106 protein-coding genes and 6 pseudogenes (1 of these 112 running past the window's edge) are annotated in these 114,521 nt (G+C 58.6%); 58 read left to right on the top strand and 54 right to left on the bottom strand.

From position 1 onward, the window contains the following. Positions 1-103 precede the first annotated feature (103 nt). A complete protein-coding gene (locus NKH42_RS22925) occupies positions 104-343 on the top strand; it encodes a helix-turn-helix domain-containing protein (protein ID WP_352904107.1) in 240 nt (79 codons plus the stop codon). Between the two features lie 721 nt (positions 344-1,064). On the opposite strand, the pseudogene NKH42_RS22930 reads toward NKH42_RS22925, so the two are convergent. Beyond that, a pseudogene (locus NKH42_RS22930) lies at positions 1,065-1,697 on the bottom strand (sugar phosphate isomerase/epimerase family protein); the annotation flags it as partial. An 832-nt stretch (positions 1,698-2,529) separates the two neighbouring features. Between NKH42_RS22930 and NKH42_RS22935 the strand changes: the two are divergent. Further along, on the top strand, positions 2,530-3,054 hold the full coding sequence (locus NKH42_RS22935; protein ID WP_352756607.1) for a helix-turn-helix transcriptional regulator: 525 nt from the start codon (positions 2,530-2,532) through the stop codon (positions 3,052-3,054). Here NKH42_RS22935 and NKH42_RS22940 read toward each other — a convergent pair. The 4 genes from NKH42_RS22940 to NKH42_RS22955 all read right to left on the bottom strand — a co-directional run bounded on the left by NKH42_RS22940 (position 3,006) and on the right by NKH42_RS22955 (position 5,254). Then, positions 3,006-3,389, bottom strand: coding sequence for a LysR substrate-binding domain-containing protein (locus tag NKH42_RS22940; RefSeq protein ID WP_352756609.1), 384 nt, complete (start codon positions 3,387-3,389; stop codon positions 3,006-3,008). The genes NKH42_RS22935 and NKH42_RS22940 overlap by 49 nt on opposite strands. Positions 3,390-3,690: 301 nt before the next feature. Beyond that, positions 3,691-3,834, bottom strand: coding sequence for an AlpA family phage regulatory protein (locus tag NKH42_RS22945; protein WP_352756611.1), 144 nt, complete (start codon positions 3,832-3,834; stop codon positions 3,691-3,693). Positions 3,835-4,660: 826 nt separating this feature from the next. Continuing rightward, positions 4,661-4,891, bottom strand: coding sequence for a hypothetical protein (locus NKH42_RS22950; RefSeq protein ID WP_352906508.1), 231 nt, complete (start codon positions 4,889-4,891; stop codon positions 4,661-4,663). Between the two features lie 156 nt (positions 4,892-5,047). Beyond that, positions 5,048-5,254 carry a hypothetical protein gene (locus tag NKH42_RS22955; RefSeq protein ID WP_352756613.1) on the bottom strand — a complete coding sequence of 69 codons (207 nt, stop codon included), beginning with the start codon at positions 5,252-5,254 and terminating at the stop codon, positions 5,048-5,050. Positions 5,255-5,487: 233 nt separating this feature from the next. Here NKH42_RS22955 and NKH42_RS22960 point away from each other — a divergent pair. From NKH42_RS22960 to NKH42_RS23005, 9 genes and pseudogenes are all read left to right on the top strand, one after another. Continuing rightward, positions 5,488-6,631: pseudogene (locus NKH42_RS22960) on the top strand (helix-turn-helix domain-containing protein). A gap of 329 nt (positions 6,632-6,960) precedes the next feature. Then, the gene (locus NKH42_RS22970) at positions 6,961-8,703 is read left to right on the top strand and encodes a putative bifunctional diguanylate cyclase/phosphodiesterase (protein WP_502896248.1); all 1,743 of its coding nucleotides are present in this window, start codon (positions 6,961-6,963) and stop codon (positions 8,701-8,703) included. Positions 8,704-8,879: 176 nt separating this feature from the next. Next, a complete protein-coding gene (locus tag NKH42_RS22975) occupies positions 8,880-9,401 on the top strand; it encodes a ubiquinone biosynthesis methyltransferase UbiE (RefSeq protein WP_352903303.1) in 522 nt (173 codons plus the stop codon). After that, the gene (locus tag NKH42_RS22980) at positions 9,398-10,576 is read left to right on the top strand and encodes a methyltransferase domain-containing protein (RefSeq protein ID WP_352756617.1); all 1,179 of its coding nucleotides are present in this window, start codon (positions 9,398-9,400) and stop codon (positions 10,574-10,576) included. The genes NKH42_RS22975 and NKH42_RS22980 overlap by 4 nt, the downstream gene beginning before the upstream one ends. Continuing rightward, on the top strand, positions 10,573-12,939 hold the full coding sequence (locus tag NKH42_RS22985; RefSeq protein WP_352756618.1) for a SpoIIE family protein phosphatase: 2,367 nt from the start codon (positions 10,573-10,575) through the stop codon (positions 12,937-12,939). The genes NKH42_RS22980 and NKH42_RS22985 overlap by 4 nt, the downstream gene beginning before the upstream one ends. 2 nt (positions 12,940-12,941) lie before the next feature. Next, a complete protein-coding gene (locus NKH42_RS22990) occupies positions 12,942-13,502 on the top strand; it encodes a slr1658 superfamily regulator (RefSeq protein ID WP_352756619.1) in 561 nt (186 codons plus the stop codon). 18 nt (positions 13,503-13,520) lie between these two features. Next, complete coding sequence (locus NKH42_RS22995; protein ID WP_023720364.1) at positions 13,521-13,859, top strand: slr1659 superfamily regulator; 339 nt, start codon at positions 13,521-13,523, stop codon at positions 13,857-13,859. Between the two features lie 317 nt (positions 13,860-14,176). Continuing rightward, a complete protein-coding gene (locus tag NKH42_RS23000) occupies positions 14,177-14,767 on the top strand; it encodes an ATP-dependent DNA ligase (protein ID WP_352974455.1) in 591 nt (196 codons plus the stop codon). A 375-nt stretch (positions 14,768-15,142) separates the two neighbouring features. Then, positions 15,143-15,364 (top strand): hypothetical protein, encoded by a 222-nt coding sequence (locus tag NKH42_RS23005; protein ID WP_352756624.1) that lies wholly within the window; start codon positions 15,143-15,145, stop codon positions 15,362-15,364. Positions 15,365-15,840: 476 nt separating this feature from the next. On the opposite strand, the gene NKH42_RS23010 is transcribed toward NKH42_RS23005, so the two are convergent. The 3 genes from NKH42_RS23010 to ligD form a co-directional block, all read right to left on the bottom strand. Continuing rightward, a complete protein-coding gene (locus NKH42_RS23010; RefSeq protein ID WP_502896252.1) occupies positions 15,841-16,143 on the bottom strand; it encodes a PilZ domain-containing protein in 303 nt (100 codons plus the stop codon). Between the two features lie 818 nt (positions 16,144-16,961). After that, on the bottom strand, positions 16,962-17,153 hold the full coding sequence (locus tag NKH42_RS23015) for a hypothetical protein (protein ID WP_352756628.1): 192 nt from the start codon (positions 17,151-17,153) through the stop codon (positions 16,962-16,964). 341 nt (positions 17,154-17,494) lie between these two features. After that, positions 17,495-19,267 (bottom strand): DNA ligase D, encoded by a 1,773-nt coding sequence (gene ligD / locus NKH42_RS23020; protein WP_352756630.1) that lies wholly within the window; start codon positions 19,265-19,267, stop codon positions 17,495-17,497. A 141-nt stretch (positions 19,268-19,408) separates the two neighbouring features. Between ligD and NKH42_RS23025 the strand changes: the two genes are divergently transcribed. After that, positions 19,409-19,693 (top strand): hypothetical protein, encoded by a 285-nt coding sequence (locus NKH42_RS23025; RefSeq protein WP_352756632.1) that lies wholly within the window; start codon positions 19,409-19,411, stop codon positions 19,691-19,693. A 295-nt stretch (positions 19,694-19,988) separates the two neighbouring features. Here NKH42_RS23025 and istB read toward each other — a convergent pair whose 3' ends face one another. Together istB and istA are read right to left on the bottom strand one after the other, a co-directional pair. Then, complete coding sequence (gene istB, locus NKH42_RS23030) at positions 19,989-20,744, bottom strand: IS21-like element helper ATPase IstB (protein WP_352974458.1); 756 nt, start codon at positions 20,742-20,744, stop codon at positions 19,989-19,991. Continuing rightward, a complete protein-coding gene (istA, locus tag NKH42_RS23035; RefSeq protein ID WP_352751566.1) occupies positions 20,744-22,033 on the bottom strand; it encodes an IS21 family transposase in 1,290 nt (429 codons plus the stop codon). The genes istB and istA overlap by 1 nt, the downstream gene beginning before the upstream one ends. Before the next feature lie 37 nt (positions 22,034-22,070). On the opposite strand from istA, the gene NKH42_RS23040 reads away from it, so the two are divergent. After that, positions 22,071-22,718 (top strand): acyltransferase family protein, encoded by a 648-nt coding sequence (locus NKH42_RS23040; RefSeq protein WP_352974477.1) that lies wholly within the window; start codon positions 22,071-22,073, stop codon positions 22,716-22,718. 25 nt (positions 22,719-22,743) lie between these two features. Here the strand turns inward: NKH42_RS23040 and NKH42_RS23045 are convergent, their stop codons facing one another. From NKH42_RS23045 to NKH42_RS23055, 3 genes and pseudogenes are all read right to left on the bottom strand, one after another. After that, positions 22,744-22,911 carry a hypothetical protein gene (locus NKH42_RS23045; protein ID WP_352507946.1) on the bottom strand — a complete coding sequence of 56 codons (168 nt, stop codon included), beginning with the start codon at positions 22,909-22,911 and terminating at the stop codon, positions 22,744-22,746. Positions 22,912-23,092: 181 nt separating this feature from the next. Then, positions 23,093-24,428 (bottom strand): annotated as a pseudogene (locus NKH42_RS23050) (IS1380 family transposase). A 293-nt stretch (positions 24,429-24,721) separates the two neighbouring features. Then, on the bottom strand, positions 24,722-25,399 hold the full coding sequence (locus NKH42_RS23055; RefSeq protein ID WP_352755199.1) for a transposase: 678 nt from the start codon (positions 25,397-25,399) through the stop codon (positions 24,722-24,724). A gap of 108 nt (positions 25,400-25,507) precedes the next feature. Between NKH42_RS23055 and NKH42_RS23060 the strand changes: the two genes are divergently transcribed. Beyond that, complete coding sequence (locus NKH42_RS23060) at positions 25,508-25,795, top strand: hypothetical protein (protein ID WP_352507948.1); 288 nt, start codon at positions 25,508-25,510, stop codon at positions 25,793-25,795. Positions 25,796-26,074: 279 nt separating this feature from the next. On the opposite strand, the gene NKH42_RS23065 is transcribed toward NKH42_RS23060, so the two are convergent. The 6 genes from NKH42_RS23065 to NKH42_RS23090 form a co-directional block, all read right to left on the bottom strand. Then, complete coding sequence (locus NKH42_RS23065) at positions 26,075-26,788, bottom strand: glycosyltransferase family 4 protein (protein ID WP_352755201.1); 714 nt, start codon at positions 26,786-26,788, stop codon at positions 26,075-26,077. A 692-nt stretch (positions 26,789-27,480) separates the two neighbouring features. Further along, positions 27,481-28,629 carry an acyl-CoA dehydrogenase family protein gene (locus NKH42_RS23070; RefSeq protein WP_352507950.1) on the bottom strand — a complete coding sequence of 383 codons (1,149 nt, stop codon included), beginning with the start codon at positions 28,627-28,629 and terminating at the stop codon, positions 27,481-27,483. Next, positions 28,629-30,191: an amino acid adenylation domain-containing protein gene (locus NKH42_RS23075; RefSeq protein WP_352974461.1), complete on the bottom strand. Its 1,563-nt coding sequence runs from the start codon at positions 30,189-30,191 to the stop codon at positions 28,629-28,631. The genes NKH42_RS23070 and NKH42_RS23075 overlap by 1 nt, the downstream gene beginning before the upstream one ends. Before the next feature lie 8 nt (positions 30,192-30,199). Then, positions 30,200-30,460, bottom strand: coding sequence for an acyl carrier protein (locus tag NKH42_RS23080; RefSeq protein WP_029356091.1), 261 nt, complete (start codon positions 30,458-30,460; stop codon positions 30,200-30,202). After that, entirely contained in the window at positions 30,457-33,030 is a 2,574-nt protein-coding gene (locus tag NKH42_RS23085) for an SGNH/GDSL hydrolase family protein (protein WP_352974464.1), read from the bottom strand. The genes NKH42_RS23080 and NKH42_RS23085 overlap by 4 nt, the downstream gene beginning before the upstream one ends. Positions 33,031-33,486: 456 nt before the next feature. Next, positions 33,487-33,747, bottom strand: coding sequence for a hypothetical protein (locus tag NKH42_RS23090; protein ID WP_352508012.1), 261 nt, complete (start codon positions 33,745-33,747; stop codon positions 33,487-33,489). Here NKH42_RS23090 and NKH42_RS23095 point away from each other — a divergent pair. From NKH42_RS23095 to NKH42_RS23120, 6 genes are all read left to right on the top strand, one after another. After that, positions 33,667-34,839, top strand: a complete 1,173-nt coding sequence (locus NKH42_RS23095) for a glycosyltransferase (protein ID WP_352508009.1) — start codon at positions 33,667-33,669, stop codon at positions 34,837-34,839. The genes NKH42_RS23090 and NKH42_RS23095 overlap by 81 nt on opposite strands. A gap of 209 nt (positions 34,840-35,048) precedes the next feature. Then, entirely contained in the window at positions 35,049-36,266 is a 1,218-nt protein-coding gene (locus tag NKH42_RS23100; RefSeq protein WP_352507953.1) for a glycosyltransferase, read from the top strand. Positions 36,267-36,357: 91 nt separating this feature from the next. Further along, the gene (locus NKH42_RS23105; protein ID WP_352691504.1) at positions 36,358-37,500 is read left to right on the top strand and encodes a hypothetical protein; all 1,143 of its coding nucleotides are present in this window, start codon (positions 36,358-36,360) and stop codon (positions 37,498-37,500) included. Between the two features lie 118 nt (positions 37,501-37,618). Continuing rightward, positions 37,619-38,818: a glycosyltransferase gene (locus NKH42_RS23110; RefSeq protein ID WP_352755209.1), complete on the top strand. Its 1,200-nt coding sequence runs from the start codon at positions 37,619-37,621 to the stop codon at positions 38,816-38,818. Next, on the top strand, positions 38,754-40,283 hold the full coding sequence (locus NKH42_RS23115; RefSeq protein ID WP_352507956.1) for a lipopolysaccharide biosynthesis protein: 1,530 nt from the start codon (positions 38,754-38,756) through the stop codon (positions 40,281-40,283). Before NKH42_RS23110 ends, NKH42_RS23115 begins: the two co-directional genes overlap by 65 nt. A 31-nt stretch (positions 40,284-40,314) precedes the next feature. Further along, positions 40,315-41,703, top strand: a complete 1,389-nt coding sequence (locus NKH42_RS23120; RefSeq protein ID WP_352507957.1) for a class I SAM-dependent methyltransferase — start codon at positions 40,315-40,317, stop codon at positions 41,701-41,703. 273 nt (positions 41,704-41,976) lie between these two features. Here the strand turns inward: NKH42_RS23120 and NKH42_RS23125 are convergent, their stop codons facing one another. After that, on the bottom strand, positions 41,977-42,654 hold the full coding sequence (locus NKH42_RS23125) for a class I SAM-dependent methyltransferase (RefSeq protein WP_352507958.1): 678 nt from the start codon (positions 42,652-42,654) through the stop codon (positions 41,977-41,979). A gap of 5 nt (positions 42,655-42,659) precedes the next feature. Continuing rightward, on the bottom strand, positions 42,660-43,286 hold the full coding sequence (locus tag NKH42_RS23130; RefSeq protein WP_352507959.1) for a hypothetical protein: 627 nt from the start codon (positions 43,284-43,286) through the stop codon (positions 42,660-42,662). 84 nt (positions 43,287-43,370) lie between these two features. On the opposite strand from NKH42_RS23130, the gene NKH42_RS23135 reads away from it, so the two are divergent. After that, positions 43,371-43,601, top strand: a complete 231-nt coding sequence (locus NKH42_RS23135) for a hypothetical protein (RefSeq protein WP_352507960.1) — start codon at positions 43,371-43,373, stop codon at positions 43,599-43,601. 538 nt (positions 43,602-44,139) lie between these two features. Here the strand turns inward: NKH42_RS23135 and NKH42_RS23140 are convergent. Beyond that, the gene (locus NKH42_RS23140; RefSeq protein WP_352507962.1) at positions 44,140-44,628 is read right to left on the bottom strand and encodes a hypothetical protein; all 489 of its coding nucleotides are present in this window, start codon (positions 44,626-44,628) and stop codon (positions 44,140-44,142) included. A 169-nt stretch (positions 44,629-44,797) separates the two neighbouring features. On the opposite strand from NKH42_RS23140, the gene NKH42_RS23145 reads away from it, so the two are divergent. The 5 genes from NKH42_RS23145 (at position 44,798) to NKH42_RS23165 (ending at position 51,708) form a co-directional block, all read left to right on the top strand. After that, complete coding sequence (locus tag NKH42_RS23145; protein WP_352507963.1) at positions 44,798-46,858, top strand: hypothetical protein; 2,061 nt, start codon at positions 44,798-44,800, stop codon at positions 46,856-46,858. A 105-nt stretch (positions 46,859-46,963) separates the two neighbouring features. Further along, a complete protein-coding gene (locus NKH42_RS23150) occupies positions 46,964-47,644 on the top strand; it encodes a class I SAM-dependent methyltransferase (RefSeq protein ID WP_352507964.1) in 681 nt (226 codons plus the stop codon). Positions 47,645-48,309: 665 nt separating this feature from the next. After that, on the top strand, positions 48,310-49,590 hold the full coding sequence (locus tag NKH42_RS23155) for an O-antigen ligase family protein (RefSeq protein WP_352507965.1): 1,281 nt from the start codon (positions 48,310-48,312) through the stop codon (positions 49,588-49,590). Then, positions 49,587-50,570 (top strand): glycosyltransferase family 2 protein, encoded by a 984-nt coding sequence (locus tag NKH42_RS23160; RefSeq protein WP_352507966.1) that lies wholly within the window; start codon positions 49,587-49,589, stop codon positions 50,568-50,570. The genes NKH42_RS23155 and NKH42_RS23160 overlap by 4 nt, the downstream gene beginning before the upstream one ends. A gap of 34 nt (positions 50,571-50,604) precedes the next feature. Next, positions 50,605-51,708: a glycosyltransferase gene (locus NKH42_RS23165; protein ID WP_352974466.1), complete on the top strand. Its 1,104-nt coding sequence runs from the start codon at positions 50,605-50,607 to the stop codon at positions 51,706-51,708. A 56-nt stretch (positions 51,709-51,764) separates the two neighbouring features. On the opposite strand, the pseudogene NKH42_RS23170 reads toward NKH42_RS23165, so the two are convergent. From NKH42_RS23170 to NKH42_RS23205, 8 genes and pseudogenes are all read right to left on the bottom strand, one after another. Beyond that, positions 51,765-51,939, bottom strand: a pseudogene (locus tag NKH42_RS23170) (IS21 family transposase); the annotation flags it as partial. An 86-nt stretch (positions 51,940-52,025) separates the two neighbouring features. Continuing rightward, positions 52,026-53,903 carry a Wzz/FepE/Etk N-terminal domain-containing protein gene (locus NKH42_RS23175; RefSeq protein ID WP_352507969.1) on the bottom strand — a complete coding sequence of 626 codons (1,878 nt, stop codon included), beginning with the start codon at positions 53,901-53,903 and terminating at the stop codon, positions 52,026-52,028. Positions 53,904-54,381: 478 nt separating this feature from the next. Continuing rightward, a complete protein-coding gene (locus NKH42_RS23180) occupies positions 54,382-54,663 on the bottom strand; it encodes an exopolysaccharide production repressor protein (RefSeq protein ID WP_352507970.1) in 282 nt (93 codons plus the stop codon). 103 nt (positions 54,664-54,766) lie between these two features. Further along, complete coding sequence (locus NKH42_RS23185; RefSeq protein ID WP_352507971.1) at positions 54,767-55,012, bottom strand: hypothetical protein; 246 nt, start codon at positions 55,010-55,012, stop codon at positions 54,767-54,769. Then, entirely contained in the window at positions 55,005-55,859 is an 855-nt protein-coding gene (gene cysT, locus NKH42_RS23190) for a sulfate ABC transporter permease subunit CysT (RefSeq protein ID WP_352507972.1), read from the bottom strand. Before cysT ends, NKH42_RS23185 begins: the two co-directional genes overlap by 8 nt. A 103-nt stretch (positions 55,860-55,962) precedes the next feature. After that, positions 55,963-57,864: a sulfate adenylyltransferase subunit CysN gene (gene cysN, locus NKH42_RS23195; RefSeq protein ID WP_352507973.1), complete on the bottom strand. Its 1,902-nt coding sequence runs from the start codon at positions 57,862-57,864 to the stop codon at positions 55,963-55,965. After that, on the bottom strand, positions 57,864-58,811 hold the full coding sequence (gene cysD, locus NKH42_RS23200; RefSeq protein WP_352507974.1) for a sulfate adenylyltransferase subunit CysD: 948 nt from the start codon (positions 58,809-58,811) through the stop codon (positions 57,864-57,866). The genes cysN and cysD overlap by 1 nt, the downstream gene beginning before the upstream one ends. Positions 58,812-58,895: 84 nt before the next feature. Continuing rightward, positions 58,896-59,246 carry an inositol monophosphatase family protein gene (locus tag NKH42_RS23205; RefSeq protein ID WP_502896165.1) on the bottom strand — a complete coding sequence of 117 codons (351 nt, stop codon included), beginning with the start codon at positions 59,244-59,246 and terminating at the stop codon, positions 58,896-58,898. A 70-nt stretch (positions 59,247-59,316) separates the two neighbouring features. Here NKH42_RS23205 and NKH42_RS23210 point away from each other — a divergent pair, with 70 nt between their 5' ends. The 11 genes from NKH42_RS23210 (at position 59,317) to NKH42_RS23260 (ending at position 71,901) form a co-directional block, all read left to right on the top strand. Continuing rightward, positions 59,317-60,723 carry a polysaccharide biosynthesis/export family protein gene (locus tag NKH42_RS23210; RefSeq protein ID WP_352507975.1) on the top strand — a complete coding sequence of 469 codons (1,407 nt, stop codon included), beginning with the start codon at positions 59,317-59,319 and terminating at the stop codon, positions 60,721-60,723. Positions 60,724-61,169: 446 nt separating this feature from the next. Then, complete coding sequence (locus NKH42_RS23215; RefSeq protein ID WP_502896171.1) at positions 61,170-62,411, top strand: glycosyltransferase family 2 protein; 1,242 nt, start codon at positions 61,170-61,172, stop codon at positions 62,409-62,411. Beyond that, positions 62,408-63,379, top strand: coding sequence for an NAD-dependent epimerase/dehydratase family protein (locus NKH42_RS23220; protein WP_352507977.1), 972 nt, complete (start codon positions 62,408-62,410; stop codon positions 63,377-63,379). The genes NKH42_RS23215 and NKH42_RS23220 overlap by 4 nt, the downstream gene beginning before the upstream one ends. 59 nt (positions 63,380-63,438) lie before the next feature. Beyond that, the gene (locus tag NKH42_RS23225) at positions 63,439-64,371 is read left to right on the top strand and encodes a glycosyltransferase family 2 protein (protein WP_352690516.1); all 933 of its coding nucleotides are present in this window, start codon (positions 63,439-63,441) and stop codon (positions 64,369-64,371) included. Further along, positions 64,368-65,360: a glycosyltransferase family 2 protein gene (locus NKH42_RS23230; protein ID WP_352755219.1), complete on the top strand. Its 993-nt coding sequence runs from the start codon at positions 64,368-64,370 to the stop codon at positions 65,358-65,360. The genes NKH42_RS23225 and NKH42_RS23230 overlap by 4 nt, the downstream gene beginning before the upstream one ends. A gap of 52 nt (positions 65,361-65,412) precedes the next feature. Further along, positions 65,413-66,444, top strand: a complete 1,032-nt coding sequence (locus NKH42_RS23235; protein WP_352755270.1) for a Gfo/Idh/MocA family protein — start codon at positions 65,413-65,415, stop codon at positions 66,442-66,444. Then, on the top strand, positions 66,441-67,538 hold the full coding sequence (locus NKH42_RS23240) for an NAD-dependent epimerase/dehydratase family protein (RefSeq protein ID WP_352905594.1): 1,098 nt from the start codon (positions 66,441-66,443) through the stop codon (positions 67,536-67,538). The genes NKH42_RS23235 and NKH42_RS23240 overlap by 4 nt, the downstream gene beginning before the upstream one ends. Beyond that, on the top strand, positions 67,535-69,097 hold the full coding sequence (locus tag NKH42_RS23245) for a glycosyltransferase (protein WP_352755224.1): 1,563 nt from the start codon (positions 67,535-67,537) through the stop codon (positions 69,095-69,097). Before NKH42_RS23240 ends, NKH42_RS23245 begins: the two co-directional genes overlap by 4 nt. Continuing rightward, on the top strand, positions 69,094-70,095 hold the full coding sequence (locus NKH42_RS23250) for a polysaccharide deacetylase family protein (protein WP_352507983.1): 1,002 nt from the start codon (positions 69,094-69,096) through the stop codon (positions 70,093-70,095). Before NKH42_RS23245 ends, NKH42_RS23250 begins: the two co-directional genes overlap by 4 nt. Beyond that, positions 70,088-70,966, top strand: coding sequence for a glycosyltransferase family 2 protein (locus NKH42_RS23255; protein WP_352507984.1), 879 nt, complete (start codon positions 70,088-70,090; stop codon positions 70,964-70,966). The genes NKH42_RS23250 and NKH42_RS23255 overlap by 8 nt, the downstream gene beginning before the upstream one ends. Continuing rightward, entirely contained in the window at positions 70,963-71,901 is a 939-nt protein-coding gene (locus tag NKH42_RS23260) for a glycosyltransferase (protein ID WP_352755225.1), read from the top strand. Before NKH42_RS23255 ends, NKH42_RS23260 begins: the two co-directional genes overlap by 4 nt. Before the next feature lie 9 nt (positions 71,902-71,910). Here NKH42_RS23260 and NKH42_RS23265 read toward each other — a convergent pair whose 3' ends face one another. From NKH42_RS23265 to NKH42_RS31290, 4 genes and pseudogenes are all read right to left on the bottom strand, one after another. Next, a complete protein-coding gene (locus NKH42_RS23265; RefSeq protein ID WP_352755228.1) occupies positions 71,911-73,143 on the bottom strand; it encodes an ABC transporter ATP-binding protein in 1,233 nt (410 codons plus the stop codon). A gap of 3 nt (positions 73,144-73,146) precedes the next feature. After that, a complete protein-coding gene (locus tag NKH42_RS23270; protein WP_352778840.1) occupies positions 73,147-73,992 on the bottom strand; it encodes an ABC transporter permease in 846 nt (281 codons plus the stop codon). 184 nt (positions 73,993-74,176) lie between these two features. Beyond that, positions 74,177-74,323, bottom strand: coding sequence for a hypothetical protein (locus NKH42_RS23275; RefSeq protein WP_352755232.1), 147 nt, complete (start codon positions 74,321-74,323; stop codon positions 74,177-74,179). Positions 74,324-75,786: 1,463 nt separating this feature from the next. After that, positions 75,787-75,864: pseudogene (locus NKH42_RS31290) on the bottom strand (transposase); the annotation flags it as partial. Positions 75,865-75,867: 3 nt separating this feature from the next. On the opposite strand from NKH42_RS31290, the pseudogene NKH42_RS23280 reads away from it, so the two are divergent. Continuing rightward, positions 75,868-76,221, top strand: a pseudogene (locus NKH42_RS23280) (porin); the annotation flags it as partial. Positions 76,222-76,361: 140 nt separating this feature from the next. On the opposite strand, the gene NKH42_RS23285 reads toward NKH42_RS23280, so the two are convergent. Together NKH42_RS23285 and NKH42_RS23290 are read right to left on the bottom strand one after the other, a co-directional pair. Then, a complete protein-coding gene (locus NKH42_RS23285; RefSeq protein WP_352755234.1) occupies positions 76,362-78,038 on the bottom strand; it encodes a tetratricopeptide repeat-containing sulfotransferase family protein in 1,677 nt (558 codons plus the stop codon). 855 nt (positions 78,039-78,893) lie between these two features. Then, the gene (locus tag NKH42_RS23290; RefSeq protein WP_352755237.1) at positions 78,894-79,583 is read right to left on the bottom strand and encodes a phosphatase PAP2 family protein; all 690 of its coding nucleotides are present in this window, start codon (positions 79,581-79,583) and stop codon (positions 78,894-78,896) included. On the opposite strand from NKH42_RS23290, the gene NKH42_RS23295 reads away from it, so the two are divergent. After that, positions 79,582-79,866 (top strand): hypothetical protein, encoded by a 285-nt coding sequence (locus NKH42_RS23295; protein ID WP_352507989.1) that lies wholly within the window; start codon positions 79,582-79,584, stop codon positions 79,864-79,866. The genes NKH42_RS23290 and NKH42_RS23295 overlap by 2 nt on opposite strands. A 109-nt stretch (positions 79,867-79,975) precedes the next feature. On the opposite strand, the gene NKH42_RS23300 is transcribed toward NKH42_RS23295, so the two are convergent. From NKH42_RS23300 to NKH42_RS23330, 7 genes are all read right to left on the bottom strand, one after another. Then, positions 79,976-80,605, bottom strand: a complete 630-nt coding sequence (locus tag NKH42_RS23300) for a methyltransferase family protein (protein ID WP_352905601.1) — start codon at positions 80,603-80,605, stop codon at positions 79,976-79,978. 19 nt (positions 80,606-80,624) lie between these two features. Beyond that, complete coding sequence (locus tag NKH42_RS23305) at positions 80,625-81,422, bottom strand: sterol desaturase family protein (RefSeq protein ID WP_352755242.1); 798 nt, start codon at positions 81,420-81,422, stop codon at positions 80,625-80,627. A gap of 121 nt (positions 81,423-81,543) precedes the next feature. Then, on the bottom strand, positions 81,544-82,050 hold the full coding sequence (locus NKH42_RS23310) for a prepilin peptidase (RefSeq protein WP_352753101.1): 507 nt from the start codon (positions 82,048-82,050) through the stop codon (positions 81,544-81,546). Positions 82,051-82,059: 9 nt separating this feature from the next. Further along, entirely contained in the window at positions 82,060-82,611 is a 552-nt protein-coding gene (locus NKH42_RS23315; protein WP_502896167.1) for a tetratricopeptide repeat protein, read from the bottom strand. Positions 82,612-82,665: 54 nt separating this feature from the next. Beyond that, positions 82,666-83,523 carry a type II secretion system F family protein gene (locus NKH42_RS23320; protein WP_352755246.1) on the bottom strand — a complete coding sequence of 286 codons (858 nt, stop codon included), beginning with the start codon at positions 83,521-83,523 and terminating at the stop codon, positions 82,666-82,668. 105 nt (positions 83,524-83,628) lie between these two features. Continuing rightward, complete coding sequence (locus NKH42_RS23325; protein WP_352753105.1) at positions 83,629-84,600, bottom strand: type II secretion system F family protein; 972 nt, start codon at positions 84,598-84,600, stop codon at positions 83,629-83,631. Further along, the gene (locus tag NKH42_RS23330) at positions 84,600-85,982 is read right to left on the bottom strand and encodes a TadA family conjugal transfer-associated ATPase (protein ID WP_352753107.1); all 1,383 of its coding nucleotides are present in this window, start codon (positions 85,980-85,982) and stop codon (positions 84,600-84,602) included. The genes NKH42_RS23325 and NKH42_RS23330 overlap by 1 nt, the downstream gene beginning before the upstream one ends. 541 nt (positions 85,983-86,523) lie before the next feature. On the opposite strand from NKH42_RS23330, the gene NKH42_RS23335 reads away from it, so the two are divergent. The 12 genes from NKH42_RS23335 to NKH42_RS23390 all read left to right on the top strand — a co-directional run bounded on the left by NKH42_RS23335 (position 86,524) and on the right by NKH42_RS23390 (position 96,114). Continuing rightward, a complete protein-coding gene (locus NKH42_RS23335; RefSeq protein ID WP_352753109.1) occupies positions 86,524-86,697 on the top strand; it encodes a Flp family type IVb pilin in 174 nt (57 codons plus the stop codon). Positions 86,698-86,781: 84 nt separating this feature from the next. Beyond that, entirely contained in the window at positions 86,782-87,819 is a 1,038-nt protein-coding gene (gene cpaB, locus NKH42_RS23340) for a Flp pilus assembly protein CpaB (RefSeq protein ID WP_352753112.1), read from the top strand. A gap of 55 nt (positions 87,820-87,874) precedes the next feature. Beyond that, the gene (locus tag NKH42_RS23345) at positions 87,875-89,320 is read left to right on the top strand and encodes a type II and III secretion system protein family protein (RefSeq protein WP_352753114.1); all 1,446 of its coding nucleotides are present in this window, start codon (positions 87,875-87,877) and stop codon (positions 89,318-89,320) included. A 10-nt stretch (positions 89,321-89,330) separates the two neighbouring features. Further along, on the top strand, positions 89,331-89,597 hold the full coding sequence (locus NKH42_RS23350) for a hypothetical protein (RefSeq protein ID WP_352753116.1): 267 nt from the start codon (positions 89,331-89,333) through the stop codon (positions 89,595-89,597). A 64-nt stretch (positions 89,598-89,661) separates the two neighbouring features. Further along, complete coding sequence (locus NKH42_RS23355; protein WP_352753118.1) at positions 89,662-91,146, top strand: TadE/TadG family type IV pilus assembly protein; 1,485 nt, start codon at positions 89,662-89,664, stop codon at positions 91,144-91,146. A 14-nt stretch (positions 91,147-91,160) separates the two neighbouring features. Next, positions 91,161-91,679 (top strand): TadE/TadG family type IV pilus assembly protein, encoded by a 519-nt coding sequence (locus tag NKH42_RS23360; protein WP_352508010.1) that lies wholly within the window; start codon positions 91,161-91,163, stop codon positions 91,677-91,679. A 2-nt stretch (positions 91,680-91,681) separates the two neighbouring features. Continuing rightward, positions 91,682-92,317 (top strand): TadE/TadG family type IV pilus assembly protein, encoded by a 636-nt coding sequence (locus NKH42_RS23365; protein WP_352753119.1) that lies wholly within the window; start codon positions 91,682-91,684, stop codon positions 92,315-92,317. Beyond that, positions 92,314-93,477: a CpaE/TadZ family protein gene (locus tag NKH42_RS23370; protein ID WP_352753121.1), complete on the top strand. Its 1,164-nt coding sequence runs from the start codon at positions 92,314-92,316 to the stop codon at positions 93,475-93,477. The genes NKH42_RS23365 and NKH42_RS23370 overlap by 4 nt, the downstream gene beginning before the upstream one ends. Further along, complete coding sequence (locus NKH42_RS23375) at positions 93,461-94,051, top strand: L,D-transpeptidase (RefSeq protein WP_352753123.1); 591 nt, start codon at positions 93,461-93,463, stop codon at positions 94,049-94,051. The genes NKH42_RS23370 and NKH42_RS23375 overlap by 17 nt, the downstream gene beginning before the upstream one ends. Continuing rightward, the gene (locus NKH42_RS23380) at positions 94,048-94,641 is read left to right on the top strand and encodes a hypothetical protein (RefSeq protein ID WP_352753125.1); all 594 of its coding nucleotides are present in this window, start codon (positions 94,048-94,050) and stop codon (positions 94,639-94,641) included. The genes NKH42_RS23375 and NKH42_RS23380 overlap by 4 nt, the downstream gene beginning before the upstream one ends. A 216-nt stretch (positions 94,642-94,857) precedes the next feature. Then, positions 94,858-95,493 (top strand): ribbon-helix-helix domain-containing protein, encoded by a 636-nt coding sequence (locus NKH42_RS23385; protein WP_352753127.1) that lies wholly within the window; start codon positions 94,858-94,860, stop codon positions 95,491-95,493. 252 nt (positions 95,494-95,745) lie between these two features. After that, complete coding sequence (locus NKH42_RS23390; RefSeq protein WP_352508008.1) at positions 95,746-96,114, top strand: hypothetical protein; 369 nt, start codon at positions 95,746-95,748, stop codon at positions 96,112-96,114. Between the two features lie 1,272 nt (positions 96,115-97,386). Here NKH42_RS23390 and NKH42_RS23395 read toward each other — a convergent pair. The 4 genes from NKH42_RS23395 to NKH42_RS23410 form a co-directional block, all read right to left on the bottom strand. Then, positions 97,387-98,526, bottom strand: a complete 1,140-nt coding sequence (locus NKH42_RS23395; RefSeq protein WP_352753129.1) for a LacI family DNA-binding transcriptional regulator — start codon at positions 98,524-98,526, stop codon at positions 97,387-97,389. Between the two features lie 78 nt (positions 98,527-98,604). Further along, positions 98,605-100,134, bottom strand: coding sequence for an amino acid ABC transporter permease/ATP-binding protein (locus NKH42_RS23400; RefSeq protein ID WP_352753132.1), 1,530 nt, complete (start codon positions 100,132-100,134; stop codon positions 98,605-98,607). A 76-nt stretch (positions 100,135-100,210) separates the two neighbouring features. After that, a complete protein-coding gene (locus NKH42_RS23405; RefSeq protein ID WP_352753134.1) occupies positions 100,211-101,047 on the bottom strand; it encodes an ABC transporter substrate-binding protein in 837 nt (278 codons plus the stop codon). Positions 101,048-101,181: 134 nt separating this feature from the next. Beyond that, on the bottom strand, positions 101,182-102,072 hold the full coding sequence (locus NKH42_RS23410; protein WP_352753137.1) for a PfkB family carbohydrate kinase: 891 nt from the start codon (positions 102,070-102,072) through the stop codon (positions 101,182-101,184). Between the two features lie 100 nt (positions 102,073-102,172). Between NKH42_RS23410 and NKH42_RS23415 the strand changes: the two genes are divergently transcribed. The 4 genes from NKH42_RS23415 (at position 102,173) to NKH42_RS23430 (ending at position 105,474) form a co-directional block, all read left to right on the top strand. Continuing rightward, positions 102,173-103,174: an SIS domain-containing protein gene (locus NKH42_RS23415; RefSeq protein WP_352509062.1), complete on the top strand. Its 1,002-nt coding sequence runs from the start codon at positions 102,173-102,175 to the stop codon at positions 103,172-103,174. Positions 103,175-103,237: 63 nt separating this feature from the next. Further along, a complete protein-coding gene (locus tag NKH42_RS23420; protein WP_352509061.1) occupies positions 103,238-104,365 on the top strand; it encodes an NAD(P)/FAD-dependent oxidoreductase in 1,128 nt (375 codons plus the stop codon). A 430-nt stretch (positions 104,366-104,795) separates the two neighbouring features. Continuing rightward, entirely contained in the window at positions 104,796-105,038 is a 243-nt protein-coding gene (locus NKH42_RS23425; RefSeq protein WP_352509060.1) for a type II toxin-antitoxin system Phd/YefM family antitoxin, read from the top strand. Then, complete coding sequence (locus NKH42_RS23430; protein WP_352509059.1) at positions 105,019-105,474, top strand: type II toxin-antitoxin system VapC family toxin; 456 nt, start codon at positions 105,019-105,021, stop codon at positions 105,472-105,474. The genes NKH42_RS23425 and NKH42_RS23430 overlap by 20 nt, the downstream gene beginning before the upstream one ends. Before the next feature lie 712 nt (positions 105,475-106,186). Here NKH42_RS23430 and NKH42_RS23435 read toward each other — a convergent pair. The 4 genes from NKH42_RS23435 to NKH42_RS23450 form a co-directional block, all read right to left on the bottom strand. Further along, positions 106,187-106,624: a TA system VapC family ribonuclease toxin gene (locus tag NKH42_RS23435; RefSeq protein WP_352509058.1), complete on the bottom strand. Its 438-nt coding sequence runs from the start codon at positions 106,622-106,624 to the stop codon at positions 106,187-106,189. Next, positions 106,621-106,848 carry a CopG family transcriptional regulator gene (locus NKH42_RS23440; RefSeq protein ID WP_352479447.1) on the bottom strand — a complete coding sequence of 76 codons (228 nt, stop codon included), beginning with the start codon at positions 106,846-106,848 and terminating at the stop codon, positions 106,621-106,623. The genes NKH42_RS23435 and NKH42_RS23440 overlap by 4 nt, the downstream gene beginning before the upstream one ends. Positions 106,849-107,150: 302 nt before the next feature. Further along, the gene (locus tag NKH42_RS23445; protein ID WP_254819857.1) at positions 107,151-107,744 is read right to left on the bottom strand and encodes a DJ-1/PfpI family protein; all 594 of its coding nucleotides are present in this window, start codon (positions 107,742-107,744) and stop codon (positions 107,151-107,153) included. A gap of 153 nt (positions 107,745-107,897) precedes the next feature. Beyond that, complete coding sequence (locus NKH42_RS23450; RefSeq protein ID WP_352753139.1) at positions 107,898-108,599, bottom strand: GntR family transcriptional regulator; 702 nt, start codon at positions 108,597-108,599, stop codon at positions 107,898-107,900. A gap of 187 nt (positions 108,600-108,786) precedes the next feature. Here NKH42_RS23450 and NKH42_RS23455 point away from each other — a divergent pair, with 187 nt between their 5' ends. The 3 genes from NKH42_RS23455 to NKH42_RS23465 are packed head-to-tail and all read left to right on the top strand — an operon-like array spanning position 108,787 to position 112,349. Next, on the top strand, positions 108,787-110,013 hold the full coding sequence (locus tag NKH42_RS23455) for an iron-containing alcohol dehydrogenase (protein ID WP_352509056.1): 1,227 nt from the start codon (positions 108,787-108,789) through the stop codon (positions 110,011-110,013). 18 nt (positions 110,014-110,031) lie between these two features. Continuing rightward, positions 110,032-111,519 carry an NAD-dependent succinate-semialdehyde dehydrogenase gene (locus NKH42_RS23460; RefSeq protein WP_352509055.1) on the top strand — a complete coding sequence of 496 codons (1,488 nt, stop codon included), beginning with the start codon at positions 110,032-110,034 and terminating at the stop codon, positions 111,517-111,519. Positions 111,520-111,527: 8 nt separating this feature from the next. Continuing rightward, the gene (locus NKH42_RS23465) at positions 111,528-112,349 is read left to right on the top strand and encodes an alpha/beta hydrolase (protein ID WP_352974471.1); all 822 of its coding nucleotides are present in this window, start codon (positions 111,528-111,530) and stop codon (positions 112,347-112,349) included. Here NKH42_RS23465 and NKH42_RS23470 read toward each other — a convergent pair whose 3' ends face one another. The 3 genes in view from NKH42_RS23470 to NKH42_RS23480 are tightly spaced (at most 33 nt apart) and all read right to left on the bottom strand, a layout consistent with a single transcriptional unit that may run on beyond the window. Further along, entirely contained in the window at positions 112,350-113,099 is a 750-nt protein-coding gene (locus NKH42_RS23470; RefSeq protein WP_352509053.1) for a ribonuclease activity regulator RraA, read from the bottom strand. A gap of 22 nt (positions 113,100-113,121) precedes the next feature. Then, positions 113,122-114,285 carry a mandelate racemase/muconate lactonizing enzyme family protein gene (locus NKH42_RS23475; protein WP_352509052.1) on the bottom strand — a complete coding sequence of 388 codons (1,164 nt, stop codon included), beginning with the start codon at positions 114,283-114,285 and terminating at the stop codon, positions 113,122-113,124. A 33-nt stretch (positions 114,286-114,318) separates the two neighbouring features. After that, positions 114,319-114,521, bottom strand: the 3' portion of a protein-coding gene (locus NKH42_RS23480; RefSeq protein ID WP_352509051.1) for an ABC transporter ATP-binding protein. Its footprint extends 895 nt past the window's final position; 203 of the gene's 1,098 nt are visible here — the last part of the coding sequence; its start codon lies off the right edge, out of view — the gene reads right to left on this strand; its stop codon occupies positions 114,319-114,321.

The raw sequence follows: 114,521 nt of genomic DNA on the forward strand, positions 1-114,521 counted from the left end.
AAGAGAGTGGTCTCCGGGTGCTTTTGGAACGAAGCGGAAAAAGTGCTAGGCGTAAATGATTACGCAGATTGCGTATACGCTGTCGGCGTAGTATGATTTCCATGTGAGCAAACGGGTTGACGTCAATGATAAAGACGAGCTCTCGCGAGATGTGAAAGCTTGGCGGGCAAGAGAAGGATTCACGGCAGAAAGCGCAGCGAAATTGTTGGGCATCCCGAAGCGCACATATGAGGGCATAGAGCAAGGTCGTGGTTTCCCCTACCCGTTGCTCCTTCGTCTCGGGATGCAAATCACGGCTCTTTCACCAGATGGGATAGCCCAAGGGAAGCCAAGTGAAGAGTAAGTGTCGTAGAAGCCTCGAAGGAGGGTTTGATGGCTAAACACCCCGACTACCCTGGCGCCTCGTCGCGCGTCGTCAACGGCAAGGAGTACTGGCGCTTTCGGGCCAATCCGCATGCTCAACAATTGCCCTCTCCGGCCGGCCGGGTGACGAAATGTTCGAGACAGCGTACCGTCGCGCAGTCGAAGGTTGCGCAGGCAAAGCGGAGATTATTGACGTGCCGGGCCGCGCCCTGCCCCGCACGTTCGGCCAAGCGGCACGCCGGCTCGAAACTACAATGGAATGGGCTGAATTCGATCCCGCAACGCAAGCCAAAAACCGCAGTTTGATCGAGCGGTTCCTCAATATGGCTGTCGACCCCAAATATGCGCTGACATGGCGCGACGTGCCGGTGGAATACCTAGATGCCGACAAGCTTCGAGCTATCATTTGCCGTATGCGCTCTGGCTGGTGTCGGGCGTATAGATCAATCCACCACGCTTGCCGCCGAATTTGGCGCATTTCAGCTTCGGAATGAGATCGTCCGCCATCGCTGGCGCGTCCGGACCGGACCGATCCCGCGGGCTTCACGATGTCGAGCACTTGGCGATGGTGGCATGGCGCCGTCTGGCAGTGCGCCGTCACGGCCATTTTCGGGTCCAGAGATTGAACGTCCGGCCCCTTTGCCATTCGCCGGATAAAAGCGGCGTTCTTCGCGCCGTCCGCCTCCCCGTCATCCATTGGGTCAGATCAGACCGTATTGGCGAGCCTTGTTGCGCAGGAATGGCAAGCCATTGCCCATCACTTCGGCCTCGTCCTTCGCGACTGGCCGCCAGACGGAGAGGCCGTAGGAGACTTCCGGCGGCATGTTGATGAAGCTTTCCATGGCAAGTCCGCCCTTGAAGCCGATCGCCGCGAGCGTTGCGTAGATCTCGTCCCAGGGGCAGTTGCCGGTGCCCGGGGTGCCGCGATCGCTCTCTGACAAGTGAATATACTTCAGGTGATCGCGAGCGGCCAGAATACCATTGGCGGCCCCTTTTTCCTCGATGTTCATGTGGTAGGTGTCGAGATGAACAAAGATGTTGTCGGCGCCGACTTTCTCGAGCATCCAGACGGCCTGCGCGCCAGTATTTATAAGGTGGTTCTCGTAGCGATTCACCGCCTCGATTCCGAGCTCTATGCCCCGGATCTTGGCGTGCTTGGCGGCGACGGTCAGCACATGCGCGATGGTGTCGTATTCCTTTTCGGTGGGGGGCAGGCCGGTGCGTTCGCCAATACCGCCGAAAATCACGCCGGAAAGCGCCAGCGCGCCCATCTCTGCAGTCTTGTCGATCGCCACTTCGAGATGCTCGATGGCGGCATCCGGCCGCACCGTTGCTCGTCGAGCGGGGCGTGGTGGCGGTTGTGGTCATGGGGATCTCTTATGGTCAGTTTTGAGATAGAAGAGCTTTACGAGGTTCTGATAATCCTGCCCTTTCATGGGAGGGCTGTGTGGTGTCGGAAACAGGTGAGCAGGAATACTATCGGCAGCTTGGCGGTATGAAGAAATCTTAAGAAATGCATCCCGAGACAAGTTTCTGGATGCGAGGCTAACGACAATCTTCAACTTGGTCCGTATAGAATCGAGCATTGTGAAAGCGTAGTTGAGGAGGTCACCGAAATAACGCAAAGCTCAAAAGCGAAGCCAGTCGCAAGATAATTCTTGATGGATACGTTAATAACGAACCGTTGAAACGTATTTCGACCACGATCGGATGCTCACTGGCGAGTTTAAGAGTCAGCACCAGTAAACTCGGTTGCACTCGAACCTCGAAGAAGGCGGCCGAATTTCGGCGTGGCTTTCATATCCCGGAACATAATATTATAAATATCGCGATTGCACGCAAACTTTTTGACCCTTAACGGTGCAATCATCATGGACGAGTAACTTAGTACAACCCCATCTGAACGATATTATCACTTAAAGACTTTCTGTAAATCCAGAATAACTTGCTTCAGGCTGGTGAAATTTTTGGTAGGAGTAGAAAATGACTCTGATCGTTAGACACACTGAAGCTGCGGCGTGCAACCGATACATTGTGATGAGGACCAAGTATGACCGTGAGGCCCATACGAAGCGGCCCTCTTATGCCTATTCAGATCGTGCATCAGATCGACTGGGCTCAGGGGTCGGGGAGCCAAGAGCACGTAGCCTGGAACCCATAACCGGCATGCTTGATCGCATCGGCTGCGGCTATCTCGTGCTGAACCGAGAGAGGAAAGTGGTCGAATGGAACGCAGCCGCTCAAACCACGCTGGAGCGCCAGGGCGAAGTAGCCGATACGGCCAGCGGCCTTTCAGTGGCCTTGAGGCGGCTGATCGCGAATGTTCCGGCCCATTTCCTGCCGGGCTCACTATCATGGGTGGTGATCCGCAGCAGCGCCGACAGGCCGGTGATATTGAACGAGAACGGGTTTATCGCTCCTGACGGAATGAGCATTGTGGCGTTACTGGACCGCGAGAACAGGTCGGGGCCAAATCCTCAGACACTGCAAAAGATGTTTGGCTTGACGGGCGCGGAAACGCACCTCGCGTTGCGCTTGGCTCAGGGCGATGCGCCTTTGGAGATCGCTCGCAGTTGGCGCCTCAGCCGCACCACGATCCGCTCGCAGCTTGCCTCGCTGTTCGCCAAGACCGAAACGAAACGTCAGGCGGAACTGGTGGCTCTTCTTGGACGCATCTCAGTCTTGCCATAAGGACCGTCGTTTGGATGCATCCCAGCAAACAGGCAATCCCGAAACGCTTTGACTTTCGGCTGGGCAATGGCGCGGGGCGGGTAGACGATGAAGTATTTTGACGAGGCCTCGAGGGCGAGTTCAAAGGGACGTACAAGTGTGCCGGCAAGGTCAGCCGCGACCAGCATGGTTCGACCCAAAACGACGCCCTCACCTCGAACGGCGGCCTCGATGGCGAAAGTTGCGGAGTCGAACGTCACGCCACAACAATGCCGGCATTCGATAGCCAAGTTAGCCAAGTCGCCCAAGTGATCGGGAACTCGTCGTGATGAGCGTATGGTGTCTGAGATCCTCATGGGCGTCCAAGCCTCCAAGGGCTACGCCAGCCGCGCACGTGATTTCTTCTGCGAACGCTGGTGCCAAGGTCGCGACGTGCAGGCCGCCTGATTGCGTGCCGTACGTCATGCGTCGGCCGTCGGCCTTCTCAACAAGCTTCATGCCGTACAATCGGCAGGCATCGGTTAGCGAAATATCAAAGCGCGCGATGACGCTGCCGGCGCCAGGCGGCTCCGGTCTAATTGACAATATGTGCAAGTTGGTGGTTCCCTTTTTGAAGTTGCCGCGGTTGAATCCGCGGTGGTTTTTGAAGGCAGCGGGTTAAGCCGCCCTCGCCGCGATCTTCGCTGCAATCCGGTCGGAGACCTCGGAGACCTCTGAGTGAACGACGCGGCGGTCGCCGAGTGAGACCGCAACCGGAAACCGGCTTTCGACGCGATATCTGTTGACCATCGTACGGCTCATACCCGTCATCTTCGCGGCGTCATCAAGGACACAAGTGTAGGCGAATTATCGTTCATGGCTCCTCCTCGCAGCCCGACAGATTCGGACGCGGTTCAACTGCTGATTTGAAAGAGCTGGGAGGTTTCGGCACCGTCCACATGGGAGCGGCGGGATGCTGGTCCGGCCATCCTGCAGGCGACCAACGGGCCGCACGTCAGCACTAGGTTGCTGCTACGGGTAAGATTCAGTGGCTAAATAAGCAAGTTTAGCATAGCTAAATGCGGAGCTGGCACAATATGCTGCCCAATCCGCCATCATCTTGCGCCGCTTATCCTAGGCGTCGCCTCGCCGGTATGCGCTCGGCTGCGGTGCCAGCAGCGTGCGCAAGTTGCGGCCTCGGCAACTTCGGCCTGATAGTCCGTTTCCTCCCATACCCAATCTCGGAACGCGCTGCGCATTCCATGAACCGTGAAGTCGCCGCCGCCTGCCGTTTCAATGCTTGGCGAGAGTCATGTCGCTAAGCGGCGAGCGCGGACGCTGGCCCGGAAACACAAAATCGGAAATGTGTTTGTTCTTCATGTCGCGGAGTATTTCGACGGCACGATTCTGATAATGGCACGCGGTGCGCCTTACGTGACTTCATGCGCGCCGCAGGAAGCGACCATAGCTTCCGTCCAGATCGATTTCCGGCCAGACCGCCCTCTCGCCTCTCCATTTCGCGCAGACGTAAGGATGGTGAATTCCAGCGCCCTCGCCCCGTCTCGCCTCTTCGGCAAATAATGTCATAAGACAAGCGCGTCGCGACTGAACGGATTCATGCGACGCGCGCACTTTTGGGCGACATGTACTAATGTCCGGTTCCCGCAGCCTTTTGCCGACGAGACCTGACCGCCTCCAGCAGTTCGCGCTCGCTGGTGTGAGCATTTCGAAAAATGGCCACAACCATAACCGCCAAGATTTCGGCGTCCGGGTCCAAAGGATCGAGATTCTCATCCGAGCAGACCTCATCGAACACGCGGTCGCAAATAGCCAGATCGTGAGGGCTCAGGCAGGTGGGATTGAAACGCCGACGCAGCATCTGTCCGAACCTTTCAGGCCCGCCCCCGTGCTTTGCGGCGGGCTTTTTGCTGATGAACCGGTGACCCAATGGGATGCTTAAGCGATAATATCGCCCACAGTGTATTGGAATCAGTTTACCTGCTGCCTAACGCTTTCTCTGTTAATAGTCCCAAAATCAGCGCGCACTTCCGGGACGTGAAATCCGCGCCGAAATTCCATCGCTTCTTTCTGAGTTCGAGTGCAGCCAATTTTTAGTGGCGGTGACTTTCACATTCGCCAGTGAGCATCCGATCTGTTCGGCAATAACTTTCAACGGCCCGTTTTCACGGTATCCATCAAGAATTATTTCGCGACGATCTTCGCTGTTGAGCTTCGTGTTCATTTCGGTGGTCCCCTCAACAACCATTTCACGATGCAAGATTCTATACGCATCGGGTTGAAGAGTGTCGTTATCTTCGCATCCAGAAACTTATCTCGGAATGCATTTCTTGCCGAAATCCAGCGTGATCGCCGTTTCGGTCGGCTCGAGTTCCGCCAGTCTTGTCAGATGTCTGAAAGTACACCACATGATTGAGAGGGGCACGGGCATACCCGATTCGGATATGGCACCACGCGATGGACACTAAGAGGCAAGACGAGGCCCCTGCGAGGCAGCCGCGAGACCGTGACCGACGTCGTTGGCCGCGCGAAGGTCAACCCCACAATGGGGACGCTCCATCACTCGCGCCGGCGCTCGAACCTCTGCCCTTTTCAACGCTCGAACTGGCGCCAGAAGGTCAATTCGCCGCTTGGCAAGCGTATATGGCGCCGCTTGTCGAGGTCAGGTTGCCGGATTGCAAATCGCTGAACGATGGCTTTCCCGCCGATCACATGGCTTGGAATCTCGGTGGCATGCTGATCGTTCAACAGCGCGCGCCGGCACATAGCTACTTGCGTTCCGCCGCTAAGCTCCGATCCAGTTCGATCGATCACTGGTATATCGTCTTGCCACGAACTGGCCGGTCGTGGACGGAGGTCGATCGCCGCGTTGCGGAAAACCAGTCGGGCAAATTAGAGATCAGATCGCTTGGCTACCCGTTTCGCGGGAGGGTAACGGACTCGGAAAGTCTCTTTCTGTATATGCCGCGTGATTTGTTCTCTGATGCGGCGTCAACCCTTGACGCAAAGAACAATTCAATTCTGTCCGGCAACTTTGCCAACCTCTTGGTCGACTACGTCAACAGCATAGAAGCAAGACTGCGCAGCCTCACGGCTGACGATCTGCCCCGCATCGTGCACGCAACACGCAGCATGGTTATTGCCTGCCTCGGGCCTCCGGCAGAACAGGCTGCGGCCGTCGAACAATTGACGGGTGTCGCGCTAATGGAGCGAGCGCGTCGATACGTCCACCACAATCTGGATGCGGTTCATTTGACACCGGATTCAATGTGCCGGGCGCTCGGCGTCTCGCGCTCTCGTCTCTATCCAGTTGTTCGAACCAAGCGGTGGTGTTCTCCATTACATACAAAGTCGCCGCCTTCTGGCAGCCCATGTTGCGCTAAGCGATCCGGCGGACAGCCGGCGCATTGTTGAAATTGCTGAAGCCTTCGGGTTTAGTTCAGCGGCTAATTTCAGCCGAGCATTCAGCAAGGAATTCGGTTACAGCCCCCGCGAAGGCCGCAGTACTGTGGTATTGCCGCGCCCCGCCCACTCTGTTTCGCATGCCGGAGACAAGGAGGCCTCTTCCTTTGAAGGTTGGCTCAAGGCGCTCGGAAACTGATTACAGGATCGCGAAGCTGATTGGGCTGACTCTCAGAAGAGGGGTTGCCCGGGGCGGCGAAGGTCACGCCGCCTCATGGACCACAATATCTTCGTGTCGCGCCTATTGCGCATCAATCACACAGCTGATTCTGGCCGATTCACGGTTTGTTAACGAACTGGGACGGTTCATCGTTATCGATAATTTGCTGCCAATCAAGGCGGAGAATACATGGAACTGGGCTACGGGCGGCTCTTATTAAGACTGCGATTTGAAAGTTTGCCAAGCTCGACAGTTATGCTACCTTTAGACTGAGGGGCGCGAGTCTGCACCTACTATGGAGGTGGTTCTTGCCCTCAGAGGCTTCAGGCGTCGGCACGGAGAGTGAGGGGCCTTCATCGAGCGATGCTCCAAGTGTCGGCGAAGGCGTTCTGGCAGACCTTTTGGCGAACACGACCGAACTTTTGTCGTTCTATGACCGTGACTTTCGCCTGACGCACTACGCGGCCAAGCTCAAAGGCTTGTACGGAGGCGCGGTAGCGCCGGGCGCCGCCGTCTGGGAGATCTACCCGAGCTTTCTCGATACGAGCTATCGTGACGAATTTCTTCGTGTGTTCCAGGGTGGCTCTCCGACAAGCATCGACTTGCCGCGATCATCGGGCGGAGCGCACCGGTCCGTTTTTGTGTTCACCACGGCAAATGGTGTGGGAATCATCGAATTAAGGGAGGACGGCGGGCGGAGCGCAGCGCAGGAACGAGAGCATGTAGTTCTACTCCATCAGGCGACGCACGACGTGCTGACCGGACTGGAGAATCGGCGGCGATTCGGCGAGCGGCTCCAGCAGGCAATGGCGGCCCTCGGCGGATCAAAGCCGAAAGCCGCCCTTCTGCAAATCGACCTTGACGATTTCAAAGCGGTCAACGACACGCTCGGCCATGGAGCAGGCGACATTGTTCTTCAACTCGCGGCGGGTCGTATCCGCGACGCGCTGCAGGACGGCGAATCCGCATACCGGTATGCCGGCGATGAGTTCGCTGTCGTCCAATTGGGAAAGGAGCAGCCAGCAGAGGCTGAACGCCTCGCCGGATCTCTAGTCGACGCGTTCAAGGACCCGTTCGTCATCAACGGCATTCCCGTGTTCGTCGGCTCGAGTATCGGAATTGCTTTCGGGCCGGAGCACGGGACCGATGGCGAACAGTTGATGAAAGCCGCTGACATTGCTCTTTACGCGGCCAAGACAGATGGACGCGGCTGCGCTCGAACATTCAACCGTTCGATGCTGCTCTTGCTCGAGCAACGCGAGAATCTCAGGCGCAGCCTTCGAACCGCGCTGGAGCGCGGCGAGCTTTATCTGGAGTATCAGCCGCTCATTCGACCTCCCTCGTCAGTGACCGGTTTCGAAGCGCTGCTGCGGTGGCGGCACCCTGAGGTCGGAATCATTCCACCCAACGTGTTCATACCGATCGCCGAAGCCGACGGTCTGATGGACGAGATTGGACGATGGGTGCTCGAGGAAGCCTGTCGCCAGGCGTTGACGTGGCCCTCCTCGCTGACAGTCGCAGTGAACCTGTCGCCGGCTCAGTTCCTTAGCGGTTCGCTGACGGACACCGTCGCTCAGGTCATCGACGCGGTTGGGATTGAAGCCGACAGACTTGAACTTGAGATAACCGAGAGGGTTCTACTTGAGAAGACGATCGACAATATAGACACATTGAACACGCTGAATGTCTTGGGAATACGAATATCGCTAGACGATTTCGGAACTTACTATTCATCGTTGAGCTACCTTAAGAACTTTCCCTTCGACACCTTGAAGATCGATCAGTACTTTATCACGGACCTGGAGACCGATCTAAAAAGCCAGACCATCGTGCGATCGATCATGAGTCTGGCGCACGGCTTGGGGATAAGCGTCACCGCCGAGGGGGTCGAGACGTCGGCACAGGCACGGTGGCTGATCAAGGAGAATTGCGATTGCCTGCAAGGGAATTTCCTGGGACGCCCGCTCGGAGCCGAGGCAACCAGCGATTTCATCAGGCGGACCCCGCTGAGGGTGGTACGAGCGATGGAGCAATCAAATCGGGCGGTCTAGCGCCTTGCACCCTTGTCAACGGCGAAGTGGAGATTTGTAGAAACGATCGAGGCAGATACCGCGCAATTTTTGGAGTCGGTGCGAGACTGAGTCATAACGGAGCGCGGTGAAATTTTCCGCCTCGGAGGTCATCGCGCCACCAAGGGTCAATACTGACAGAACAAGGGAGGATGCCGATGGGACCTGTTCATCATGATCCGGCTGGCGGGCCGACTTTTGAGCCCATGATCCAGATCGACATGGAAATCAAAGCTTTCGTCTCCGCTTGGAGACACTGCGATTATCTCTCGACATACATGGCCCGGATGATCAGTCAAAACAGGTCAGACTCGGTCCGGCATTCAAATCTCTTTTCCTCTGCCTTCAACGAATTGCTGGAAGTCGCCTTTCGTACGCGCCATGCCGACGGCGAACTGGCATGCAGGGTGTCTCGCCACGGCGCCACGGACAGGATCGAGTTGACGTTTCCTTGCCTGCCAGAAGAGCGCCAGTTCTACGAAGAAGCCGTGTCGCAAGTCGCAGGGTTCGAGGCCAGGGAGCGATATCTTAATTCTGTGTCTGGGGATCTCGCGCCCAGCCGGGAAATCGTACTCCTGGAACTGGCTGTCGACTACAACGCGACACTCAGGGTCGAGGAAGCCGATGGTGATGCAATCAAGCTTGTCGTGGATCTTCCGCTTGAAGGCCTGCAAAATTGAGCCCTTACGACCTTCTCCCCCGCTTCAAGGCGCAATACGACGCGAACAATCAGGAATTCTCCATATCGGGGGTGGTCCGGCCTCAGGCGATCGATGAGCTTGGGTCCAGCATAGCATTGCTTCGCGATGCGATCGACCGTGTGCGGGGCGTTCTCTACGTCAATGTCAGACGCCTGACGCAGATGAATAACGCTGCATTTCACACCTTTTCGAGGATCATCATTGACGCCTGTCGCGCTCGACCCGATCTCAAATTCGTCGTCATCACGTCAAGCGTCGTCGGATGGACCTCGCGAAAATTCGGTCGCCTGAGCGGAATTGAACCGAACATCACGGTCGAGGAGTATGACACCGAATTCTATCCGGGGCAGGGCTTCCTTGAGGAAGGCGGGTTCGTACCGATCCTGCGTACTCAGACAAAGATGACATGGCGCCACGAGCGCGCAATCTTGCCGCGACACGGGATGAGGCCCGGGATCGTCATGGCCGACATCTGTTGCGGGATCGGCGATTTCGCTGTGCTCGCGCAGAAGGAGTTCCAGCCATCGCGGATCGTCGCCCTCGACCACTCCAGATCAAGCCTGAACTATGCTCGACGAGTGATGCGGGAGTTCGACATCCGGGGCATCGAATATACGTATGGCGATGCGTCGGAGATGCTGCTCGACGAAGCGCAGTTCGACTTGGTCACCTGCCGACATTCCCTGCAAATCTTCAATCGACCTGAACTCATCCTCAAGGAGCTCTACCGCATATGCAAGCCAGGCGGTCGGGTCTATATCACCAACGAAAAGAATTCGCATTGCCTCGGCGAGCCGCGCGCCGAAAGCATTCGCTGGACCTACGACGAGGTGGCGAAGCTGTTCGGGCATTTCGAGATGGACGTCGAGCTTGGGCCCAAGAGTCGGCGATACCTGGTGGAAGCCGGATTCGAAGACATCCTTGTGGAGACCTTCATGGTCACCAACCTGGACGGCGATCCGCAGGACTTCGCCGACGTCATTGCAGCCTGGGCGGATGTCTATGCCGGGGAGATGGCGACCAGACGCGGTGACGGACCGGAGTTCGTCGCACGGTTCCGGCAGGGCTTCCAGGATCACATTTTCGCTGCACTACACCCCAAGGGTTATGCGGGTTGGCCGATCTGGGTCGCATCGGGGCGACGGCCACAATGAAAGCCGATAACGAGCCTACACCGCGCTTCGGCCTGCGCTCCTTTCGAGCGAAATTCGTATTGGTCGTTGGCGGCGCCGTACTGTTCGACCTCCTGCTGAGCGGTGGTCTGGCGCTTTGGAACGTTCAAAAGCTGTCGCGCGACGCCACATCGGAAGTCGGTGAGGGCCTGACGAACGCAAACCAGGAATACATTCGTTCCTATGCCGAGTCGACAGCGTTGAGCGTTGACCTGCTGCTCGATCGGGTTCACGGGGACGTCAAGGCGCTAGCTGGCGTGCTGCAGACCCAGATCGACGATCCGAGGAGGCAGCAACAGGTCGGAGCCACGCTTTCGCATGAGGCGCCCGGCTCCGTGAAGGTTGTCTACAACGGGCAGGGCGATTGGGCGCAGAATCTGCCGGGCGCGCCTTCCGTGGTAAGCGTCTGGGGCTACCTGCTGGGCGCCGACCACAGTCCGCTGCCCAGCGTTCAGCAGGAAATAGAAGACAGTACCGTGATCGATCTCGTCGCGCCGACTCTCATGGCCAGCGGGTCGTCCAAACTGCAGATGTACTATATTGGTCCAAAAGAACGGCCGATCTTCCGGACGGTACCGTATACGGATCAGGCACAGACCTTCGACCGACTCTATCCAGGCCACAACAAGGCGGAATTCTGGGAGTTCTTCTTTCCGGGAATCTATGGTTCATGGCAGCAATGGGCCAGGGATCCAGCCTCACGTCCGGTCCCTGACGATATTACCCAGACAGCGCCTTACACCGATGCAATCACGGGAAAGCTGATCGTCAGCTTTTTCCACCCGCTATGGACGCGCGATCGCACCGGTATCGCCGGTACGGCGGGAGCAGACATCACTCTCGATCAGCTCGCGAAAGTCGTCGAAAGGGTGAAGATCGCTGAAACCGGGTTCGGCTTTCTCACGATGTCGACTGGCAACGTGGTGGCGATCAATCCGTCGGGCCAGGCGATCATCGGCCTGACTTCATCGAGCGATGCGGGCACGCAGGGCGTCACCGGCTTGGAAAGGTCTCTGCGGGGAAGTACGCAGCCGGCTATCGCGTCACTACCTCTAGACCAGAACAATGACGGTGTCATTCAGCATATCATGCTCGACAGCAAGGGCGAACACGTTCCCTATATTGTTGTCCTCAAGAGCTTGAAGCCGACCAATTTGTGGAGTTCGGGACCGATCAAGTCCGAAACGATGTCGGTCGGGATCGTCGTTCCCGAACGGGAGATCTATGCATCCCTGTTCGCCGCGCAGGAGAGTATTTCTCGCGCAACCAATCGTATCCTGCTGTTTCAGATCGCGGCGATCGCCGTTTCGCTTCTGATTGTTTTTGCGGCCGTGCTCGGAATTTCGAAGCGGATCACCGCGGGCCTCAGGGCGCTTGCCAGCGCCGCCCAGCGGCTCCAGTCCAAAGACTATTCAGTCCGCGTGAACATTCCGACGCGCGACGAGGTTGGAGCGGCCGGAATCGCTTTCAACCGGATGGCCGAGCAGATCAGCTTTCACACGGAAAACCTTGAGCAACTCGTCGACGAACGAACCAGGGAACTCGGGGACGCCAATCAGGAGATTTCCGCACTCAACGAAAAGCTGCAGGACGAGAACGTCCGCCTTGGTGCCGAGCTCGCGGTCGCCAGGCAGATACAGATGATGGTCCTGCCGAAACAATTCGAACTCGAAGCGATTCCGGGGCTGGAGATCGCGGCCTACATGCGGCCGGCCGACGAGGTCGGCGGTGACTATTATGACGTCCTGCAGAACGGGTCACGGGTCAAGATCGGCATCGGCGACGTGACCGGTCATGGTCTCGAGAGCGGCGTGCTGATGCTGATGGTCCAATCCGTTGCACGCGCGCTGCAGGAGACCAGCGAGGCGGATCCGCACCAGTTTCTGGATCGGCTGAACAGAGCGATCTACAAGAACATCGAGCGGACGAACACCGGCAAGCATCTCTCGCTGGCCTTCCTTGACTTCGAGGATGAGCGGGTAACGCTATCCGGCCAGCATGAGGACGTTCTCGTCGTGCGTGCGGACGGGGACGTCGAACGCATCGACACGATGGATCTGGGTCTGCCGGTTGGCCTGGAGAATGACATCTCGAAGTTCATTGCCACGCGCGACATCCTGTTCGGCAGTGGCGACGTGATCGTGCTGCACACCGACGGTGTGACCGAGGCGGAAGACCAAGACAGAAGGCTGTTCGGGTTCGAGCGCCTCTGCCAGAGCGCACGAAAACGTCAAGGCGGGAGCGCCGAGGAAATCAAAACCGGGATCATCGAGGATCTCATGGCCCATATCGGGATCCAGAAGATCCACGACGACATCACCCTCGTGATCATAAGGCACACATAGCCATGACAACGCTGTTCGGGACCCCTGACGTTGCAATCGGGATGAAGGAGAGCGTCAGTCGCGTGCGGCTGTTCGACGGACCTCTCGACTTGAGTTGGCGTCATTGTGCCACGACCTCGGACTTCATCGCCGATCTTTTCGCATTGCGCTTCCGGTCGTGCCGCAATGACTACATGGAAGTGCGGCACAGCATTGGATATCTGGTCAACGAACTCATCGAAAATGCCGTCAAGTTTCGCGCACCGGGTGAGATCTTGATCGAGGCGTCGATGGATTCGGAATGCTTCAAGCTCAAGGTGTCGAATGACCTCGATGGTGAAGATGCGTCCGAGTTCCAAAGTCTCCTGGAGGACATCACGGTTGGCGACCCCATAGACCTGCTGATACAGCGAATTGAAGCCAATGCCGCGAACCCCGACGTAGGAGGCTCCGGACTTGGATTGCTGACGTTGATGAGCGACTACGGCGCGCGCCTGGCTTGGATATTCAGCGCCGCCGACGAAAGCGATCGGATTTGCGTGGAGACATATGCCTCCATTCCGATCTCGCAAATTCACAATTAGAGGAAACGAAGCCAGGCTATGGAAATCAAGACAGACGACTACCGCGTATGGACTGAAGGAAGCGAAATTTTCTTCGACGGTGCAATGCGGCTTGCCAGTTCCGACGCCGGTGCGCCTATCACAGCGTTGGCGACCAGTGTGCTTGCCTCGAATCCCGCTTCCATTACGCTCAATCTGAAGGACCTTCACTTTCTCAACTCTTCCGGCATCAACCTGCTGGCGAAATTTACCATCGAGGTGCGCAAGCATCCCGATGTTCGACTCGTCGTGCGTGGAACGCCCGACATACCCTGGCAATCGAAATCATTGCCGAATCTGAAGAAGCTGCACCCCGCTCTGGTGCTTTTGATGGACTAACCAGGTCCCGAAATTTGCCAGGGGACTGCGTCGGCTTGCGGCAACCCGAGATAATATAGGTCAGCCGGGGACGATGCGGGAGCCCCGCATCGATAGTGAGAAGGTGCAGGAGCGCGGCGCCTACAGCGGATATGTACACCAGGACAAGTATTTGGATGCCAAGCTAACGACAATCCGGCCTCGTGCGCACATGCTCGCAATGGCTCGGCGGGGGCTCGGCACAGGCGGCAGGCGTCCAAGTTGGGGGGATGTCGGGCTGCCTGTGCCGATCAGCCGCCGCGCGATCAAAGGTGGCGTCATTGAGTAAGCGTGCCAAGGTGAACGGCGGCCAGCTGGAGTTCATTCCGCCGCAGATCCCGACCCGGGTCACGGAGCCGCCCGAAGATGACGGATGGGTTCACGAGGTCAACCTTGACGGCTACCGAACGCAGATCATCATCGATAAAGGCGGCGTGCGTCTGTACAGCAAGAACGGCCGTGACTGGACCACGAAATACTGGCCCATCGCACTGGCTGCCGAGCTGCCATGCCGGGCTGCCATTATCGACGGCGAGGTCATTGTTCCAGGTGAGCAGGGCGCTCCCCATTGCCTTGCGCTGGAAGCCGCGATCTGGCACGAACCGAGCCGGCTGGTGTTCGTCGCGTTTGATATCCTCCATCTCGACGGTCGCAATCTAGCCTCCTTGCCTCTGCTGCAGCGCAAGCAGGCGCTGTGGCAACTCGTTGAGCACGGCCTCGGCAAGATCCAGTACAGCGAGCATTTCGAGAGCAGTGCGCTAGCGATCTTTCGGGCCATCGAGAAGGTGGGGCTCGAGAGCATCATCTCGAAACGCGCCGACAGCGGCTACAGGAGCGGACCGTCGAACACATGGCTGAAGGCCAAATACTTCAAGGAAGCCGATTTCTGAGCGGCGACTGCTTCTGGCATAGCCTGAGCTCCGCTCGGCACCAGCAACACTGCTTTTGGTAGGCGGTCAAGTCGGCTCTAACTTTCCCAGACCGTTCAAGCGCACTGCTCGCCGACTTCCCGATCCTGATGTTACCGGAAAAAAGAACGCGGATTATTCCGAGCTAGAAAAGAAATAAACGTCTTGTTTCTAAGAAACGAAATGTCTTCCTCAGCAAAATTACCACAGGGTGAAACCTCAGGATCGCGCGAACTGGATTTAACTACGATGGGCAGCCGGTGATTTGGCACGAATCGCCAAAGTGCCCTCAGGAGCCCTCCGACATCGATCGCTTATCCACCAAAGTAATCCATCACCTGCCAAACGATACAACGCGTGGATACCATACCCGTCTGTGGTCCAGAATCAACGCGACATTCGGGTTGCCGCCGGCTGCGCGAAGAGGTGTTTGATGGCGTGACCACGGTGGTCATCGATTATTGGAAGCGCAATCCCGAATTCGATCCCGATGGTATCGCTGCACTGTCTGGCTTGAAATTCCGGATTACAGAAACCGGAAAATGGACTGCAGAAGCGATTACTCTTCCGAGGCGGTAGAGATAAAAATACGCTGGTGCTATCGGACCGACATCAAGCTGCCGGCGCCGCGACCGAAACGAGTGCTCGGCGCGGCTGTGTACCTGTCGCCAGGCAAATCACTATCGGCTATCGGCTTTAGAGGATCCGGTAGACCAGGCATCCTGGTGCGGCCGATCATCTTGACAATTCCAGCGGGACCGCGCCCGTCGACGGCATCCGCCATCTAAATATCCCCCAAAAAAACGAGTGGTCATCTACAGGTAGACGCGCAGGGAGATCATGCGGTCGCTGCGCCGGCTGATCTCGGCCGACAACATGACGCAGAAGGAAAACGCCAAGGTCGAGCCAGCGAGGCTGGTCAGGCCGCGGCTGTATTCCCAGGAAGGTGATGGGAACCACTGGGAGGCAAGGTGCACTACTGACCTAGCAAATCTGCAAGACCGGTCAATGATCAACTTTCGACGGTTCGCTGAAGCGCGTTATTCAACCCCGCGCTATCCGTAATGGAGGCGGGGCTTCGGCTCAACGCCAGTGAATTGGATCCCGACCTTCTCGTTTTTGCGCCATCGCACAACAGATCGGTAAGCTACTCCGTCGACGGGAACGTACAGAAGAAACTCGGTCGGAATCCTTGTTTCGGCTGGCAACTTCAATTCTGCTCCGCCTGCATGCTGATTGCGCATGGTACAGCTGATTTCAGAGCTTGTGATGCTGATGATGATGGTCGCACGTTTCAAGACGCGTTGCCGATGATCACGACGAGTTTCGGCACCCTCCGGCAATGCTGGTTCCTCCAAGCGCTCCTGACCGCACGGCCTACCGTTATGGCCCTATGACTTGATTTCCATAGCACGATTGAAAGGTGCGGCGAATAACGGGCTTCTCGAATGTAGGGCTTGCACCCGCGCCAGCCGTGACGCCGCTAGAACTGGCCACCGATGCGCCGGGACCGGCTTTCACACCACCGCGGCTGCCGATTGATGCGCCCGCGCCGGCTTTAACGCCGCTGCTGCGACCGATCGGAACGCCTGCGCCGACACCAATGCCTGCGGCATTTCCCGGCATCAAAAGCATGAAATCATTGCATTGCCTGCCAACATGCTGGTGAACGTTTGATTTTAGCCATAACAGTCTCCCTCCTTAAGTTCGCTGGGGCAGCAACATTACTGGATTGCGATTAAACAAGTTTCCACTAGTTTACACTCGGTTCGGGAATACTTTTATTATTTTAGTTAAACATTGTCCGATAGAGGTTGATATTCACGTTTTGTTCCCAGATCTTCACCCATGAGGATCTTTTGGCTAAATTAGCATTCTGGATTTGTTCCGGAAGTAAGGTGGAGCTCGCGTTTGATCAGGCCGAGGGCGACGCTGGTTCGAGGTCCCTAATTTAGGTTGATGTACAGATTTAGTGTACGTCGGCGACGAGGGAGGCCCAGGGCCCCATGCCAGCATTGCGCGGATTAAATGCGCCGACAGGTTTCAAGTCGAACTACCTTGGAAATATCAGCGCACCGGAGCAGTCGCTGCGGGGAAGAGGTCGGCTTGGCGGTCATGGGCAACTTGTCCCGGGCGGCTAGCTAAACGCCGGCGGCTCGCCAGGCCTGAAACTTTTCTAGGCGGCAGCGATGCCCATCATCACCGACTGGTCGGGGCACTGGAGCACGCGCAGCGTACCCGGTTCGTCGCCGTGAACGCAGCGGATCGGCACAACTTGGTAGTCGTCGCCGAACGGCATGGCGCAGCCATTTGCAAGAAAATCGTGTTCCGGAAACCAGCCCTTTAAGAATGCTTCGAACTCGCGCAACACCTCTTCGGACCGAGCTCCTATTGGCGGCAGGATGAGAAAGTTATCGACCTCGTCCCCTGCCGGGATGCTGGAAACATGCGGCCGAGATCGCTTAAGTATGAAACGATTACCTCCGGTTTGGTTCGCGGAAAAGGCAGGCCTTCCCACTGCCGCAGAGCCGAACCGCGAGCCGCTTCACCGGACACCAACGCAAAAGCCCGCCGACCCGAGCCAGCGGATTGAGGTTGGGGAGGATCGAATGGGATCACGATCGTAGACAGTAAGTTATTCGATGCTGCTATGACAGAGCAAGGATCCGCGCCGGCCGGCAGCACTAAAAACTTCGGACGCCGTCCCGCCTACGCGGCCCTTCGGGCAGCCGCCCGGAACGGGTGATCGACGGTGAAGCCGTCGGGCCGAATACCCCGCTCGACTTGGCTCCAGGTCACCGGATGAGCGATCGGGAACCCCGGTCGGGCCCGTGGCGAGAATGCTCCCACCGCAGTGTTGCCGCGCCCGTTACGAAGGTAATCAAGAAAGATGCGGCCTGTTCGGGCTGCCGGAGCGGCGGAGAGTAGATAGCGATCGGGGCGTGCATCAACGAGGCACTGGGCGAGCGACTTGGCCAGTTGCCGGGCGCTGTCGTGGGTCATCTTTGTCTCAAGCGGGGCCATCAAATGAATGCCCTTGCCGCCTGTGACCTTCGGCCAGCTCTCCAGGCCTGCCGCTTCCATGATGTCGCGGAGCGCCAACGCGGTCTCGATTACTTCCGCCCACTCGACACCCTCGCCCGGGTCGAGGTCCAGAACGACGCGATCAGCATGCTCGATATCGTCAATGGTCGCGTTCCAAGGATGCAGCTCTACGGCATCCATCTCGACCAGCCCGCGCAAACCGGCAAGGTCGTCCACCCATACCCGAACGCCTTCGCCCCCCTCGCGCTTCTGGACACGCAACTGATGCACGGCTGCCGGAATCCTCGGCAACGCGCCCTTGTGATAAAAAGTGACCCCTTGGGTGTGCCGGACCAGCTTCAGCGGTCTCTGACCGAGATGGACGAGCGCTTGTTCGGCAACCCGCTCCCAGTAGCGCATAAGCTCCTCTTTGGAGGGCGAGACCGCGTCTGGCAGCAGCTGAAGGATATTGTCGCGGGGGACACCGTGTTCCCGGACCGTCTGTCGCCGCTTCGATAGAGCGGGCGGCTTCGCAGGTATCGTCACGAGGTCTTCGCGCAAGCCCTTGAATACTGCCTCCCGCAGCACGCCGCGATCAGTGGCGCCGCTGAATTGCACCTCGGCTAGAACGTCTGGCTTAACCCAAGTCGCTTTCGGCTTGTTGACGGGTTCCGACAGGGCCGACTTGTCGATGATCAGTGGATCAAGCCGCTCTCGAAGACGCCGCGCTGCAGTCAAATTGTAACCGCTCTGGGCTTTCCCGGCATAAAGGAGCCGGTCGCCCTCGCGGCGGCCGATGTAGAGCGATGCAATACGGCGCGGATGGGCGCCGAGCTTCTCAACGAAGGCAACAATGGGAAAGGTGTCGCTCTTGATGCATTTAACTTTGAGCCAGCTCGTCTGGAGACCTGAGCGATAGGGGGCGTCCGCTCGCTTGGATACGATCCCCTCCAAGCCCATCCGGCATGCATGTTGGAACACGTCGTCCCCGCTCAGCTCCAGATGCTCGGCATAGGTCAGCGTCGGTGCGGTGTGCTTCACCAGTTTTTCTAGCGCGGCCTTGCGTTTCGTTAGCGGCTGCTGCCGAAGATCACGACCGTTGAGGTGCAGAAGGTCGAACGCATAGAAGATTAGCTTCGGCGAGTTTGGGTTGCCCAACTCCCGTTCCAAAGCTTGATAGTCCGGCAGCCCCGTCTCGCCGAGGACCACAGCTTCCCCGTCGATGATTGCTGCTTGAACAGGCAGGTTCGCCGCGGCCTGCACAATTCTTTTGTATCGGTGCGACCAGTCGTAGCCGCGGCGCGTGAAGGCTCGTGCTGTGTTGCCCTCGACGATTAGCTGGGTCCGGTAGCCGTCGTATTTGATCTCGTGAAGCCATTCGCTGCCCCCGGGAGCTTTCTCGACCAACGTGGGCGCTTGAAACTCAACAAATGAAAGCCGGTCTGCGGCGTTACTCATGCACTAGGCGACTCCCGGAAACAGCGACTCAAGCCGCAGGGCGGCCAATCGGTTCCGGAACATTTTAGCAAAATTGAATGTTTAGTGGGAATGACGGCGCTGTCCGACGTGCCCGATCGGCTGGAAATGGAGTGCTAGGCCATGGCTGTAAAGATCGGCGATGAAGTCACGCTCACCGTGACAATCCTGAAGGTGCTGGACAACGGCGTGTCGAGCGTGAGCATACCCTCTTACAGCTTTCCCTTTTCGATCGACACACCCAAGGGAGCAAAGGCTGGCGAAAAGATCGACATCACCGGCTTTGTAACCCGGATCGATGCCGAGGATGGCAAAGTGACGGTCAGGATCGATGGCGGAGGGCCAGTTACTGTAGATATCGAAACAGTATCGCGCGGGCCCGCACCTAGGGTGCGTCAGTCTCGGTAAACATGGGTCAATCGGATCGCGCTCTATATCTGACAGGCAGAGGGTCACCGCCTTTGCCGGCGAGGTCCTCTCCGGGTCCACGTCTTGAGCTGCTCAAGGGCTGCCCTCGCATTGTTGGATGTCAAGCGAAGTGAGGATTTGACCCCTGGGGCGAAACGAAGAACTGACCCCCTCATTGCTTTGCAGTTTCGTTGGTGTCGGGGGTGGGGGGGGGGGGGGGGGGGGAGAAAGGGCGGAGACCAACGGGGAGCGAGGCTGCGGGTGGGGCGGGGGGGGGGGGGGGGGGGGGCTATTTCTAATCCCGCTTACCCCCCCGCTTTTCGCGAAGCCGGTAGCTGTCACCGCGGATGGTGATCACTGTCGAATGATGAAGCAGGCGATCAAGGATCGCGGTCGCGACCACGGGATCGCCAAACACGCTGCCCCATTCGCCCACCGAGCGGTTGGAGGTGATCAGGATCGATCCCCGCTCATAACGCCGCGACACCAGCTGGAAGAACAGATGTGCGGCATTGGCTTCGAACGGGAGATAGCCGAGCTCGTCGATGATCAGCAGTTTCGGCCGCGACAGGGTCGTCAGTTGCCTTTCGAGCGAACCGTCGTCATGGGCCTTGGCCAGCATCGCCACGAGCGTGGCCGCTGTGACGAACTGGACGCTATGGTTCTGCCGGATCGCCTCGCGCCCGAGAGCCACCGCCAGATGTGTTTTGCCCGTACCCGGAGGTCCAAGGAACAGGACCGTGTCGCCATGGGCAATCCAGCGGCAGGTCGCCAGTTCCCGGACTTGGCGCTGATCCAGCGACGGCTGCGCGTCGAAGTCGAAGCCATCGAGTTCGCGCACAAACGGGAACTGCGCGATCTTGCCTGCCATGGAGATGCGCCGCTCGTCGCGCCGCGCGATCTCGCGCGTCACGAGGAAGGCCAAAGCCTCGCGCAAGGTCATTTGCGAACGCGCCGCTTCGTCCAGCAGCGTGTCGAGCTGGTCCCGGATCGCGGTCAGCTTCAGCCGGTCGAGCTGAGCCACCAGCATCTCGTGATCGACCGCCGTCATCACCAGCTGCCTCCCACCAGTGCCTCATATTCGGCCAGTGGCCGCAACAGAGCGGAAGGCGCAACGATATCCGCCGGCGCCGATCGCACCGGCGCAGCAGCGCCGACCACGCCGGCAAGATGCGCGCGCTCGACAATCCGTTGGCGACGTCCGCGGCACAAAGCATGATCCGCCACCACCTCGCCCGCATGACGCACGATAACGCGACCGCCCAGCACCACGACCTGGACGCTCTCCCCGAGCAGCCGCCAGGGGACTGAGTAACTGTTCGTGTCCAGGTCGATTGCGCAGTCGGCCTGGACCTTGCGCACGAGATCCCGCAGCTGCCCAAACGGTGCCCGTCCGCCCAGAGGGCGAAGCGCCATGGCTTCTTCGGCAAAGCGCTCCGCAGGAGCCACGCCGGTCGTGCCATGCACACGCTGATCGGCAATCTCGCGTGTCCACCGGTCCAGATGCGCCTCGAACGCCGCCCAGTTCTCGAACCGGCGGCCGGCAATCGCATTGCGCTTGACATAGCCGACCCCGCGTTCGTCCTTCCCCTTGGTACGTGCCCGATAAGGCGCACAAGCCCGTGGCGTAAATCCCCAATAGCGGGCAAAGGCGTGCAGCCGCACATTGAACCGCACCTCCCGCGTCGCCGCATCGTGATGTTCGACCAGCGCCTTCGGATTGTCGAACAGCACTTCCGTTGGAACCCCGCCGAAGCGAAGGAAGGCTCCTTCCATCCCCTCGAACCAGTCCGCCTGGCGCTCCCGAAGCGAGGGACGGATATGCAGCCGACGCGAGTAACCCAGCGTTGCCACAAACAGGTGCACCCGAACACGCTCGCCGCCGATCCACGCCCGCGTGTCGCCAAAGTCGATCTGCATCTGATGTCCCGGCGCCGTCTCAAACCGAACCGTCGCGCGCTTCTGGACCCTCAACTCCCGACGCCAACCCTGCACCCGAAGCTCCACCGACCGAAGCCCTATGACGATCCCATGTTCGCTCTCCAGTTCCTGGCGCACCACATCGGCGTTGCCATCATGGCGGAAGAAGCGCTCTCGCAGCCAATCGTCTAGCCCGTCAAACGCGCTCCGCCGCACAGGCTTGCGAAACGGAACAGTCCCGCCTTCGCGCAGATACCGACGCACCGTGTTGCGCGCGCACCCGAACTCCTTCGCCAGCCGCTTCGCTCCCCAGCCAAGCTCATGCAGCCGCACCATCGCTGCCACCTCTTCAGGCTGAAGCATCTCCTCTCCCTGCATCGTTCTCGACAATGCAGGAATCGCCGAAATCCCAATCGTCATCCATGCCTCCTCTCATAACCGAGAGGGTCAGTTCTTCATTTCGTCAGGGGGTCAGTTTCTCAATTCGCCCGACACCTTTCTGTCGTTTTGGTTCATGGGCGTAGTATTCAAGCCACAATCTTTTGTGATCGAGTACTATACGAATGCCATCCTACTTGAGTTCGCGCTCGGCTGTTTGCTGGGGCTCTTATATCTGAAGTCACGGGCACTCGACCTGCCCCACGGAGCAACACTGAGTGTCCTCGCGATTGGGGTAGCCATTGCTGTGCTGATTGCCCAGGACTGGTACTTGGGCGTCGAGGTTACGCGCACCGGGGAAATCAGGCTCATGCGGCTTGGCCTACCAGCGACGGTCATCGTCGCCGGAGCGTTGATGCTTGAGCGTTCAAACCATCGGGCGTCGCATCGAGGCGCTCTCCTGCTGGGGTCTGCGAGCTACGCGACCTACCTAATCCATCCGCTGATTCTGCACGGCGTGTACTTTCTTTCGGCAAAAGTGCTTCCGGCTGGTTCCATTTTCTCAGCCACTTTTTATTTGTTCGCCGCATTTGCCGCTGTCTGCCTCTTCAGCGTTGGCCTGCATTTGTGGGTAGAGGCACCGCTCACCCGCTCTCTCAAGCAGCTGTCCCGCAGCCAGTCAGGCAGGAGAGGTATTCCAATGCCCAAAGGTGCGAGCGCTCGGTAGGACCTGTCAAGTCTTCCCGGCGATGCTACAAGACAGCCGTGCCGGTGCGGTCGGTCTCGCGCGTCATGCCAAGGTGCAGCGCGGCATCGACCTGTTCCGCGTCCTCAGAGACGCTCAGATTGTCCTGAAGGTGCTTCGGCGTGTGGGCGTAGCCTTTGGTTGTCTGGAGCGAGGTGTGCCCCCATCCATTCACCGTGAACTGCCCTCCCAACGGCGTCTAGCCCGTCCTATTCATGAGCCTTGTGGTTCGAGCGCCGCTGAGCCGTTCGGTCATGCAGGTGTGAGGCGTCTTTTTCACCGCAGCTGAGACTGGACTTTGGAACGCGCTGGAGGGTCAAGGTGTCGGGTTCGGCGGGGCTTTGATGCCCCGGCGCTCACGGTCCTGCGGGCTGCAGCGTGAGAGCGATTTGTCGGAACAGGTTGGCCTCGGGACAGGCGGCGGCGAAGGCCAGGCGGATTCGCGAGACGGTTTCGATGACGCGGGCGCCGAGCTTGAGGAGCCTGCGTGGCGAACTCGGCGTTGCTGAGATGATCGGTTGTGGGCACCGCCTCGCGCAGGGTGAGCATGAGCCAGTATGCGGCGGTGTGCAGGACGAGGCGCACCTGGTTGGCAATCGGTGAGCGACAGCTGGTGCGGTCGGAGGCAAGCTGGCTCTTGTGCATCTTGATCAGGTTTTCGGCCTGGCCGCGGGCGCAGTAGAGCACGTCGTAGACATGCGCGGCAGAGCCTTTGTCGAGATTGGTGACGACGAAGCGGATGTCGAGGCCGCGGGTGGTTGCCTCGATGCGGGCGCAGACGCGGCGTTGCGTCTTCCAGGATTTCGCCTTGTATCGGGTCTCGGCATAGCCGCGCAGCACCGGCTTTTGCTCGAGCGCGCGGCGGGTGCGGATATCGTCGGCGGCTTCATCAACGAGACGCTGGAGAACCGTGTTGCCGGGCAATCCGAAGAGGTAGTCGAGCGCATTGTTCTCGCACCAGGCCATGACCTCCGCCCGGCCATAGTGGCCGTCGCCGCGGACCAGGATGCGGGTGGCCGGCCAGCGGGCGCGGATGCGCCGGACAAGCCGGCGCAGATGCCCGCGGATCTCCTTGCCCGTCGGGGTCTTGCCAGGACGCAGGATCATGGCGACCGGACGTCCGGTCGCGGCGTCATAGATGTGGATCGGCAGGAAGCAGCGCTCGTCGTAATGGGCGTTGAAGAGCGAGAGCTGCTGATGGCCGTGAACGACATCAACCGTGTCGTCGATGTCGAGCGTCACGCTTTTGGGCGGCGCGGCATAGCTCGACAGCCACAGATCGACCAGCACCCAGCCGAGCCGGATGAGGGTGCGCAGGTCTGGCAGGTTCTCCAGGCGCGAGCAGGTCGGCTGCGAGCACAAATCAATCCCGCTGTCGGGCAGCCGCCCGCAGGCGAGCTTGAAGGCCGGGTCGGTGCGCAGTCGGTCGAGATCGTTGGCATCCTCGTAGCCGCATGCGATCGCAAAGATGCGGGCGCGCAGAATGTCGGCCATGGCGTGTGTCACCCGCTGTGGGTCGCGCGGATCGTGGATCGCAGCGGCCAACCTGTCGGCCAGTTGCAGGCGTCGCTCGGCCGCGGCCAAAAGCATGACGCCACCATCCGAGGTGATGCGTCCGCCGTCAAACGCAGCTGTGATCTTCTTGCGCCCAACGGCTGGAAATGAGAGCGGCAGCAACGTATCGTCGGTCATGGCGGGTGTGGCTCGCGAGACGTGGTGGCAGGGCTGGCTTAGACAACCGAATCCCTACGCCAAATCAATCGCTTAGGCTACATCCGCCAACCTCTCAAACGCTCCGTCGTGCATAAGAAGGCTAGAATGCGCAGTTAATGTGAGAGGCCGCTCTACGGCCTGCTACCGGTTCCATGGACACAGAGTTAAGAGTCCGTTTTGAAATTCACGGATGAGCGTTTCGGCGGATGAGATTGCCGCCCATTGCGACAAGGATCATGGCTTGCGAGGGCAGTAGCCCAAGCGCAATGCTACTATCGCTCAGAATGCGTCAACGTTCTGCAACACGTGAATGAGGTACTCGCCCAGTGGGTGAGAAGGCCAATATGCAGGCACCCGCCGGGCTTAGCGTTTCCGGTCAGATCAGTCCGCCATTTGCGGATAGTTTGCCGGATGGAAGCCCTTCTGGTCGTCGGATCGACGAATGATCTCGACCACGAAGTCGAGGGCAGCGCCTTGGTGCGGCCAGCCCAGGCGACGGGGCACAGCACCATGAAGCTCAACCATCGTAGGCCGCTGGTCTTCACAAAGTGCGCATGGCTGGAGCGGACGGGATCCCGGTAGATGCCACGGGCGGTGATCTTCGCACCCCAGCGTCGCTCAATGGTGTCGTCGACGCCGATCACCACCGGCCCGGCAGGCACGAGACGGTCGACAATCAGCCACAGAAGCCGACGAGCAATGGCGCGCCCGCTCCAGCGCGCGCGGTTCAGAACCTGATGGTAGCAGGTGAAGTTCGAGGCCTCCCGGCGGCCGGTGATGCGTAGCGCCGCCGTCACGGTCCGTTTGCCAGGCGCCAGCAACGCGCCCATCAGCAAGATTAGAACATGCTCCCAGACAGGAGCCGTGAAGAAGCGGCGGAAGGGCTGCAGCCATGTTCGCAGAATATCCGGAGCGCGGTCGCCGGCGGCGGTGATGTGTGAAGATGTCATCCGCCTTGTCGAATCCGTCAGCCGACAGCGCGCAACACCGTCGGGTGCGGCATTTCGATTCACCCCCACCCCTGCGACGGGCGAGGCACCGCACTATATGGTCGCGCCATGCCAGGCCAGGACGACATCATCGCTCGCATCGAACGCTTCAACGAAAGCCGGGGCGGCGGCGTGGTCGTCGAGCGCCGCAAAGGCGGTTACACGCTCTTGCTCGAGGAAACGGGCGCCCCTATCGCACGTCTCAAGCCCGTCGACCAAGGCGGTCGCATGCGCGTCCTGTACTGGTCCTATCGGGAGCGCTGGGATGATGTCGGGCCGTTCGGCGGCATCATCCTGCCCCTCGACAAAGCCCTCGAATTCGTCGCGCGCGAGCCTCTCTTCTGGAACTGGGCCTGAACGCGAAAAGCCGCAACGCCTGACCCCAATTTTGGGCAAAGTCGAGCTAAGGCTCAGAAGCGGCATGGATAGGCAATCCATCGTCCGGGATTGAACCGATAGTTTTGATTTTGATGCTCGAGCGCTCCCGCGCCAGTGAGTATATAGAGCCCCAAAATTCGGGGTCGCGCCGGTTCAGTCGCCGGATCTTTATGAGCGCATGATTTCTTCTGGCGCGGGAAGTGGATTAGGATAACCTGCTGACGGCGCGGCCGCCTTCAATAAGAAAAACTGTGCAGCCTATAAGCTTCGGCTCGACGACATCCGGTTCTCGATTTCCTTTAGGATGTTGGTTGCGCGTGCGATGCGGCTATACCTGGCCAGAAAGTCTGCCTTCGCCTGCTGACCGATCTCATCCCGAAGCGCCTTGTTTTCGCGCAGGCGCTGAAGAGCTTTGACCCAGTCGGACGGGTTGTCTGGCGACACCAGAACGCTGTTGACGCTATCCCTCAAAACTTCTCGGATAACTGACAGGTCGGAGGACACTATGGGTTTGCCATGCGCCATATATTCGAAGAGCTTGAGCGGCGACATTCCCTCAGCGATATTTCGACCGCCGCCCTGGCCCTCTACATCTCTAAGATAGGGCGCGAGTACAACGTCCATTTCGGCCAAGTAGGCACATGTCGCGGCGTGAGGAACGTAGCCGTGAAACACTGTGTTCGGGCATTTGGCCAGCTTCGATGTCCAATACTCTATATCGCCTGGTGTTCCCCCGACGATGTGAAATGTCGCCCAGCCGCATCGAGGCGCAATAGCGCTTATTATCTCCATGACTTTTCCCTTATACAGATGTCCGACATAACCAACCTTGAACGTGCCGCTGAGGCTGCATGGCTCGACATTCGGCAGAACAAGATCCGCGCCATTGGGCGCGATGAAAAATTTTGCCGCATATTGGGGAAAGAGGCAGATGCTGTCGTCCCGCAGACGTTGCGACGTGACGACCAGCATACGGAATGCCTCTAGGCCTATCAGTTTGGCAAGGCGCTGACGCTGACGTCTGCTCAAACTGCCAATCGGGTCGTGAAGCTCAAAAACGGTCGTGAAACCCGAAAAGTCCGGCAGAAACAAGCGCTACAGTAGCCGAGCGTGTAAAGACGACATGCGGCCGCAGCCAGACCGCTGCAAGAAGCGCCAACACAGCAAAAAAAGCTCCCGGCCGGGCACAGGCCAAAAGGGTACGGGGAGAACGCGGAATGGGAACTCGGTACCGAATCCGTATTCGCGCGCGATCTTCTTATAATGATCCCGTGTATTCATGGAGGCGCGTGGAAGCAATAGTAGGACCTCCGCTCCGGCAACCCGAAATGCATGGCACATCTTTGCGACTTGTACCGCATTGGCGGCCGGCGCCGGGACGTGCGCAGAATGTATTAGAGAAGCCGCATCCACAAAGCCTATCTTTCACGCGTCGCGGCTGGTCTGGTTCTTCGCCTCTGAGCCGCAAATTCGGAGACCGCGGCCCGGGCAGACGCACCCAAGTCGAACGACAAAAGCGCCCTCCGCCGTGGTGGCACCGTGAGTTGTGATAGTACCACTCTCCGGTTGCCTCACCAAAATCGAGCGCCCTTTTTCGCGAACTGGGGGCAGGCCCAGCGACAGCACACGCCGCCCTTCACGGACAGGTTCTGACCACAGCGTCATCAAAGCCCCAGCCAGCCAGCAATAATGTTGCGCTGTATCTCAGAAGTTCCGGAATAGAGTTTGCTGCCGATGGCATCACGCACGGCACGTTCGACGTCGAATTCGCTCAAGAAACCATAGCCGCCGAAGACCTGGACGACATCGAGCGTGGTGCGAACTAGCGATTCGCTCACAAAGAGCTTCGAAACGGCGGCGTCGAGTGATACGGACTGGGAGCGCTCAAGGCCCCACGCCGCCTTGTAGACGAGCAATCGGGCCGCCTCCACCTGCATCTTCATGTCGGCAATCTTATGGGCGACCGCCTGGTGCTTGGAGATGGCCTGGCCGGACTGACGTCGGGTGCGCGTATAGGCGACTGCCTTTTCCAGAAGCCGCTCCATGGTGCCCACATGACTGGCGAATAGGCACGCCCGCTCCCAGTCCATGCTATGAGCGAACAGCCTGGAGCCGCCGCCCACTCCACCGAGAACAGCGTCCTTCGAAACAAATACGTCCTCGAAGACAAGCTCCCCGATCGGAGACGTCCGCAGTCCCATTTTTTCGAACTTTTGCGCGACCAGATAGCCGGACAGCGCGCGGTCCACGAGGAAGCTCGTGATGCCGCCGAAATACCCCTTGGCGCGGTCAGTGACAGCAAAGACGACGGCAACATCTGCCACCGGCCCGTTGCTCACGAAGGTCTTCGTGCCGTTGATTAGAAAGCCGTCGCCATGAGGCTCCGCCCGGGTTTGCATCGCAAATGCATCGGAGCCCGACTCCGGTTCGCTCATCGCATTGGCTGCTATCAAAGTGCCATCACAGAGCCCCGGAAGATATCGATTCTTCTGCTCTTCAGTGCCGAACTTCCAAATCGGCACCACGCAGGCCAGAAGGTGGGCGCAGATCGAGAAGACCAAGCCGGAATCCTCGCAGCCATAGCCAAGCGCATCGATTGCAATGGCCGTGGACAGGGAATCGAGACCGGGTCCCCCGTAGGCCTGGGGGACTGGCAGGCCGGTCAGGCCCATCTGCGCGCAAGCCCCCCACAACTCGCGCTGGAATACCTGGTCTCGGTCGCGCTGCCTGACATCCTTATTGAGCTTATCTTGCGCGAAGCGAAGGATCTGGCCACGCAGGATACGCTGCTCCTCGTTCAGCGCGAAATCCACTACTCCATCCTCATCAGATGCTGGTAGTCGATTTTATCTGTCGATGTCTTGGGAAGTAACTGCTGATGCGAGAACCAGTCCGGGGCCATGTAGGCCGGCAAGTTGTGGGCGCAGAACCGCTTCAACTCGATGAGCGACAGCGCATGGCCGTCGCGCGAGGCATAGAACACCTTTATGGAGACGCCCGACTCCTCCGAGCGAGCGATCGCCGCCACCTCGGAGATCGCTGGATGGCGATAGAGCGCAGTCTCGATCTCGCCGAGTTCGATCCGATATCCCCGTCTCTTCACCATCCGGTCGCGTCGACCGCGGAAGGTGTAGACTCCGCCATCGCCTTCGATCACTACATCGCCGGTACGGTACCAGCGACCGCTTGAATCGACATGAAAAGCGGCGCTTGTTCGCTCAGGCATGTTCCAATAGCCCAGCATCACGGGAGCACCGCTGATTGCGAGCTCGCCTTCCTGGCCTCGCGGCACGTTGCGACCATTCGCATCGATCACGCGTGCCTTAACATGCGAGCAGGCGCGCCCGATCGGAAACGGTGCCGAGCGGTCTTCGGCGATCGTCTGCGGGATTTCGTAGTAGGTACAGACGTTGGTTTCGGTTGGGCCATAGAGATTCAGGTAGCGCGCGCGTGGGACCACAGCCTTTAGCCTGTGCAGATGCTTGACCGGAAAAACCTCGCCGGCAAATAGAATGCACCGAAGAGCGTGGTCGTCGCGAGCATCAAGGCTGCCGTGCTCGACCAGAAGCGTGAGTACGGAGGGCGTGGAATACCAGACGGTCAACCGCCGCTCGGCGATAACCGACGCCATCCGGGTCGGATTCTTGCCGAGCTCCTCACCGATGAGGAATACGGTCGCGCCGTGCTTCAGCGGTACGAAGATGTCGAGAATAGATAGGTCGAAGTGGAAAGGCGCATGAGAGGAGAAGCGGTCGTTCTCGTCAGGGGCGAGGATATCGGAACACCAGTCCACGTAGCTCGAGCCATTACGATGCGTCAGCATCACGCCCTTCGGCTGGCCGGTCGAGCCCGAAGTGTAAAGCACGTAAGCGAGGTTGTCCGGCCCCGGCCGCGCCGATTCGTCCTCCACCGCCAAGCCGCCGGCCTCTACGCGAGCCAGGTACGTCGCGAGCGGCGAGGGACCGTCGGACCAGTCGAGCGGTAAGAGACAAGGTTCCGCAGCCAAGCGCGCCAACTCACAGCGCAAAGTTTCGGCTCGGGACGCCTCCACGAAAATCGCGCGCACGCCGCAGTCGTTAAATATGAACGCGTTACGCGCAGGCGGTGCCAGAGAGTCGACAGGCACATAGGCCGCGCCCACCTTTAAGATGCCGAACAGAACAGCGAGCGAGGCGATCGATTTTGGAAGGCAAATGCCGACGCGGTCCGCCGGCCGGACGCCGATCCGACGCAGATGGTCGCGGACTTGGTCCGACAGCGCGTCGAGCTCGCCGTAGGTGATCTGCCGCCCAGAGCTCGCCTCGACAGCGGCGCATGTCTGGGGATACCGCCTCGCGCTCTGTTCCAGATACTCGTGTAAGGCAGCGACCGTCATGGCGAGCTCTATGTGGACGCCTGCTTCGACTGGACGAAATTGGCAATTTGGGCGATCGAGTTCAGGTTCTCCGGCACGAGTTCGTCAGGGGCGATTTCGATACCGCAGGATTTTTCCAGGTAGGCAACGAGCTTAAGCGTCGCCAACGAGTCGAGAATGCCGTCAGTTATCAGCTCCGTTGAATCCGTCAGATTCTCCGGCCTTTCACCGGGCAGAAATTCCTTCAATATGAAATCCTTGGCCATCGTCCTGATCTGGATCGCGTTCATTGTTCCTCCTCTTGTGGAGCAACCGCAAGGTTCAGGGGAATGAGATCCTGGTGTTGCCGCAGCACCTCGTAAAGCTTGTCGGCGATGAGCCGATGGCCGGCGGCGTTTGGGTGATCATCCCAAGGTGCCACAACAAGGGTCCGCCAGTCATACCCGTCATACACACCGGAAAGATCGAGAACGTTGAATCCAGCCCCGGCAGCGAGGCGCCTCTCCAGCTCGGGACTGATCTTCTCGTTGGGTCTGGGCAGATAGATCCAAAAGACCTCGACACCTTCTCGCTTCGCTGTTTCCATCATTCGAGAATAGATCGCATGCAGAAGTCTCTCCCCGTAGGGCGTGAGCTTTCTTTTAAGCACCTCGGAGTCAGCCCTGTGATCTATCCCGCTCTCGCGTACAATGTCGCGCACGAAGTCGTAGCGATATGCGGAGCCATTCTGGATTGCTTGCACGAGATTCTCTAGCATTCGTGGAACAAGCGCGCTGTGCTCGAAGTAAAAGATGAACTTTGGTTTGAATGCGAGCACCCGATCCTCGATTATGGCGAGCATGTCCAGAGAAGAATAACCCCCGACGGCAAAGTTCAGCACCTCGTAGTGTCGATACCCGCTGTCGGCCGCCTGCTCATTCAGCCGCCGCTCCAACAAGCCCTCGAAAATCTCCCCATCCGCGACGCCCGCGCCGAAGACGTGCGAAGCGCCGACGATTGCGATTCGTAGGGTGCCGGGAGAAGGAATCTTTTCGTAGTCTTGATCTCGCATACCCCAGCGGTTGATATGGACCTGCGTTCCCTTAAAGTCCGCTTGGGAGAGTGGACGCAGATAGGTCGTGGGAAGCGCTCCCGTGAACTCAATCAGCTCCGTCTCGCTTAAACTGTCCCATACGTTCCCTTGTTGGCCATAAACAATCCACAGTTCTGGGTTAAATGCGCCGACATTGACGAGGTTCTCGTAGTAGCCGCGCTCCAGGTTCGCACTATCGCGGGTATTTAGGTTCGGCATTCTAATGTCGGCCATTGCGGTACTGACCGTCTCGCCGAGGCGATCGCGAACCCCGGGGAGCGCGATGCAAACCGCGATCAATCCGCTGACACCGACCGACGCAACCGACCGCCGGAAACTGTACTGGCGGTCGGCGGCGCCACGCGCGAGCGCAAGGGCAGGAATGCCAATGATAGCTGCCACCGTGACCAGCACGAGGGCAGGCGTCGTGTTGCCAGGGCCTTCCACGCCCACGGTGTCGAAGACCGAGAACCATTGCGGGACCGAGCTCGCGCTCCAAAACGACCAAAGGAGCGAGATGAGGATGAAAACGCCGATGGTCCGGCCCGCAGTTTGCAGCGCACCGTTCCAGCTTAGTGCCCCGCCACGCAGGCGCCGCGTGCGACCGTGCCGCATTTCATAGTGGGCGTTGATCGTCACAAGCACGGCCAGGATCATCCAGAAGAGGAAGTCGTTCCAGGTGAATACCCAGGTGCCACGTAACCAGAACCACTGATAGTTGTGCAGCAGCCAAGTCGCGAGGAACGCGAGGAGGGTCGCGCTGACCAGCGCTACGCTCTCTCCCCAGCGTCGAAAACGAAAATACAACGGATAGTATACAATTTTCATTATGAAGTCCTTCCAGTATATATTTATTCGACGCCAGAAATCTGTGAAACTTGAGGAAAGAAAGTACAGATTGTGGGTTTCTGGAAGGTTGAATCCAAATAAATGCAAAATCCCGGTGATTATGTGAAAAGTTCCTGAAACCTTCAGATAAAGTAAAAATGGCCATATGATAAATTGCAAAAGCTCAATCTGGTTGTGTACGTCCGCAGCATCGATCACAAACCGCTGGTACACGATACGGTAGCATATTAAATGGATAGCGCCGCGAAACATCCACTGAACACCTGTTTGATAGATATAATGCCGGTCAGCATTGTAGTAGCTGCTGCGGAAAGTTCTAAAATCTACGACCGGAAAGAGCGGGAAGCACACGTTCGGCAACATGAAAAAATACGCGAGACGTTCCGAAACCGTCGCCATCCTCTGGTCACGCCGCATTTCGTACGCATAGACAATGAGACGGAACATGAACATGGAAGCGAGCACGGGCCAGACGGCGCGCGTCCACGGGGTCACAATCCAGTCCATTCGTGCGGCGGCGAGCCCGCAGCCGGCGCCAACCAACGCCAGCACTCTCCATCCAAAAGCGATCGGTAGGTGGACAATTCCGATCAGTACGAGCCCAATGGCGACGATCCAGGCGGCATCGATGAGGCCCTCAAATCTCCAGTGGTGCCAGTTGGGCCCAAGGTTCGCGAAAACCGCGGCGATAGCCGCGAACGAGAGCAGCACGAAAAACGGCAGCCGGTAACGCTGTGGCAGGAAGTAGTGCACGCACCAGCCGGCGAGGGCAACGAGTAGGACGCGGACAAGCGCAGTAGTCTCGAGCCTAAGGAGATAGACCAGCGCGATGAAGAGGGCCAGCTCGCCGGCTATGGCGAACCAAGCCAGGATGCTTCTCGACTCAGTCCCCGTAGGATCCGCCGACCAGGGAAGGGACAATGTCTTGATCGAATGCACGCTCGCGCGCCTCAACCGGCTGGCAGCGGAGGACATCGACAAGAAGTCGCTTTGGGGCACGAGTAAGATCCGCAATCTGCTGGTGAACCGCCCTCTGCCATGGCTTCTGTCCCCTTGATAGGCTAAGGCGCCCAGGTCCCTTAAAGCGTTGCCATGACTAGTCCTTTGGACCCAGTCCGATTCCGCGCAAACGCAAAAGTATTAGCACGTAACATATCACAGAATAATCGCTCCGCTGTGCCCGGGGTAACAGCGACACGTCTCTGAGACGTTTAAATCCAACAAGCTAAATCTGATCTGAGACGTTTAAATCCAACAAGCTAAATCTGATCTGACCGACTGGAAGCCGTTGGGATAACCCTCCTATGGACGGCACGTGCCACGACCCAAAAGGACAAGGGGTAATCCCAGGATTCGGGGTTCGTCTCCATACGGCACCCACCGAGGTGTGGCATGTCACCCCAATGCAGTAGCACCGATATCGGGACGCATGAGACCGAAAGTGCGGCTCGGCTTGGGAACGCAGCCACCGGATGGATTCGGCGCGATCGGTGCGGCGATATGAGAGCACAGGCTGCGGAAGGCAAGATTGACCAGGGGCATCGACTGCGTATCGCTCATGTCATCACCCGTCTCATCAACGGCGGTGCTGATGAGAATACCGTCCATTCCTGCAATTGGGCCGCGCAAGGAGGACATGATGTTGTCCTGCTGCATGGCGAGGCCGTCCACCCGGAAATTGTAGCTAAAGTGGACCCGCGGGTGGAACTCATTGGCGTCCCGGGCTTGACCCGATCCATTTCGCCTGTCTCCGACGTGAAGGCATTGTTGGCGCTCACCCGGAGATTCCGCACCTTGAATGCCGACATCGTGCATACGCACACCAGCAAGGCAGGCATTCTCGGGCGTCTCGCCGCATGGGCGGCGGGAGTTCCAGCGATCGTTCATGGCGTGCATATCGTGCCTTTTATCAATGTCGGCGTCGCCGAGCGGTTTGTGTATCTCGCCTTGGAAAAGCTGGCAGCGCCAGTCACCAGTGCGTTCATCAGCGTGAGCGAGGGCATCCGTGACTTGTGCTTGAGCGCAGGAGTCGGACATCCAGACAACCATTATGTCGTCCGTTCCGGATTCGATCTCGATCGTTTTCACAACGCCGGTCCGCCCGACGATTGGCGCGATTTGTTGCGCTTGACGCCGGGCGCGCCGCGCCCGCCTGTGCTCTTGATGATCGCGGCATTCGAGCCACGCAAGCGACACGCGGAATTTCTGGACGTTTTCAAGAAAGTCGCCGTCCGCTTACCCGACGCGGTGCTTGTGCTCGCGGGCGACGGGCCGCTTCACTCGATCGTCGAATCGCGCGCCAAGTGGCTTGGGCTCGAGCGCCAAGTGGTCTTTACGGGTTATCGGGACGACCCCGAGCGGCTGATCGCGCTCGCGGATCTCTGCCTGCTCTGTTCCATGCGGGAGGGATTGCCCCGCGTGGTCATGCAATATCTCGCCGGCGGCAAGCCATGCGTCGCTTGCGATCTGCCAGGTCTTCGCGAAGTGCTCCGCCCTGGTATCAACGGTGTGATTACACCCGCGGACGATTTGGCAGCCATGGCCGACGCCATTGCCGCCGTCCTGGAGGATCGTGAAAGACTGGCTTGCCTCGCCCAAGGGGCCGCGGCGACGGATCTTTCGAACTGGGACGTCAAGCTGATGGGCAAGCGCATCGATGCCATTTACCGCGAGGCTCTTGACCAGCATCGGGCAAGCAGGGGAGTGTCAACAAGGCCTCCTGTCCGAAATGTGACGCTTCCGCGATGAACGGGTGTGACCTATGCGTTTGACAGTGATCGGGCAGGTTGTCGGATTGGTTAGCGATGCATGCTTTACCGATTTCGGGTGCGTCGATCTGGACGATAAGAGGATCGATGCGCTGAAAGGTGGTGAGATGCCAACAAAGTCATCTTCTCTTGCACATGGGACGGGGGGTGGCCGCCAGTGGCTCCAGGAACGCTATCCGGCGGATTGATATGATTGTAACAGAAATTGTCTCTGCTCATCCGATGAAGCCCCCCCAAGCCGAAGCTCTTCCGAGCATACGTATTCTGCTCGTGCTCCCAACCTATTTTCCTGAGTCATATGGCGGTGCCGAACAACAGACGCGCCGATTTGCTCGGGTGCTGGTTGAAAGGGGCGTTTCCGCAACCATTATGGCACCCAGATTGTCGCACTCGACGCCGAAACGGTCCGTCATCGACGGGGTGCCTATCCAGCGCCTTCGTTTGCGCGCGGCGCCGAATTTAGGCGGGCGGCATATGCTGTCGTTCTTGTCGTGGTGTGTCCAGGTTGTAATCTGGATGCTGCGCCGTCGCGACGAATTCGATGTCGTACATATCATCCATGCCCGACTTCACGCTGTTCCGGCGGCATTGGCAGGAGCCCTCCTGCGCAAACCGGTTCTCGCAAAATTGGGCCGGGGCGGACGGTGTTTCGATCTCGACGTTGTACGCGAAAAGAAAATCATTGGTCGCTGGGCGTCCGCCTTGATTAAACGTCACGTCACGGCCTTCATCGCCAATAGCCGCCAAATCGCTGGTGATCTGAAGAGACATGGCATCGGCGCGGATCGCATTCATATGATTCCGAATGGGATCGATCTGCCCCGCAAGTCGCGCCGCGAGCCGAGCGCCGATGGCAGCCGACGCTTTATCTGCCTTGGCCGTCTCGATCCGGAAAAATGCCTCGAGCACATGATCGATGCGTTCGCGGCACTTCCCGCCGACGCAAAGGCGCAACTCACCATCCTGGGCGATGGTCAGTGCCGTGTCACTCTCGAGGAACAGGCTGCCCGGTTGGGCCTTTCCGGCAGGGTCACATTCGCCGGCGCGGTCGAAGATGTCTTTCCCTTTCTGTGGCGGGCTGATTTCTATCTTTCCACCTCGGCGTCGGAAGGCATGTCAAACGCCCTGCTCGAGGCCATGAGCTGCGGGGTGGTCCCGATTATCACCGATGTCAGCGGTGCATCCGACATTGTAGAGCACGAGCGCAGCGGCTTTTTGGCTCGCTCGCATGCGGAGTATTGCGGACTGTTTCTTCGCGCGCTCAACCTATCGGAAGCCGAACGTGATGAGATGGCGCGCCGCGCAGTACAAACTGTCGCTGCGCGATTCAGCATGGAAAGCGTCGCAACACGGCAAATGAGTCTCATCGCCACGCTTATGCAGAAAGCTTTGCGATGCGCCCGCTGAAGCTTGCTTGCGAGATATTGTGGCGGACTCTCACGGCTTATGTCCGCATTGCTTGCTTCGTTTTTTCTCGAACCTGCGGGTAAAAGATAATATGAGGCTCATCCTTCATATCGGCACGCATAAAACGGGAACCACGGCGCTACAGCATTTCCTTTCCGCAAACAGGAAAAGGCTGAACGACTCTGGCATATGCTACGCCTCGCCAGCCCATGAGTTTGATATCAACAGCATTGCCAATGCACTTTTGATAGATGGACAAGAGAAATTCCGACAGTTCATTCTTGAGAATTTGAGAAAGGCAGAGCGAAACGGAGCTACCACAATCATCGCAAGCTCCGAGAATTTTTATGCTATGGTGCGGTACCTGACGCGCTTTAAAGCTGAGAAAACGAGCGCGGAGGCCCTTGCAAAAGAGCGCAGTCTCATCGAGCGCCTGCGCGCCGCCATTCCGACCGAAGTAGAATGCCACATACTATGCTACGTACGAAGGCCAGATCATTATCTTGAATCTCTGTACAATCAAAATGTAAAGAAGGTGGCTCTGCTTACCAGCGATATTGGCGACTTTCTCCACATGATTGATGACATGCTGGACTATCATCTTTACCTATCCATTTGGCGCGATGTCTTTGGGAGCAGCGCCTGCTCGGTACGCGCTTACGAAGCGGCCCTGCCCAATCTGATCGACGATTTTGTGAGACATGTTCTCAATATTGAGGATATCTCGTCTTTCACTCGGCCGAATCTTCGTGCCAATGAGAGGCTAAGCCGAGATGTCCTGGAATATATGCGGCTTAGAAAGCAACATATTCGTTATTCCGAGCGCAAATTGGAGCGTGGGATATTTGCATTGGTAGACAAGAGAATAACAAGCCCCAACAACAATCACGAATATCTCTCGCCCGATGACAGAGCCGCGCTCCTTTCGAAGCTGGAACCCTCCATGGAGCGCCTACGAACGGAATTCAATCTGCCGCTCTTTCCGAGCTTCAACCTCGAAGCGGCTAGGGCGTTCTGGCATCCTTATCCGGGACTTTCGCTCGAAAAGAAGCGAGAGATCGACTTCCACTACGACGCCGTTCAACGCCAGGTCGGCTTCCGTCTGGAACGCCTTCTCATACGGGCGGCGTCGTTGGCGCGCAGGCGGCTGCCATTTCTCTCATGGCCTCTCGATTTTGCGCGCGCCAGCGGAATACGCCGATTGCTGCTGGAGGCGGCAAGCCGGTTTCAGTGAACCAGTGCTGCCTTTATGTCGCGATGCTTAGCTGGGGGGGTGCCTGTCCGTCGGCATAAAGACTTAGGTTAATGAAGCGATGACAGCAGGACGGCAACGGTGATTTGGGGCCTAAGCAATGAGTAATTTGAAGCTTGTCTATGCGCATCCCGTGCCTATTCCGGGCCAGGCGGCAAATACCGTGCAGGTCGTGAAGGCATGCAGCGCGTTTCAAGCAATCGGCTGCAGAACCGTTCTTGCAATTCCCCTTGATCGACCCGGCACGAACAAGTGGAGCGAAATCAGGAAGGCCTACAATCCAGAGCGGCGTGTTGGTTTGTGGTGCATACCATTCGACCATATTCCAGCCCAACAGCTTGTCTTTGGCGGTGCCGTGTCGTTGCTCGCATGGCTGACGGCGCGCGATGCCGTGATCACACGGTCGATCTCCATTGCCAGGGTTACGGCTGCAGCGGGCATGCCAACGGTGCTGGAGTTGCACAGCCCGGTTGAAGCCGAGCGCCAAGCTGTCATCAAGCGCTTCAACATGCTGGCGAAGTCGAAAAACCTTCTTTCGCTCGTCGTCATCAGCGAAGCGTTGAGGAAACACCTTGAAAGCCGGTGGCCCGAGCTGTCAGGTCGTATCCTGTCCACGCCGCTCGGCGGCGATCTCGTTACTGAGCCGGCGCAAGGCGCGATTCCGCTCTGCGGGGATTTCAATGTTGGATATGCGGGGCAACTCTATCCAGGAAAAGGAATGGAAGTCATACTTCCTCTTGCGCAAGCCTGCCCTTGGGCTACCTTTCATATCGTCGGTGGGGCACAGGATGACATCGACCAGTGGCGGGCTCGGGCAGAATCAGCGAGAAATATCATCTTTCACGGATATGTGCCGCATGCCCGGATCCCGTCCTTCCTTGCGGCTTTCGACGTGGCGCTCGCGCCCTATCAGCGGGTTGTACGAGGCGTCGGCAATAATGCTACGAACCTGGCCGACTGGATGTCGCCACTGAAGGCATTCGAATACATGGCGCATGGAAAAGCCATCCTCAGCAGCGATCTTCCGGTTTTGCGAGAAATATTCACCGGTGGCGAAACCGCACTTCTTTGCTCCCCGGATGATGTTACGGACTGGACTCGGGCGCTGACCCAATTGCGCGACAATACCGAGTTGCGGACGCGGCTTGGCGAGAATGCGAGACGGCGAATGCAGCGCGAATTCACCCGCGAGGCGTGGGCGAGAAAAATAGCCCACGATATTGGATCGCGTTTGCATGCACGGAAACGCCGCAGGCCAACTGGACAGTCTGGAGCAAGTCGATTTGGATCAAACAACTGAACATAGGGAGCTGACACGGAGCGCGGCCAGGGGCCTCTCGTGGTCTGGTGCCACATTGCTGGCCCAGACCATATTGAACATCTTTGTCACGGCTGTCCTTGCTCGCCTGCTTTCTCCTCAGGAATATGGTGTCGTTGGCGCCGCGCTTATCGTGGGGGCCTTCGGCAACACAATCGCCAATCTCGGCATGTCGCAAGTCGTGGTCCAGCGGAAGGATCTCGATAGGCGCCATATGGGAACCATCTCATTCCTGTCTCTGCTGATCGCCACCTGCCTTGCTGTGCTTCAGTGGCTGCTTGCAGGTCAGATCGCCGATTTCCTTCATGTGTCGGAATTGGTCCTCGTTTCGCGCATCCTTGCGGTGATGATGGTCGCGAACGCGTTCAATCTGACCGCCGAGGCCATTTTGTCGCGACACCTGAGATTCAAAATATCCTCCATAGCGAGGCTGGTCGCTTGGATTGCTTCCCACGTCGGCCTAGCCATTCCGCTTGCCTATTTCGGACTGAGCTATTGGGCCTTGGTGGTCGCGTACATGGCCGAGGCGCTCATCTTGGCCAGCATCTACCTCTTCATTGCCAGGGACTATCTCGTGAGTCCTCGTTTCGACATGCAGTCCTACCGCGATATCCGCAGCCAGAGCCTGGGCTATTCGCTGGCCGGTATATCGAGCTTCACCGCCAAATATATCGACAATGTTATTGTCGCGCGCTTGATCGGTACCGGAGAGCTTGGCATTTACTCGCGCGCGTTTTATCTGATCGCGATGCCGGCAAATCTGTTCGGCAATCTGAACAAGAGTGTGGTTTTCCCGCTCCTATCGAAGGTTCATCATGATAAGGCGAGGCTCCGCACCGCTCAGCTCAAGGGTTATGCGTTGACGGCGGCGCTTGCCCTACCGACTAGCGCGTTTTTATGCTGTTTTGCGAACGAGCTGGTCCTGACAGTCCTCGGTCAGAAATGGATCGACGCCGTCGCTCCTGTTGTCGCATTCTCTGCAGTAATTTATTTCCGTGTCGGTTACAAAGTATGCGCAGCCGTGATGCTTGCGACAGGCCGCAGTTACCGAATGGCCTCCATGCAAATCACTTACATGGCCCTTGTCGCTTCATTCGCATTCTTCTCGGCGCCCTACGGCGTGAACGCGGTGGCGTTTGCAGTGTCCGGCGCCATTGTGACGAGTTTTATCCTTTATGCGGCGGTCAGTTGTCGGATGACAGGATTATCAGCTCTGGATTTCGTACTCGTCCATGTACCGCCTGTCGCATTCGCCGCTGTGGTCTTCGCCACTGGCTCCGCGGTCAAAATGCTGCTTGCCGGATCGCCCGAGTATCTTGTGCTCGCGACCGGGCTTCTCGTTGTAGGTACATTGTCCGTTGTCACTCTCTATCTGAGAGCCTCACTCCTCTTCGGGAAATATGGGCGGGAAGTCCTGCAAAGCATAACACCCAGGAAGCTGAAATAGACGCTGCGCTGCGCTCGAAGGAGGATCGACTATGAACGCGACACCAAGCTCCCAACGAATGGAATGGACCGAGGGGGCAATTGATCAGTTCTTGTGCACCGAAGAACTTGGTTACCAAGCGATTGACCTGCCCTTTGGACGGCGTACACCAGGGGCTTCGCGGCTGGACTTGTGTGATATTGCGTTTGGACAGGACTTGGCCGGTAAAAGCGTTCTTGATGTCGGGTGCTATCTTGGCTACTTCAGCTTGATCGCCTGCGAGCGGGGAGCTGGACATGTGCGCGGCCTGGATATCGATCCAGAGCGGATCCGACAGGCAAAAATAATCGCGGATATCAAGGGCTATGCACCCGAATATCTGCAGGCTGACATTGAGCGAATTTCGGATGCGGATCCCTTCGATATCGTTCTGTGCCTCAATGTACTGCATCATCTGGCCGATCCGATCGGCAGTCTCCGTAAGTTGGTGCAGATTACGCGCCACTCGTTAATCGTCGAAGTTGCTGGCTTTGGCGGGCACGATGCGCGCAAGCTTAACATCACGCCTGCAGTGGGATGGGCTCTTAAGGGCCGGCCAGTGATTTATGTGTCAGAAGGACATGCGGTCACAAACGAGATAACTGCGAAGCAAAAGTACTTTTTTTCGCCCGAGGCTGTCACACAGATCCTGACAAACCACTTTGGCGTATTCTGCGAAGTGCAAACGTACCGCTCGGCCTTCAAGGATCGCACAATAATAAAGGCGACGCGCCGTCGTATCCGGCACCTGCTCATTGTGGCTGGACCAACCTCGTCCGGAAAGAGTACCTTCCTGGATCATTTGTCAGCGGGCGGGCTCCCTGACAATGTCACCGCCCTCCTCCCGAAAGGCGTTGAGCGGTGGCCGCAGGTTACAGCAAATCGTCTTGTGCGCCGGGACGAACTGGCTCTGGAAGAACCGGTTCTCGATGGGTTGGTGCTGCACTACGACATTCTACGCCCGAAGACTACCGGACTTGGCGCCTACCGGGGGGACCAAGCTCTCGATCTGATCACCTGTGCGGAGTCGCTTACCGTGATCACGCTGCGGCCAAGTAAGGATCGGTTGATAAAGCAGCTTGTGCAGGCAGAGATCCTCGAGCGTGAAAAGCCGGCCAAAAACTCCCGGAGAAGCCTCACTCATGCCATGGGTCGCAGGGTTTTGGAACGAGGTCCGGCTCTCGTCGGGGCCGCGCTCAGCATTCTGCCCGGCTTCCGCGGACGCCATGAAGCCGGGAAGGCGGCTTCTCGCTTGATGCAAGCGAGGCGATTGTCTCGAGATTACGGTGCGCCTCGTTGGCTCGACAGGTGGTATGATAGGTGGAGTGGATACGTCAATGCTGTCGCCCCGAGCGCCAACATAATCAACTACGATCCCTGGAACCGAGCACTGCTTGATTAAGGATTGAACACTCTGGGGCCGGATCCATCGTGTTTGCTTGCTCGCGATGGATCCCGCTTGATGGTTCTCCTCACCGAAAGAACGAAGATTGTAATCTAATCCAGAGCGGGCTGGTGGCTCGGCGGGATGCCGGCCCTGGTGAATGGGGTGAGGACGACCAGCCAATGGGCTTTCCTTACGGCCCGTTTTAACGTTGGTTCACAACGTTCGGGACCCTTATAGATGCGGATTGCTCGACCGATGGTTACGGCCGGGGAGTCGAATGAGGTACGGCTATAGCGGCGAGCGGATTCGGTCGATCTTCAGCATCTGGTACCGAACGCTGGGCCCGAGATCGGTCACCGAAAAATCGGAGCCGAGCACAATTTCGACGACCTCCAGGCTCGGATCGAGCATCCAGCCGTGCTTGTTCTCGCGCAATTCGAGCACGGCCTTGCGCCTCGAGATGCCGTTGTAGCCACGAACAAAGTTCTTCGAATGCGAGAGGTACGCGAGCGGCTTGGCGAGGCTCAGCTCGAGCAAGCCGACCCCGCCGATTGCCTTCTTCAGCGCGCTCAGCGCACCGAGGAGATCCGGAATCTCCGTTAGGACAGCGAAGCACATGACGACGTCGAACGGTCCGAGGTCGCCGAGCTCGGCGATGCCGCGCGTCTGGAACGAGATGTCGGCCTTCTCGTGTTGCGCGAGAGTCCGCGCCTGCACGATACGCTTCTCGAGAATATCGACTCCCACCACCTCGCGCGCACCGCGCTTCTTCGCCCAGAAGCAGTACGCGCCTGAGTTGCAACCGATGTCGATGACGCGCTTGCCCCGCACGTCTAAGTGCTTCTCGAGCAATGCGATGCGTGCGCGCGAGTCCACGCTTCCGCGAGTGGTGAGCCCGTTGGAGAGCTCGATGGTCTGGTACCACTCTTCGGCTTGAACCCAAGCGCGAAATTCTTCGTCGGTCATTGGCGTCACCTCACAATCCTCAGGCGCGAGAACAGGGCGCGCGTGCGCGGAGTGAGGACCGTAACGCGCGAGAGCGTCTCGTGGCCGAGCGCAAGCACGGCGGCCGCGCGATGGTGTCCGCCCATGAGGTGGACCGTGTCGTCGTCGTCGTGCAACACACCGAAAACTGGATCCGACGCCTCGGGCTGATACCCGCGATCCTTTACGCTCGCGAAAAACGCGAAGCGTTCGTCGACTCGCTGATCGATGGCGCGCTCGACAAGGTCTTGCTGAAAGACCGGCTGCTTCGCCGCGAGCACCATGCCGGCGCGTTGGTGCTCGACCACGACCTGGCGATACAGCGAGCCGTTGTGAAGGCCGCCCTTCGCCTTGGAAACGCCTTGGTACTTGCGAAACTGCTCGACGTACCATGCGCGAAACGCCGCCTTCGCACCGTCGACATCCCCAAAGGTGTAGCGGCGAAAGAACTCGTAGGGAGGGAAGCGCTCGATCGGTTGCCCGCCGTAGCCCTCCTGCAGGTGGACCTGCCGGCTGTCGTGGCGAAGCCACGCAATCGCCACATCACGCTGGAACGGACGCAGGGCTCCCACCTTGAAGAGGAGGCCGCGCAGCGTTGCTAGGGTGCCGCCCATGTGCCGAGTATCCGTCGCATTTTGCTCGGGCAGGTCAAACTCTCTGTCTGCGGCCGGCAACTAATAGAGCTGTAAGAGCGCCCGATGAACATCGCTATCGTCACTGCCCGTGCCGGCTCCAAGTCGATCATCGACAATAGCATTCTTCCGCTGCGCGGCAAGCCGATGGTGCATATATCCCATCCTCGCCGCCCGCGCCGCGATCTCGACTCCGTAACGGCGGTCTGGGAAGCGGCGAATGATCATCCGTATCGCGCTCTCCAGATCAATTCCGCCGGTTTGATCGAGGCGTTCGGCGGCGCTCGCAAGATTTAGACGGAGCGCCAGAGCTATCCCGAGGCCTACTACTGCGATCAGGGCGTGTGGCGTTTCGCAAGCACACCGTGCAGCGGGAGGCTCTGAAATCGTCATGTGTCGAAGCCCTCAAAGACTTCGAACATTGTCCCTCAGGCCCGCCCCCGAAGGTGTCTCCAGAAGACCGCTTACGTTTGAACGAACGGGTCAGAAGTTGTCGGCTCCATAGCCGAACAATTCCGCGGTCTGCCTGTGCCTGTCCAAAGCCGCTGTCGCGCTGAACGATCGAGGCGGGCAACCGCTCGGGTGTTGACGTCTGGTGCTATGTGATCGGCTGTTTCATCCAATTTTATACGCAGCTTTTCGCCAGTTGCGGCATCTGCGTTCGCCACGCGCCCCGTCCCAAATGATTTAACCTTGAACCGGATCTTTCCGTCCTCCGCTGCCGCTGTGCCGAGCGCTTCGTAAAGGCTTGTGACAAAGGCCTCCGGTGATCGGACCAAGTCCTCGAATCGAAGCAATAGCGCATCACGGTTTCCCCGAAGCTTTAAACATCAGGCTAGTACCATCTGATCGCGCGCGCCTCGCTGAGACCGCTGCGGATCAGCCCTTCGCACATCGGCAGCAGATGCCGCGTAAGCACAAGGTTCCGCGCTTCCGCAAAGCCGCGCGCAATCGCGTCGTCGAATGCGATGTAGTAATCCATCACCTTTAAAACGACGTACCGTGCTTGGGACTTTTCGTTGCGCTCCCCGGGGCGGACGGTCTCGGCAGTCGCTGCGCGCATATGACGCCAAAAGACGGGAACAGATGCCCAGTTGACGGCCCCGCCAATATGGCACGCAGCCTTGCGCAGCTTGTAGAAGCGTCCGAACACTCCCTCATGCCATTCGCGGTATGGCATCAACACATCCGGCGAGCTGCCGATGATATTCCAGACAATGTTTGACCCACCTCGGCCAAAGCAATTCAATAGAAGCGCATTGGGCGGAAGAGCTTTGCCCGGCCTGGTGGGAGGCGAAGCACCGATCCTGTCAGCGGTCTGCATCTGCTTTCTCCGTTATCGCATCAGGCGCGACCCACTTCCCTGGCTGTCGTTGAAAGGCTAAACTGGAACCTATGATATGCTGCGGAGCTTGTGAGGAGAAGCGCGATAGTAAGTAACGGGTGTCCATGCGGAGTCTCATCCCGAAACCAGCAATTATTGGCACACGACAATGACCAACCGCATTTCTCGCCGGGATCTGGCGCGGGCCGCATGCGCCGCCCTTGTGCTGGCGGCATCCGGTCGCCCAGGACGGGATGCTCGCGCCGCCGGTTCGGCGCAAGGCTCGCAGCCGAAAGCTCACTCCTGGCATCCTGGTCTGTTCCCGGAAATGATTGTGAAATCTTGGTTTCAGGAAGATCTGGCCGAAGGCGAAGTCTCCTCTTGGCAATCCGGCGGCGTGAAGCCGGTGGCTGCGGTGCAAGCCGAGCCCTCTCTGCGCCCGACAAAGCTTCCGAATAGCGGCGGCGTCCTCTTCAAGAAGGACACGAAACAGGCGTTGACCTGGCCCGTCGATAAGGATGCCCCCTATCTCCACCGGTGGTGGCTCGTGATCGCCCGGTGCAATTCGGCAGTCAACGCCGATGCGAATAACGTTTCCGTTCTTTGCGTCAATGGAGCGGAGGGTGGCTCGGTGCATCGCCAACCGCGGGTCTGTTTCAGGCCTTCGGCAGGCGCATTCGTTTCGCAGATCGATGACGGTAAGATTAAGAGCGAGGAAGGGCAATGCTCGACGGATTTTGGCGACTGGAATGTCATGGTCGGGTACCGCCGCGGATTCGTGATGCAGGCCGTATTGAATGGGGTCAAGACGGCCGGCCAGACGATTTATGCATTGGGACCCAACCGGATGAAATCGCAGAGCTTCATGGGCGATGTGAACAATCCGATGAGGGCCGATGTCGCGATCGACTGCGTCATCATCGGACAAAGCGAACTGAATGACTCGCAGATCGATAAGCTGATGGGATGGGGCATGTGGCGCGTCGGCCGGCAATCCGCCCTGCCCGACGATCATCCTTATCGCCAGAGCCCTCCCTCAGCCGTGGATGCGAACGACAATCCCGCGCGCTATGCCTTCGATACGCAGGCCTGGGCAAGCTGGGCGGCGGTTGGTAAAAGGACGAACCAAGCCCATCGCGGTCAGGCGGCGCCCGACATCGGCGGCTATACGACGGTGTTCTTCGACGATTTCGAAACCAACACCATTGTCGACGATCTGACAGGCGCACAGAGCAGCGGCTGGTTCGCGCCGACGCACCTCACCAATATCGGCGGGGATGCCAAGGCACAGCGGATTTCCAAGACGCCGTCTTCATACATTCACGATGCGGACAGCCACACACTGTCGCTCCGTCTCGTCCACAACAAGGTTTGGAGGACCGGCGCGTTTTCGTCGGTCAACAACAACGGCCAAGGTCGGTGGTGGGGAAAAGGCATCTTCGAGATCCGCGCCAAGTTCCCGAAGCTTTCCGCGCCGCGTCCGGGCTTCTTTCCTGCCTTCTGGGCCTATGGCAAGGAGCACCTGTTTTGGCGGACGCGGAATCGTCTGGAAACTGACTTTTGGGAATATGGGGGGAAGGACGGGACGTGGATCAATATCAGCCAGCATGTGCATAAGCCGGCGCTTGCCTATCTCGATCCCCAAATCGCCGCCGCCGACGTTCGCCGGAAGATCGCCGGCTACCCGATCGACCAAGCAAACGGCTTCCCCAACGCCATAGACATATATGACGGCGAGTTTCATACGTGGTACGCGCAGATCGAAGATGATTACACATTCTTCGTGATTGATGGCTATGAAGTGGCACGTTGTGCGACCACGCCGGAGCTTGCCGCGCAAAAATACATCATGGTCAATTTGGGCTTTCGATCCGGCAAGGGCGGAATTTTGCCGGATCCATCCGAAACTTACGACATGGTCATAGACTATATTCGGGTCCGCCAGAAGGAGTCGGACCTTGCCAAGGTGCCTGCGGGCTTCGGGCAATTGCCTGAGCTTTCCGGCTCTGCCTCCATCGGAAGCACGCTGAGCGTACAACCGAATGTGCCGGCGTCGCTTCTCGAGTACCTTTGGTATCGTGACGGAATTCCCATCATCGGCGAAACTGGTGCAAAATACAAGATCAATGCAAGTGATGCTGGGCACAGGATCCGGTGCCAGGTGCGTGCGCTCTCTTTGCTTGATCAGCCGGAAGCCTGGACAGCCGAAGCGGACCTCATAGAGGGGTAATCGTGCAAATGAGCTTTCGCGGCTTGGATATGGTATCATCTGCCCGAGCAAAAAAGGACAGGCGGCAACGTCACCTCTTAGTTGCTTTCGCCCCGGGAGAAACATATGAACCCCTTCAGCTATGACCGCTTGACGGTGAATAGCCCCAACCCGGTTGCACGGCTTGCGCAGCGAAGCCGGCATGAGAGGGGTATCCGACTTGTGAAGCAACATCTCACTCCAAGCAGCGCTATCCTCGAGTTCGGATCAAACAAAGGCGACTTTCTTAACACGCTGGCCAGCCGGGGCTGGAAAGGACCGCTTTACGGCTATGATCCCTATGTGACGCCAAAAGCCCCATCGTTCACGCCGGTAGGGAGCCTGGGAGAGATACCTGATGAGGTACTAGACGCGGTGCTTGCCTTTGAAACCCTCGAGCATGTCGACGACCACGTATTAGAGGAGTTCATCTCGTTCTGTGAGCGCTCTCTTCGGGCTGGTGGAGTTCTGATCATCTCCGTGCCCATTATGGTTGGGCCTATTCTCTTGCTCAAGTACCCCAACGCCGTTTTCATAAACAAGTCGCGATGGCGATACAGCGCCTGGGAGCTATTCCGTGCGGCAATTCTGTGGCAACAGGTCCCACGGAGCAAGTCCGGCGCCTATCTCGATCACAAGGGGTTTGACTACAGGGTGCTTCGGCAGAGGCTCGCCCGCCGCTTCGCCCCGATCTCGATCGGATATTCTCCATTTCCGGGCTTGGGCCCGGTCCTAAACTCTCAGGCTTTTATGTGCTTCCGGCGATAAGTACGAGCGATCGTATCTGACGTGAGATTGAACCACCGCCACGGATATGTCCCTTGCTTTTCTCAAAGAGTTTCTGCGCACTGAATTCTGCGCACTGAATGGAGTGCACTGAGTCCTGCGCGGACCCATCCCCCTTGATGTCCCGCCGGAATTCAGCGCATTGCCGGTCTTCTCGGGCGAGGCTTCACCAGTCCAAGAGCTGACTGTCGTATCGAACGTGATTGCGTCGCAATAGAGTGTCTCTGGTATCGCGACGGCGTTCCGATCGTGGACGAAACCGGCACAAGCTATGAGCTCAGTTCGCGGGATACCGGGCATAAGATTCGCTGCCATCTCTGTGCTCAACCAGCCAGAAGCCTGGACACCGGAGAGCGAGACCGTCGGCTAGGCCGCATCGACCGCACGCCGTCGGGATGCGTCACCATTCTCGTCGGACTGCTGATGAGTTCTGCCACCAGTAAGCCTCCCCGCAGCCGAGGAGGGTGAGCTTTCCCAACAGGCGGAAACCTCTTCGATATGCGATTGCCACAGCGGGCGGAACGATGGGGTCGTCGGCTGGAGCAGGGTGAAGTGTTTCTCCGCGGGCTGGCATTGATACATCCAACAAGTGCTGTTTCCGGGAAAGAGAACATGCTAAAAGAATATCGCGCCGCGAGGGGGCTGTGATGCGTTATCTCCTCACATTCGCGATACTGAGCCTCTTCCTGCCAATCAGGCTCGAGACGGGTTTTGTGTTGCTGCGTCCATTCGAGCTGATCGCCTTGCTGGCGCTCATCCTTGGCGTGGCGACGGGGCGTTGGCGAAATTTGGCTTTTTCAGCCGGTTTTCTGCTGCTCCTGCCCTTCTTCGGCTGGCACATGGTCTCGGCCTTCAGCGTGGACGCGAAGAACGGCCTGCGCGAGCTGTTGCAGATGTCCACCGTGGGCGCCTTTGCGTTCGCCATCGCACAGGAGGCTAGATGGCTCGGGGCGCAGAAGGCCGTCAACATCTTGCTTTTCGGCATGGTGCTGATTCTCGCCTATACGATCTCCTGGCATGTGGCTCATGGCTACTCGGTCGGCTGGAAGCACTTGGCCGACCCAAGGCTCGTATTCACCTTCCTTCCAATTGCGCTCGCGGGACTCCTCCTCTTCGCCAAACGGGCCAAGCGGCGCGCCCTTTGGTTTGCATGGGCAGGGATACTTCCCCTGCTCCTGCTATCCGGGGAACGCAAGGCGTTTTTGATCTTTCTCTTTCTGACCGCTGCGCTTCTGATGCGCGGACGGCTCGCTGCGATGGTACCAGCGATCGCCGCCGGCTTCGTGGGTCTTTTCATGTTATCGACCACGATGGATAACGCCTATGTCGAGAGGCAAATGCAGACCATTCTCGATCCGCTGAGCATGGGGCAATACGAATATCTGGCCGCGACGGGGAAATATGCCCCTGGAGACACCCCGAGCAATGTCCAGCGCGCGTTTGCTTTCACTCTGTCCAGACAACTCATCTCCGAACATCCACTGATGGGCGTGGGTACGAACCAATTCAAGAATATTATCGATACGGATTTCACCGGACTTCCTGGCGAGTTGCGGCTGGGGATACATGGCGAGTTTCAACGCATCCTCACCGAGAACGGCATCATTGGGCTCAGCCTCTATGTTCTCATATGGATTGCTGCATGGTTTCGCTTAAGCCGTACTCTAAGCTGGGCCCTTTCTCACGGATTGATCGGAGCGGCCCAGGCACGGCTTCTGCCCCTCGTGCTCCTTGTTCCTTGCGCCTTTTACGTTGGAACAGAAGCCTCCGGCACACGAGCTTTCGTCACGCTGAGTCTTGTCTCGCTCCTGCCTGAATTGACGCGGCACGGGCTTTGCCTATCATTGCACAGGATGCGGAGGAGCCACCCCAGGAGCATGACACATCCTCGATTTCTCGGGAGCCCCTTGTCAGGAAACACGAGATGAGTGTTTCGGTTGTCCTGACATGCCACAATGAAGAACGCTTCATCGTGCAGGCAGTGGAAAGCGTGATCAATCAGACCGCGTCGAGCCACATCAAAGAGATCATCATTGTCAATGATGGCTCGATGGACGGCTCGTCGGAAGTGATTGCATCGCTGGGTCGCAGGGAGCCGCGCGTACATGTCCTGACGACGGCGGGTATCGGGCCTTCATCGGCGAGGAACCTTGCCATCGGACATGCTACCGGTGATCTTATTGCAATTCTCGACGGCGATGACTTCTGGGCCGAGGACAAGCTTGAGCGTCAATTAGCCGTCTTGGGCAATGGCTGCAAGGCAGGTCTTGTCTATGGTGATCTTGTCGATTTTTCCGCGCCGGATCTGTCCGATGCTCTACACGTCGCCGTGCGCCGCTATCGCGCGGACCAATGCGATACGTTGCCGACATATTTTCTGCTTGACGGGCCGATTGTTCCTTCCAGTATGGTTATGCGGCGGGAGATGGTCGAAGATATCGGGTTATTCAATGAGGCATTCAGGGCTGGAGAGGATACAGAGTTTTGTATGCGCGCAGCCGAGCGTTGGACATTTCAACATGTGGCCGAAGCACTCGTCTATAAACGGCGCCATGGCTCGAATATAACCCGCAGACTCGACGCGCTTCTGCCGGTAGCCGAACGCCTCACGCGAGAATGGGTCATGCGACGGCCGGAACTTACGCACCTCGCGCGTCGGCGCAACGCGCGTTTGTACGCAAAGGCGGGCAATGATTGCGTGGCTCAAGGCGAAAAGAAACGCGGAGCGCGCTTGCTCATTCGCGCGATGTGGCACGATCCATTGTCCTGGCGCGTCTACGTTTACATCCTTCTTTGCGTCCTGCCGAGGGGCGTGGAGCCCCAGGTGCGCCGCGCAGCCAAGCTGTTGTTCTACCGCGCCCTGCGCAAAGGGAGCGGCATTGACGAATATCGGGGCGCTCAGCGCTAGAGGCACAAGGCAATCGGGAACGCTTCCGTATCACATGCGAATTCTTTACTTCATCAACGGCTTCGATCCCGGTGGTGCCGAGCACGGGCTGCTGACTTTGCTGCAAGCAGGATTTTTCAGCGGGCATGAGCTGAAGATTCTAGCCTGTTGCCGTGGTCGCGGGGCTCTTGCCGATGAAATCGCCGCAAAGGTCGGAGAGCACAATCTTATCCTGACGTCGCAGAGCGAAGAGCCTTCCTTGCGCACCTTCGTGAGCACGTTCTTTGTAATGTTACGCCTCATCCGGGAGTGGCGGCCGGATATGGTTGTGTTGTCGCTCAAGCAGGCCAATCTCCTGGGACGATTCGCTGCGATGTTCGCTCCTCGGCTTCGCTGCGTTTCATTCGAGCACATCGCCCGTTACCGCTCCCGGCGTGCCGAAGGCGTTTATGGCCCTGTGCTCAAGGCGCTGTCCTGGCGTGTCGACGAAATCTGGGCTGATTGCGAAAATACGCTCCGGGAGACACAAGCATACTTCCTGCCCCGCAGGCGCCGGTCGCATGTGGTGCCTCTGTTTCGTGCCGATGAGGCTTCCTCCCACAAGCGCGACTACGCGCTTCACACACCCTTGCGCCTTGCTGCAGCCGGACGCCTTATGGCGCGAAAGAATTTTGACCGCCTGATTGAGGCCATCCGAATGCTCCAAGACCGGGGCGTTTCGGCAAGCCTCGATCTTTACGGCGACGGGCCGGAACGGCAGGCGCTTTCGCGCAAGGCGGATGAGCTCGGCATTGGAGATCGCGTGCATTTCCATGGCTATGTCGCGCGCTGGTCCGAGCTAGCCTGTGATCGTGACATGTTCATCAACCTGTCCGATACGGAAGGGTTCTGCATCGTCGTCGCCGAGGCGATGCTTGCCGGCCTTCCGGTTATCGCGACCGACGTCGGCGGTATCCGGGATTACGGCAAGCATGGAGAGAATATGCTGAAGCTTACTGTTTCCTCAGCGGAGATGGCGGTAATGCAAGCATTGGTGTTGGCGGGCGATGAAACGCTCTGCAATAGGATTGGAATGCAGGCACGACAGGATATGCTGGAGGCCTATTCGCAGGGTGCTTTGCGTGTCCGCGCTACGGCGGTGTTGGGTGGCGGAATGTAAGGACCGGCAAAGGACTGGCGACCAGGATAGCCGGGCCGATCGTGAATTTTGACGGCTCGGCATCGCACCTGTCTGACATGGTTCTCGACCTGGCGCCTCTCCCAGCCCGATGCCAGCGCTCGGGATTGTATTGCCGGTCCTTGCCGACGAACACCATCTCCACCGCCATATTCAGGCGAACGCCCGGTCATGCTCGTCGAACACCATTTCCTGAATCTGGCGCGGATAAGCCGTCGTCATTCTCGGCATTCGAGGAGTTTGTCCGTCAAAGCCCTCCTTGGGCTATCTGCATAAGACAAAAAATGCTTGCTCCACAACTAAGTCTGGTAATACTGATTATAACGTTCACTGTAAAATTCGGCACTGCCGAACTTTTGATACAGCTTGATTCTTTTGAGATCGACCTTGTTAAGCAGAACGCCAATACATTTATCCGCAAGGATCGGATTGTTGTTGAGGCTTTCGCGCACGAATGTACGAGCGGTCACGCCCCATTCAACAACCAGAATAAGGCCGTCGAGGTGCTGGACAAAGGACCTCACGTCCGCGACTGGAGCCAACGGGGGCAAATCAACGACGACGTAATTGAACGTAGAGCCCGCCTTGAGCAGAAAGTCGCCCATTTTCTCGATAGGCTGCACGCTCTTTGCGAGCTTTTGTTGGCTCTGGTTCACGCCGGGCAGGAACCGCAATGGCAATGACTGATGGGCCAGCAAATCTCTCGCGTTGAACTGTCCAGCCAACAAGTTGGCCAGGCCTCGTTCCCAGCCGTTGGCTAACATAGGGGACAAGCCCGGATTGTGGATGTCGGCATCGATCAACAGCGTCCTACAATGCTGCATAGCGAGAACCATCGCAAAATTAGCCGCGACCAGAGACTTCCCTTCTCCCGGGAGGCAGGAAACGATGCCGATCGCCTTGGTGCTCTTCCCTGGTAACTCGACATCAACAGCGACTTTCACCGTTCGCATCGCTTCAGCGAATTCCGAGCGCGGATGTTGCTCTACCCAGTTGAAAGCGCTGTTCCCCACCTCGATGAATGACGGCTCTTCGGTCGCACGATCACGCTTGTTTCGGCGAATTGGCTTTCCGTCCAGCAACGGGATCATTCCGAGCGTGTCAAGTCCGAGCTCATCGCGCACTTGACCCCTCGTGCGGAAAAAGCGCTCCCGGTACTCTCGAACTCCGCCCACACCGGCGCCAATCATGCCGCCGAGCACGACGCAGACCGCCAACGAAAGACGGCTGTTCGGAGAACTCGGGCTGCTGGGGTATGGTGCCTCCGAGATAACCCGCGCCTCCGTCAACGCCATCGAAAAGTTCTGCAGGCTCGCTTGGTACTGCTGCAGGACCTGTTCATATTGCGACTTGAGAGAGGACGCCTCAAGTTCGAGCTGGCTCAAGGTAACCAGCGTTTCCTTGGTCAGCGTATTGTCTGTTCGGAACCTGTGGACTGCGAGCTCGGCGTCGACCGATCGCTTCCGCACTGTCTCGAGCTCTTCCGCCAGTGCACTGCGAGCTCGGATAATCGACTCATCTTTGGCTCCGACTTGGTCAGAGATATAGATTTCCGCATACTTATTGGCTATTTTTTGCGCCATTTCAGCGCTAGGCGACCAAAATTGGACTTGCAGAATGTAAGAATTGCCTACACGCTCTACCGTTATATTCTCAGCCAGAATGTCAAATGCCTGCCACCGAGGATCGGGTCCTCGCGCCGCACTCGATTTCGCCGGCGCTCCGCTTTCGTCGGAACTGCCGATGAATGACCGCACCACCCGAGCGACCGATCCTGTGAGACTGTTGAGCAACGAATACGGCGCTGACAAGAAAGGGCGATTGGTAGCAAGACCGAGGCTGTCAACGACCTTTAGCCCGATGCGGTCGGAACGCAACAATTCGACCTGGCTCAGCATCATCGGGTCAAGCTGTGTGGAGCTTCCGCTCTCTGTTAACTTCGTCACGACGGAGGGCTGGTCCTTGTCGATCAGGATTCTGGACGTCGACTCGTACAAGGGCACCTCGACCCGAAGATACGCCAACCCCAGCACAAGGCCTACGAGAGCGCAAGTAAGGACGAACCTCAACTGCCGTCGCGCTGCCGCCACGAGTGTTTCGAGATCAATCGTTGCCGGCTGAGGATCGCCAAAAATGAAGGCAGAATCCGGGTGCTGATTTTCAACTTCGCGGAGCATAAGCCTTCAAACCCGTGGGATGAAACTGGCAGCGTATAGGTAGTGACAAATACTATACCACATTGTCTGACTGTCTCGAAATTCAGTATCGACGCCGGGGGGCCGCTCCTCGCCAAAGACGCAAAATCTTAACCTCGGATTGCAATAAATGAAACTCACGCGGCCCATGCTGTCTGCAATTCCGCTACACGTCTGCGATCCAATTAAAGGAAGAAATCGGGTCGTATTGCCAAATGGCAAAACATCTGAGCAAGAGATTCCGGGCCTAGGTTGAGCCTGTCCTGCGGAAACAGGGACGTCGATTGGAATGACTCGTCGATCACCGCCGCGCGATATCGATCACCGTAAGAGTTCTGGGCGCATTTGGCGCCTCGCGGAACACCTCTCAGGTGCCCGAATAAGACAGGTTGCAGTCACATTTTGTATCGTGATGTGGGGTGTCATCCTGCTGATCGTCCTAATCTAAACAGCCAGAGCCCTATAAAGGCGGAGAGTGGTCCACCTTATTCACTAAGTGGCTCGGCAGTTGCTCCCTTTCGGACTCATCGCGTGGGGTATTTGGCTTCGGAATCACGGATTCTTTGGAGACCGAGCGCCACACTAGCAGCATGACAGCAACAAAGTACCCAATCTGTATCAAGACCCCACAAATTAACGTTTGGACAAACGTACTCCAGAGCGAGGCGGTAAGCAAATATATACTGATGGCGAATGCCGACAGTACTATGATAAAGCCGCGCAAAAAAAGCAAAAAGGACATCGCCGTCCCACTCGCAGCCGCTCGCGCGACGCGCTCCTTGGCTGTTCAGCCCTCAACGCGTTGACCATCATAACATATCGGAACGGGTTAGAGCGATCAAATATTAGGAGATGCGAATAAAAACCCAACCTTTGCCAAGACGCTTTCGGCGGATATGGCGGCCGCGCCCCATGCGACCAATGCCACTCAGGCCTTCCTTCTTGTGCTCGCGCAGATGGCCAGCGTTTCGACCAAATGGCCGAAGCCCTTGCTCGATGCCTGGTCGACCATGAGCAGGTAGCGCGCGACCGGTCGCTCGCTGGTCGGCGGTGTCGCTCCCGATCGGCCATGCGATGGCCACGTCAGCCATAACGCTTGCGGCTCCATGACTGCGCCAGGTTGACGATCAAGAGCATCAAGAATGACAGCACCATCATGATCGCTGCAATCGCGGTTGCCGCCGGATAGTTGTATTCCTCCAGCCGGATGATGATCAGCAGTGGCGCGATCTCGGATTTGTAGGGCAGATTGCCGGCGATGAAAATGACCGAGCCGTACTCGCCGACACCGCGTGCGAAGGCCAGTGCAAAGCCGGTGATGATGGCCGGCGCGAGGCCCGGAAACAGGATGCGGGTGATGATCTGAAAACGGCTGGCGCCAAGCGTGGCGGCGGCTTCCTCCACCTCCTTGTCGATCTCCTCCACGATCGGTTGGACAGTGCGCACTACGAAGGGCAAGCCGATGAAGACCAGCGCAATGACGATGCCGAGCGGTGTATAAGCGACCTTGATCCCGAGCGGCGCCAGCAATTTGCCGATCCAGCCGTTCGGTGCATAAAGCGTGGTCAGCGCGATGCCGGCCACCGCCGTCGGCAGTGCGAAGGGCAGGTCGACCATGGCATCGACGATGCGGCGGCCCGGAAAGCAGTAGCGCACCAGCACCCAGGCGACGATCGTGCCGAAGACGACGTTGACGGCGGCGGCAATGAAGGCGGTACCGAAGCTGATTTCAAGCGCGTTGATAGTACGGCGATCGGTGACGATCGCCCAGAAGTCGGTCCAGCCGAGCGCCGCCGAGCGCCAGATCAGCCCGGACAGGGGAATGAGGATGATGAGGGTGAGGTAGGCAAGCGAGAAGCCGAGCGTCAATCCGAAACCCGGAATGACGCTCGGCTGTCTGAACCGCCACCGCGCGGCGACGGCGCGAGCGATCGTCATGATACCCTGTTGCCCATTGGGTCAGCTTGCAGATCTGGTCGAAGATGCCTTCCTCCGCGAAGTGATAGCGCCGGACGTGTGGCACTTGGCTGAAAAGCGCGGTTCATCGGTCGATGTAGCCGTGATGCGCGAGATAGTTGATAACCTGTTCGGCCAGCTCCTCCGACGCGCTCACCCCTGCCGCCAGCACAATTTCCGGCAACTCTGGCTCTTCATAGGGGCTGTCGATGCCAGTGAAATTTTTAAGCCGACCTAGACGCGCTCTCTTGTACAGTCCCTTTGGATCCCGTTTCTCGGCGACGTGGAGAGGTGTATCCACGAAAATCTCGACATACTCTCCCGCAGCAAACAGCTCTCGGGCCATTTTGCGCTCGGCCCGGAACGGCGATATGAACGACGCCAAGACAATCAAGCCGGCGTCGACCATCAATTTCCCCACCTCACTGGCGCGCCGCAGGTTCTCGACACGGTCCGCATCCGTGAAACCAAGGTCACGGTTGAGGTCGTGGCGAACGTTGTCACCGTCGAGAAGATATGTGTGCCGCCCCATTGAGACGAGGCGCTTTTCTACCAGGTTAGCAATCGTTGACTTGCCCGCCCCCGAAAGACCGGTAAACCACAAGATGACCGGTTTCTGACCTTTCAGGCGCGATCGTATGGATTTGTTTATCTCCACTGCCTGCCAGTGAATATTGGATGCGCGACGCAGGGCGAAAACAATCATTCCAGCACCGACCGTCTGGTTTGACAGCCGATCAATCATGATGAAGCCGCCCATAACGCGGTTGGACGAATACGGCTCGAACGCGATCGGCTCCCGCGTCGACAGGTTAACTGCGCCGATCTCGTTTAGGTGGAGCGTCTTGGCCGCCAATTTTTGGAACGTATTCACGTCGACCTTGTGCTTTATCTCCATCACGCTTGCACCCACAGTGCGCGAGCCAATCTTGAGATAATAGGTCCGCCCTGGGATGAGCTCGTCGTCGCTCATCCAGATCACGTGGGCCGAAAACTGATCAGAAACCTCGGGGCGACTGGCAGCTGCACAGACGATGTCACCACGCGAAACATCAATTTCGTGTTCCAGAACCAAGGTAATCGCTTCGCCAGCCGCCGCCCATTCGTGCTGGCCGTCATAGGTGATGATCGACTTGACCCTGGACGTGCAGCCGGACTGTGCGACAACGACTGGATCCCCAACGTTGACCACGCCACGTGCGATTGTTCCCGAATAGCCACGGAAGTTCAAATTCGGTCTATTGACCCATTGCACCGGCAACCGGAATGGGCCGGCTGTTTCATCGCGGACCACATCGACGGTTTCGAGGTGCTCGATGAGCGTCGGCCCTTCATACCACGCCAACCTGGCGCTCCGCTCCGCCACGTTGTCGCCAAAGCGTGCCGACATCGGAATGGAGAGTAACGTTTTGAAGCCAAGGTCCGCGGCGAAGGTCTGATAGTCAGCGCCAATCCGATCAAAGGCCTTCTGGGAGTAATCCACCAGGTCGATCTTGTTGATTGCGGCAACGAGGTGCTTGATCCCAAGCAGCGACGCGATGAAAGTATGGCGGTGCGTCTGCTTGAGGACCCCCTTCCGCGCGTCGATGAGAATGACGGCAAGCTCGGCATTCGACGCGCCTGTCGCCATGTTGCGCGTGTATTGCTCATGGCCAGGCGTGTCAGCGACAATGAACTTGCGGCGATGGGTCGAAAAGAATCGATAGGCGACATCGATGGTGATGCCTTGTTCACGCTCCGCTTCCAGACCGTCCACCAGAAGCGCGAAATCGATGTCATCTCCAGTTGTTCCGTGCTTACGAGAATCGCGTCTCAGACCCGCGAGTTGATCCTCAAAAAGCAGTTTGGCATCGTAAAGCAGGCGTCCGATCAGTGTTGATTTTCCGTCATCGACACTTCCGCACGTCAGGAAGCGAAGCAGGTCCTTGCTTTCATGGCGCTCCAGGTACTGGCTGATCGCTGCGGGGTCTATCGGTATCGCGTTCATCAGAAGTATCCCTCCCGCCTCTTTTTTTCCATCGCCCCTGACTCGTCGTGATCGATTAGACGCCCAGAGCGCTCGGACGTTCGAGAAAACAGCATCTCGTAGACGATCTCCGCAACCGTCGACGCATCCGATTCAATTGCGGCGGTCAGCGGGTAGCAACCCAAAGTGCGAAAGCGCACCATTCTCATTTCCGGTATTTCGTTGGGCTCAAGCGGCAGCCGGTCATCATCAACCATTATCAGCACGTCCTGGCGCCACACGACCGGACGCTTGGCCGCGAAATAGAGCGGAACGACGGGAATGTTTTCCTTCAGGATGTACTGCCAAATGTCGAGCTCGGTCCAATTGGAAAGAGGGAACACACGGATGGACTCCCCATGACGAATCCGCCCGTTGAAAACATTCCAGAGTTCCGGGCGCTGGGTCTTCGGATCCCAGTTGTGATTTTCCGTTCGAAAGGAAAAGATGCGCTCCTTGGCTCGGCTTTTCTCCTCATCGCGTCGAGCCCCGCCAAACGCTGCGTCGAATTTATACTTGGTCAACGCCTGCTTGAGTGCGTCGGTTTTCATAACGTTTGTGTAAGTGGAAGAGCCGTAAGTGAACGGGTTGATCCCTTCCTTCAAGCCCTGCATGTTGGTATGGACGATCAGATCCATGCCCGCGCACTCGGCAGCATCATCACGGAACTGAATCATCTGCTTGAATTTCCAAGTCGTATCGACGTGAAGTAGCGGAAAGGGCGGGCGCGACGGAAAGTACGCCTTGAGCGCCAAATGCAACATTACCGACGAGTCTTTGCCGATCGAATAGAGCATTACCGGGTTTTGAAATTCCGCCGCAACCTCGCGGAAAATGTGGATTGACTCTGCCTCAAGTCGCTTAAGGTGGGTCAATCTTCCGCTGGAGACGAAGGGGGTTCCATTCGTGGCCACCATATCGTGCAGCATCTCACGCTTTCCCTCTTCACGATCCTCCATCGACAGAGCGAGGCGTGCTTTTCATCCGCGGTGTGCTCGTGGAGCAATCGGGGACTACACCGAGCCTCTGACCCCAATTTTTCCGACGTAGAATTCTGCGTCGCCGCAAGCGACAAGATTTGCAAAATCGACATCTGATCGTTGGCGCCCCCTTTTTGTAGGTCCCTCGAGATTAAGGACGATGCCACCAGCAACTCGAAGGACTGCGTCGCCAGCCGCCGTGTCCCACTCCATGGTTCTGCCTGGCCGGGGATAGGTGTCCGTCTCACCTGCCGCTACACGCCAGAGCTTCAGCGATGGCCCTGAGGGAACGGCGCAAACCATATGGTCCATTATGTCGATCCCGTCCAACTCTTCCGCCTGTGCGACTTTTGTACCGAGCTTTACCTGGGATAAATGAGTCATATCGGCGACACTCGCTGTGACCGCGGACACAGTGAACTCGATATTTTCATGACAGGTTGGAGCAGCTGATATGCTGCTCGATCCGCAACTGCTCGATCCACTAAATGCGTTGCGACCAGGGGCTGAATTGGTTGGTTATGTGTATGACTGTCAGCCGTTCGAACACACGAGAGCGCGAATGTTGAATAGATCGGTGCGCTGGCGAGCAGGCAGCTGCGCCGCGCTCGCATGCTTGTTTCTCTTGTTCGTCTACGCGAATCTGTCGAATGGCCCTGCCCTAGCACAGGAGTACAACGTCGACGAGTACCGTCTGCAGCCTGGCGACGTGATCGGCTTCGCGGTCATAGGCTATCCCGAGATGCAAAAGCGAGCTGTGATCGACCAGAGCGGTATAATTGTCTTGCCGGTCTTGGGCCCCCTAAAGGTTCGCCAGAAGACAATAGAGGATGTTCGCAAGGAGGTAATCGAGGTCCTAAAACCGAAGTCCCTTCCGCAACGATCCGCCGACGGTACTGAAAATTGGACCGGTTTCTATCCAGATCAGATTATAATTGATATTGAGGAATACCGACCGGTCTATATCGACGGGGATATTGCCTCTCCTGGGACTCAGGCCTTCCGACCAGGAATGACTGTGCGACAAGCTGTGGCTGCTGGCGGCGGCTATAAGCTCGGTCGCGGCGAGGTTGGAAACCCTGAATTGACAGCAGCGGACCTTGGCGGCCGCCTCTACGTTCTGCGCATCAAGTATCAGGAAAGCCAAATCAAGGCTGCTCGCATAGAGGCGCAGCTGAGCGGCGCCAGGGCGATTGAGGTTCCGGAGGCAGAACGTGACCCGAGCCTCGAACCCCGTCGCGACGAAGCTTTGCAGCAGGAACAGAAGCATCTTGAAGCTGTCTATGTGGATCAGGAGAAGGAGCGCGCTTCAATCAAGTTGGCCACGACCAAGGCGGCGGAACGGATGGGCTACCTGAAGGAGCAGCAGCAGGCGGATCAAGCGGGAGCGGCAGCGGATGTGGCGGAACTTGATCGCCGCAAGAAACTCTTCGAAAAAGGTCTGATTCAGATCACGATGGTCAACGATGCTCAACGCGCAGTGCTCTTGTCAGCGACCCGCGCTTTGCAAACCAACGCTGAGATCTCTCGACTTGAACGCGACCAAGGGGAATTGCAGCGCAGCCTTGAGAAGCTTACCGACCAGGGTCGAATTACCCTGTTGGCTGACTTGCAGACTGAAAGCGCGGCGATGATGGAAATGCGCGCTGAGATGGATTCATTGGCCAAACAAATCGCCTACGTGAGGCAGCTGCGCAGCGACCTTTTGGCCGAAGGGGGCCGCCGGGCTATGATGGGTGTAACCCGTTCCAATGACGGAAAGGCAGCGACGATCGAGGCGACCGAAGATACTCTGCTCGCTCCGGGTGACACCATCACAATTACGCTACAGGCCCCACCAGGAGCGGCGGTCGCGAACTAACTGATTAAATATTGCTACGGCGTTCATCGTCACACCTCCCCTGCCAAAAGGAGGACGAAGCCCGCAAGCTGCTGCCGGCGCCGGAGCACTTGAAGTGGACGACGGCCCGGGACTTGGTTCCGCCTTTTTACGCGGAGATAGAGCCCACCGCCGTCGCTATATCGGTTTCAGCTCCTTGGCGCGAATAGTAGTTTCGGCTAATATATGCGTGAACGACCGATCCCAGCAACTCTGTGCCGAGGTTGCGGCGGATAGCAGCAAACGAAGAATGCTGAAAAGCAAAGAGATTCAGTGGTTTTTTTTGCGGACGCCTGCACACACCAACGGAGAAGGGTTTGGATGACACTCCGTCCGTCAATCTCTCGTCAGGTCTTTGCGAACTTCAGGCTGCCTGATTGGCTGATTGATATCTCGTCCAAAAATCATTTCTGGCCAATCTGGGGGCGATCGCAATTCTCTTCCTTCGGGCGCGACTAGGGATGGCGGATTTGCCAGGCAATTCACAGCACTCTGCCCACACGCTCGTGGCGGTTATTATCCCTGCCTACAACGCAGAGCCATTCATCGAGCGTACCTTGGCGTCCGTGCTCGCCCAAACGCATAAAAACATGGAAATAATAGTCGTTGACGATGGTTCGACCGACGCAACAGCATCGATCGTTCGACGACTGGCTGATGGCGACGGGCGCATCAAATTGCTCCAACAGAAGAATGGTGGCGTCGCGTCGGCGCGGAATGCGGGGGTGCGGGCAAGCAAAGGCATCTTTATAGCGCCTGTAGACGCCGATGATCTCTGGCACCCGACCAAGCTCGAAAAGCAGCTGCGTGTTTTCGCTGCGGCTGGCAATGATCTAGGGCTTGTCTACACACTTTACCGGACGATTGACGCCGATGATATGGTGATCATCACGCCGAAGCAGACGCATCCAAATGGATGGGTGTTCATGCAGCATCTCGGAAAAAATTTCATCAGCAACGGCAGTTCGGTGATGTTTCGGCGCGATGTTCTCTTCGAAATGGGTGGCTACTCCTCGCGACTGCGCGAGAGCGGTGCAGAGGGTTGCGAGGACTTCTTCATCCAACAGAGCATTGCCTCCAAATACCGTTTCGGCGTCGTTGAGGAGCATCTTGTCGGATACCGCCGAACGCCAGGGAATATGTCGGCAGATTTCGTGCGAATGCTCATCTCGCGTCGGATAGTGCTCGAGAGCGTACTTGCCCGCTGCACAGAGGCGGTGAAGCCGGTCCTGCTGGATGCGATCTTCCGCACCGATGTCGAGATTGCCAAGCTTGGGCTGATGACGCGCCGATTTGCTGCTGTCGCCAGGAACTGCACCAAAATGCTCTGGCGATCACCTGTGCAGTTCGCGAAACTCGTTGCCGCATTTGCGGCCATTTTCCTGCGCGAGGTGAAGCGAGCACTTCCCCAACCGGAAAGCGAGGACCGCAGCTCAGGGGAAAACGGCTCGGAGATCGGAAGAAATTTTTGGAACTACTCTATTCATGAGTTTGCGGATTCCGCCGAGAAAGCCGACTACCGCGTGGTGCTCAGCAATCTTGCAGTAATGGACGAGAAGCTTGGGCCAAGCGGAGCCTATTTGACGCGGCTTCCCGAAGAAGGGACGCTTGCAATGCCCAACGAGGACACGAATTCGGACAGCCTATGTCCCCTTCGAGACATGAGATGAAGAAGCTGTTGCTGGCTGGAGGAGCAGGATTCATCGGGTCGCACCTGGTCGACCGGCTTCTCAAAAGAAACGATTTGGACATGCTGGTTGTGGTCGACAGCCTATGGACCGGCAGAGCAGAAAACGTTGGTCATATCCGAGATCAACGCCTAATGCTGGTCCGCTCCGAGGTGGAGCATTTCAAATCCGATTTCCAATTCGACGAGATCTTTCATCTTGCCTCGCCCGCGTCGCCGCCGGTCTATATGCGGGAGCCCGAGCGTACCGTCTCAGCAAATCTAATTGGCGCTATGCGGCTCTTGAAGCTGCTCAAAAAGGATGGGCGAATCTGCTTTGCGTCGTCCTCGGAGGTTTATGGAAATCCGTTGGTCAACCCGCTGCCCGAGACGTATCGGGGGTCAGTGGACTGTACGGGCCCGCGCTCTTCCTACGACGAAGGCAAGCGCTGCACCGAGGCGCTCCTCTTCGAAAGCAACCGTGTCCGCGGCGTCGATGTGCGGGTTGCCAGGCTCTTTAACGTCTACGGCCCGCGCACCCGAGCCGATGATGGGCGTGCTGTTTCCAACTTTATCGCCAATGCGTTGGCCGGCAAGCCGATCGTTGTCCATGGTGATGGTCTCCAAACCCGCAGCTGGGGTTATGTCGACGATATTGTCGATGGGCTCGAACGGCTGTTCTGGCTGGAGAACTTCAATCATGTGGGAGCAGTCAACGTAGGAAACGACCGGGAAATTTCGGTGCTTGAGATCGCGCAGTATGTTGCGGGCCTCGTTCCCGGAACGACCATTGTTCATGGTGAGCCGGCGCCGCAGGATCCGACCAACCGGCGTCCTGACCTGACCCTATGCCGAAGAATCCTGCCGGGGTGGTCGTGCAAAGTGCCCTATGAAGAGGGTCTCGTGCGCACATTGCGCTGGTTTGAGGCCAATGGTGGAATTGCGGAAATGAGGGCAACTCACGCGATCTAGAGCCAGCAATGATCGGCGTGATCTGAGATAGGCGGGCGGCATGCACTGCGGAGCGGAAGGTGAATGAGTCAACGGTTCGCGTGACCGTCCTTATTGTCACTTACAATCACGCACGCTACGTGGCGGCTGCAATCGACAGCGCTCTCATGCAAGAGGCCGATTTCGGTGTCGAGATATTGATCAGTGAAGACTTTTCGACCGACGGAACCCGGAAGATTGTCGAGCGATATGTTTCCAACCATCCTGAAAGGCTGTCGGCGATCTATTCCGGCAGTAATGTGAGATCGAACGAAGTCGTCGCGAGAGGACTCCGGATGGCGCGTGGGCGCTACGTCTCGATCCTCGATGGCGACGACCTGTGGACATCCACGACCAAGCTGAAAGATCAGGCGGCCCATCTCGACGCGCACCCGGAACTCTCCGCAATATTCTACAATGCAGTCGTGGCGGATGGCGATGAGTTCACATCGACGCGGTGGACGCGGGCGGACCAGAAACCCATCGTGACGCAAAGGGATATCTGGGAAGGCAATCCTTTCGCGACTTGCGCCGGCATGATGCGAACCGCGTGCGTTCGAAATGTGCCGTGGTGGTATGCTGATTTCTTTCCGATTACTGACTGGCCGCTGTATGTGCTTTGCGCAAGGACAGCAGATCTCGCTTTTGTCGACGAGGTAGCAGGTGTCTACCGTCTGCATCCGGGCGGACTCATATCGGCACTGCCAAACCGACCCAAGCTGGATGCGATCGAAGGATTCTACCGGCGCATGGCGCAGGTCATGGACACGCAGGGGGTAAATTCTGCCCGCGGCGGCTGCTCCCGCTACTTCTATGAATGGTCAATGCGGTATCTGGTAGAAGGCGATTTGCCATCGGCCAGATCGTGCTTCCTGCGGAGCCTTCGCAGCGGTGGCATCGGACGTGACGTGGCCAAACGCGACATTGTCAGGTTGGGGCTGCACCTGCTGAAGTCCTCGGTGCTCCAGAGATGACGGCGGTCCGTGACTTCGAGTATCGCGATCCGATCTCGCCGTTGCCACGGGAGGCTGCTCGCCCGAAATGGTCAGTGATGATCCCCGCCTATAATTGCGCCTGCTTTCTTGCCGCAACGCTGGAAAGTGTGCTGGCGCAGGACCCCGGCCCGGCTCAAATGCAAATCGAGGTGATTGACGACTGTTCTTCCGATGATCCGCAAAGAGTCTTGAATGAAATCGGTGGAAACCGCGTTGGCTTTTTCCACCAGCCGCAAAATCTAGGGCATATCGGCAACTTCCATACCTGCCTGGATCGTGCCAAGGGCGAACTCGTACATCTCCTGCACGGCGACGACGCCGTCCGCCCCGGCTTCTACGAATTGCTCGGACGAGGCTTCGATGCGGACCCGAGTACAGGCGCGGCATTCTGCCGGGCGATCTTCATGGATGCCCACGGACAGGAGCTGTCGATCCCGCCTGTAATGCAGTCAAGCCCCGGACGGCTCGAGAATGCGGCGGCTCGACTGGCGTTGGAACAGCACATCATGACGCCATCAATCGTGGTGCGCCGCGCGGTCTACGAAGAACTCGGCGCCTTCGACCGGCGGCTCAAATGCAGTGAAGACTGGGAGATGTGGGTCCGCATCGCTTCTCAATTTCCTGTCTGGTACGAACCGCAGGCCCTTGCACTTTATCGGATGCACCCCCAATCGAACACAGGGCGCCATATCCGAAGTGCCGAGGACATGGCCTACACGCGAATGGCGATCGATATTTTCAAGAGCTATCTTCCAACCGAGCTTGCGGACGATGTCGCCGCGTCGGCCCGCCGGACCTATGCGCTAAGCGCTCTCGAGACTGCGCGGCGACTGTTCGGCGCCGGCGATTGGGCTGGATGCTTGGCGCAGATGAGCGAAGCGTTCCGCTTCGATCCCTCACTCAAGACAATTGGTCGTATGCTGCGGCTCGTTGCAAGACAGGGAGGCAGGATTGTCCATCCTAGTTGAAACCGCGCAGCGGCCTGCAGGACTCCGGGAAGATGAACCGGTCCGGCTCGTTTTGGCCGGATGTGGAGCCGTCACAAGGCTCTACTATGCGGAAGCGCTTTCACGCCTTCAAAGCAGAGGCCAAGTTGCAGTCGCGGGGATATTCGATCCAGATGCGAAGCAGGCCGCACTCGTTCAGGCGCGACTGCCCTCAGCCAAGGTTGCGGCCAGTTTCGACGGCCTTTTGGCTATGGACGCCGATATTGCGATCATTGCTTCGCCACCTGGATATCACGCTGATCAGTCGACACAGGCGTTGGAAGCCGGGATGCATGTTCTGTGCGAAAAGCCGATGGCCACGAGCAGCTCCGAGGCGGCTCGTATCCTTGCGGCAGCGGCAGCCAACAATCTTCATGTGGCAACAGGGCTCGTCAGAAGGCAGTTCCCTGCGACGCGGTCGATAAAGGCCATGCTGGAGGGCGGAATGATCGGACGGTTACGAAGCGTCAGTTGTTTTGAGGGCGGCTCCTTCCAGTGGCCGGTGGCTTCGATGAGCTATTTCAGCTTCGCGGAGTCCGGTGGCGGTGTGCTTCAGGATATCGGCACGCATTGCCTTGACCTCTTGACCTGGTGGTTTGGAGAGCCCGACGAAATCCACTACGCCGATGACGCAATGGGCGGCGTCGAGGCGAACTGCCTTGTCCGGCTGCGTTTTGGCGGCTTCGACGCGACGGTCAGGTTGAGCCGGGATTGGGCTCGCCCGAATCTGTACCGCCTTGAGGGCGAACGTGGCTCGATTTCCTGGACAGTCAATGAGACCGAGACTGTGGAGGTCGCCTTGAATGGAAGTCGCACGACAGGCTGCGTTTCCTTCACCAATGCCGACGGCCGTTCGCGCGATTTTGTCGATGCATTTTGCGATCAGATTTCGGGCTTGGTGGATGCGGTCCGAAATGGGGCCCCCCTTTCCGTGCCGGCCAGTGTTGGGCGCAATGTGGTCGATCTGGTCGAAGGATGCTATGCCAGACGGAAACTGATGGACATGCCGTGGCTCGGTCCGGAAGAATTGCTCCATGTCGCTGCTTCCGCCGGGACCAGACAATGACCGGCACTGTTGCAGTGCTTGGCGCCAACGGTTTCATAGGTTGCCGCACCGTGGAGTTGCTGCAACTTTCCGGCTGGGCGAATGTGAGGCCGATCGTTCGCAGGCCGGATGCTTTCGCCAGTCTATCTCGCTTTGCGATTGACGCAATGGTGGCGGATGCGCGTGATATTCAGGCTCTTACCGCTGCCTTTACGGGCTGCCAGTACGTCGTACATGCAGTTGCCGGTGACGCCCGCACGATCGTCGATGCTATCGAGCCCGTCTATCGTGCAGCCACCGCTGCCGGCGTGCTTCGTCTGATCTATCTCAGCAGCGCTTCCGTTCATGGCCAATCGCCCCCGCCCGGGACGGACGAAACGAGCGCGTTGCATGACGATCAGACGATCGAGTACAACAATGCGAAGATTCATGCCGAACGCCGTCTCGGGCAACTGTCACGCGACGGCGCGGTGCAGGTAGTGGTGCTGCGGCCCGGAATTGTCTTTGGCCCACGCTCCAGTTGGACCGGTGGTTTTGCCGACGAGCTCATTGACGGTTCCGCCTACCTGGTGGATGGCGGTCGTGGTATCTGCAACAGCGCCTATGTCGACAATGTCATTCACGCGATCAAGCTCGCCATCGAAGTGCCCGAGGCCTCTGGGCGAACCTATCTGATCGGAGACCGGGAAGAGATCAGTTGGGCAGATCTTTGCCGACCGATCGCCGAGGCACTGGGGTTCGACCTGGCCGCGATTTCGGCTTCAGCGCCATTGTCATTTGCTCCGAGATGGAAACAAGGACTGAAGGAAAGCCAAGGATATCGGCGGCTTGTCGGAAGCCTGCCAAGGCCTGTTCGCAGCGGACTGAAGGCAGGCTATGCCGAGTGGCGGAAGGCAGGACGCAATGCGACCGGTGCGACCACGGCCCCAACGGTCATGGTATCGGAGGAGCGTGCACTTTTGCACCAGTGCCAGACGAAACTTCCATGGCGCAAGGCCGAGCGTGAGCTCGGATACCAGCCTGCCGTCAGCTTCGAGGAAGCATGTCGGCGATCTGTCGGCTGGTTGACCTTTGCCGGCTACCCGACCTGCCGAAACGGAGCGGGTGAGAGATGACCCCCCGCCCCGCTGCATCCAGCGTTTCAGTTGTCATCACGACCTACAATCATGCGCGGTTCCTTGCCGAAGCGATCGACAGCGTCCGCAATCAGACCGTGAAGCCGGATGAGATCATCATTGTGGACGATGGGTCGTCGGACAATCCCGAAAGTGTTGTTCGTCGATATGACGACGTCCACTACATCCGCCAAAAAAACCAGGGTTTGGCCGCTGCCCGTAACACCGGGATGACGGCAGCGCGCGGCGAATTCATTGCCTTCCTGGATGCCGACGACAGACTGCGCCCGGTAGCGCTGGCCACCAATCTTGCCTTGTTTCACGACAATCCCGATTGCGCGTTGGTCTACGGTGCTTTCCGCTACATCGACGAGGCCGGTGCAGTCAGGAATACTGTACCACTGAGGTCGGTGGGCGAGGACCCGTATGCATGCTTCCTGACCGACAACCTGATTGGAATGCATGCGACGGTGCTCTATCGCCGCAGGACATTGGAAGCCGCCGGCGGATTTGACCGGTCACTGCGGGCTTGCGAGGACTACGACGTCTACCTTCGCCTATCTCGGGCGAACAAGGTGGCCTGCATTCCGGAATACCTCGCAGATTACCGTCGCCACGCAACGAATATGTCGAACAGCAATCCGATGATGTTGCGCGCGGCGCTGAAGGTCCTTCGCCGGCAGCGGGACGTCGCGCAGACCAATCCGGATTGGGCGGCCGCCTACCGTCAGGGTGTCGAAAAATGGAAGTGCTATTATACGGACAAGCAACTGGGACAGCTTGGTACAGCGCTTCGGTTCCGCTCTTCACTCGCCGGTCAACTCAGCAGCACTATCGCCGTTTCGCTTGCAGCGCCGTTACAGACCGCTGTGATGCTCCGGCATCGTCTCAGGCGCCGGTCAAGTCGGCACCGCTCGAGCGCCCGGTTCGGTGACCTCGAGCGTACCGTACCCTTCAGCACGGAGTTCGGTTTTGATCGCGGCAAGCCATTGGACCGCCGCTATGTCGAGACTTTCCTCGCGTCCTGTTCGTTGAACATATCCGGAAGGGTCCTGGAGATCGGCGACAACGCCTATACGATGCGTTTCGGAGGCAGTCGGGTTACCGCAAGCGATGTTCTGAACCGATATAACGGCCACCCGTTGACAACCTTCGTGGGTGATCTGGCGAATAACGACGATCTGCCGTCCGAGACCTTCGATTGTATCGTACTCACCCAGACCCTGCACCTTCTTTTCGATCTACCTGCTGCAGTCGCAACCCTGTGGCGGATCCTGAAGCCGGGAGGCGTTCTCCTGATTACAGTGCCTTGGGTCAGCCCGATTGACAGGGGAGAATGGGGCGAGAGCTGGTTCTGGTCGATAACTCCGGCTGCCCTAAGGCGACTTCTGTCGGACAGGTTCGGGGCGAAGAACGTCGAAGTCAGTCACTATGGAAACGCGTATTCTGCTACGGCCTTCCTCTACGGCCTGGCGGAACATGAGCTGAATTCGGCATTACTTGATGTGCACGACCCCTATTGTCCGGTAATAGTCGCGGCGCGGGCTTTCAGGCGATGAGCGGCGCCGTGACAGCGCGTCAAACTGTCAGCAAATTCCTGCGACGGGGGCGCCTGCTTGCCGGTTTCGGTCGACCTATCGTGCTGATGTATCACCGCATCGCAGAACCGCTCGTCGATCCTTGGGAACTCGCGGTTTCGCCGCAAAATTTCGCACGCCAGATCGAACTTCTTACGAAAGCGCGGGACATTGTTCCCCTGCAATGGCTGGCGCAACGGCTTGGGGAGAGACGGTCACCGAGAAATGCGGTGGCAATCACCTTTGACGACGGCTACGCGGATGTCCTCCAAAACGCGGTGCCGATCATGCGGCGTATGAACTGTCCTGCGACTGTCTTCGTCACCACCCATGCGATCACCGATCCCTCAGTGTTCTGGTGGGACATTCTATCCCGCATCATTTTGGAGATGCCTGCTCTCCCGAACACTCTGGAGATCGAGATCGCTGGCCGAAACTATGACTGGCGCGTTTGGGAGGACGCAATGCCGGCGGACTCCAATAACGCGATCAACCGCACGACGCTCCATTTCAACTTGCACGCACTGCTGAAGCCGTTGAGTGCACACGAACGCGAGAAGGCCCTTGAGCGGCTGGCAAGATGGGCAGGAACCGACGCCAGTCCCCGAGGGCGCGATCGCGCCATGACGCATTCGGAGCTGCGGCAGCTCGCCGACACCGATGGCGTTTCGATCGGCGCCCACACCTGTACGCACCCATCCTTGCCGCTACTGAAACGGGACGAGCTTGAACGCGAGATTTCAGGCAGCCGCCAACAATGCGAGGAGATTACAGGACGGCGGGTGGTGGGATTCGCATACCCGTTTGGAGATTTCGATGGCAGCACCGCCAACGCCGTAAGGTCTGCCGGCATAGACTATGCAGTAACTACCCTGCCGCGTGAAGCTGGGCCTCGCGTCGACCCTTACCGATTGCCGCGCGTTACGGTCGCCGATTGGGGTGAAGCTGACTTTCGGCGCATGGTGCTGTGCCATGGCTGACAATTCAGGCGGACAGCCGCGTGTCACGGCAATTATAGTCGTGTTCAATGGTGAGAGTTATCTCCGGGAAGCTGTTGACAGCATTGTAGGTCAAAGCTTCACCGACTGGGAACTCCTCGTTGTCGACGATGGCTCGACTGACCAGTCGTCCGCCATCATACGCGGTTATGAGCAGCGGCTGCCGGGCAAGGTGCGACTATTGTCTCACCATGACAATGGCAATCACGGTATCAGCGCCTCGCGCAACCGTGGACTGACGGAAGCGCGCGGCGCCTACGTCGCATTTCTCGACGCAGACGATGCATGGCTGCCCGAAAAGCTTTCCGAACAGGTCTCTATTATGGAAAGCGATCCGGCGCTCGGCATGATCTATGGCCGGACTCTGATCTGGCATAGCTGGCAAGAGGCTGCTGACCGCGCGGACTTCTACTACCCGCTCGGCGTCGAACCAGACACCCGATACGAGCCTCCCGTGCTGTTTGAGCTGCTACTTCAGAACGAGGTCCAGACGCCGACAACATGCAATGCCCTGATGCGTTCAAGCTTATTCGCAACGCTTGGGGGGTTCGAGAATAGCTTTCGCCTGATGTTCGAGGACCAGACGTTCTTTGCCAAGGCGCTCGCATTCGCGCCCGCCTACGTGTCCGGCCGGACCTGGGCAAAATACCGCCAGCATTCTGAAAGTTGCTCTGTTGCCTGCTCTGAGGCAGGCACTGACGAGGCCGCGCGTATCACGTTTCTCACATGGCTAAATCGCACAATGGCGGATAAGGGCGCCTCTTTCCGCATTCGTTCAGCAATCTGGAAAGCGCTTGCGCGCGAGCGCCGCAAGGTGATCAAGCGAAGTATCAAAGGATGGCTTCGGCGATGACTTCCCTGCCGCGAGTGACGATCATAACCCCCTTCCTCAATGCGGAGGCAACTCTGGGCGAAGCGATCGCCAGCGTCCAAGCCCAGACAGTTGCGGACTGGGAGCTTTTGCTGGTCGACGATGGCTCGACGGATGACAGTGTCAGGATCGCCAATGATGTTGCAGCAACCGATCCTCGGATCAAGGTGCTGAACAGGCCTCCCGGATCCAAGCGTGGCGCGGCGGCAGCGAGAAACGCCGGAATAGAGGCCGGCAGCGGCGATTTGCTTGCCTTCCTGGATGCAGACGATCTGTACGAACCGCATATGCTCCGGACGGTTCTGGCGGCAGCCGATGCCAACCCGGAAGCCGCAATGATCTTCGGGCCGACGAGATGGTGGTATCCAGACGGTGAGCGCCCCGACTGGATCGAGCCGACGGACGGGCTTGCTGGCCGTTTGCATCAGCCCCCGCGGCTTCTAAGGCGACTTCTGCTGATCCAGAACGGTCACGTTCCGTGTACCTGTTCGGTGCTCTTGCGAAGGAGCGCGATCAGCACGGTCGGCGGCTTTGAGGAGCGCTTCGATCTCTATGAAGACCAAGCTCTGTGGGCGAAGCTATTCCTGCGTCTTCCCGTCTTTGTCACGCCTGTAACTCTGGCACGCTACCGGCAGTATTCCGGTTCGACGTCGGCGGCGGCGGCTGAGCGAGGGGTCTACGACGGCATGGGGAAACACCCTGCCCGCGCTGCATTCCTCGACTGGGTCGCGCAACATTTGCAGGAGAGTGGACTGCGAGGCTTCCACGTCCGATGGACGCTGCGGCTGGCGCGTGCGCCCTACGTCGCGCCGCCGACGATTGGAAGCAGGGCCGACCGGCTTATCCTGAAGATCATGATGTGGACAGCAAAGCAACGGCGCCGGATTCGGCGTAAACTCGTGCGTGCTTCAGTTTGAAAGCAAGCGTCAACGCCTAGTCACCCATCGGTGCGGAAAGCTGACACTGCCGAAGCCGGGTTGGGCGGTAACCGGTCGGTTGTCGAGCAAGCCGGGCATGACATCGAACACGGCGGCGGTCTCGACCTGGTCTTCGACCACTCTGTCGTCCGCCACTAGCGCCACATCAATCCTGTAGCGCCCTGGTCTCAGCATAAGGCTCTCTACATGCACCGTGTAGACTTCGCCTTGACGATCATGCTCGGAGTGCTCCATCGTGTCGAATGACGTCACAGGATCGCCGAGGTCGTCAATAATGGTAATAAGGCATTGTGCAAGTTCGCGCGGCCCATCGACCTGAAGCCGAAAAACCGCCGGCTGCCCCGACGCGACGGGACCCGTTTTGTTGAAAACCTCGATGCCGACGACACGCAGGCGGCCTCGCCCGGTGCGCGTCGTTCGTGTACTCAGATCGGTGCTCGCTCGCGCTTCCAGTGTCTGCAGATAATTCCGGACCAGGTCGCCCGTCGGGCCGTCGGCCAGGATCGTCCCGCCGTCGATAAAAATTGCGCGGTTGCAAAGCCGCTGCAGAACCGACATCTGGTGGCTAGCGATCAGCACTGTGCGGCCCGTTTCGGCGACGCTTTCGGCCTTGGCAATGCATTTCTTCTGGAATGCGGCATCGCCGACGGCCAATATCTCATCGATCACCAGAATATCGGGATCGACATGCGCGGCAACCGCGAAGGCCAAGCGTAAGTACATGCCGCTTGAGTAACGCTTAACAGGCGTGTCGAGAAACGGCTCGATGCCGGAGAAATCGACGATTTCATCGAGCTTGGATCTGATCTCGGCGCGGCGCATGCCGAGTATCGCTCCGTTGAGATAGATGTTCTCGCGGCCGGTCAGCTCCGCGTGGAACCCCGTGCCGACCTCCAGCAAAGCTCCCAGCCGTCCGCGTATCGTCGCGCGACCGGAAGTCGGCTCCACAATCTGCGCCAATATCTTGAGAATGGTGCTCTTTCCCGCGCCGTTGGGTCCGATCACGGCAAGGACTTCGCCCGCGCGCACCTGGAAGGAGACGTTCCTCAGGGCCCAGAATTGATCGTCTCCACCGTTGCGTCGACCCAAAGCGGACTTCCTGTGAAGGATTCGCCTTGCGCCGCTGGCCAGCGCGTCCCGCAAGGTAGGGAAGCTATTGTTCGCCACCCCCAGTCTGTAGGCCTTGGAGAGATTGGTGGCTTCAATCACTGTGTCGGTCATTGCTCAGATCAGGTCCGGAAACGCGCGTTCGGACTTTGAGAAAATAGCCAGTCCGGCAACGAGAAGGGCCAGCGAGGAGAGAGTCGATATCGAGATCATGACCCAATCGGCGGGCGTGCCCAGTACGCTCCAGCGCATGGCTTCGACTATCCCCACCATAGGGTTCAGGCTGTAGAGCGGCCGCCAAAAGTGCGGCACGAGATTGCCCGGATAGACAACCGGAGTCATGAACAGAACTATCTGAAGGCTGAACGGCACGAGATATCCCACATCGCGAAAGCGGACATTGATCGCAGATAGTGCCACTCCCAGCCCCGTCGCCGACGCAGCCATGACGAGCACGAACAGTGGCAGGAAGATCACCTGCGGTGCCGGCCAGATTCCGAATGCCAGCAGCGCCGCGAACAAAAGAGTGAGGCCGACGATCATATCGGTCAGGCACGTGGCCATAGCGGATATGGGAATGATCAGACGCGGAAAATAGACGCGCTTCACAAGTTCCTGGTTGCCGACAAGGCTGCCCGTCATGCTGCCAACCGCTCGCGAAAAAAAATTCCACGGCACGAGCCCACACAGGACAAACAGCGGGTATGGCGCTCCGTTTGATGAGATGCCCACGAGTCGGCCAAACAAGACGCTGAAGACCGACATGGCAACGAGCGGCTGCAGCATTGCCCAGAGCACACCCAGATAAGTCTGGCGGTATTTGACCTTGAAGTCGCGCCAGGCCAGGAAGAACACAACTTCCCGATATCGCCAAAGTTCGGAAAGGTCGATCAGCCGCCGCTTGCGGGACGGATCGATCACTGTCTCAACAGCTAAAGGTTGCGGGTCTGTCCGTACCGACACTATGATGGCGTCCGCCCTCCCTTGACGGCCCCATTGAGGCCTACATTTCCGCGCAGTGCAATCAGGACTTTCTCCGAAGTCTATTCTCGGGGAACGCTCGAATGCCTGGACTATCTTTTCAGCCTCCGCCAGCCGGCTCTGCGAGAATAGCCACCGCGGTGATTCCGGATCAGAAACAGGAGCCCTAAGACCCTGCGCCGAAACTGCCGAGGCAAAACGCCCAGCGCCACGCGTCGAGCCCAAATGGCTGGAGCGGCGCAAGCCAGCGGGCGATGAAGATGTAGCAGTGGGGGCCAAGGGCGGCGGTGGTGCCGACGAGAAGGATCAGCATGCCACGGCGTCTGGGCGGCAGGATTTCCGTCAGGTAGGAAATGACCAGAGGTGGAAGGCCCCAAGAGCGATGCCCGAATGCCACGCAGCACTGTAAAGGATTGGATGTCTCGGCTAAACGCGGCAAGGAGCGAGACCACAGTGAGGAACAGCAACACGCCAGAGAGCACCAACTTTCGCCCGTAACGATCGGCGACCCATCCCGTGGGGCCCCAATGAACATCGAGGACAGTAGCCAGGAGAGTTGCGCCGGATCAACCGGATTGGGTGGCTCGGAGAATACTGCGGAAGGGGCGCTGTCGATGCGATTTCCGCGACATCGAAGCAGAAGGCGTCGGCACAAACGATAAGCACCAGGAGGTGTAATCTCGTCAAGTCAGGCCGAGGTTTGGTGCAGCCCGCCATGGTCGAACGCACACAAGATCGCTTTGTCATCTCACAACCGGCGCTGTGCCGCCGCCACCTCATAGCTCGTCTCGCCCGCTTCAAGGCGTGCCATCGCCCCCTGCCGCAGATCTACGAATAGGCTTCGCCATCAGTCACGACCTCCACGGCCGGGACATCGAATTTGATTTGCTCAATCTTGGGAATCTGGATTCAGCCAAAACGCGAACCGCTCTAGCCTAGGAGTCTAGGCTACGTGCGCCTCCGATAGCAGATGACCTCTTCGATAGTGGGTCTCGCGATGTAGCGCTCTCCGCTAGCACCTAATCAATCAAGATCAAGCAGTTGCGTGAGCAACCGCTACCACCAGCCACACTCTGGGTAGACGTCGACGCGCGTCGGAGAGTTTTCGTCAGTCGGCGGTGGCACGCGCCGGCGGGATTGTCTTGATGCGACGCGGGATCTATTTCGCGCGCCAGCCACCGTCAAAGCGTCAAAGGGCAGGATCGCTCCATCACGTACGACGCTGCGCCCGCGCCCAGGTAGGACAAAGTCTATATATTTCAGTTACCGAGCAATCTTCAGCGCGGCCGATGGATAGCCGGAAAGTATCTGTGCGCGCCAAGCATCTTCTTCATTCGGAGCTGTTGTCAACCTCTTATGAGTGACTCGACGAAACCGGCCAGCAGAATCAGGACAAGACCTCCCAGCAGCCCTGCTATTCCGGCTCCGATTAACATGGTCGGCGTCAGGCCGTCGGCGTGGTGGCGGATGAGGCGCCCAACCCCCGGAATGCGCGCGGAGGGCCACACAAAGAGCAAGCCGCCGCTGCCGCCAACAAGCAGTCGGCTGTCCTGCCAAGACAAAAACTTGGCACCCAGCGACCCAGGCCATTCCGACCGCGGCGCCGCAGACAAATTCTACAAACAGCAGTATGCTTGGGACCCCAGGCATGGCTAAGGGAGCTCCACCATAGAATCCTACGTCGCTGGGTCTGCGGACGCTCCGAGTGAGCGCATCGCGCAGAGCCTGTTCCCACAACGCGCCGAGTTGTTGCACGCAAGCATTTCGATATATCCGGAGATCGTAGTGCATGAAGGAGACGAGCCAAATGCCGTCGGCGACTTCGGTGATTCCGAGCCTCTGGCCGGCGAGCAGTTCGGCTATGGCAACGATGGCGACCTTAATGATGTCCATCCCATCGGCGGGGGCATCGACGCCAACGGTCGTGGCTTCTACAAGCAGTGGGGCGGCAACTGGGCTTGGTGGGCCGGCGGCACCTACAAGTTCAACGAGAAGACCGCGTTTAATCTGCAGGTGTCTGGTGACGACGACAAGAACTACGGTGTGGCTGCGAACGTCGCCTATACCGCTGTTCCTGGCTTCACGATCACGGCCGAAGTTGACTACAACCACTACGGCAACTTCGACACTCCGACCATCTACGGCAACTGGGTCGGCGCCGACAAGAAGAACAGCGTCGGCGGTATCCTCCGCTTCCAGCGCGACTTCTAATCGGCAGCATCTGACTGAAATCGACCCCGGCGGGCAACCGCCGGGTTTTTTCGTATACGTGACGCGATTATCTGATCAAGGTCGCACGAGGAACGTCGACGGCTTCGTCATCAGGATTTGTGGTCAGTCGCCAATCCTGTTCAAAGTACGGCAAGATCACCCAAGGCATCGATCAGTGGCTGGATCCTATTTTCATAGTTTTTCCAGCGCTTGACCGACGATTTATAGATCGGTTGCCGGACTTGCCAGCGACTGATAGTTCTGACCGACCCAGCCTTATCGAAAAAGCGAAGACAGGCATCATCCCAGGTCAAGCCAAGGTGATCTATCAAGCGACGCGATTGCCCTTCCTGGTCAGATATCAGCTCTTCGTAGCGATTCTCAAAAATTCGCCCGGGCAAGATCGAGTGCCAATGGCGCATAAGCCGCTCATACTCACGATAAGCCAGTCCAAGAGTCCCAAGGTCGTAACTGTAATCAAGGCCCTTTTTTAGGTCGGAAAAGAAGCAGGAAAGACAATTGTCGATCGCGTCGCGCTTGCAGTGAATAAAACGCGCGTTCGGGAAGAGGATGGCGATCAGACCGATAAGCTCGAAATTATGAGGCAGTTTGTCGATAATGCGTGGTGCGGTAGGCGAATAGAGACGCAAGTTGGATAGATATTCCTCAGCCAACGCATGCGATTGCTGGATCGTCATCGACTTGACTGTCCATCCAAAGGTTTGTCCCGGCTCCCCCTTCAGGCCAATGGAGGCCGCGATTCGCCCCAGTTTCGTAAGCTCTCCGGCCCCGTGAACGTAAGGATGGCTCGAGCAGATTTGCTCGGTCAGTGTTGTACCCGAGCGCGGCATCCCGAGGACAAACACGGGCGCTTCGGATGGGTTACCATACCCGGCTTTGGATGCCAGCAAGCCGGCATCGAATAGCCCGATCAGGGAATCGACCCACCTGCGGTAGGACTCAATGTCAAAATCTAAAGTCCTGAATGTCTTGGCCTTTAGAAAATGGTCCATCGCCTCGCCGTAACGGCCAAGGTCGTTCAGAACCTTGCCTGCCGCCAGATGAAGCCCATAGGGCTCGTCGGCGGACATCGCCGGGCTGGCAAGTTCGTCCAGGATGGACTTGAGTTCGGGCGGTTCGGTAGAAAATTTCCGGATGCCTACAAGGGTGTTGTAAGCCCCTGGCACGTTAAGACGCCTGGCGATGTTTTCCGTTAAACAAGCTGCTGCCTCGTCCATCCGTCCGAGACTTACGAGCGTATCCGCTAGACCCATCCGGGCTTGCGGATGATAGTGGTCGATCCGCAGCGCCTTCTCATAGATGGGCAAAGCCATGTCGGCCTTGTCGAATTTGGCGTAGGCCTGCGCCAAGCCGCAAAGTGCCTCCAGAAGATCAGGCTTCAATTCGCAGGCCCGTTGCAAGTGCCTGATTGCGGGCAGGTAATCGCCAACCTTTAAATAGGTTTCGCCAAGTGTGAGCCGGTAGTACGGATTGTTAGGCTCTTGGGTGACCGCCCGGGCCAAGTATTTGATGGACAACTCATCATCGAAATCCAGCCCCAATGTGCCAAGTATGTACAATGCCAGCGGATGCTCACGCGTGCGCGCCAGAACGCGATGACAGAGCTCCTCGGCCTCAGGTAGCTGATCCAATTTCTGAAGTTCAAGCGCTTGCCTCAACAGCATGTCGTCGGCCTGCGCGCGAGGCGGGCGGGCCTGCGGCTTGGCTTTGGGTGGCGCAGCTTTCGGCGGTGCCGCCTTAGCCGGGGGTTGAGTTTTGAGGTGCTTTGCCCAGGCGGGCGGCAATCGGTTGCTCATACTATGTCGCTAGCAAAACGGCGCGGGAGAATCCAGCCTTGGGCGAACCGCCAAGTAAGCGCGACGATGCTCTCGGCCAGTCAGTACGACGGCGAAAACACCATGTCCGTCGAAGGCTCAACCCGGGATGCGTCGCTAAAAGGTTTTGAAATCGTCCTGTCACTCTTTCCGGGCGTTAGCGCCGCCCCTCACCTGCCTGCCGGCACCCTCTCCCCTTATAGTGACGGGAGAGGGGCGCTGTGATCGGCGATCTCACCAATCGCCGGCCTGCAAGAGAGCCAGCGCTGCGGCCCGCCCCTTCTCCCGTCACTATCTAGCGTGCGCACACATTTGATTCAACTCCAATGAAATCAAAGTGATGGTCGCATTTCTGGAGCCGAGCATCGGGCTCAACAGCTTGGAAAACGTACGTTTTCAAGGCTCTTGGCTTATCAAAGAAATTGCCCCTTCGAATCAGATGTGTGCGCACGCTAGCCCGTCACTACACGGGGAGAAGTGCCCGGCAGGGCGATGAGGGGCAGCGCCGGCTTCGAGAATTGATGTTCCCACCACAAGTTGGAAGCGGTCAGTCGGCTGAAGCGATCGCCGCGGCTCGGCCACGCCGGAAAACTTGCACCCTTCCCCCGCCCACGCTAGCTAGCAAGTGACTCCCCTTCCACGCGAGCCTGTGCCATGCTCGCGCAAGGCGGCCTTCGCCGGAGGCGTACGGCGAGCACGGTGGAGATGTTGATCTTCTTCTCTTCTTCCTGTGCATGCAGCTGCGCAGATGCCGCCGCAGGGCGGCGCTCCTCCTCACTGTGTCTCGCCGCCGCCACGTCATTGCCAGGCAGCCGAAGGCAAAGGCCCGTGGCCAATTCAGTGGTCCGCGTCCGATCCCACGGCTGATCTCGCAACGCGGTCGGCCTTTCCGCGAGCATAGCTAGGCATCTTGACGGCAATGATGGAGAGAATACCGATGATTGTGCCGGCGATCACATCTATCAAATGATGACCGCCTTCCGGCAGCGTGGCCACAATCATGGCGGCATTCACCAGGGCCAACACGACAAAAAGTGGCCGGATGGTCCGCGCGGCATAGACCACTGCCAATCCAAGTGCCGTGTGGAACGACGGGAAGGTGACGAGCCCTGTGCCTTTAGTCATAATTAGATCAAACGGCTCGCCTGATCGCAGCGCCATAAGCACATGATGGTGCCACATTCCGGCATCAGTGGTGAAGTTCGAAAATAGCCCGCGCGCCGGCTTGAAATAGGCATAAGCGCCTTCAGCTGGCGCCAACGCCATCAGTGCGCCCGTGAAGACCGAGGCAACCGCTAGAAGAGCCACAAACTCCAGTGCTCGTTCTCGTTGGTTTCTCACCGCGTGGACTAACAAAACGAGCGGCATTTGAAACGCCAGCACATGATAAGCAAAAACCAGGACGGATGCTGTAGTCGGCTGGTTGGTCGTGGCCAGAAACCACCGCCAGTCGAAACCGAGGCAGGAATCGATAGAAGCTAGAACCGGGTCTGCCAGCGGCCTTGAGGTGGCCGACGCCAGGTACATGAAGACGGTGGTTGAAATGGCGAGCGGTATGAATGCTACTGCGGAAACGACCAGGATTCTCAAGCAGCCACAAAGATGTTTGATTATGCTGGCGATTGGGCTTGTATCAGATCTCAATCTATGGAGGGCAATTGCCGATGCCATCCAAGATGCGCTGAGGACAAGGGCCACCTTGCCTATGTCAACCCAGTTCCTCGGTGAAAAATCGACTGTAGAAAATGGCAACCAAAAAATGTCAATCAGCCCGAAAAGAGCTGTGACCAAGGCAATAGTTACTAAGTGATTTCGAGTTTCAACGCCTCGGTCAGCCAATGAAGCATTCCTAACGCCGCCGTGTAAGATCACCAGGCATGCCCTTACATCTGTACACTGCAGGTCAGCATGGGGCACAGTCACTGCCATCGGCACAATGAGGATAAAGACGGAATGAGCCTTGGCGTGGTCTGCCCATAGGCTTCGTATTCGGGGAACACCGCTCGCAAGACCCTCTCCTCGTTCACGAGCCGCCGATATTGGAAAGCCAGGGCAATCGCGCAGATTGCGACGGTCGCCCATGTCGCGTTGCCGAGAAGAATGCCGAGCAGGACGATCGCTTCGCAGACGTAGAGCGGGTGACGCACGATCTGGTAAGGGCCTGCCGTGACGAGCCGCCTGGCCTGCGCGGTGATGCTGAAGGATCTGCCAAGCCAGAACAGGCACAAGATGCAAAGAGCGAAACCAACTATGGTGGTCAGGTCCGCAACAAACTCGATCTGCGGAGCTGCCTGGATGCGAGGGACCGCGATCAAAGTTGCGGTGGCAAAGCATCCGATGAGCGCAGAGATTCGGGGTTCAATTCCTTGCGCTGTTCCCAGGGGCGGAAGACGCGCCACTGTCATCACAACGACGAGCACGAGAAAGCCGAGAGCGGCGACATCTGCAGTGAGATCGATAATCCACGCCACTGTCCATTCTGCGCGGGCAAGAGCTACCATGAATGTTGCGGCCTTCAAGGTCGCACAGATCGTGAAGTAAAGCGTCATCGCTGCACGCCCGATGAAATCACGTATCTTTGGTGGAGGGAGCTTCATTCATTCTGCCCTTCGGGATCACTGGATAGGCGAGTTGCTCGACGTAAGTTGATGGAATCGGATCGTCGACGCCATAGCGCTCCGGGACAGCGTTACCGGGCAGGTACATCGTTCCGAGGAGCGCATCGATCAATGAAAGTTGACCTGCGAAGTTCTTGTCGTATGCGGCGCGCTCGTGAGCGTGGTGCCAATGATGGAACTGGGGTGACGCGATCAACCAGCGAAGCGGGCCGATATTCAGCCTGACGTTGGCGTGCAGCAAAAGTCCGTGGACGTGAAAAATTAGTGCAAACAGGGCGATCGCCGAGCTGCTGAAACCCAACAGATATACAGGCACGAGCGACGCGCTCTTTGTCAGAGCCTGATCAACAGGGTGAACCCTGTGCGCTGCCAACCAGTCCAGTTCTTCAATGCTGTGATGAATCGAATGGAAGCGCCACAAAAAGGGAACGGCATGGAAGGTGCGGTGGGCCAGGTAAAAGCCAATGTCCGCAATGACAATGATCTCTGACACCTGGAGCCAAACAGGTTGCGATGATACTGCGCTGCCGACATAGGCCGGCACCAGCCGCCCCACCGTACTCGTTGCTACCGTGATAGCCGCGATCAGGCCAAGGCTTATCGGGATGCCATTAAACAGCGCATAGACGAGATCATTGAAGAAGGCTTTCCTAAATATCTTCTGATGGGGGCGCAGAGCGAACAGGTATTCGATCGGAACGAAGATCAGAACCGCAATTAAGAGCGCTTTGATATTCAGAATGTCCATACGGCGTCCAGCCGGCAAGACGCAATCCAAGCACTTCGCCAATTTGAGCGCAAGCTAATGATCTCTCACAGGTTGATTGAAAGTTAGTTTGCGCGCCAAACATGTCAGACTGAGAGCCCGCCTAGAACCGTGCGTTGCCATAGATCTGAAGCCCTAGCGTGCAGATAGCGGCGATCGAGATCGGCACACCGAAAGGGACGACGCCTTTGCGATCCAGATGCTGAACGTAGAGGCGGAAGGCGCCTTCGGGCAGCATCAAGGGGTTCTTCACGACTAACGCGGTCGCAAGCGCGAAGACCAGCAACAGCACGGAAAACACCAGGAGCCCGCTGCCGCCGATCAGAAACGAAATCACCGCCATCAGCTTGACATCGCCGGCGCCGACCTTGCGGATGGCCCAGAACGGGAAAAGCGCAACGAACAGCAGAAGGCCGGCAAGCGCGCTCAGGCCCATGTCCCACCACGACCCGGTGAGGATCGACACAAACTGCAGCGAACCCAGCCCAAGGCACAAAAGCAGCAGCACGTCGCGGTTAGATATTTTTTGGGTGGTGAAGTCGAGCCATGCAACCCTTGCCAGCAAAGAAACCGCCAGCCCTTTCATCAGCAGCGCTCCGGCAAGCAACATGCTAGCGCCTTACCGTTCGAGGTTCTTCACGCTGGACGACAGGAGTCGCAAATTGTTGGCGACGGTCGGATCGTTGGGAGCCAGTTCGTACGCTTTAAGGAAATTGCTGCGCGCGTCCTGCAGCTTGCCGCGCAGCAGATAGGAATAGCCGACGTTATTGTAATATTCGGGCGTAGGCCCAATCAGCCGGAAGGCCTGGCCATAAGCCCTGTCGGCGAGATCGAAGCGGTGGATGCGGTCGCTGCAGGCGGCGAGGCCCAGCCATGCGACACCATCGTTGGGGGCAAGTTGCGTTGCCTTGTAGAACAGGGCGCCCGCATTGCCATAATTTTCCGAGCGGAACTGGTTCTTGGCTTCGGCAACGGCTTGGTCGGAGGCATAATATTCGACGTCGCTGACCGTTTTCAGTCCGTCGAAGGTATCGCCGAAGGCAGTAAGCTCCACTTTCGCCGGCTCGTTAGTGCGGACGACTCCCGTTGGATCCGTCGCATTCGACTGACATCCGGAAAGCACGACTACCAGCAAACTGGCAGCGGCAACGAGGCACATTGGCCTTTTCATTTTATCCCCCAGGGATCTTTCCGATCCCGTCCCCTGACCAAAGCACATCCCGGTCTAGAAGAAAATGCCCTTCATTCGAATGATCACCGGAAGCATCACGACCATCATCACAACAGGAAAGATGCATAGCCCCAGTGGTATCATCATCTTGACAGGCAAAGCGTTGGCGCGTTCCTCGGCGAAGAGAATTCTTTGTCCCCGCATTTCGTCGCTGTAGACGCGCAAGGCGTCCGTCAAACTGGTGCCGAGCTCTTCGGATTGACGGAACAGCACAGCCAGCGCGCGCGCCTCCTCCAGTCCAACGCGGTCGGATAGTTCGCGCAGGGCCTCGCGCAACGGCTTGCCCGCGCGCAACTGAAGATTCATGATCGCGAGTTGGATACCGAGCCATCTGTGGGTGCCAGCCAGTTCGCTGCCGACACGCTCGACAGCCGCCTCGAGGCTCATGCCGGCATCGGCGCAGGTGATCATCATGTCCATGAAATCCGGAAAGCCGCGACGATAAACCTGCTTTTGTCCCTTTTCGAATCGATCGAGAGCAATGCTCGGAATGACGATGCATCCCAGCCCAAGCAGGGCAGAGCCTGCAAAGGTGACAAGACCGGGAAGTCCGGGTGGCAATATCCGCGACAGGAGCGCAAACGTCACGGAAAAGCCAAGACAGACCGCACCAAGGCGCGACAGAGTATAGATCATTGGCGCGCTTGACTGATAGAAGCCGGCGCGAAAGAGCTTTGCGTCCAGCGCGCTGGGCTGGTCGCGTTCTTTTTCGATCGATCTAAAATATGCGTCGACGGGCCGCTGTGCTGAAATCTTGGCCAGTTCTTCCTGGCCCAAAAGCGAGCGGCGGTTAGGAATGCCCTCTGCCATGAGGCTTTGCGCAACCAGCTTCCTCGTCTGCAGCGCCGGCAAGAAGACGAGCGCGCCAACCAGGAAAAACGCTACGGCCGCCAGGAAGACGGCAATGGACACCAGAAGGCTTATATCCTGGGTCACCAACTCTAAAGCTCCGCTCCCTCAAAAATCGAAATTGACCATACGGTACATAATGAAGTCGCCGAGCAGCGCCCAGAATCCGAAAACCAGGAACACTGGCATGATCAAGGGGCTGTCCCACACATCACCGTAGTAGCTGGGGGCCAGGCCCGTGAGGATGGCGAGCATCAAGAGAGGAAACAGGGAAATGATCCACGCGGACATTCGCCCCTCGGCCGAGAGCGCCCTAATCTTCAACCTGAGTTTCTGCCTTTCGCGCAGCACCACTGAGAGATTCGACAGAATTTCGGTAAGATTGCCGCCAGTCTTGGCCTGAATCGACAGCGACACTGACAGCAAATGCAGACCTTCGAAACCGACGCGTTGCGAGAGTTTTCGCACCGCGTTTTCAAGGCTGAGGCCAAAGGTGATCTCGTCGGAAACAATGCCGAATTCGGTGCCCAGCGGATCAGGCATCTCTCGTGCGACAAGGCTTATAGCCACGGAAGTCGGATGACCGGCACGCAGCGAACGCACGATCATCTCAAGGGCATCCGGCAATTGCTTCGCGAATTTCTGGATTCGCCTGGCGCGCGAGCGACGGAGGACCAGAAACGGCAGGACGAATCCAATGAGCAGAAAGATGATCAACGAAACCACGGCGGAGAAGTGCAGCAGGAACGCAAATACCAGTGCCAGAGCCAGTCCACCGAGAGTAAATGTCGCGAGGAACGACAGCGGATTCCCGGTAACGCCGGATTGGGTGTACAGCCTGTTCAGGCCAACAGCATTGAAAAGAAAATCGCCCGAGCTGGTAAGCCCACGTTCTCGCAGCAATCGCTGCAAGGTCTGTTCGGCCGGAGCGTCATCGGCGAGCCGCTTCAGCCGACGGTTGATCGTGCTGACGGTTGAGCGCCGCTTGGAGTAAGTTACATACAGAGCCTCGGCCGCGAGGATGAGGGACGCAGCCGCCAGTACATAGATAAAGTAGAGCAACGTCTGGCCGGTCGGCATTAGAGCGGGACCTGTGGGTTGAACGCGTCCTTGGCGAACTGATGGCCAAGCGTCGCCGCTTCCTGGGCAAAGCGCGGACGAATGCCGGTCGCACGAAATTCCCCAACGATCTGGCCCTCCGCAGTCACATCACGGCGGACGAAATGGTAAAGTTCCTGAACCTGTACGACATTGCCTTCCATACCGGTGAGTTCTGATATGGAAACAACCCGCCTTCCACCATCGGAAAGCCGTTGCGTCTGCACAATGACGTCGATGGCCGAGGCAATCTGAGCCCGTATTGAATCGTGGCTCATCGGCATGCCGGCCATACCGACCATCTGTTCCAATCGCGATATTGCATCCCGGGGCGTGTTGGCATGAATGGTGGTCATTGAACCTTCATGGCCGGTGTTCATAGCCTGCAGCATGTCGAAGGCTTCCTCGCCGCGCACCTCGCCGACGATGATGCGGTCCGGCCGCATGCGAAGCGCGTTTTTCAGCAATTCGCGCTGGCGAACTTCGCCCTTTCCCTCAACATTGGGCGGACGCGTCTCGAGACGGCCCACATGCGGCTGCTGCAGCTGCAGTTCCGCTGCGTCCTCGATGGTGATCAGGCGCTCCCTGGCTGGGATGTAGCTCGACAAGGCGTTGAGCAGGGTCGTCTTGCCGCTGCCCGTGCCGCCGGAAACGAGGATCGACTTGCGGGCCTGCACGGCAATGCGCAACAGGTCGATCATCGGCTGGCGGATCGAATTAAACGCCATCAGGCGTTCGAGCGAATAGGGATTCTTGGAGAACTTGCGAATCGAGACCAGCGGGCCATCCACCGAGATCGGCCGCACCGCTATGTTGACTCGCGACCCATCTTCCAGCCGCGCATCGACCATTGGCGCCGATTCATCGACGCGCCGGCCGATAGCCGAGACGATCTTGTTGATGACACGTAGGAGATGGGCTTCGTCGCGAAAGCGGATCGCCGTCTCCTCTATGACGCCACGCCGCTCTATGAAGACTCGCTTGTGGGTGTTGATCAGAATATCGGAAATCGAATCATCCTTGAGCAACGGCTCGATCGGACCCAGCCCGAGCATCTCGTCGGCGGTGTCGCTGGTCAATTGGTCAAGTTCGCGGGCGTTAAGCGGCACGTTGCGAGCACGAACGAATTCCCGCACGATGGGGCGGATCTCGTTCAGGATTTCCTCCTTGGACGCACTCTCAAGGGCCGTCAGGTTGAAGCGATCAATCAAGTGGCGGTGGAGCTCGACCTTGAGCGTAAGGAAATCATCCCCCGGTGATTCGAATTCCGCAGAACGGGAGAGTGCGGGGACTGCCGGCACGATCGGATCGAGCTTCGGCTCGACCCGCGGCTCGCTTGACCCTTTGGTGAACCGGCCCAGCATTTTGCGCTACCCCCTTGGACTCGCCTTCGGGGGTAGTAAACGTTAACCCCGAAGACGGCAGGCACCGAGCACGTTCCCGAACTCAATACTTCTTGCATATTTAACATCCAGGTTGAAAAAACATCTCATCTAATCGAACGAGGCGTCCGGCCGCAAATATACAAGGGGCTGCCAAAACACCGCCTCGCGTCTTTTTGGCCACGATGGCCCCTTTCGGGCTCCGGCAAGCCCTTGGATATAATGGAATATGCCTATCCGCTAATATCGCCTCGATTCTGCCATAGAAGCGGCGAAATTGTGAACGGATGGTTAAAGACAGGCGAAAAGCAGGCAGATTCAACGTCTTGCTGCAGACAGAACCTCGAAACGTTACTACCATTTCAGGCACAGCACAGGTATAAAGAAGTTAAAGAACCGTTAACTTGTTTGACTCTGCTTTTTATCGGCCCCTAGGATTAACTCGACGGAGGATGCTCAGGTATGCGATTTCATCCTTGGCTCGTCTCGTCAGGGTTTGAACCTCCAAAGGGAGAAATTTGGCATGAAAAAGCTCATGACGATGACCCGGCAGTTTCGCGACGACGAACACGGCGCTGCCATGGTCGAATATACCATCCTGCTCGGCATCATCACTGTCGCAGTGATCGCCACCATCATTCTTGTCGGTGGCTGGGTTACCGGCCAGTGGACAACGCTCCAGGCGGCGCTGCCGTGATATCCTGATTGTCATCATCGACGCCGGGAGGTCTCCCGGCGTCGATCCAGGCGATGGGTGAACGGAGTCTGGCGGGGAAAGAAAGTGCGTGCAAATACTGTCATCATGATCGTTCTCGCCGGCGTATTCGGCGTGCTCGCAGTGGTTCTCGCCAATATCTGGCTGACCAGTCAACGCAGTGCTATGGCGAAGACTGACGTGCCGCGCGACACCATCGTGGTCGCGGCCGTATCTTTGAAATTCGGCGACACGCTGTCGGCCGACAAGCTGCGTGAAATCGTATGGCCGGCGGGCGCGGTTCCGGCCGGTGCTTTCAAGACCACAAAGGATTTACTGGCTGGTGAAGGCACAAAGCAGGCGCTGCAGGCGATCGGCGCCAATGAACCCGTTCTCGCCACCAAGATTACCGGCCCCGGCCAGCGCGCCACGCTGTCGGCGGTGCTCGGCGAAGGCATGAAAGCTGTTTCCATCAGAGTCAACGATGTCCTCGGGGTCGCAGGATTCGTCTTCCCAGGTGATCGGGTCGATGTGCTCTTGACGCGCACCGTGCGCAACCCAGGAGGTGCGGACCAGAGTTTCGTTGACGTGCTGTTGCAGAGCATGAAGGTGCTCGCCGTCGACCAGGTCGCCGATGAAAGCACGGACAGCCCGACGGTGGTGAAATCGGTGACCGTCGAGGCTAGCACCAAAGACGCCCAAAAACTGACGCTGGCCGCCGGCGCCGGCCAGTTGTCGCTGGCGCTTCGCCAGGCAGCCGCCGGCAAAGACGAGATCACCCAACGCATTACGCTTTCCGACCTGACCGGCGAAACGCCGGCCGAGGTCGCAGCCAGGCAGGCCGAACTCGCCAGGCAGGCGACCGCCGATGCTGCAGCGGCAGCCGAGCGCAAACGCGCGGACGACAGGCTCAATGGCCTGACTGAGGCCGTGGAACGGGTCGGAAGCCGGCTCGACGACTTGAGCAAAGCAAAGCCTGCTCCGGCCGTGGCCTCGGCACCCGAAGTGCAAGCGGCCGTTAAGGAAGTGATCAAATATGTGCAGCCGGAGCCGTCTTCCCGTGCAACGATCGGAGTCTTTCGAGGGGTGAAGCTCGAAAGATATGACGTACCGCGACAAAGATAACTCTGGTATATTGCGATGAAGAGCGTCCGTAGAGCCGCCAAAGGGGGGAAGGTAGATGCGAACGGTTCGGGAAACACTGGCAGCTGCCGCGCTGGCTTGTTCGGTGATATTTCTGCCGATCGGCCTTGAGGCTACGGCAGCCGATCGCCGTATCGACGTGTCGAACCCCAGGGTCCATCGTGTCTTCCTGCCCATGTCGCAATCGCTGACGATTGAGGTGAATGCCACTCTTGGCGATATAGTCGTCGCCGACGAGAAGATCGCAGATGCCCAGCCGATGACCGACAAGACGCTCTATGTCATTGCCAAGGGCGCCGGTACCACCACCGTCAATCTCTTTTCCGAAGACAAGCGCTCGCTTGGCGTAATCCAGATCGAGGTCGGCGTCGACGTCAATGATATGGCCCAGGCAATTCGGCAGGTAGCGCCCAGATCGCGGATCGATATCGGCTCGGTCAATGGCAAGGTCCGGCTTGGCGGGCATGTGAAGGACGGCGCCACGCTGGCGTCGATCCTGGAAGTGGCCCAGCAATACGGTCCCGACGCGATTATCAATGCCGTTACCGTTGATGACAGCCAGCAAGTAAATCTGGAAGTGCGCGTGCTCGAGGCCAAGCGCAATGCCGGTCGCGATCTTGGTGTGTCGATCAGGAGCACGAACAACAGCGGAACGACCCGAACTGGAACGGGCATTGCCGCCGTCGACGAAGACAACGTGGTGCTCGGACCGGGCGATCTGCTCAGTGGCCTGCTGTCGAACACCAATCCATTCGCGGCGCTGATCACTCGCGTCATCGACAGCAACATCAAGGTCGATCTGATCATCGAGGCGCTTGAGGCAAAGGGTGTCGTGCGCATGTTGGCCGAACCCAATCTCACCACACTTTCCGGCGAGCCGGCCAGCTTCAACGCCGGCGGCGAAGTACCCATCCGCAGCCTCGACAGCGATGGCCAGATCAACATTGTGTACAAGCAGTTCGGCGTGAATCTGCAGTTCACGCCTATCGTGCTCAACGACGACAAGATCCATATCAAGCTCGCGCCGGAGGTAAGCGACCTGAACGGCTTCACGCCGGCCGGCGACCCGATCTTCACCACCCGCAAGCTGGCGACCGTCGTCGAGTTGCGCGACGGCCAGAGTTTCGCCGTCGGCGGACTCTTGTCCAGCAAGAATACCAAGATCCAGAGGCAGGTGCCATGGCTCGGCCAAGTGCCGATTGTCGGCGCGCTGTTCCACAATTCAAGCAATCAGAAGGAAGAGACCGAACTGGTCGTCATCGTCACCCCGCATATTGTTCGCCCAGTGAAGCCCGGCGAGCAACTGGCGACCCCACTCGACAAGACACGGCCGGCCAACGACCCGGAATTCTTCGTGCTTGGCCAACTGGAAGTAACCAAGGACATGGTGCGCAAATATGAAGTAGGCGAAGGCGTCGTCGGCCCCTATGGCCACATGCTCGACGTGAAATCCAAGGACAAGATGATCTATGTCAAGAAATAGGGTGTTGATCATGCTTTTGTGCGCCAGCGGGCTGACGGGCTGCGCCGACTATCTGAACCGCTACGACACGGTGACATTGGCCGCGGGCGACACCCAGAAATACAATTCGCTTCTGCAGACGGTCGACCCGCTCAATCCGGCGTCGAAAAAGACCGCTATTGAAGGGGATGGCGCGCGCGCTGCTGCTCTTGCCCAGAGTTACAAGTTCCCACCGCCACCGCCGCCGCCGCCAGCGATAACGGTCAATGTCGGGACGCCGAAAGACACAGCGGATTGAACGGAAGGATCAGCGCGTCAGGTAAACGAGGGATCCTGGCGCCAAAGAGCAAAAGAGCAAGGCCATGCTGCGTATTGTTCGCGCGTTCTGGCATGATCAGAGGGGAATAGCGCTGATACTGGTCAGCATCATGCTGCCGGCGATCATCGGATTTTCCCTGCTGGCGATCGACATGAGCCGGGTCAACAATCTGCACAACGATCTGCAGAAGGGGGCTGATGCGTTTGCGCTGGCAGGCGCGGCTGAGCTGGATGGGACGTCGGACTCTATCAGCCGTGCTGACAGGGCGATCGCTACGCTGGTAAGCAATCGATACACCTTCTCGACCGCCGGGCCTCCTCAAACGCTCGCTTCCGCCGGAGTAACACGCCGTTATCTTCGCTCGTTGCCGGCCACCGACAATCTCCCGATTGTCCCCGTCAATGTGATCACCGACGAGCTGAATGACGCCAAACTTGCCCGTTTTGTTGAAGTCACTGTAACCCCGGTCGGGTTTGCCGCAATCTTCCCGGCTTCCTTCTTGTCATCCGGCGCCAGCAACAGTTTCAATGTCGGCGCAGTCGCTGTGGCGGGCTTCACCTCCGGCGTCTGCGATTTCAACCCGGTCTTTATGTGCAACCCCTACGAGACGGTGAATGGGACGAATGCAGCGGGCGGATACACACTTGAGCAAGCCATCGCAAATCCGGCTGTACATCGTCGACTGATCGAACTGAGGAAGGTCGGAAACGGGGCTGCCGCTGGTCCTGGTAACTTCGGCTTCCTCGAACCTCCGGCCGGTGTGGGGAACGGTGCTCAAGCTCTCGCGCAAACGATTGCAACATCAAGGCCGATTGGTTGCTACAGCTCCGCTAGCGTTAGCACGAAGACTGGCCAGAACGCCGGCCCAGTGCAAGACGCCTTCAATGTTCGTTTCGGCATTGCGGCAAGCGGCAACCATTTTAATAGTGCCGAATACGGTCCAGCCGCGAACGTCCGCAAAGGGGCAATCAAGACCCGAGGGAGCGCAAACCAATGTCCTTCCATGAACCAACTTTCATTCACCGAAGCTGGAACAATGGGCCTTCCGCGCGACGCGACCACTCCATACCTCGGCGGCCGAATGGGCGATGGAAATTGGAATTTCTCTGGTTACTGGAGCACCAACTTTGGCTCCGCTGCCTATCCATCCTCATGGAATACGACCAAGCCGACGCGCTATCAGGTCTACCGTTACGAGATATCGGCCGGGTTGGTAGGCACGGCGTCGAGCGGTGGAGAGATCGGAACCCCGTCGGCAGCTTGCCAACCCCCTGTCACGACGGTTGACCGTCGGCTGATTTACGGCGCGATCCTGAACTGCAATGCACTCCAGGCTGCCGGCAGCGATCTGTCCGGCCACAGCACGGATCTGCCGGTGGAAGCTTTTGCAAGCTTTTTACTCACTGAACCGGTTGCGTCGCCATCGGAAGACGCATCCGTGATGGTTGAATTGGTTGACATTACTGGGGGTGGCGGCCAGGGCACGCTAGACAATTTCCTCCGCGACGAAGCTCAGCTTTACCGGTGATGGCGATGATTGGAATGCTATTGCGCCATCTCGATAGATTTCGATGCGATCAACGCGGTGCAGTGCTCATCGAAATGACGCTGATCACGCCGCTGATGCTGATTTTGGCGGGTGGCGTGTTCGAGTTCGGCAATCTGATTCACGAAAAACTCTTGATGGAAGCCGGACTTTCAGATGCAAGCCGCTTCGCCGCGCGCTGCAACAGCCAATTGTATACACAAGCGGGGCTTGCGGCGGTCAACTGCGCCGATATCGCTGCAAATATCGCTGTGTTCGGCAATGCGGCGGGAGCCGGCAGTGCACGCGTCAGCGGCTGGCAGAAATCGAATGTGACGGTGACAATCGCTGCCGCCGGTTCTTGCCACGATGCTGTGGTCGCCGGCGTCGCCCAATATCGATCAACCACCGCGCAGGTCTGTATCGTCAGGGCTGCGGGTACCCTGGCGTACAGCGGGGTCGGCATGCTGTCGATCATCGGCATCGGCCCAATCACGCTGAACGGCTCTCACGAGGAGCGGCTGATCCGGTTCTGATCATGATCAAGCGTTTTGCGGAATCGGACGACGGCGCGGCGATGGTCGAAATGACTATCGTTTCGACGCTGCTGTTTGCCCTTGTCCTCGGTTTCGTTGATTTCGCTCACGCCTTCTACCAATGGAACGCTGCTACCAAGGCGGTCCAGCTCGGCGCCCGGCTGGCCTCGATTTCAGACCCCATTGCGACGGCCCTTGCGACTGCGGCGCCGACGACGACACCGGGTGCGCCAGTCGTTGCCGCGGCATATGGCCCCTTTGTCTGCACATATACGGCTGGCACAGGGGCTTGCACCAACGGCGGCACATTCAATGCCGCCAACTTCAGCCGTGTCTTTCGCGGGGACACGGCAAACACCAACGATGATGCCTGTCCCCCACTTGCAGCAAATCAACGGCCCGGGATGTGCCATTTCTTTCCGCGCTTGCGCCGCGACAATGTGGTGGTCACCTACAGCGCCACTGGCTTGGGCTATCAGACCCGGCCGGGGGGACCGGTGCCAACAATCACCGTAAGTCTTCAAAACGTGACCTTTCAGTTCTTCTTTCTGCAAGGGCTGATGGGCTTTGCCAACGTCACCATGCCGTCCATGCTAAGCACGGTTACGGGCGAAGACCTGAAGAGCACATCACCATGAACGCCATCAACACCAAGGTTCTCCCAACCAAACGAAAGCAGGTCGCCCTGTTCTCGTCGGATTCACAGTTCAAGCACGAGGTGGCGACGCGGCTCGACGCGCTGGCTATTTATGACGTCCGGATTTCCGAAACGGATGACTTTCTCAAAGGCCCGACCCCCGACACGCGGCCGGGCATCGTAATCCTCGACCTTGCCAATGGCGAGCTGCTTGGCAAGCCCGGCATTGTCGAGGGGCGCGCCCTGTGGGCGGCCGTGCCGCTGATTGCGGTTTCAGACGAGCTGACCTCTGAACAGACGCGCATCCTGGTGCGGATGAACGCCTCGGACTGGCTGCACAAACCCGTCGATGCCAAGGAGCTTCTGAATGCGGTCACCTTCCACGACACCGGCAACCAGGGCACCAAGAGCCGCATCATCACCTTCATCAGCGCTAGCGGCGGGGCCGGCGCCACGACGCTCGCTTTGTCGGCCGCGGACTTCCTGGCCTCAAAATCCACCGAACGTGCAGCTTCAACCTGCCTCGTCGACCTCGATTTCCAAAGTGCCAATTGTGGCGCCTATCTCAACCTCTTCAACCAGTTCGACCTTGCCGGCATCATCGGCCAGCCGGAAAGGCTCGATGTCGAACTGATGGACGTTATCAAGCTCTCGCGCCCGTCCGGCCTGACGCTGTACGCCTTCGAAAGGCCGCAACTGCCATTCGAGCCGCAGGGCGCGGATTTCGTGTTCCGGCTGCTGGACCTCGTCGCCTATCGCTTCGATGACATCGTCATCGACCTGCCCAACATCGAAACTCCCTGGCAGAATCCTGTGCTTTCCACGAGCGACGCGATCTTCATCGTGTTCGAGCTCAACGTCGCCTCGCTGCGGCAGGGCAAGCGGCTCTACAAGAAGATCCGCGATTTGCGCGGCAATTCGGTGAACATCACGCTGGTCGCCAACAAGCACAGGCGCAAATGGTTCGGCAACCACTTTTCGCGCAGCGAACTCGAAAAGATATTCAAGGCACCGCACATCAAATCGGTTGCCCTGGACAATGCGCTGCTGACCGATGCGCTGAACCGAGCCATCATGCCTTCCGAAGTGGACGGGCGGGCACGCTTCAACAAGGATTTGAAGCGGATGTTCAAAGAGCGGCTCGATGACACTGCCCGATAGATATCGCTTCGTTCCAACGCTTGCGGGCGCCTGCATCATGGGCCTGGCATTGGGGGCATCGGCCTGGGACTGCGCCGATGCCCGCTCCGCGCTATCGGACCAGCCGCCGCTGCCAGCCATGGGCGCCAGCCTGCGCAAGTTCGTTGTTTTCCAAACCGCGGAACAGCCGGGCACGATCATTGTCCGCAAGCAGGAGAAGGCGCTCTATCTTGTGACCCGAGAGGGTGAGGCGCTGCGCTACCAGATCAGCGTCGGGCGTGACGGATTTGGCTGGACCGGCACCGTTGAAGTGGGGGCGAAAACCGAATGGCCGGAATGGCGCCCACCGAGAGAAATGCGCGCGCGCCAGCCGGAGCTGCCGGATATGGTGCCGGCCGGTCCCTACAATCCGCTCGGCGCACGGGCGCTCTACTTATCCCGAGACGGACACGACACGCTTTATCGCATACACGGCACCAACGACCCTTCAGGGGTTGGCTTCGACGGCACATCGGGATGCTTTCGTCTTACCAACACCGATGTGATCGATCTTTTCAAGCGCGTTTCGGTCGGTGCAAAGGTGGTGGTCCAATGACGATGATTAGCGACCCGGACATGCCGGCGATCGACATTGGGCCGGCGACCCAAGCATTCGAACAAGCTGTCGCTGGGAAACCGAGCAATGCCAGGATGATCGGCGTTGTCGCCGCAGGCGCCTTGCTGATCACGGGAGCAAATTTAACAGCCGCCGCCTATCTCTTCCGCAGCATCAACGATCTGCGCTCTGTCGAAGGGAGGCTGGAACAGCTCGGATTGTTCGAGCAACGGATTGCGGCCCGGCTCGACACCGTCAATAACGGCTTTCAAAGCCGGTTCGAAAAACTGGACAATCAACTGCAGGGTAGCTTCAGCCAGATCAACGGCAGCATTGCCCGGATTGAACCGAACTTACCGGTCGTCCACGACGACGTTTCTAGCGTGGCGGAGCCTCTTGTTGAGACGACCAGCGCCACGGCGGAGCCGCTCAGCGATCTCGATGGTGAAGAAGCGACCGAACACAGTATCGTCGAAGCACCACGCCCGCCCAAAAGGAGGAGCGCAGCACCGGTGCCTCCTGCCCCAAGTTCCTCCTACCGGCGCATAGAGCAGCCCGACGGCAAGGTGTATTATCGCAAGATCGATTAGAGCGGGATACGGGAGCGTAGCGAATGCTTGCCAGACAAGATCGTCCGCCACTTTTGGCGTCACGCGTGTCGCGACAGACGAATCGACGCTCGAAAGGGAGGCAAGACTTATTCGGTCATTCGGGGGCATGATGTGCTCAGTCGACATCGAGACGGGTCGCAATACGACTCTGAGTTACCTTTTGAAGCCGATCATCAAGGCGTCAGGAGATCATGAGTGAGCGATATCGCCACCTCTCCTCCCACCAATCGTGATCGGCTGCTTCTAACGATCACGAAAGAGGATTTCGGGCTGGAATTCCGGGTGGTCGCGCGTGGCGGCATACGCCGCGGCATCCGTCTGGAAAAGGCTTTTTGGATATCTCTGAAGCAGATGGCTGAAAGTAGGAAATGCACGATCGGCATGCTGATCGAGGAGATCGCCGAAAGTGCGACCAACACTGGTAACCTGACATCGGCGATACGGGTGGCTTGCATAAACGGGCTCGCCGATGAAAACATCGTCCTGCGGAAGCTTGCATCGATCAGGACGATCAATGCCATCTTGCTTGCCTGCCCCTCGCCCGCTTTTGCCTTGGCGTCATCGAAGAAGATCCTGACGTTCAATGCTTCGTTCCAGCAATTAGTCAAGCGTCAGTTGCCGATCGGAGCAAACAATGATGCACGACTAAATCTCAAGCTGGCGCTGGATCTTAATGTCGCCGACATCTTTGCCCAACTCGACGCCGGCGAAGTACCGATCGCCAGCGGCTTTGTCATCGGGGCCGGCGAACTTCGGTATAGAGGTCAATTGAATATAGTACGGGCGCCCGTACCCGAACCGGAGTTGCTGATGGCGTTCGTCAACGGCTAGAGCTGCCGCTCCCGGCGAGCGAGGCTCAATTCGGGCAGAAGATGCTTCGTGTCATTTTGCGCGAATAGGAACTGTCTGCGAGACTTCGATTAGGCCCGACCGCTATTGCCAGCCAACGGCCCGCGCCGTTTGGCGGGAGCGGCACCATCACCAATCAACCGAATTCATTACAATGAAGGGCGACAACCTCGAAGAGAGAGGGCATGACGACGTATTGGCGCCAGAGAGGGCTTAGCGAGCGGAAAAGCGGAATTGGATCCGAACTGGGCTGATCGCCGCGCAACGCGCGGAAAAGCTGCGGCAAGCTCCAAGAAGAAATTTTGCAGGATCGAACACATGTGTTGGCTGGAAAATAGAAAGCTTATCCGCTCCGCGAAGGTCATTGCCGAAGCTGAGCATGCCGAACGCACCGAGAAGACAGCAAGATTGAGATCGCTTCGGATGGCAGCTCAGAGTGACCTGAAGGTTCCGTTCCGTGAGGAACTCGATTGCTCTCTACTTATCGCCGCACTGACTCAAGGCGAATTATCGGCTAAACTTCCCGACGGATCGCATTGGCGGGGCCGAGCAAGGGCAACAGGCAAAAACCAGTATTCCTCCGCGCCCGCCAATTCGAATTAGCGAGTGTTGCCTCGTCCGATGACTCAGAAGGCGATCTTGACACCCGGCCTGCCACTGACAGTGGAACTGTCTTGAGACCACTTGCCGCAATTTCACTGCTGAGCGTGGTCGATTGAGCGTTGAACCCAGACGACATTGCGACGAGAAGTCTGCGTCTTCAAACTCACTCTCTCTGCTGTCAACGCTTGCCGTGTTGGAATAGCCGAAGCGCTCCTGGATTTCCGCTCGCGCAAATGGGCTGATCACCTGATCACCTGATCACCATACCGTCGCCGAAGAAAATCGGCGTAAATCCAGGTGGCTCTTTCGATACGAGACCTGAGCCCGTCAACAGCGCAGCCTTGGCAAGTTATTGGCTACCCCTGCAGACGGACCATTGGGTCCCATTTCCATCAAGATGCCGCAGCTTTGATGTTCGCCGCACCTTGGGTTCGCACGCATACAAGTTCGGTCTCTATGCTGTTCTCGATTGGCTGCGGCGAAGCTTTGCGCGCGATGCTCCGTTACAGGAAACGGCTTGAACGCTCCCGCGCGGCTTGGGGCCGGCTCGCTTGGGCTGTTCTGTCTGGCGACAGCGGCTGTTTCACGCGAATTTTGCAAAAAAATGAACTGGTGCATTTGAAAAAGGAGCTCGTGCTGTAGGCACCGCAGCTATATCCCTCGATTGGGTGATTAGCCGCTGGCGGCCTCCCGACTGGAACCCCGAACACTTTGCGAATTGTTGGCGGATCCGACAGGACTCTGAGGCATAGCTAAGATCGCTTTAGCTCGCGCCCGAGCATGTTCCCGTCTTCGATCATCTGCGCGGTCATCCCGCATCTTCTATGGCATGGGCTTCAACGGAACCGGCATTGCACAGACGCCCATCGGCGGCCGCGTGCTCGCCAGTCTGGTGCTCAGCGCAAGGACCGGCGGAGCGCCAGCGGTCTTGTCGGCATCGACCGGCGGCTGGCATTGCCTCCAGAGCCGTTCCGCTATCTCGGCGCCAGACTTGTACGCGGCGCAATCCGGCGCAAGAGCGACATCGAGATCCGCAATCGGAACCCGGATGTTCTCACCCGTTTTCTTGCGCAGCTTACGCCGAGGCATCGCAAGCAGTAGTAGTCGTGCCCAGCAGTCCGCCTGGGCTGTCATTCAGCCGAGCCGATCCCGATGGCCGATGTTGTTGTAGGCAAGCGAAGAGACATACGACACGTCAATATCCGTGCATGGCCTCAACCTCGGCATAGACGCGCTGCAATTCAGCTCCAGCCAGACCGTCGCGGCCGGAGATCAGACGGCCTCGCGGTTGCGGTGAACCGCAATTGAATTACGCTCCACCAAGCGGGCCGCCAGCACACGGTGCTCGAAAGGCAAACTGGCCTCCCCTAACCTCCTCAAGAGAAGCTCCGCCGCCGCCGCTCCGATCAATTGTGCTGGCTGCGCGATGGCTGTGATGCCGTGGGCGACGAATTGCATCCAGTCGAGATCGTCGAAGCAAAGCAGCGAAAGGTTTCCCGGGATCGCAAGCTTCAGTGCCGATGTCGCCTCCAGAACGCCTGTCGACATCATGCCATCGGCGGTAAACAGGGCGGACGGCGCATTGCGCATTGTCAGCAGGTCGAGTGCCTCCTTGCGGGCCGCCTCGCTAGAATAGATCGCCACGCGGCGGATCAACTGCGGATCCGGTGTAATGCCCGCAGCGCGATGGGCTTCGAGGTAACCCAATAGCCTTTGCCAGCTTGGATGATGATAGCGAATATCAGCGCTGGAGAGATCGGCGTTTGCCACAAACGAGCCAACATCATCGCGTTGGCCCGGTCCGAGCTCCGCCAGAATTCCGATGCGGCTGTGTCCGGCGCCGATCATCGCCGCGATGCTGCTACGCGTTATGGAAACATTGTCGACCACCACTGTATCGGTTTCCAGGCCCGCGACCATGCGGTCAAACTGCACGACGGGACAGCGGGCTGCGACTGCCTCACGAAGATGATCCGGTTCGTCCACGAAAGTCGACGAGACAACTAAACCGTCGACCTGCTTTTCCAGCAGGAGCTGCACCGCCTCTCGCTCGAGTTCGGCATTTTCGTCACTATTCGTGACGATTACCCCGAAGCCGCCACGGCGCGCGACATCCCCTATTCCGCGCAGCACGCTGGCGTAGAATGGGCTTTCGATGTCGCCAACCACAACTCCGATAGTCTGCGTCTTACCGGTGATCAGGCCTTTGGCCAGACGATTGGGGCGATAGCCCAGCGCAGCTGCGGCGGCGCGCACCTTCTCCTGAACCTCGGAGCTGCTGTAGCCGTAGCCACCAAGGACACGCCCGGCGGTGGCGGAACTCACCCCGGCCCGGCGAGCGACCTCTATGATAGTTGCATTTTTCGACGATCTTTGAGTCACTCGGCAAACCCCGCCGTCACGCGCGCGCATGACGGCGACCTAGCGGCAGTTAAGCCAGCCCCGCAAGGCCGAACACCGCAACAGCCGCCGTTGCGCACACCATTGCAATCACAGCACCTCTGACAAAAAGCGCCGAAGACGTGGACTCTGCGGATTGTCGAAAAGGTCCTCTGGTCGTCCTGCCTCGACAATCCGCCCCTCGTCCATGAATACGACCTGGTTCGCGACCTTGCGAGCGAAGTTCATCTCGTGTGTAACGACGACCATCGTCATCCCGCCCCGTCCGAGGTCGGCCATCAAGTTCAGGACACCTTTGACCAATTCCGGATCGAGCGCACTGGTGACTTCGTCGAACAGCATAATTTCGGGTTCGAGGGCCAGGGCGCGCGCGATGGCTACCCGCTGCTGTTGCCCGCCCGAGAGATTGGCCGGCCGATGGTCTTTGCGCTCCAGCAGTCCGACTTCATGCAGCCTCGCTAAGGCCGCCCCCTCAGCCTCCTCGCGCGACATGCGTTTAACTTTGCGCAGCGCCAGGGTGATGTTGGCGAGCGCGCTGCGGTCGGGAAACAGATTGAACTGCTGGAAAACCATGCCGACGCGCCGCCGGAGTTGGTCAGGGGTCTGTTTGTAGATGCTTTCGCCATCGAGTAGAATGTCACCGGCTCGACACTCTACGAGGCGGTTGAGGCAACGCAGCAAGGTCGACTTGCCCGAGCCGGACGGCCCGATGAGACAGGTGACAGTCCCGGGCTCCACTTTCAGACTGACGTCATGGAGCACCTGGACGGCGCCATAGGCCATGTCGATATTCTTGACCTCGATGCCGCCGCCCTTGAAGCGGGTGGGCGCCGCTGCGGGCAATTTCGCTGCGCCCGGCACGACCGCCTCGGCAAGCTCGGCGACTTCCTTGAGGCCGCTCTGCACAGCGGTGATACGTTTGCCGACGCGCATGCGCGCGTCGATGTAATTGACGAGGTGGGTCAGCGGCACCGTGATCACGAGATAGAACACGCCGGCCAGCAACAGCGGTGACAAGTTGCCGGTCAGCACGGCCTGGTCTTGGCCGACGCGGAACAGTTCGCGTTCGGAGGCGAGAAGGCCAAGGAAATAGACCAGGCTGGAGTCCTTGACGTTACCGATGAACTGGTTGACCAGTGCGGGCAGGACGCGGCGGATGCCTTGCGGGATCACCACCAGGCGCATGCCTTGGCCGTACGTCATACCGAGAGTGCGGGTGGCGTCGATCTGACCACGCTCGACGCTCTGGATGCCGGCGCGGAAAATCTCTCCGATATAGGCGCCGGCGATCAGGCTGAGCGCCAGAATGCCCAGCGGATAAGGCGATGGACCGAACAGATCTCGGCCCAACCGCGCGAAGCCTTGGCCAATGATCAGGATCGTGACAATAGCAGGAAGCCCGCGGAAGATATCGGTGTAGACCCGCGCAAGGAGTTTCAGCGGCCGGTTCTCCGAAATCCCCATGACTGCGAGGACGATACCGATCAGCGTCCCGAAAAACGTCGAGGCAAGGGCCAGGATCAAAGTGTTCTTGAGGCCGACCATCACCATGTTTGGCAGAACTTCTGCCATCGCCTGGAAATCAAGGAAGCTGCGGGCGAAGGTATCGAACCAGCTCATATCAAGTCCATCTATAACTCGGCCGGGCACCGTTGCTCACGGGCCCGGCCGGAAACGAAAATGAATACGCGCGAATTTACTTCTTGGGCAGATATTGATCGGGCATCGGAGTGCCCGGGAACCACTTCTCATGCAGCCGTTTCCAGGTGCCATCGTCCATGGCCTCGCGCAGCGCCTTGTTGAGCGCCTCGCGGAAGGCATCGTTGCCTTTCTTGACCACGAACCCGGCCGGCGCATCGAAGGACGGCACGTTCATTGTTATCTTCAGGTTCTTATAGCGCTCCACATACTGCTTGGCCGACTCATAATCAGTGAAGTGGCCATCGATCGTCCCGTTATTCAGCGCCGCCACCGCAGTGTTGTTGTCGGGGAATTTGACAATGTCGCCCTTCAGATTCTTCTCGGCATAGATTTCCTGCAGCGTTCCCTGGATCACGCCGATGCGCTTTCCGGCGGTGCTCTCATTGCTCGTCAGTGCCGGATCAGCCGAAATGATCGACAGGTAGCCGGCGAGATAGCCGTCGCCAAAATCCACGGTCTTCTTGCGCTCCGCGGTCGTGCCAATGGCGGCGACAGCGACGTCGAAGCGGCCGTTGGCCACGGATGGCAGCAGCGCCGAGAATTCCTGCCCGGTGAAAACGACCTGCTCTTCCTTGAACCCGAGCCGGCGCGCTACGTCGCGGAAGAGTTCAGCGTCGAAGCCCGTGAAATTACCGTTGGCGTCGGTGAAGACGTAGGGTTTCGCATCGCCCATGGTTCCGACGCTGATCACCGTCGGGTCGATGAGGTTGTAGGGGTTGTCGGCCGCGTTTGCCTGCGTTGACGAGGCCAACGTGCCAAGTCCTGTCAACAGCGCGATCGTCAGCGCCAGACCGGATTTCACCAGTTGGCGCCTGCTCGAATTCGTTTGCATGTCTTCTCCTCTTACGATTGGCCGAACTCGGCCCTGCGATCCCACTCGACGTCTCATTTAAACGCTCTTAGGTGGCGTTTTGGTCAGATAGGTGAGAACGTTATCATTTTCACTAGCATTGTCCATTTCTCGCGTCAATTGCTTCGGAGAATTTCGCTGCTAGACGGTTTCCAGTCTTGAGCGTGCCTAGCTCCGCGAAGGATCTCCGGCGTCATCTTTCCTAACTCGATTGCTGTCGCGTGGCCGATCGCCCCGTAGTACTGGCAGGTAGCGGCCGCCGCCTCCGCGGCATGGCCGAGAATGTCTTGAGGCACCTCTTCCTTAAGCAGGCCGAATAGCGTTCTGGCGATGAAGGTGTCGCCCGCGCCCAGGGTGTCGACGGGTTCGACCAGCCGCGCCGGGGTGCTGTAGGAGACGGTGTCGCTGTGAAGCACCGCGCCAGCTCGACCTCGAGTCACCAGAACCCATTTTGAACCACATGCAAGCAGTTCGGATACGATTGCAGCCAATTTATCGTCGTTGAGACCGTCGCCCGAGACGGAGGCCAGATAGCAATAGCGCCCAATCTCGCGCCGGTGTCCCGGCTCCCGCCGTGTAGAAAAATCGTAAGATAACAGGGATTTGCTCGATACCGCGGCAACCCACGGGTCTAACCCGCTGGATTGGCCGATGTGGACGGCCTGAAAGCCCGAGAGAAAATCCAGATCTTCTTGCGTTGGCGTGAACATCGAGACGCCGAGGTCGAAGTCCAGGAAAATCCGATCAGCGTTTCGGTGACCTATGAGGCAGTAGGCAGTCGACCCTTCGAGGCGACGCAATCGGGTGACGTCCACGCGTTCCGACGCCAGTGCAGCGCAGATCAGGTCCCCGGCCCGGTCTTTGCCGATCGCTCCAACATAGGCCGACTGCCCGCCGAAGCGGCTCACATAGACCGAGACATTGAGGCAGTTTCCTCCGGGGAACATCTCGCCGCGAGCAAGATAACAATCGACCACGTTATCACCCATCGCGGCAATCTTGACCATTGCATGACTTTCAGTTTAAAGGATATGAGAACGTTCGCACAATCACCACTATCTGTCAATTGTGCCCCCGGCCAAGCTTGTCAACGAGACGAGGAAGCTCATGATTTCCGCCCTGCCCGCCGACGTGGAACGCGCCCTGACCGCTACGACGGGCAAGCGATTTTCGCACCTATTCCTCGTGGCGTGCGGCGGCTCGCTCTCGATCATGATGGCAGGCAAATACTTCGTCGACCGTCACAGCGGCACATTCGCCTGCGACATCTACAACGCGGATGAGTTCGTCTGCCGAGATCCGCGACGGTTGGGACCTGACACGCTCGTTGTCCTTTGTTCGCAGACAGGAACCACCACGGAGACCGTGCGGGCGGCCAATCACGCAAAACACCGAGGCGCAACGACAATCGGTATGACGCTCGACCAAACATCGCCCCTCGCGCGGGCGGTCGACCACCCGGTAGCCTACCAGGCATCCTACACGACGGGCAAAGCAATCGATGCGGCCTACAGCAATTACGGCGTGCTCTATATGTTGCTCGCTGGCCTGATCGATGCTCGGGAGGATGCCAAGCTAACCGCCGACCTGCTGATGAGCCTGAGCCATCTTCAGCCGGCCATCGAACGTGCGCACCGGATCTATGCCGACCGGTTTCGGGCCTTTGCACCCCGTTTCGCGCCGCGCAAGGGGATCTACACACTTGCCAGCGGTGCCAGCTATGGCGCGGCCTATTCCTACGCCATCTGCGTGTTGATGGAGATGCAATGGTACGACTCGCAGGCCATACACGCCAACGAGTTTTTCCATGGCCCCTTTGAGGTGGTGGACAAGGATGCCGGCTTCGTCGTGATGTTGGGCTTGGACGAAACGAGGCGCCTCACGGAACGCGCCCGCGACTTCCTTGTCAAGTACGGCAGCCGGGAAAACACCCTGGTGCTCGATGGAGCGGAACTCGACCTCAGCGGTATGTCCAATCGCATCAAACCCTATCTCGTGCCCTTGGTCTTCTTCGACACTCTGTGGCGTTTTGCCTACGAGCTGGCCGGTCTGCGCGGCCGGCCGATGCTCGAGGGCCGGCGCTACATGAAGAAGCTAACGGACTACTAGTTCCGCCGCGCTCTGCAGCGATCTAACAACTCCAGCCCGTCTTCTGCGAAGAAGGATTTCTCTATGACTGCATTCCCAAAGCCGCGCCATGTCGTTGTTATCGGCGCGGGCATCTTCGGCATCTCTTCCGCGTTGCACCTCGCTCGTCTTGGCGTTGATGTAACCATTGTCAACGACGGCGCGCCCGCCAATGGCGCATCCAGCCGTTCACTTTCCTGGCTGAACTCAGCACGACGTGCGGACACTGCCTACCACCGCCTGAGGCTTGCAGGCATCGACCGTTATCGGACCCTGGCCGCCACAAGGCCGGAAACGGCGGCCTGGCTTCGCTTTGACGGCGGCCTCACCTGGGATGCGGATGACGAGGCGAACCAGATCGCGTCCATCTGCCAGCTGGAGCAGGATATCGGGTATGACGCGCTTCTGCTCGGCCCTGCCGAAGTCGGCGCAGTGGCGCCCGGCGTCAACGCCAGCGCCATCACCCCGCAGGGTGCCATCTTCAATCCTGGCGAAGGATGGGTTGACCTGCCCTGCCTGATCGATCTGCTGCTCAATGAGTTCCGCTCCCGCGGCGGCAAACTCGTGCAGAACGCTGGACGCGTGCGGATAGATGCCACAGATGGTCGCGCGCGTGGCGTCGTCACTGCCGACGGTATGCCGTTAAAGGCGGATGCGGTGGTCCTTGCCGTTGGGCCAGCGACGCCCGCCATGCTCGCGACGGTCGGAGTTCATGTCCCCGATGCCACCCCGATTTCACTTCTCTTGAAAACCAAGCCGATCAAGACCGAGCTCCGTGCCGTGCTGAATACGCCCCGCGTGGCGGTGCGCCCGACGCCGGATGGCGCACTTGTTTTGGATTCGGCGTGGTCGGAGGAAGAAGTCATGGTCAACTCCGACGGAACCTACACCGTGCACGACAAGACCGTCAAAGGACTGCTCGAGGAGGCTAGTGCGGTGCTCGAGGGCAATCCGCGGCTCCAACTCGCTACCTATGCAGTTGGCCCGAAGCCGATCCCCGGCGATGGCGAGCCAGTGCTTGGCTCCGTCGAGACCGTTGCCGGGCTTCACGTCGCCTTTAGCCACAGCGGCGCCACGCTTGGATTGATCGTCGGCGAATTGCTTGCCAAAGAAATCGCCTCAGGCAATCCGCATCCCATGCTTGCAACGTTCCGCCCTAATCGTTTCAACTGAAAGGGCAATTGGGCAAGGCCGAACCGTCCAGATGGGCCGCGGGCCTGGGGAATCTTGCCCTTACCGAGAGAGGGGTGACAGGATCGCGTGATCAGGTCGTCGTCTTATGGTCAGATGGCCACTCGCGATCCATTGGAGTGCGCTGACCGCGACAAGTTGCAAGCCTCCGCATCTTCGAAAACCAGATAACCGCGCACGATCAGAAGCCCCGTTCCACCAGAACGAACAACTTCACCTTGTTGAGAGACGGCCCGCCTTGCGGTCTGCGAGGGGTCGGCAATGTCCAGGCCTAGTGACTTGACCAAGCATTGACCAAGCGTCAGCATTGCGCCTATTGTTGTGTACAGCGATTGTCGGGCAATCCACACTCAGCTCAACGGCAATGAACACGGCTCGCCGCGAGGGGCCCCGACGTGTACAAGGACAGAAAATGCCCATCACGGTGAAAGTTGGCGAGGCCAAGACGCATCTCTCGGAACTGCTTTCAAGAGTCGAAGCAGGCGAGGAGGTGATTATTTCGCGCGGCAACGATCCCATCGCTAAACTGTCGCGGATTCAACGGCGCGACGATGTCGAAGCCGTGATCGAAGAGATCAGCGCTGCCCGGGCCCGCGCCAAGCCCGTGACGCAGGACGAAATTCGGGCCTGGCGCGATGAAGGGCGCCGCGCTTGATGGCGATCATCGTGTGATGCCTTTCGTTGTCGACCTTTCCATGGCGGCTGCCTGGATTCTTCCTGATGAAGACAGCGAGGCGGCGGCCGCCCTGATGCGACGATTGCCGGGAACAAGGGCGCCTGTCCCTTCTCTGTTCTGGCACGAGGCGCGGAACGTCGTACTGATTGCCGAGCGGTGTGGCCGCATCGCGGCGGGCGAAGCTGCCACCACCATGGCACGGCTGCGCCGATTGCCGCTAGAGGACGCGGGCGGCGGGTCGGACGGCGCGGTGCTGAGCCTAGCGGCTTCGCACGGGCTCAGCGTCTATGACGCCGCCTATCTTGCGCTGGCAATCGAAACCGAGTTGCCCCTGGCCACCCTCGATCGTAAGCTCGCATTTGCCGCGCGCGGCCAGGGAGTCCGAATTCTGGGGCCGCTCGCGAATGGCAACTGACCTCTTCGCTCGACCACCTGCCAATGTTGTTCGACGTGCCAAAGTCTCTCGTTTCCGTGCTGCCCCTGGATCGCCGCAAGTTTCTGGCCGAACTTTGACCGACGACGCCCGCGCCCTGGGAACCTGCCCCATCTGGCTAGGAAGGCATTTTGTGCCCAGAGGCGCTTGACCGCCGGTCGGCCCGGAAAACCGGTTAAAATCCTATTTGCGGAAAGAAACGGGCACAAGCGACCTTGGCAGTTCGATAACGCGCCGATATGCGGGCCAAGGGTGGCTGCAATGCTGGGGGGCCAGATGCTGCTGGCATGCCGCCTCATCACTTCGACGAGGCCGGCGTGGTAAAGCCGACCCATTGGACCATCGGCGACAAAGCAGTCGCGTGGCAGACACAAGCCGCGTCGGGACGATCCACACGTATCCAACTGTCGGCGAGCGCAGCATCGAAACGGCCGGCGCCGGAAAAGCGGCCGGAACAGAAAGAAGCGCGAGCCGGCCAACGACGCTGAGGCGACCTTGGATCGTGGCCGCGGTGTAGAATCCGAGCCGGGCTTTCTGGAGCCCAAGAACAACCGCTTTCGATGAGAGGCGGCATATCGAGACAATCGGGCCTTCGAGCAACGGTCGCGCGTTTGCGCCTGAGCGCAACAGCCTGATGGTGCTGCGCGGCTACGCCTATCTCAACTGCGGGAACAGACACAAAGACCCCGGTGGTCTACCTTGTGGGAATCAGGTGGAGTGCAGACTTCCCGCCCTTCACGGCCGCCGCCGGCAGCTTGCGGTCAAAGCTTGCAAGCTGGCCGCCACGCGCCTTGGCGAGCGCGAGAAGATAGGTGTCGGTGACCTGTGCCGAGGTCAGGATTTTCGCTGCATCTATGTTGCCAGAGCCAACCAGGCTCACATCGTCGGGCCAGAAGCTGTGCCCGTGCAGAGTCCGCAACTTGCTAACGATTTGCGCAACGACGGCGGGCGAGCCGGGACAATTGGGATATCTTTGGTTGCCGACGATGCGCAGGACGCCGTTTTCGGTGATGGGACACGTAGCCCATGCGGCGTTACCGGTCACTTCGAACCAGCCATGCGCGTCGTCATGGGCGACGTGGCCAGGATCGATCAGCGCGACCAGCACATTGACGTCGAGCAGGAACGTCAAGGCAGTTCGTCTCGCAAGGCGTTGACCGTCTCAAGCGTGACAGGAGGTGCGTCCGGCCGAGGCGACAGAAGAGGAATCCCGTTACGCTCGCCGCCGGCTTGAGGCCGGCGCAGCGAGCGCCGTGCGAGATCGGTGATGACCTCGCCGAGGCTGCGATCCTGCTGCTGGGCGATGGCCTTGGCCGCGACCAGGACATCGTCATCGATCGCAAGTGTGGTTCTCATATCGCCCTCCTTGGTGCGCATCAAACATCACGCATCATATAGAATAGCGACGTCGGATACTCAAGCTGTGCGACTTCCGACAGCGGTGCGACTTCGTAGCGTCGTAAGCAGATGAGTTGTCCGGATTCCCTCATACTTTGACTCCCGACAAAGTTGCGCAGGGCCGAAAGGACCGTTATGGCCGCGCTACCTAAGGGACGTGCCTTCCGGAAGCTTATCAGCTCGGGAGACTATCGGCAGAAGCTACGGAGGCTGCAGCAAGGACCGACGCACCCCCCTTTGAGATGCGTCGGAGCAAAGGTCTACGCGTGGCGGATTTCGGTTCCCAGCACCTTCAGGCATTCGCGGATGAACGCAGCAAGCGCCGTCCAACCTTTTGCCGAAACCATCGTCCCATCCACATATGCCTCCGTTGGAGACAGGTCGATATAGGTTCCGCCCGCAAGCGTCACCTCCGGCTCGCATGCCGCCAGTGCACCGACCTTCTTGCCACGCACGACGCCATCTACCGCGATCAGGATCTGCACGCCGTGGCAGATCGTGAAAATCGGCTTCTTGCTTTCGTGGAAGTGACGCACCATCGCCTGCACGCGCTTGTCCGTGCGGATGTATTCGGGCCCACGACCGCCGGCGCAGTAAACAGCGTGGTATTGCTCCAGCTGCTTCTCGGCGTCGGAGAAGGTCTTGTTGATCAGTGCATAGTGACCGAGCTTTTCGGTGTAGGTCTGATCGCCCTCGAAATCGTGCAGCGACGTTTTGATCAGGTCTCCGGCGCTTTTGTCTGGGCACACGACGTGAACAGTGTGGCCCACCGCTTCCATAGCCTGCTGGTAGACAAAGATTTCGTATTCCTCGGTGAATTCACCGGTCAGCATCAGGATCTTTTTGCCTGGCATGGTACTTCCTTTCCTGTGACAACGGGGCCGGGCGAGACCTGTACTCGCCCGGCAGGTTTGAGTTTCTAGAAGGCCGAATCGGGGAAGTAGTCTTCGTTGGCACTGGCCTGCGTGATGATCGTCGATGGCGGGTACGGGGACATCGGGACAGTCTCAGTCGAACGCCAACAACAAACGGTCGCGGGAATGCTCGATATGGCGACGCATCGCCTGCTCGGCAGCAGCAGGATCGGCCGCAGCGAAAGCGGCCAGAATGGCCTCATGCTCGTCAAGCGCCTCCTCGGTGACGCGCGAATGGAACATCAGGCGAAATATGTGGAAGTGGGTATGCTGGTGAGCCAGTGTCTCGCGCACGAGTTCGTTGTTGGCGAATTCCATGACCTTGTCATGGAAAATGGCATCCTGGCGGGCGAAGTTGGAATACCGCAGACGCTCGTCCTTGCCCTCATGGCGCGCCATGACGCCGGCGGATTTCTGAAGTTCTGCGAGCTTTACCTCATCCATGAGCACCGCTGCCTTTGCTGCACCATGAGGCTCTAGCAGCAGGCGAAGCTCGTAGAGTTCGTCGAACCGCCGTTTCGTGATCTGCGGCGCAGCGCGGTAACCGATCAGATGCGTCTTCAGCACCAGGCCTTCGCCCTCGAGCCGGCCGAGCGCCTCGCGGATCGGCGTATGGGAGACGTTGAATTCCTTGACCAGGCTGTCGACCGTGATGCGCGAGCCCGGCGCAATCTTCAGCGACATGAGTTGCGCAAAAATCGCTTCGTAGACGTCCTCAACCAGGCTGCTGGAGCGCTGGATACGCCCGCCGCCGAGGTTCGTATCGTCTGCATCGAGTAAGTTAATGGCCTGCATGTTTTGCCTCTTGACACATTGAGTTGCTAACACGATGCTCGAGCCAATGCAATCCTATATCCTATACGATTTTATAGAGGATATCATGCCGCCGTTACGAGACGAAGCAATGGCGCTAGCGGTGGCCCTGCGGGGAGCAGCGTGCCGCGCCCGCAGCCTTTCCAGACATCGTCATAGGATGCAGGTCATGAGCCTTTTCGCTGCCATAAGGCTGCCGCGCGAAATCCTCTTCGGGAAGGGCCAACGCCACGTCATTCCGGTTGTCGCGGCCAGGCTCGGGCGTCGCGCGCTCGTCTGCACCGATGAACGTTTTGCCGCAACGGGCTCGTTCGCGGAGACTGTCGCGGCGCTGCGAGCCGCCGCGATAGATGTGCTGGTGCATGACCGAGTACTACCCGACGTTCCCCGAGACACGGTTGCCGTCTGCGTCGAGGAGGCGCGGAAGTTCGCGCCCGACATGGTGATCGGCATTGGCGGCGGCAGTTGTCTCGACATGGCCAAATGCGCTGCGTTGCTCATCAGCCACGGCGGTCAGCTCCAGGATTACTACGGCGAGTTCAAGGTGCCCGGTCCAACGCTGCCGTTGATCGCCGTGCCGACGACAGCCGGAACCGGCTCTGAAGTGACCCCGGTTGCCGTGATCTCGGATCCGGATCGCACACTGAAGGTCGGGATCTCCAGCCCTTATCTGATCGCGGCCGCAGCCATATGCGACCCTGAACTTACGATGACATGCCCGCCGGGATTGACGGCTATCGCAGGCGCCGATGCGCTGACGCATGCAATCGAGGCCTTCACCGCCGCCAGGCGCGGAACTGATCCCGGCCTTCCGCAGACACATGTCTTTATCGGCAAAACCGCCTTGACCGATCATTTCGCCCTGCTGGCGATCAAGCTGCTTGGCCGAAGCCTCGAAACGGCATACCGCCGGCCTTCTGACGAGGACGCCCGGGCCGACGTGATGATGGGCGCACTTGCAGCCGGCTGCGCGTTCGGGACGGCCGGCACGGCGGCAGCGCACGCCGTACAATACCCGGTCGGCGCGATAACCCACACCCCTCACGGATTGGGTGTCGCCACCATGTTGCCGTATGTCATGAAGTACAACAGAACAGCCGCAGCGACCGAGATGGCCGAGATCGCCAGCGCGCTCTGCCTCGATGGAAAGGGCCGGACGCCGGACGAGTTGGCCGACGCGACCATTGGCGAGGTCAGTCGCCTGTTTGGGGCAATCGGGATCACCCCCTCGTTGGCCGAGCTAGGGCTGCCCGCCGACAAGCTCGATTGGACGGCGGAACAAGCGATCGGTATCGAGCGCCTCATCAAGAACAACCCACGGCCATTCGATTTGAGGTCCATGCGACGCCTGGTCCAGGCCGCCTTTGATGGCGACCTCGCCAGCTGCGCGGTGTAAACAATCGGGAATATCGAGATGAACACGTTTTCACAGGTTCTGTCGGATGATCAGGGCGTCAGCGACTTCCACACAATTTCGCACGGGCTCTATATTGACGGCCAATGGCGGCAGTCCGCGGATGGCAAGGTAATTCCGGTTATCGATCCCTCGACGGAAGCCATCATCGCTGCCGTACCCGATGCGACCTTGGAGGACGCGGCCGCCGCCGTTGCCGCCGCTGCCAAGGCAGCCCATGGCTGGCGGACAACGTCGCCGCGAAAGCGCTCCGAGATCCTCCGACGCTGCTTTGAACTGATGACGGAACGATCGGAAGCGCTGGCTACTCTCATCGCATTGGAAAATGGCAAGGCCCTGCGGGATGCCAGAGGCGAGATCGCTTACGCCGCGGAGTTTTTCCGTTGGAATGCCGAGGAGGCTGTTCGCATTACCGGTGAATTCGGTACTGCGCCTTCCGGCACCAACCGCATCGTGGTCGACTACGAACCGATCGGCATCTGCGTCCTGATCACGCCCTGGAATTTTCCTGCCGCAATGGCTACGCGCAAGATCGCGCCGGCACTTGCCGCTGGATGCACGGTGATCCTGAAGCCGGCCAGTGAGACCCCGCTTACCGCCTACGCGCTGGCCGCGCTCTATCAGGACGCAGGCGTTCCACCGGGGGTGGTCAACGTCCTGACAACCTCCAGTCCCGGGTCTTTGACAGCCGCCATGCTGGCCGATCCGCGGGTGCGCAAACTCTCCTTCACCGGTTCGACGGGTGTGGGTCGCGCGCTGCTGGCAGAAGCTGCCAGGCATGTGGTTTCGTGTTCCATGGAGCTCGGAGGCAATGCCCCTTTTATCGTGTTCGACGACGCCGATCTCGAAGCGGCGCTCGATGGCGCAATGGTGGCCAAGATGCGCAACGCCGGCGAGGCCTGCACGGCCGCGAACCGCCTCTACGTGCAATCCGGCATCTACGAAGCCTTCTCGGATGGCCTCGAAAAGCGGATGTCGTCGCTCAAGGTCGGCCCCGGCACTGATCCGGACACGGAATGCGGGCCAATGATTACGAAAAAGGCGGTCGAGAAGATAGACCGCCTTGTCATCGACGCGGTCGCACGCGGCGCGCGGGTCTTGTGCGGCGGCTCAGTCCTGGCCGGACGTGGTTTCTTCTACCCTCCGACAGTGCTTCGCGACGTGCCAGGCGAGGCAAAGATGGCGCATGAGGAAATATTCGGGCCGGTGGCGCCAATCTCCAGCTTCGAAACCGAGGCCGAGGTCATCGCGCGCGCCAATGACACTGAATATGGGCTTGCTGCCTACATCTACACGCGCGATCTGGCGCGCGGGATGCGGGTGGCCTCCCGGATCGAGGCCGGGATGATTGCTCTCAACCGCGGGCTGATGTCCGATCCGGCAGCCCCCTTCGGCGGCGTCAAGCAGAGCGGGCTTGGCCGCGAGGGAGGGCAGCATCACGGCATTGCGGAATTCATGGAGGCGAAATACCTCGCCATCAGCATGTGAGCAGAAGAATGCAAGGCGATCCCTTTCGTATACGCGACCACGTCGCGGATTTTGACGAAATCGTGCAGGACTTCATTGATCGCAGCGAAGCCGCCCGCGCCACTATTGCGATGACCGCTGACGTGGCCTACGGACCGGATCCGACCGAAACCATGGACCTGTTCTTTCCCGCGTGCAAAAGAACGGCCCTGCCAGTGCACATCTTTGTCCACGGCGGCTACTGGAGAATGTTCTCCAAGCGCGATTATTTATACATGGCGACGACGATTACCCAGGCCGGGGCTATTGCCGTCATTCTTGATTACGCTCTGATGCCCAAGGTCAGAATGGCGACGATCGTCGACCAGGTGCGCAGCGCCAAGCAGTGGGTCCTGGCCAACATCGCCGATCATGGTGGAAACCCGATGGTCCTGACCGTCAGTGGTCATTCGGCAGGAGCACATCTTGCAACGTTTCTGTTCGAGGGAGAGCATACCCCCTCGAATGTGAGGGCAGCCCTTCTGTTGAGCGGGCTCTACGATTTGAAGCCGCTCCAGGATTCCTTTCTCGCCAACGAGATTGGAATAACCGACGAGGAAGTCGCCACGTTCACACCTCTGGCCTATCGGCATGATCGTCAAACCAGGACGACGGTTCTGGTCGGAGCCAATGAGACGCCACCCTTCCATCAGCAAGCCGATCGATTCAAAGCAAGCTTGCTGCGGCAGGGATCGTTGGTAACGTCGCATGTGCTCCCGAACCGCAACCACATGGACAGTGTAAGAGATCTTGGCGTGCCGGGGACTGAGGCTGCCGATTGCCTGGCAAAACTGATCGCCAAGGCCTGCTGACTAACTCGGGTTCTCGGGGCGGTTTGTTTTGCGCCACTCCTCGTACTCCCCGCGGGCATCGTCATGCAACGGATAGTAGCGTTGCAACGGCCCGCCCTCCATGAGCTTCGCTCGCGAGAACTCCTCCCAATCGTGATGCTTCTGTGATTCTTCGATCACCTTCGGGGCCATTACGACGGGAAGCACCACCACGCCGTCGTCGTCGGCGACGATGATGTCGCCGGGGATCACCGTGACACCGCCGCAGGCAATCGGGACGTTGACGGCATTGGGATAGATGCTGGTCTGCACATGATAGTTTGGCGTCCAGCCGCGCAGCCATAGGGGCAGGTCGAGCTTTTCGACATTGGGTCGGTCGCGCATGCATCCGTCGATGACGATACCCGCCCCGCCCCTGCCCTTGAAATAGGTCGACATCATATCGCCGAAGACGCCCGAGCTCATGTCGCCGCGCGCGTCGACCACGACCACATCGCCCTCCTGCGCGTGATAGAGCACGTGCCGGTGCAGTTGCGTCTCCGGATCGGCATATTCTCCCTCGGTGAAGAGGTCCGGCCGCTGCGGCAGGAACTGCAGCGTCAACGCCGGCCCGACGATCGATTTCCCGTGGTTTTGCGCCACCGGACCGACCATGTGCGGATTGCGGAAGCCCATGTGGCCAAGCGTGCCGGCCACCGTCGCGGCGCCGATCTCCCTTAGCGCGTCGATCAGGTCTTTAGGCGGCCGCATGATGTCGGAAGTATGCGTCATTGTGGACTCCGATTGAATGGAACTACCAGTTCGTAACAGAACCGTCGCGGCGCCTAAGGTGAGGCGCTTCCCAGAAACGCAGACTTTGCGCCTGGACCGCAACTTCGTTGACCTCGACGCCGAGCCCCGGCAGATCGCCGACCGGGTAATCGGTCCCGTCGAGCCGTGGTTGCACGGGGAAGAAGTCGGAATTGTCGAAGCCCAGCTTCGTTTCGGGCGCCCTGGTCTCGAGCCACGCGAAGTTGGGTACCGCTGCAGCGAGATGCACGGTCGCGGCCGTGCACACTGGACCAAGCGGATTGTGCGGCATCAGGTCCACATAATGCGCCTCGCTCCAGCCAGCGATTTTCATCGCCTCGGTGAGCCCGCCGACATTGCAGACATCGATCCGGTTGAACTGATGGATGCCGCGCTCGATGTAGGGCAGGAACTGCCACTTGCTGGCAAATTCCTCGCCGATGGCAAAGGGGATGTCGGTCATCGTGCGCAGTGATTCATAGGCCTCCGGCGTCTCGGCCCGTATCGGCTCCTCGAGGAAATCAAGCACGCCGCGGCCGAGCTTGTTGCAGAAGCTCGCCGCCTCTGCCACCGACAGCCGATGATGATAGTCGAGACCGAGGACCACGTCGCCGCCCAGCGCCTCGCGCGCCTTGTTCAGCATACTCGCGGTAGCGCCGATGGACTCGCGCGGCTCGAAGATGTCCTTGCTGTTTTGCCCGAAAGGGAAGAAGCGGATTGCCTGCCACCCCTGTGCGCGAAGCTCGCGCGCCCGTTCGATGGCAACATCGCCTTCGGCCTCGTCGCCGGTCGAGGCGAAGGTGGGGATGCGGTCGCGCTGCTTGCCGCCCAGCAGCTCATAGACCGGCACGCCCAGCGCCTTGCCCTTGATGTCGTGAAGGGCGATGTCGATGGCGGAAATCGCCGCCTGAAGGACTCGCCCGCCTTCGAAGTACTGGCTGCGGTAAACCTCCTGCCAGATCCGCCCGATCTGCATCGGGTCGCGGCCGATGAGAAACTCGCGATAGTGCTCGACCGCGCCGGCCACGGCCCTCTCGCGACCGCTCAAGCCGCTCTCGCCCCAGCCGAAGATGCCTTGGTCGGTCTCGATCTTGACGAGCATCTGATTGCGGGTTCCTACCCACACCGGATAGGGCTTGATCGCGGTGATCTTAAGCTTCTCAGTCATCCACGCCCACGTTTCACGCGCATTCGCCCTATCTCAGTTGGCCTTGAGGGCCATTTCAGTTTCGCCGTCGAACAGATGCATCCGCTCCTGGTCGAACTCGAGCCAGATCTGCTCGTCGGGCGCGACGGCAATGTTCGGCGGCACGCTGACGTTGACGATGGCGCCGGACAGGAACGCCTGAACGAAGGTGACGTCGCCGGTCGGCTCCACCGTATAGGCCTTGGCAGGGACGCTGC

Source organism: Mesorhizobium sp. M1142, from assembly GCF_040318565.1.
Taxonomy (GTDB): domain Bacteria; phylum Pseudomonadota; class Alphaproteobacteria; order Rhizobiales; family Rhizobiaceae; genus Mesorhizobium.

Excerpts from the sequence above, each read along its gene's own strand:
- NKH42_RS22935 (WP_352756607.1), top strand. The coding sequence starts at position 2,530 with ATGCTTGATCGCATCGGCTGCGGCTATCTCGTGCTGAACCGAGAGAGG.
- NKH42_RS22940 (WP_352756609.1), bottom strand. The coding sequence starts at position 3,389 with ATGAGGATCTCAGACACCATACGCTCATCACGACGAGTTCCCGATCAC.
- NKH42_RS22945 (WP_352756611.1), bottom strand. The coding sequence starts at position 3,834 with ATGAGCCGTACGATGGTCAACAGATATCGCGTCGAAAGCCGGTTTCCG.
- NKH42_RS22950 (WP_352906508.1), bottom strand. The coding sequence starts at position 4,891 with ATGCTGCGTCGGCGTTTCAATCCCACCTGCCTGAGCCCTCACGATCTG.
- NKH42_RS22955 (WP_352756613.1), bottom strand. The coding sequence starts at position 5,254 with ATGAACACGAAGCTCAACAGCGAAGATCGTCGCGAAATAATTCTTGAT.
- NKH42_RS22975 (WP_352903303.1), top strand. The coding sequence starts at position 8,880 with ATGGGACCTGTTCATCATGATCCGGCTGGCGGGCCGACTTTTGAGCCC.
- NKH42_RS22985 (WP_352756618.1), top strand. The coding sequence starts at position 10,573 with ATGAAAGCCGATAACGAGCCTACACCGCGCTTCGGCCTGCGCTCCTTT.
- NKH42_RS22990 (WP_352756619.1), top strand. The coding sequence starts at position 12,942 with ATGACAACGCTGTTCGGGACCCCTGACGTTGCAATCGGGATGAAGGAG.
- NKH42_RS22995 (WP_023720364.1), top strand. The coding sequence starts at position 13,521 with ATGGAAATCAAGACAGACGACTACCGCGTATGGACTGAAGGAAGCGAA.
- ligD (WP_352756630.1), bottom strand. The coding sequence starts at position 19,267 with ATGAGTAACGCCGCAGACCGGCTTTCATTTGTTGAGTTTCAAGCGCCC.
- NKH42_RS23025 (WP_352756632.1), top strand. The coding sequence starts at position 19,409 with ATGGCTGTAAAGATCGGCGATGAAGTCACGCTCACCGTGACAATCCTG.
- istB (WP_352974458.1), bottom strand. The coding sequence starts at position 20,744 with ATGACGGCGGTCGATCACGAGATGCTGGTGGCTCAGCTCGACCGGCTG.
- istA (WP_352751566.1), bottom strand. The coding sequence starts at position 22,033 with ATGACGATTGGGATTTCGGCGATTCCTGCATTGTCGAGAACGATGCAG.
- NKH42_RS23055 (WP_352755199.1), bottom strand. The coding sequence starts at position 25,399 with ATGACATCTTCACACATCACCGCCGCCGGCGACCGCGCTCCGGATATT.
- NKH42_RS23060 (WP_352507948.1), top strand. The coding sequence starts at position 25,508 with ATGCCAGGCCAGGACGACATCATCGCTCGCATCGAACGCTTCAACGAA.
- NKH42_RS23065 (WP_352755201.1), bottom strand. The coding sequence starts at position 26,788 with ATGCTGGTCGTCACGTCGCAACGTCTGCGGGACGACAGCATCTGCCTC.
- NKH42_RS23075 (WP_352974461.1), bottom strand. The coding sequence starts at position 30,191 with ATGACGGTCGCTGCCTTACACGAGTATCTGGAACAGAGCGCGAGGCGG.
- NKH42_RS23080 (WP_029356091.1), bottom strand. The coding sequence starts at position 30,460 with ATGAACGCGATCCAGATCAGGACGATGGCCAAGGATTTCATATTGAAG.
- NKH42_RS23090 (WP_352508012.1), bottom strand. The coding sequence starts at position 33,747 with ATGCAGCAGGACAACATCATGTCCTCCTTGCGCGGCCCAATTGCAGGA.
- NKH42_RS23100 (WP_352507953.1), top strand. The coding sequence starts at position 35,049 with ATGATTGTAACAGAAATTGTCTCTGCTCATCCGATGAAGCCCCCCCAA.
- NKH42_RS23105 (WP_352691504.1), top strand. The coding sequence starts at position 36,358 with ATGAGGCTCATCCTTCATATCGGCACGCATAAAACGGGAACCACGGCG.
- NKH42_RS23110 (WP_352755209.1), top strand. The coding sequence starts at position 37,619 with ATGAGTAATTTGAAGCTTGTCTATGCGCATCCCGTGCCTATTCCGGGC.
- NKH42_RS23115 (WP_352507956.1), top strand. The coding sequence starts at position 38,754 with ATGCACGGAAACGCCGCAGGCCAACTGGACAGTCTGGAGCAAGTCGAT.
- NKH42_RS23120 (WP_352507957.1), top strand. The coding sequence starts at position 40,315 with ATGAACGCGACACCAAGCTCCCAACGAATGGAATGGACCGAGGGGGCA.
- NKH42_RS23125 (WP_352507958.1), bottom strand. The coding sequence starts at position 42,654 with ATGACCGACGAAGAATTTCGCGCTTGGGTTCAAGCCGAAGAGTGGTAC.
- NKH42_RS23130 (WP_352507959.1), bottom strand. The coding sequence starts at position 43,286 with ATGGGCGGCACCCTAGCAACGCTGCGCGGCCTCCTCTTCAAGGTGGGA.
- NKH42_RS23135 (WP_352507960.1), top strand. The coding sequence starts at position 43,371 with ATGAACATCGCTATCGTCACTGCCCGTGCCGGCTCCAAGTCGATCATC.
- NKH42_RS23140 (WP_352507962.1), bottom strand. The coding sequence starts at position 44,628 with ATGCAGACCGCTGACAGGATCGGTGCTTCGCCTCCCACCAGGCCGGGC.
- NKH42_RS23145 (WP_352507963.1), top strand. The coding sequence starts at position 44,798 with ATGACCAACCGCATTTCTCGCCGGGATCTGGCGCGGGCCGCATGCGCC.
- NKH42_RS23150 (WP_352507964.1), top strand. The coding sequence starts at position 46,964 with ATGAACCCCTTCAGCTATGACCGCTTGACGGTGAATAGCCCCAACCCG.
- NKH42_RS23155 (WP_352507965.1), top strand. The coding sequence starts at position 48,310 with ATGCGTTATCTCCTCACATTCGCGATACTGAGCCTCTTCCTGCCAATC.
- NKH42_RS23160 (WP_352507966.1), top strand. The coding sequence starts at position 49,587 with ATGAGTGTTTCGGTTGTCCTGACATGCCACAATGAAGAACGCTTCATC.
- NKH42_RS23165 (WP_352974466.1), top strand. The coding sequence starts at position 50,605 with ATGCGAATTCTTTACTTCATCAACGGCTTCGATCCCGGTGGTGCCGAG.
- NKH42_RS23175 (WP_352507969.1), bottom strand. The coding sequence starts at position 53,903 with ATGCTCCGCGAAGTTGAAAATCAGCACCCGGATTCTGCCTTCATTTTT.
- NKH42_RS23180 (WP_352507970.1), bottom strand. The coding sequence starts at position 54,663 with ATGTCCTTTTTGCTTTTTTTGCGCGGCTTTATCATAGTACTGTCGGCA.
- NKH42_RS23185 (WP_352507971.1), bottom strand. The coding sequence starts at position 55,012 with ATGGCTGACGTGGCCATCGCATGGCCGATCGGGAGCGACACCGCCGAC.
- cysT (WP_352507972.1), bottom strand. The coding sequence starts at position 55,859 with ATGACGATCGCTCGCGCCGTCGCCGCGCGGTGGCGGTTCAGACAGCCG.
- cysN (WP_352507973.1), bottom strand. The coding sequence starts at position 57,864 with ATGAACGCGATACCGATAGACCCCGCAGCGATCAGCCAGTACCTGGAG.
- cysD (WP_352507974.1), bottom strand. The coding sequence starts at position 58,811 with ATGCTGCACGATATGGTGGCCACGAATGGAACCCCCTTCGTCTCCAGC.
- NKH42_RS23205 (WP_502896165.1), bottom strand. The coding sequence starts at position 59,246 with ATGACTCATTTATCCCAGGTAAAGCTCGGTACAAAAGTCGCACAGGCG.
- NKH42_RS23210 (WP_352507975.1), top strand. The coding sequence starts at position 59,317 with ATGCTGCTCGATCCGCAACTGCTCGATCCACTAAATGCGTTGCGACCA.
- NKH42_RS23220 (WP_352507977.1), top strand. The coding sequence starts at position 62,408 with ATGAAGAAGCTGTTGCTGGCTGGAGGAGCAGGATTCATCGGGTCGCAC.
- NKH42_RS23230 (WP_352755219.1), top strand. The coding sequence starts at position 64,368 with ATGACGGCGGTCCGTGACTTCGAGTATCGCGATCCGATCTCGCCGTTG.
- NKH42_RS23240 (WP_352905594.1), top strand. The coding sequence starts at position 66,441 with ATGACCGGCACTGTTGCAGTGCTTGGCGCCAACGGTTTCATAGGTTGC.
- NKH42_RS23245 (WP_352755224.1), top strand. The coding sequence starts at position 67,535 with ATGACCCCCCGCCCCGCTGCATCCAGCGTTTCAGTTGTCATCACGACC.
- NKH42_RS23250 (WP_352507983.1), top strand. The coding sequence starts at position 69,094 with ATGAGCGGCGCCGTGACAGCGCGTCAAACTGTCAGCAAATTCCTGCGA.
- NKH42_RS23255 (WP_352507984.1), top strand. The coding sequence starts at position 70,088 with ATGGCTGACAATTCAGGCGGACAGCCGCGTGTCACGGCAATTATAGTC.
- NKH42_RS23260 (WP_352755225.1), top strand. The coding sequence starts at position 70,963 with ATGACTTCCCTGCCGCGAGTGACGATCATAACCCCCTTCCTCAATGCG.
- NKH42_RS23265 (WP_352755228.1), bottom strand. The coding sequence starts at position 73,143 with ATGACCGACACAGTGATTGAAGCCACCAATCTCTCCAAGGCCTACAGA.
- NKH42_RS23275 (WP_352755232.1), bottom strand. The coding sequence starts at position 74,323 with ATGCTGATCCTTCTCGTCGGCACCACCGCCGCCCTTGGCCCCCACTGC.
- NKH42_RS23285 (WP_352755234.1), bottom strand. The coding sequence starts at position 78,038 with ATGAGCAACCGATTGCCGCCCGCCTGGGCAAAGCACCTCAAAACTCAA.
- NKH42_RS23295 (WP_352507989.1), top strand. The coding sequence starts at position 79,582 with ATGAAGACGGTGGTTGAAATGGCGAGCGGTATGAATGCTACTGCGGAA.
- NKH42_RS23290 (WP_352755237.1), bottom strand. The coding sequence starts at position 79,583 with ATGTACCTGGCGTCGGCCACCTCAAGGCCGCTGGCAGACCCGGTTCTA.
- NKH42_RS23300 (WP_352905601.1), bottom strand. The coding sequence starts at position 80,605 with ATGACGCTTTACTTCACGATCTGTGCGACCTTGAAGGCCGCAACATTC.
- NKH42_RS23305 (WP_352755242.1), bottom strand. The coding sequence starts at position 81,422 with ATGGACATTCTGAATATCAAAGCGCTCTTAATTGCGGTTCTGATCTTC.
- NKH42_RS23310 (WP_352753101.1), bottom strand. The coding sequence starts at position 82,050 with ATGTTGCTTGCCGGAGCGCTGCTGATGAAAGGGCTGGCGGTTTCTTTG.
- NKH42_RS23315 (WP_502896167.1), bottom strand. The coding sequence starts at position 82,611 with ATGAAAAGGCCAATGTGCCTCGTTGCCGCTGCCAGTTTGCTGGTAGTC.
- NKH42_RS23325 (WP_352753105.1), bottom strand. The coding sequence starts at position 84,600 with ATGCCGACCGGCCAGACGTTGCTCTACTTTATCTATGTACTGGCGGCT.
- NKH42_RS23330 (WP_352753107.1), bottom strand. The coding sequence starts at position 85,982 with ATGCTGGGCCGGTTCACCAAAGGGTCAAGCGAGCCGCGGGTCGAGCCG.
- NKH42_RS23335 (WP_352753109.1), top strand. The coding sequence starts at position 86,524 with ATGAAAAAGCTCATGACGATGACCCGGCAGTTTCGCGACGACGAACAC.
- NKH42_RS23345 (WP_352753114.1), top strand. The coding sequence starts at position 87,875 with ATGCGAACGGTTCGGGAAACACTGGCAGCTGCCGCGCTGGCTTGTTCG.
- NKH42_RS23350 (WP_352753116.1), top strand. The coding sequence starts at position 89,331 with ATGCTTTTGTGCGCCAGCGGGCTGACGGGCTGCGCCGACTATCTGAAC.
- NKH42_RS23355 (WP_352753118.1), top strand. The coding sequence starts at position 89,662 with ATGCTGCGTATTGTTCGCGCGTTCTGGCATGATCAGAGGGGAATAGCG.
- NKH42_RS23360 (WP_352508010.1), top strand. The coding sequence starts at position 91,161 with ATGCTATTGCGCCATCTCGATAGATTTCGATGCGATCAACGCGGTGCA.
- NKH42_RS23365 (WP_352753119.1), top strand. The coding sequence starts at position 91,682 with ATGATCAAGCGTTTTGCGGAATCGGACGACGGCGCGGCGATGGTCGAA.
- NKH42_RS23370 (WP_352753121.1), top strand. The coding sequence starts at position 92,314 with ATGAACGCCATCAACACCAAGGTTCTCCCAACCAAACGAAAGCAGGTC.
- NKH42_RS23375 (WP_352753123.1), top strand. The coding sequence starts at position 93,461 with ATGACACTGCCCGATAGATATCGCTTCGTTCCAACGCTTGCGGGCGCC.
- NKH42_RS23380 (WP_352753125.1), top strand. The coding sequence starts at position 94,048 with ATGACGATGATTAGCGACCCGGACATGCCGGCGATCGACATTGGGCCG.
- NKH42_RS23395 (WP_352753129.1), bottom strand. The coding sequence starts at position 98,526 with ATGCGCGCGCGTGACGGCGGGGTTTGCCGAGTGACTCAAAGATCGTCG.
- NKH42_RS23400 (WP_352753132.1), bottom strand. The coding sequence starts at position 100,134 with ATGAGCTGGTTCGATACCTTCGCCCGCAGCTTCCTTGATTTCCAGGCG.
- NKH42_RS23405 (WP_352753134.1), bottom strand. The coding sequence starts at position 101,047 with ATGCAAACGAATTCGAGCAGGCGCCAACTGGTGAAATCCGGTCTGGCG.
- NKH42_RS23410 (WP_352753137.1), bottom strand. The coding sequence starts at position 102,072 with ATGGTCAAGATTGCCGCGATGGGTGATAACGTGGTCGATTGTTATCTT.
- NKH42_RS23415 (WP_352509062.1), top strand. The coding sequence starts at position 102,173 with ATGATTTCCGCCCTGCCCGCCGACGTGGAACGCGCCCTGACCGCTACG.
- NKH42_RS23420 (WP_352509061.1), top strand. The coding sequence starts at position 103,238 with ATGACTGCATTCCCAAAGCCGCGCCATGTCGTTGTTATCGGCGCGGGC.
- NKH42_RS23425 (WP_352509060.1), top strand. The coding sequence starts at position 104,796 with ATGCCCATCACGGTGAAAGTTGGCGAGGCCAAGACGCATCTCTCGGAA.
- NKH42_RS23430 (WP_352509059.1), top strand. The coding sequence starts at position 105,019 with ATGAAGGGCGCCGCGCTTGATGGCGATCATCGTGTGATGCCTTTCGTT.
- NKH42_RS23440 (WP_352479447.1), bottom strand. The coding sequence starts at position 106,848 with ATGAGAACCACACTTGCGATCGATGACGATGTCCTGGTCGCGGCCAAG.
- NKH42_RS23445 (WP_254819857.1), bottom strand. The coding sequence starts at position 107,744 with ATGCCAGGCAAAAAGATCCTGATGCTGACCGGTGAATTCACCGAGGAA.
- NKH42_RS23450 (WP_352753139.1), bottom strand. The coding sequence starts at position 108,599 with ATGCAGGCCATTAACTTACTCGATGCAGACGATACGAACCTCGGCGGC.
- NKH42_RS23455 (WP_352509056.1), top strand. The coding sequence starts at position 108,787 with ATGAGCCTTTTCGCTGCCATAAGGCTGCCGCGCGAAATCCTCTTCGGG.
- NKH42_RS23460 (WP_352509055.1), top strand. The coding sequence starts at position 110,032 with ATGAACACGTTTTCACAGGTTCTGTCGGATGATCAGGGCGTCAGCGAC.
- NKH42_RS23465 (WP_352974471.1), top strand. The coding sequence starts at position 111,528 with ATGCAAGGCGATCCCTTTCGTATACGCGACCACGTCGCGGATTTTGAC.
- NKH42_RS23470 (WP_352509053.1), bottom strand. The coding sequence starts at position 113,099 with ATGACGCATACTTCCGACATCATGCGGCCGCCTAAAGACCTGATCGAC.
- NKH42_RS23475 (WP_352509052.1), bottom strand. The coding sequence starts at position 114,285 with ATGACTGAGAAGCTTAAGATCACCGCGATCAAGCCCTATCCGGTGTGG.